This is a genomic window from Micromonospora sp. NPDC048871 (assembly GCF_043198155.1).
Taxonomy (GTDB): Bacteria; Actinomycetota; Actinomycetes; order Mycobacteriales; family Micromonosporaceae; genus Micromonospora.
Genome location: NZ_JBICUM010000007.1, coordinates 224,785 through 332,889, shown reverse-complemented (window position 1 = coordinate 332,889; position 108,105 = coordinate 224,785). Strand labels below are relative to the sequence as shown.

The window sequence follows — 108,105 nt, the reverse complement described above, 5'->3', positions numbered from 1 at the left end:
ACGCCGCACCCGCTACCCCGTCATCCGCAAGAACGCCATCCACAAGGGCAAATAACACCCCACCCCCACACCACCACGAACACACCCACACCACACCGCCAGACCACCCTGCCCACACAACGGTCAAAACACGAGGATCGGGCGGGCACTCCGTGAGGAGTGCCCGCCCGATCGGCGTTACGGGGTGACGGTCAGCCGCCAGGCCGGCCCGGTGCCGGTCGGGTGGGCGGCCTGCCCGGTCGACCATTGCCGCCGCCGTCGTCGTCATCGTCGTTGCCGCCACCGCCACCGGCGCTGACCGTGATCATCACGATGCCGCCCTTGATGGTGCGACCCTCCGGACTGGTGCCGGCGGCGCTGCCGGCGGGGCAGTCCGAGGCGACCCGGCTGCTCGACACGACCGGTGTGAAGCCGGCACCGGAGAGGCGGGACTTCGCCTGATCGATGCTGAGGCACCGGACCCCGGGGATGCTCCGCTGGTCACCCAGAGCGATCTTCTGGCCGGGTGGCTCGAAGTTGATCGCCTTCTTGCCGTTCATGGCGGCCTTCAGGGTCTGGAAGACCGGGGGGTTGATGCCGTCGGTGGGCTTGTGCTTCATCTTCACGTTGGTCTGCGGCCAGTCCGGGTCGGCCAGAATGCCGGCCACCGCGTACTGCTTGGTCATCGCGACCAGGGAGGCGCTCTTCTCGCCGTCGGTGGTGCCGGACTTGCCGGCGATCGGCTTGCCGACGATCCAGCGGCCCTCGCCGGCCGTACGGCTGCCGCCGCACTTGCTGGTCGAGGAGTTGTCACCGACCGGGCAGCGGGCCGCGTCGACGGCCGCCCGGGCCACCTCCGTGCTGACTCGCTTCTCGCAGCGCGGGTTGGCCACGTCCAGCTTGTTGCCGTCCAGGTCGCGGATCTCCTGCACCGGGATCGGCTCGCAGTACTTGCCGTCGGCGGCCAGGGTGGCGTACGCGTTGGCCAGTTCCAGCGGCGTGGTGTCCGTGACGCCCAGGGTGAACGCGCCCCACTGGTTGGCGGCCGTCTTGTCGTTGGCCCAGCGGTTCTCCTCGCTGACCCGGAACTGGATGCCCAGACGCTTGGCCGCGTCGACCACGTTCGCCGCACCTACCTGCTGTTGCAGGGGCACGAAGTAGGTGTTGGTCGAGGCCGAGAAGGCGCTCCACATGTCCTTGATGCCGCCCGGCTGCTTGTTCGAGTTGGTGGGGCAGTAGAAGTGCGTGCCCGGACAGGTGGCCGGGGCGCCCTGGCGGAGGATGTACTCGGACTTGAACTGCTGTGGCGCGTTGATGGAGTAGCTGAGGGGGATGCCCTTCTCCAGCGCGGCCACGATGGTGAAGATCTTGAACACCGAGCCGGCCTGGTAGCCGGTGATGCCGTCACCGCCGGTGAGCAGCGGGTTCACCGTGTTCGGATAGTTGCCGAGCTTGCCCTTGTTGCGTTGGACCGGATCGCTGTGCGGGCGGTTCTTCGGGTTGTTCGGGTTGTCGAGCTTGAAGTTCCGGTTCACCGACAGGGCGCGTACCCGGCCGGTGCCGGGCTCGACCACGGCGATCATCACCGCTTCCTTGGAGGTCACCGGCTTGGCGGCGCGGACCGCCTTGTCGGCGCCGTCCTGGGCCTGCTTGTCCAGGGTGGTGACGATGGTGTAGCCGCCGCTCTTGAGCCGCCGCTCCCGGTCGTACGTGGTGGAGCCGAAGGTCTCCTGCGACATCCACCAGCGGTAGAAGTAGTCGCAGAAGAAGCCCCAGGCGTTCTTGTTGGTGGCCACACAGCCGTTCGGTGCCCGCTTGCCCTTGACCACCAGCTTGACGGCCTTGGCCTCGTCGGCCTGCTGCTGGGTGATCGCGCCGGTCTTGACCATGTTGTCGATGACGTAGTCGCGCCGGGCGACCGCCTGCGGGTAGCCGCTCTTGGTGGTCGGGTCGAAGGAGGTGGGGGCCTTGACCAGACCGGCCAGCATGGCGGCCTCTTCGATCTTCAGGTCCTTGGGCTTCTTGTTGAAGTAGACCTGACTGGCGGCGAAGACGCCGTACGCGCCGTTGCCGAAGGCGGCGAGGTTGAGGTAGCGCTCCAGGATCTCGTCCTTCGACAGCTCCTTGTCGAGCTGGATCGCGTAGCGCATCTCGCGCAGCTTACGAGCGCTGGTGTCCTCGGTAGCGGCCAGTACGTCGGCGGGATGAGTGGCCGAATAGGCGATGCTCATCCGGACGAACTGCATGGTCAGGGTCGAGGCGCCCTGCCGGTCGTTGGTGGCGGAGCTGTTGTTGACGAAGGCCCGAGCCACCCCATTGAGATCGACTCCGTTGTGCTTGTAGAAGTCGTGATCCTCGGCGGCGATGATCGCGGCCCGCATGTGCGGGGAGATGTCGTCGAACTTCACTTCCCGCCGGTTCTCGTCGTACATGGTGGCCAGCGGGGTCTTGCCGTCGGAGGCGAGCAGATAACTGATCTGGGGAGGGCGGGCCAGGGTCAGTTCCCTGGGCAGGGCACCGAAGGTGTCCGCTCCGGCCTTCGCGGCCAGGCCTGACATCGCCACTGCGGGAAAGGCCGCGGCGGCGACCACCACGCCGGCCAACAGCCCGCAGATGAGCAGCGATGCGGCATTGGTCAGGACATTGTGGTCACGTTTCCGCATCCAGGTCACCTCGTCAGGGTACGCGAACAGGTAACGAGGGGCGCTGGGGCGTCTTTTCCCCATTTCCTGCGCGCGCCGGCCTCGTTGTGCTAAACGCGTGACACCGGGTGTCCGGTTGCGTGATCCAGTCGAGTTTCCTCCGTGCGGGGGCGACTCGCAGCGTTTTCGTGGACTCCGGTGGGGTAAGCGGGGGGCCCGAGCCCGAGAAGCCGGGAGTGTCCGGAATGATGGATTTGGCCGACAACGTTGCGTAATCGGGCAACTACAGAGCATGATGAGGGCGGCGACAGCGCCACATGAGTCGTCCGTGCCGCCTTGGGGTGAGGTGTGCCGGACGACCGGGGGAAATGCCGGCTGGCCCGCGACGGCGTCGGTAGTACTGCAAGGGGGGACGAGTACAGATGGGCATGATCACTGACTGGCCGTCGCTGGCGGCGTGTCAGAACGGGGACCCGGACGCGTTGTTCGTACAGGGCGCCGAACAGAACGTGGCGAAGCGGATCTGCCGTAGCTGCCCAGTCCGGTACGAGTGCCTGGCCGACGCGCTGGACAATCGCATCGAGTTCGGCGTCTGGGGCGGCATGACCGAACGCGAACGCCGGGCCCTGCTGCGCCGCCATCCGCAGGTAGCCAGCTGGCGCAAGATGTTCGAGGCGGCGATGAAGAAGAACGCCAAGGACAAGAGCGGCAAGGACAAGATCCTGGTCACCACCGGCGCGGTCGGCAACGACTGATCGCCGCACCGGCCCCGGGGTCCAGGGCGGCTGATCGCCGCACCGACGCCCGGAGTCAGGAGCGGCTGATCGCCGCTGCGATCGTGCGTAGCCCGTCGACGTCGTGCACGTCGGCGGGCTGCGCCGTCACCGACACGGTCGGCACCTGCGGAAACTCGTCCGTGAACCGCGCGGCCACCTGCTGTTCGCGTACCGACTGCTCGGCCAGGGCGGCATGCGCGAGCAGCACCTCGACGGTGCCCTCATGGCCCCCGACGGACCGCAGCCGGTCGGCGGCGGCCCGGCTGGTCTGCGCGTCCAATTCGGCAACCGCCGGGCGGTGCACCCGGTTGAGCACCAGACCGACCAGCGGCATCTTCTCCTCGCGGAGCCGGCCGGCGAAATAGGCGGCCTCCCGGACCGCGTCCGGCTCGGGCGCCGCGACCAGCAGAAAGGCCGTCTCCCGGGCCTGGAGGATGCGGTACGTCTGCTCCGCGCGCTGCCGGAAGCCCCCGAACATGGAGTCCAGGGCGGCGACGAAGCCGGACAGGTCGGTCAGCAGTTGGGTGCCGAGCACCTTCTGCACCACCCGGGAGAACATCCCGAACGACGCCGTGACCAGGCTGAACATGCTGCGTCCCCCGGTACGCGCCGGGGCCAGCAACAGCCGGAGCATCCGCCCGTCGAGGAACCGGGACAGCCGGGCGGGTGCGTCGAGGAAGTCCAGCGCCGAACGGGACGGCGGGGTGTCCACCACGATCAGATCCCACTCGCCCCGGGCGTGCAGCTGGCCCAGCTTCTCCATGGCCATGTACTCCTGGGTGCCGGAGAAGGTGGAACTCATCGCCTGGTAGAAGGGGTTCGCGAAGATCTCCGCTGCCTTCGCCGGATCGGTGTGCGCCAGCACGACGTCGTCGAAGGTGCGCTTCATGTCGAGCATCATGGCGTGCAACTCGCCGCCGCTGGTCTCGACGTCGATGCCCTTGACCTGCCGAGGGGTGTTGTCCAGCTCGGTCAGGCCGAGCGACTGGGCCAGCCGTCGGGCCGGGTCGATGGTGAGCACCACCGTCCGCCGGCCGTGCTGTTCAGCCGCTCGGAGGGCGAGCGCTGCGGCCGTGGTCGTCTTGCCCACTCCGCCCGCCCCACAGCAGACCACGATGCGTACGCCGGGGTCGGCCAGGATCTGGTCGACGTCCAGCGGCGGCGCGGCGTTGTCGGAAGGCACCAATCGAGCGTATCGGGCCAACCCCGGCCGCGCGTGGGGCCGGCGTCAGGTGTGAGTCAATCGCCTGGGACCAGCGCCGCGGCGAGCAGGTCCAGGCCGGCGCGGTCCACCCCGCCGGGCAGCAACGGCAACTCCAGGAGGGGTACCCCGACCTCCACCAGGTCGGCCCGCAGGGAATCCTCCAACTCCCGGCGAATCACCTGGTCACGAGCCTCCTCGTGTAGCCCGGCGACGATCCTGCCCTCGGTCGGCAGCCCGGCGGCACGCAGCCCACGCGTCAGCTCCGACTGGGTGACCAGTCCTCCGGTGGGCAGCGGCGGCCGAGCCCCGTTGATGATCACCTTGCCGACTCCGAAGCCCAGGGAGGCCAGCTCGCCGATCGCGTCGACCGTCTCCTGCACCGGCATCTCCTCCAGCAGAGTCACCAGGTGCACGGCCGTCATCGGTGAGCGCAGGAGTGCCGCGACCCCCTCGCTCTGGGTCTTGATCGGGCCCACCTTCGCCAGTCGGGCGGTTTCGGCGGTGACGTTCAGGAAGCGGCCGATCCGGCCGGTGGGGGGTGCGTCCAGCACCACCGCGTCGTACACCCGCCGCTTGTCGACCGTACGGGTGGTGGCCTCCTTGACCTTGCCGGTGAGCAGCACGTCCCGTAGCCCGGGGGCGATCGTGGTGGCGAAGTCGATCGCGCCCAGCTTGCGCAGGGCCCGCCCGGCCGCCCCGAGCTTGTAGAACATGTCGAGGTACTCCAGCAGCGCCTCTTCGGCGTCGACCGCCAGCGCGTACACCTCGCCACCGTCGGGTGCCTCGACCAGGTGCCGCTCGGCGTACGGCAGGGGGTCGGTGCCGAACAGTTGGGCGATGCCCTGGCGCCCCTCCACCTCGACCAGCAGGGTGCGACGCCCACCAGCGGCCAGGCCCAGGGCCAGGGCGGCTGCCACGCTGGTCTTGCCCGTGCCGCCCTTGCCGGTCACCACGTGCAGACGAGCGGGCCAATCGGTGCCGGCCCGCTCGGCCGGTCGCTGCTTCGCTCCCACCTGACGAGCCTATCCACCCGACGGCCTCAGGCCACCTCGCAGACCCACCAGCCCGTCTTGCGGATCACGGTGAAGCGCAGCGCCTGGTCGGCGATCTTCTCGTCGGCCGTGGTCACCGTCACGGTGGCGGTGACCGTGGCCCGGTCGCCGGTCTCGTTGTTCACCGTCGGGGTGTCCCAGCGGAACCGGGGGCTCTGGTGGGCCGACAGGTACTCCTCGACCTCGGCGACCTTGGCGCGGATCTTCTCCTGGTCCCGGGCGGCCGAACACACCAGGCGGGCCGCCTTCGCCGCGTCCCGCTCCTGGTAGACGGCGGTGAGGAACTCGTCCACCGCCACCGAGGGCTCCGGCGCCCCCTCGCCGGCCTCGGCCTGGCGCAGGGTGAGGAAGGCGGCCACCCCACCGCCGGCACAGAGCAGCAGCACCACCGCGAGGGCCAGAGCGGCCAGCAGGGCCCCGCGCTTACGGGGCGGTCGACCTGCCGGCGGGTACGGCGGCTGACCGGTCGGCGGGTACGGCGGCTGACCGGCCGGTGGTTGACCAGCGGGTGGGTACGGCGGCTGACCGGTCGGCGGGTACGGCGGCTGACCGGGTGGGGTCGGCGGCAGGTTCACGGGGCCGCTCGGGCCGCTGGTGGGTGGCTGGGTCATCGCGTCCCCCCGGTGTGGGTGCGTCGCCGCGTGGCGCTGGCGAGCCGTGGGATCGGGCGGCCGGGCCGCGCGCCCGTCCAGACCGGAAGGGTAGCGGTCTGAGCGGGTAGCGCGGGGGGCGTGGTGCCTCCGGTGCCGGGGCGCGATCAGCAATCTGCTGGACGAGTGTCGCAAATGCGACCGAACTCAGTCGGATACGCGCGTCCTGTTGATGGGACCAGCGGGTCGTCCTACGGTCGCTCCGGCACGTTCGGGCCGGGGTCGCAGGCAACCACTCCGGGCCGTCAGGCGGCGCCGTGACCAGGTACGACGCCCGGAGGAAGCGCATGCGCGACACGGAGAACACCCCCCGAACCCCCTTGCAGCCCCGGGCCCAGCGGGTCGGCTCCTCCGGCCGGCTGCCGGTCAACGAACGGTCGTACCGGCGTCCGGTCGACCCGCCCGGCCCGGAGCCGCTGGAGGCACGGGAGGAGGACCCCGGGTACGTCATCCACCTGCCGATCAAGGTGACCGACCTGACCACGGCGACCAGCCTGGCCGGTTGGGTGGCCACCTCGCTGAACTTCCTGCCCGAGTTGGACGCGGGGGAGACCGAGGTGTCCACCGCCGACGACCAGAACAACCGACACCGGGTCTTCTGCGATCTGCCCCTGCCGGACCGCACCCGGTGTCCTCAGCCGTACGACCACCATGGCCCCTGCGGGGAACTGCCGACCGCCCCCGAGTAGCGTCCCGCCTCCCGGCCGACCGGTGGACCGTAGGCTGTGGCCGGAAGTGTCCATGCCACCGAGGGAGCTCTCCACCGATGCAGAAGTGGGAATACGCCACCGTTCCGCTGCTGGTCCACGCGACCAAGCAGATCCTCGACAACTGGGGCGAGGACGGCTGGGAACTCGTCTCTGTCGTACCCGGACCCAACCCGGAGCAACTCGTCGCGTACCTGAAGCGGGCCAAGGCATGAGCAACGGGCCGCACGCCAAGTTGGCCGAGCTCGGGTTGGCCCTGCCGGAGGTGGTTCCGCCGGTGGCCAGCTACGTGCCGGCGGTGCAGTCGGGTCAGCACGTCTACGTATCCGGGCAACTGCCGATCGCCGCGGGCAAGCTGCTGGCCACCGGCAAGGTCGGCGCCGGCATCTCCGCCGAGCAGGCCAAGCAGTTGGCCCAGCAGTGTGGCCTCAACGCCCTGGGGGCGATCGACGCCCTGGTCGGCCTGGAGAACGTCGTCAAGGTCGTCAAGCTGACCGGGTTCGTCGCCAGCGCCCCGGGCTTCACCGGCCAGCCCGGCGTGATCAACGGTGCCTCGGACCTCTTCGGTGCCGTCTTCGGCGAGGCCGGCCGCCACGCCCGCAGCGCCGTAGGCGTAGCCGAACTCCCCCTGGACGCACCCGTAGAAGTAGAAGCCATAGTCGAAGTCGCCTAACCCCCTCCCTCACCCTCACCCCCACCCCCTCATCCCCGCGATCTTGCAGTTTTGGTCGGGACGAAGGGCGCTAATCAGGTCGAACCGGCGACCGAAAGTGCAAGATCGCGGGGGCAGGGGGTGGGGGTCGTACGATCGCAGCCATGGGAGGGCATGTGACGGGGGCGGTGACCGCCCTCGCCAGCGAACTTCCGGAGTGGGCGACGCTGCTGCGGGCACCCAATCCGGGCGTGATGACGCTGGAGGGCACCAACACCTGGCTGCTGCGGGCGCCCGGTGCGGCGTACGGGGTCCTCGTCGATCCGGGGCCGGCCGACGAGGGGCACCTGGCGGCGATCGCCGCCGAGGGGCCGATCGGTCTGGTCCTGATCACCCACGGGCATTCCGACCACACCGAGGGCTCCCCGCGGCTGCACGAACTGCTCGGTGGGGTGCCGGTGCGTGCGGTCGACCCGGCGCACAGCATCGACGCCCCGCCCCTGACCGGCGACGGGCCGGACGGCACCGAACTGGGCGGCGAGGGATGCGGGCTGTCCATCCGGCTGGTGCCCACCCCCGGGCACACCGCCGACTCGATCTGCCTGCTGGTCGAGCAGGAGGGTCGACAGGTGGTGCTGACCGGCGACACCATCCTGGGTCGGGGCACCACCGTGGTCGCCCACCCGGACGGTCACCTCGGCGACTACCTGGCCAGTCTGGAACTGCTCTCGGGGTACCGGGGGATCCCGGCCCTGCCGGGACACGGCCCGGCGCTGGCCGACTGCGGTGCCGCCGCCGACTTCTACCTGGCCCACCGACGTGCCCGGCTGGACCAGGTCCGGCTGGCCCTGGACGAGGGCGCACAGACCGCGGCGGAGGTGGTCGCGAAGGTCTACGCCGACGTGGACCGGTCGCTGTGGTGGGCGGCGGAGTGGTCCGTCCGCGCCCAACTGGAATATCTCGGCCGGGAATCCGGCACTGAGACCCCGGGGTTGGAAACACCGTGACCTGCCCGGTCTGTGGAACCGTCGCCGTACCCGGGGCCCGGTTCTGCCACAACTGTGGTGCCGCCCTGCCTGCTGCCGCGACCCTGCCGGCCGCCGAACGCCGGGTGGTGACCGTGCTCTTCGGCGACCTGTCCGACTTCACCTCCTGGTCGGAGGATCTGGACCCGGAGCGGGTGGGCGCGGTCACCGACCGGGTGCTGGCCTCCCTGGCCGGGGCGGTGAAGACCTTCGGCGGGCATGTCGACAAGCTGACCGGCGACGGGATCATGGCGGTCTTCGGTGCCCCGGTGGCCCATGAGGACGACGCCGAGCGGGCCGTGCGCGCCGCCCTGTCCATGCAGCGGGCGGTGCGCCGGGTGCTGGACGACGAGCGGGGTGGCGGCGCGCCGCTGGGGCTGCGGGTCGGGTTGAACACCGGAGACGTGATCGCCGGCATCCAGGCCGCCATCGAGTACACCGTCATCGGGGACACCGTGAACACGGCCGCCCGGCTGGCCGACGCCGCCGCCGTCGGCGCGGTCTACGCGGGGGCCCGCACCGCCGCGGCCACCCGACATGTGGCCAGTTGGCGGGCGCTGCGGCCGTTGCGGCTCAAGGGCAAGCGCGAGCCGGTCGAGGCGTACGAGCTGCTCGGCCTGCTGGACGCCCCGGGGACCCGGTCGGGCCTCGGCGACGAGGCACCCTATGTCGGCCGGGAGACCGAGATCGGCCGGGTGGCCGGGCGACTGGCCGAGGTGATCGACCGGGGTGAGCCCCGGGTGCTGCTGATGACCGCCGAGGCCGGCATCGGCAAGTCCCGGTTCGCCGCCGAGGTGGAGCGCCTAGCCGCCGGCTACGAGGTGGGCGCCGGGCGGTACGCCACCCACACCGGGGCCCGGGTGCTGTCCGTACGCTGTGCCGCCTTCGGTGAACGTCGCCGGCTGGCCCCCCTGGCCGACCTGGTACGCGCCGCTGCCGGCCTGCCCAACGACACCGCCACCGCGGTCACCCGGGCGGCCGTGGAGGAGCGGCTGCGTCGGCTGGGACAGCGCCTCAGCCGGTCCCGCCCCGAGCCCACCCCGGTCGCCGTCGACCAGTTGTTGGCCCTGCTCGGGTACGCCGAACTGCCTGCCGGCACCGACCAGGTCGACTGGAGCGGCGCCCCGCCGCCGGACGCGGACGCGGTGCCGAACGCGGTGGCGGACCTGCTCAGCGCGCTCGCCGCGGAGGCGCCGCTGATGGTCGTGGTGGACGATCTGCACGACGCCACCAGCGAGACCATCCAGGCGCTGGAGGTCACCCTGTCCCGGCTCAGCGGCCCGGTCCTGGTGCTGCTGCTGGGCCGACCCGAACTGGTACGCACCGCCGGCACCCTGACCCGGGTGGCCGACGCCGAGGTGCACGCTCTGCCGCCGCTGCGGGGCGCCGACGCGGCCCGGCTGCTCACCAGCTATCTGGGCGGTGGGCGGCTGCCCCAGGCCGACACCGACCGACTGCTCGCCACCGCCCAGGGCAACCCCTTCTACCTGGCCGAACTGGTGACCCTGCTGATGGAACGGGGGGCCTTGACCGCCGGGGCGGGCAACACCTGGCGGTTGGCACCCCGCTCGCTGGGCAGTCGACTGCTCTCCCGGGACCTGGCGGCCGTGCTGGCGGCGCGGATCGACGCCCTGCCGCCACAGGCCCGGGCCGTGCTGCGGGACGCGGCCGTGGTCGGTGACACCGTGCCCGACGGGGCCCTGGAGGTGTTGCGGGAACAACGCGCGGGCCGGGACGGTCGGCCGGCGGCGGTGGTCGCGGTGGAGTTGGAACGAGCGGTGGAGGAGCTGCTGCAACGCCGCATGCTGCACCGCACCCGGACCGGGTTCGCCTTCGCCACCCCCCTGATGCGGGAGGCGGCGTACTCCGGGGTCAGCAAGGCGGAACTGGCCGAACGGCACGCCGCCCTGGCCCGGTGGGCGGCACCCCGGGAGGGGGCGACCGGCGGCCCGGGTGGCTTCGCCGACGCGGCCCGGGACGACTTCGTGGCCGCCCATGTGGAACGGGCCACCGCCCTGGCCGACGCGGTGACCCTGCGCCCGGACGCCCCGGCCCGGGCGGTCCTGCCCCTTGGGGTGGCGGCGCTGGGCCGGGCCGCCCGCCGATCCTTGCAGGAGGGTGAGCCGGCCCTGGCGGTCGAGTACGCCGAGCGCGCGGCCGAACTGGCCCGTGGCGAGGTGCCGGGTGCGGACCGGGTGGTGCACGCCCGGGCCCTGTTCCAGGTCGGTAGGGCCGCCGACGCCCTGGCCTACGCCGAGAAGATCGCGGCCAACGCCGGGGACCAGGCGGCCACCCGGGTAGGCGCGCTGCTGCTGGCCGGGCAGGCCCAGCAGGTGATGGGTGACCTGCGTCGGGCGGAGACCTGGTGGCGGGAGGCGCTGCAGGTGGCCACGGAGGCCGACCTGCCCGCCCTGCGGGCCTCGGCGATGCGGCGACTGGGCATGGCGGACTTCATCTCCGGCCGGCTGGGTCAGGCCAGCAGCCGGTTGGCCGCCTCGTACCAGGTCAGTCTGGCCGCCCAGGACCGCCGGGGGCAGGCCTGGTCCCTGCAGAACCTGGCCTGGGTGACCACCACCCGGGGGGACTTCGCGGGTACGGACGCCGTCCTCGGTCGGGCGGCGCGACTCTTCGCCGAACTCAAGGACCCCTACGGCCGGGCGTGGCTGCGGGGCACCACGGCCTTCGCCCGGCTGCTGGCCGGTCGGCTGCGGGAGGCGCACCGGCTGGCCCGGGTCTTCCTGCCGTTCGGTGAGCGGGTCGGCGAGGCCTGGGCGGTGGGCACCCTGCGGGCGGTCGACGCGTACGCCAAGGCCGAACTCGGCGAGCTGGCCGACGCCGATCAGGAGGCCAGGCGGGCGTACCGGGAGTTCGCCGCCGTCTCGGACGACTGGGGGCAGGGCTTCGCACTGGTGGTACGCGGGGTGATCGCCCGAGGGCTGGGGGAACCGGAGCATGCCGCCGACCTGTTGACCGACGCCCTGTCCTACGCCCGCCGTACGGGTCATCCGCTGCTCACCGGGATGGCCGGCACCCTGCGGGGTTTCGTGGCGTTGGACTCCGGCGACGGCGCCGCCGCCGAACGGGACGCCCGTGCCGTGCTGACCAGCGTCGAGCCGCACAATCCGCAGGCCCCCGCGCAGGTGGCGCCCCGGGTGCTGTTGGCGACCGCCCGACTGGCGGCCGGGGACTCCGCCACCGCGGTCGGGTTGCTGGCGCCGGTGGCCACCGCGGCGGCCGGTACCCCCTCGTTGCTGTTCTCCCGACGCCAGTCGATGGCCCGGTACGCCTGCGCCCTGCTCGCCCATGGACAGCCCGAGCAGGCGTTGGACTGGGCCCGGCGGGCGGTGCAGATGCCGGCGGAGGACGTGCGCAGCCAGGTGATCGGGCTCAGCGTGCTCGCCGAGACGTTGGCCGCCTGCGGTCACCGGGCCGAGGCGAGGACCCGCGCCGAGGAGGCGGTCCACCTGGCGTACGCCACCGAGCAGCGCAGTGAGCGGGCCGCCGCCGAGGAGTTGCTCGGCCGCCTGCGCTGAAACTCCTCCCCGGACGTACGACGAACTCCGTCGATGCTGCGGCGAGTTGGTACGGCAGATGCAGTTCTGTCGGTTTCGGTGATGTTGTCCGTCGGAGTCGGCCGATAGCGTGCATGGTGCACGCGGCCGTCGATGTGGACGGTCACGCCGACAGGGGAGGGCATGAGATGAGGCTGCCGCGCTCGGTTGCCGGCTGGACGATCGCGGTGTTCGGTGTGTTGGCGCTGGTGATGGGGGCCGTCGGGCTGCTCTGGCCGGAGGCGCTGCTGGGGATGCTCGGTTTCGAGATACCCGAGACCCGGATGGCCGGCGACTACACCGGGGTCTTCGTGACGGCCTCCTCGATGGCCTCGTTCAACATGGGGGTCTACTACCTGCTGGCCACCGCCACCGAGTGGCGGGCCTTCTACCGCTTCACGGTGGTCTTCCGTCTGGTCACCTTCACGGTGTTCACCCTCGCGGTGCTGGCCGACGTGGCCCCGGGCCGGTTCTTCGGGGTGGCGGCCTGGGAGGGCGTGGGGGCGTTGGCCACCGCCGCCGGTCTGTGGTGGGACGCCCGGCGAGGCGGCGGAGCTGCGGATTCGGCTGGGCGCGGCGGTGCGGAAACGTCGAGGGTGGAACCGTCCGCCGATGCGGTTCATTGAGCCGCTGTAGCAGTTGGGTATTTTCGATACCGTGACCGACACGCAGCCCGGCTCCCTGCCGACGCCCATTGTGCCTGGTCTGACTGATTTGCAGGTGTTCGCCCGGGGCGGGTACGCGACAGTTTACCGAGCCACCCAGATCTCGGTGGGTCGCGAGGTGGCGGTCAAGGTGGAGAACCGCACCCTGGTCAGCGAGCGGGACCAGGCGCGGTTCCTGCGCGAGGCGCGGGCCGCCGGCCGGATGTCCTCACACCCGCACGTGGTGGACCTGTTCGACGTCGGTGTGACCATCGACCAGCACCCGTACCTGATCATGGAGTTGTGTGACGGGTCGTACGCCGAACGGATGCGCACCTCCCGGTTGGATGCCGTGGAGGCCCGCGACCTCGGTGTCAAGATCGCCGACGCGATCGCCCACTCGCACGGCGCCGGGGTGCTGCACCGCGACGTGAAGCCGGCCAACATCCTGTACTCGCACTTCAACACCGCCGTGCTGGCCGACTTCGGGCTGGCGGTGGTCGCCGAGATGCGGGACGCCTCGGTCGCCCTGGAGGTGCTCACCCCGGCGTACGCGCCGCCGGAGATGTTCAACCACAGCCCGCCGTCCCCGGCCGTGGACGTGTACGCGCTCTGCGCCACCCTCTACGCGGTCATGCACGGGCGTCCGCCCCGGTGGCAGTCCGAGCGCAACCCGAGCCTGGTGACCGTGCTGGAGATGTTCCACCAGCCGATTCCCAGCCTGCCCGGGGTGCCGGAGGACCTGATGGAGGTGCTCCGCGCGGGAATGGCCAACGATCCCGGGGAACGGCCGTCCGCCGCGGAGCTGCGCGACCTGCTGACCAACCTCTCCCTGGGGATGCCCGGCGGGTACACCCAGGGCGGTTCGTTCGGGTACGGGGGTGGCCGCTACGACCTCGCGTACCCCACGGCCCGGGAGGGCCAGCCGGTCGAGGGGGCCTCCGCCGGTTCGACTCAGCGGCGGCGTCGGCGTCGCTGGTTCTTCGGGGTGGCGGGGGTGGCCGCGTTGGCCGCCTCGGCCGGGGTCGGTGCCTGGGCTGCCGGTGGCATGCCGTCGACACAGGCCACCCTGCCCCCTCGCCCCTCGGCTACCGGTGTCCTCCGCCCGGGTTGCGCGACAATGCCGGAGACCCTGCCCAGCGGTGTCCGGTGCGCGGAGGAGTTGGAGTGCTTCGGGCCGGTGCAGGTGCGTGGTCAACGGGCCCAGGCCAGTCGGGTGCCGTGCGACACCCGGCACACCTGGGAGAGCTACGCCCTGGGGGAGTTGCCGGCGGCGCTGCTGGACGCCGGTCATGACGAGATCGTGGCTGATCCGGCTGTCCAGCGGGTCTGCAACGAGGAGACCTTCCGGCTGGTCACCGGGGGCCGTCAGCCCATCGGCTGGAACCTGGAGGTGCTGCCGCCGGCCGAAGGGGAGGCCGGCCGCATGTACCGCTGCCTGGCCGGACGTGGGCTCAACGGGCTGGCCTCACCCACCCTCACGGGTGGTTGAGGGGTAGACACTGCTCACTGGCCGTCGTCGCGGCGGTAGCGGGCTCGCATGGCCCGGACCGCGTCGCGGTCACCCAGGGTCTCCAGGGTGTCGGCGTCCACCCCGGGAGGCGCGGGGTCGGCCGGCCCGAGCGGCTGCGGGGGATCGGGGGCAGCGGTGGCCTCCTGTTGGCGGGCCGCGGTCACGGCCACCCCGGAGATGGTGGCCAGCAGGACGCAGAGCAGGGCCATCGCCACGCCGAGCAGATCCTGCCGGCCTCCGGCGATGAGTGACACCAGCAACCAGAGGGCCGCGACGGCGGCGGCCACCGCGACGGTGCGGGCGTCGGAGATGCGCTTCACCCGTCCAGAATGTCGGGGATCGCCGCGCTGTCAACCACGGGCTTCCCATCATTGGGAAAATCCTCGGCTGCCAACTGGTGAAGACAGCCTCATTGATGAACAGGTTGTTACATTCCTCAGGGTGGATGCCATGAATGATCCCCCTCTGTCCGGAGATGTGACGAGTCCTGAGTATCTAGAGTGGTCGATGGTCGAGCCTCGACTCGACGTCCCCCACCCACCGGAAGGCATCCATATGTCACCAGTCCGGACCCTGGCCGCGGCAGCTACAGCCGGCGTACTGCTTGCCGGGATGGCGGTGGCACCCGCCGCTGCCGCCCCGACCGCCATCGGTGGTGCGACCGTCTCGCACCGCACCAGCATCACGGAGAGCCTGCGCGTCGACCGGGTACCCACTCCCAAGATGAACTGGGCGGAGTGCGACGAGGGCGCCGAGTGCGCCACGGTCGACCTGCCACTGGACTACGACGACCCGAAGGGCCCCACCGTCGAGGTGGCGGTCGTGCGGGTCAAGGCACGAGACCAGCAGCGCAAGATCGGCAGCCTGTTCATCAACCCGGGTGGCCCCGGGGTTCCGGCCAGCGACACCGTCCTGGCTTCGCCGTACTTCCTCAGTGACGTGCTGCTGGAGCGGTTCGACATCATCGGGATGGACCCGCGCGGGGTGGGTGCCAGCAACCCGATCAGGTGCTTCAGGTCGGTAGCGGAACAGACCCGGGCGTACGAGGGGTTGAACGTGGCCTTCCCGTACACCAGGGCGGAGGAGAAGGCGTACGTTGCCTCCTCGGCCGCCGTCGGTAAGGCCTGTTCCACCACGGGCAGGCCGATCAGCGGCGCGATGTCCACCGCTCAGGTGGCCCGGGACATGGACGTGCTGCGCCGGGCCCTCGGTGACCAGAAGCTGACCTACCTGGGATACAGCTACGGCAGCATCCTCGGGCAGTACTACGCGAACATGTTCCCCGACCGGGTCCGGGCCGTGGCGATCGACGGGGTGCTGGACGCGACCGCCTGGGTCGGCGGCGGGAAGTACGGCGACCTGGACCAGGAGTCGCGGATGCGCAGCGCCCAGGGCGCGTACAAGGCGCTCAGCGAGATTATGAAGCGGTGCGAGAGTGTCGGCGCCGAGGTCTGCCCGCTGGCCCCCGGCGACCCGATGGCCAAGTTCGAGTTGGCGATGCAACGGCTCAAGGCCGGGCCGGTGGTGATCGAGGTCCCGTACCTGGGCCCGCGAACCTTCACCTACACCAGCTTCATCGGGTCCGTCCTCAGGTTGATGTACTACCCCTGGAACGACGGCGACATCGTGTGGTTGACCGCAGAGGTGCTTCGGTTGACCGACCCGACGGCATCCGAGGCGGACCGGGAGCAGGCGCGGGCCGCCCTGGCCCAGCGGCTGGCCAAGGCCAACATCGACGACATTCCGTACGACAACATGCTGGAGGCCTTCCTCGGCGTCGACTGCGCCGACGCCAACCACCCGAAGGCGCTCGCCTCCTGGCCGGCCCGGGCGGCTCGGGCCGACAAGCGGGACCCCTACTTCGGTCGGCTCTGGACCTGGGCCAGCGCGCCCTGCGCCCGAGGCAGTTGGACCGTCCGCGACGAGGACCGGTTCACCGGCCCCTTCAACCGACGGACCGCCAACCCGGTGCTGGTGGTCGGCAACTACTGGGACCCCTCCACCAACTACAACGGGGCGGTGTCCACCTCGAAGCTGCTGCCGAACAGCCGGCTGCTGTCCAGCGACAGTTGGGGACACACCGCGTACGGGACCTCGGCCTGCGTGACCGATGCCATGGACGCGTACCTGCTGCAGGTGACCCTGCCCAGGAAGGGCACGGTCTGCAAGGGTGACATCCAGCCCTTCCAGGAGGTGCCGGAGTTCGCCGCGACCACCCGGGCCCAGGTGTCCGGCAGCGACATGGCCGCGCGGAGCGCGCCGCTTCGCGGCGCCCCGAAGCAACTACCCCCGGTAGTGGCGCCGCTGCCGGTAGCGACACTGAGCGGCCACTGAGTTACGTTCGATTCACCGGGGTACGGCCGGCGTTCGGGTCGCCCGCCGTACCCCGGCCCTTCTTCCCGGTCTCAGTAGGACTTGTCCTGGCCGAGGAGGTGTTGGGCGACGAAGTTGAGGATCATCTCGCGGCTGACCGGAGCGATCCGGCTGGCGCGTACCGCCCCCAGCAGGGTGGCCACCCCGTACTCCGTGGTCATGCCGGCCCCGCCTAGGGCCTGGACGGCGGTGTCGACGGCCAGCGCCGCCGCCTCGCTGGAGGCGTACTTGGCCATGTTGCCGGCCACCCCCGCCTCCAGATCCCGGCCGGCGTCGTAGAGCGCCGCCGCCTTCTGGATCATCAGCCGGGCCAACTCCACCTGCACGGAGGCGTGGGCCAGGGGGTGGGAGACCCCCTGGTGGGTGCCGATGGTCCGGCCGCCCCAGACCGTCCGGGTGGCGGTGTACTCCGTGGCCCGTTCGATGGCGTACCGGCCGGTGCCGGCACCCATCGCGGCCACCGTGATCCGCTCCGGGTTAAGCCCGGAGAACAGCGCCGGCAGACCGGCGTCCAGGGACTCACCGACCAGGGCGTCGGCGGGCAGCCGGACCTCGTCCAGGTAGAGCAGGAACTGGTTCTCCGGGGACACGATCTCCATGTCGAGCTTGGAACGGGTCATTCCGGGGGCATCGGTGGGCACCAGGAACAACGCGGGCTTGAGCTTGCCGGTCGTGGCGTCCTCGGTGCGGGCCACCACCAGTACGTGCTGCGCCTCGTCGACCCCGGAGATGTAGCACTTGCGTCCGGACAGCAGCCAGTCGTCACCGTCGCGGCGGGCCACCGTGGCCAGGCGGTGGAAGTTCGACCCCGCCTCCGGCTCGGTGATCGCGAAGACGATCTTCTGGGAGCCGTCGGCCAACCCGGGCAGGTGGCGTTTGCGCTGCTCCTCGGTGCCGTGTCGGTGGATCACCGTGGCGGCGATCGCGGGGGAGACCACCAGCAGCAGCAACGGGCAGCCGGCTGCGGCCAACTCCTCGCAGACGATGGCCAGTTCGGTGATGCCGCCGCCACCCCCGCCGTACTCCTCGGGGATGTTGACCCCCAGGTAGCCGAGCCGACCCGCCTCGTGCCACAGCTCGGTGGTGTGCTCACCGGCCTTGGCCTTCTCCACGAAGTAGCGGTGACCGTACCGGCGGCCCAGCGCGCGTACCGCCTCGCGTAGCTGGTCCTGTTCCGGGCTGAGGTCGAAGTTCATCACGATGCCTCCTCGAGCGGGTTGACCACGGCCAGCACGGCACCCGTGTCGACCTGCCCGCCGGGGGACACCGGCAGCTCGGTGACCACGCCGTCGGTCGGGGCGAAAACGGGGTGTTCCAGCTTCATCGCTTCCAGGGTCAGCAGCAGGTCACCGGCGGCGACCTGCTGACCGACCTCGACGTGCACCCGGGTCACCGCGCCGGGCAGCGGGGCCAGCAGCGACCCGGCGGCCAGCGCCGCGCCGGGCAGCGGGAACCGCGGCGACTCGACCAGCCGCGCCGAGCCGTCCGGGCCGTCCACGAAAACCTCGGACCCGGTCCGGTGTACGCGGTACCCCCGCCGCACCCCGGCCACCTCCAGCACGACCCGCTCCGGGCTGGCCTCGATCAGGGTGACCGCCTCGCCCGTCTCCGCACGGGCCTCGCCGGACTCGTTCGGCGTGGCTGGGGTCGAGCCGGCGTGGTTGGGGGAAGCGGCGGTCGAGTCGGCAGAGGTCGACCAGTGGGCCAGTCGACCCGCACGGTCCAACCGGTAGCGGACCTCGATCTCGCCACCGTCGCCGCCGGTGAACCGGGTGACCTGCCCGACGGCGGGCACGTTGCGCCAGCCGGACGGCAGCCCGGCCAGCACCGGGGCGGCGGCGCGGCGGGCGGCGGCCGAGGCCAGCGCGGCGGCCAGGGCCACCAGGGGAAGCTCAGCGGGAGGCAGCAGCGGGGCCAGGACCTCCGGGTGCCGGTCCAGGAAACCCGTGTCGACCTGCGCGGCGGCGAACTCCGGGCTGCGCAGTACCCGGACCAGCAGGTCCCGGTTGGTGGTGACGCCGTGCAGTTCGGCCCGGGCCAGGGCACCGGCCAGGGCGCGGGCCGCCTCGACGCGGGTGGGTGCCCAGGCGATCAGCTTGGCGAGCATCGAGTCGTAGTGCACGCCGACCGCCGAACCGTCGATCACCCCGGAGTCCAGCCGCAGCCCCTGGTGCGGGGTGAACTCGGCGGCCACCCCGGGCACGGTGAACCGGTGCAGGGTGCCGGTGGCCGGGCGGTACCCCTGGGCGGGGTCCTCGGCGCAGAGGCGTACCTCGATGGCGTGGCCCCGCACCGGCGGGGTAGCCGACAGGGGCAGGGGCTCACCCTCGGCGACCAGCAGTTGCAGCCGGACCAGGTCCAGCCCGGTGACCGCCTCGGTGACCGGGTGTTCCACCTGGAGTCGGGTGTTCATCTCCAGGAAGAAGAACTCGCCCGCCTCGCTGAGCAGGAACTCCACCGTGCCCGCCCCGACGTAGTCGACCGCCTGGCCGGCGGCCACCGCCGCCTGATGCAGGCGGTCCCGCAACTCCGCGTCGAGCAGGGCCGGTGCCTCCTCGACGATCTTCTGGTGCCGGCGCTGGATCGAGCAGTCCCGCTCGCCGAGGGCCAGCACCGTACCGTGCCGGTCCCCGACGATCTGCACCTCGACGTGCCGACCCCGTTCGACGTACCGCTCGATGAAGACCGTGCCGTCGCCGAAGGCCGAGGCCGCCTCGCGGCGCGCACTCGCGACGGCCTCGGGAAGCCCGGCCGGGTCGCGGACGATCCGCATGCCGCGCCCGCCGCCCCCGGCGGCGGCCTTGACCAGCACCGGGAAGTCGGTCACCTGGTCCGCCTCGCTCCAGCTGGGCAGCATCGGTACCCCGGCCTCGGCCAGCAGGGTCTTGGCAGCCAGCTTGTCGCCCATCGCGGCGATCGCCTTGGCGGGCGGGCCCACCCAGGTCAGGCCGGCGTCGGCCACCGCCGTGGCGAAGTCGGCGTTCTCGGCCAGGAAGCCGTAGCCGGGGTGGACGGCGTCCGCCCCACAGCGCCGGGCCGCGTCGAGGATCAGGTCGATCCGCAGGTACGTCTCGGCGGGGGTGTGACCGGGCAGGCGTACGGCCTGGTCGGCCTCGGCGACGAAAGGCGCCTCGGCGTCCGCGTCGGAGTGCACCGCCACCGTCTCGATGCCCAGCGCCCGGCAGGTGGCGAAGATCCGGCGGGCGATCTCCCCCCGGTTGGCGACGAGCAGCCGACTGATCACGGGGCCAACCTTTCGTTCGCGACTGCGGGACTCCGCTTCGCTGCATTCCTCGCGCTCACGGGCATCTGCCTCACATTCGGAAGACGCCGAAGCCGTCGGCGCCCTTCACCGGTCCGTTGTGGATGGCCGACAGGCAGAGCCCTAGGACGGTACGGGTGTCCCGAGGATCGATCACCCCGTCGTCGTAGAGCCGACCGGAGAGGAACAGCGCCCCGGACTGCGACTCGATCTGCTGCTCGACCATCATCCGCATCGCCGCGTCGGAGTCGGCGTCGAACTCCCGGCCCCGGGCGGCGGCGGCCTGCCGGGCCACGATGGACAGCACCCCGGCCAACTGCGCCGGGCCCATCACGGCCGACTTCGCGTTCGGCCAGGTGAACAGGAACCTCGGCTCGTACGCCCGACCGCACATGCCGTAGTTGCCGGCCCCGTACGAGGCACCCAGGTTGACCGTCAGGTGCGGCACCTTCGAGTTCGACACCGCATTGATCATCAGGGCGCCGTGCTTGATGATGCCGCCCTGCTCGTAGGAGGTGCCGACCATGTACCCGGTGGTGTTCTGCAAGAAGATCAACGGGGTGTCGGTGGCGTTGGCCAGCTGGATGAACTGGGCGGCCTTCTGCGCCTCGGCGCTGAACAGCACCCCACGGGCGTTGGCGAGCACCCCGACCGGGTACCCGTGCAGCTCGCCCCAACCGGTGACCAGGGCGGTGCCGTAGGCCGGCTTGAACTCGTCGAACTCGCTGCCGTCGAGCACCCGGGCGAGCACCTCGCGGGGATCGAAGGGCACCCGGAGGTCGGCGCTGACGACGCCGAGCAACTCCTCCGGGTCGTACTTCGGGGGTTGCGGGTGTGGGTTGCGGGGGGCCGAACCCAGCTTGCGCCAGTTCAACCGGCGTACGCACTGCCGGGCCAGCCGGATGCCGTCCCGCTCGTCGGCGGCGAGGAAGTCGGCCAGGCCGCTCGTCGTGGCGTGCATGACCGCCCCACCGAGGGACTCGTCGTCGGCGTCCTCACCGGTGGCCATCTTCACCAGCGGCGGTCCGGCCAGGTAGACCTGGGACCGGTCCCGGATCATGATCGTGTAGTCCGACATCCCGGGCACGTAGGCCCCGCCCGCGGTGGCGTTGCCGAAAACCACGCTGACCGTGGGGATCTTCTCGGCCGAGAGCCGGGTCAGGTCACGGAACACCCGGCCACCCGGAATGAAGATCTCCGCCTGGGTGGGCAGATCCGCCCCGGCCGACTCGACCAGGTTCACCATGGGCAGCCGGTTGGCCAGGGCGATCTCACCGGCCCGCCGGGTCTTCGCCAGCGACCAGGGGTTCACCGCCCCGCCGCGTACGGTCGGGTCGTTGGCGAGCACCAGGCACTCGACGCCCTCGATCACCCCGATGCCGGTCACCACGCTGGCCCCGACCGGGAAATCCGTGCCGTATCCGGCGACCGGTGACAGCTCCAGGAACGGGCTGTCCTGATCCAGCAGCAGCTCGATGCGCTCCCGGGGGAGCAGCTTGCCGCGCCCGTGGTGCCGGGTCACGTACTTCTCGCCGCCACCGGCCCGCGCCTGCCGCACGGTGTCGTCCAGTTCGGCGATGCGTTCCAGCAACGCCTCCCGGTTGGCGCGGAACGCCGCCGAGGTGGGATCGACGGCGGTGTCCAGTGTGCTCACGGTGCTCCCTCCGATGCCGGTCCGGCGGTCAGCTCCGTCGGCAGGTCGACCAGCCGGGCACGCAGCAGTTCGCCGAGCGCCTTGGCCTGCGGGTCGAACCGGGTGGAGGCGGCCACCCCGGCACCCAGCAGCCCCTCGATGACGAAGTTGACCGCCCGCAGGTTGGGCAGTTCGTACCGCTGCACCGTCAGCCCGGCGGTCTCCGGCAGCAACTCGGCCAACCGCTCGACGCTGAGCCAGCCGCGCAGCCAGGCCCAGGTCGCGTCCGTACGCGCCCACACCCCGAGGTTCGCGTCGCCACCCTTGTCGCCCGACCGCGCCCCCACCACCTCGCCCAGCGCCCCCCGCCGGGTCGAGTGAAAGGAAGGGCCCCTTATTAACGCCTGGTGTTGTACAGGGGGCCCTTCCAAACAGGTCACCGGGGGCGGCGGGATCGGCACGCGGCTGCCGTCGGGCAGTACGGCGACATGCGCGACGTCGCCCTGCGGCACGGCGTCCGTGGTGAAGACCCCGTACGGGGTGGCGTCCCCGGGCAGCGTGGTCAAGGTGCAACCCGGGTAGGAGGCGAGCGCCAGCTCCACCGCCGCCGCCGAGAAGGCCCGCCCGGCCCGCGACTTGTCCCCGTCCCGCAGGTGTACGTGCAGCAGGGCGCTCGCCGTCTCGGTCTCCACCGCATCCGGATGATCCGTACGGGCCAGGGTGAACTCCAGCCCCTCCGGGCCTACCGACTCGGTCAACTGCGCCTGCACCAGGGCGGCCTTGGCCGGGATGTCCAGCCCGCAGAGTACGAAGGTCATCGAGTTGCGGAAGCCGCCCAGATTGTTGATGCCGACCTTGAGGGTCTCCGGTGGGGGCGTACCCCGGACCCCGCAGACCCGGACCCGGTCCGGCCCTTGCTGATCCAGGGTCACCGTGTCCAACCGGGTCACCACGTCCGGCCCCAGGTAATCCGGCCCGCCCACCTCGTACAACAGTTGGGCGGTGACCGTCTCGACGGTGACCGCCCCGCCGGTGCCCGGATGCTTGGTCAGCACGGCCGAGCCGTCCGGATGCAGCTCGGCGATCGGGAAGCCCGGCCGGTGCCCACCGTCGGGCAGTTCGGTGAAGAAGCTGAAGTTGCCGCCGGTCACCTGGGCCCCGCACTCGATCAGGTGCCCGGCGACGGTCGCCCCGGCCAGCGCGTCCAGGTCGTCGCGTCCCCAGCCGAAGTGGGCGATGGCCGGGCCGACGGCCAGCGAGGCGTCGGTGACCCGGCCGGTCACCACGATGTCGGCCCCACCCTCAAGGCAGGCGGCGATGCCGAAGGCCCCCAGGTAGGCGTTGGCGGTCAGGGCGTCCGGCCTGGCTAGGGCGTCGCCCTCGACGTACCCGACCCGCACCTCGAGCCCGAGCCGTTCGGCGAGGGACCGGACGGCGGCGGCCAGCCCCGCCGGGTTCAGCCCACCGGCGTTGGTGACTATTCGTACGCCCCGGTCCAACGCGGTGCCGAGGGTGCCCTCCAGTTGCCGCAGAAAGGTCTTCGCGTACCCGAGGTCGGGATCGCGCATCCGGTCCCGACCCAGGATGAGCATGGTCAACTCGGCCAGGTAGTCCCCGGTCAACACGTCCAACTCGCCGCCGTCGAGCATCTCCCGCCAGGCCGAGAAACGGTCGCCGTAGAAGCCGGAGGCGTTACCGACCCGCAGCACCGTACCCGTGCCGAAGGTCCGACTCATGCGAGCCGCCCGGTGCCAGCCGGTGCGGTGAGGGGTACGGGCAGGTCGAGCATGATGCCTCCGGGCGGGATCGTCAGTGCCGCGCGCTCCCCGGCGGGTCGGCTGCGGGGGTGAGCAGGGCGGCGAGCTGGTGTTTCCAGGCGTGCAGCAGGGCGGTCCGCCGGGCCGAGTCGTCGCTGAGCAGGTTGGCCACGCCCAGCCCACGCAGCAGGTCGAGGGTCGCCTGCACCGCCTCGCGTACGCCCGGCCGCCGTTCGTCCACCCCGAGCAGCTCGACGGTCAGCCGGTACATCTCCCGGCCCACCCTGGCCTCCAGCGGCAGCAGCGCGGCACGTAGTTCGGCGTCGGTGCGGGCGGCCACCCAGAGTTCCAGGGCGGCGACGAACAGCGGCCCGGTGAAGGCGGCGGCCAGCAGGTCGACGACTCGATCCAGCCGATCCGGGCCGGCCGGCAGGGCCTCGGCCTCGACGCGCAACTCCGCCGCCCGCCGCTCGCTGAGGTGCCCGACGGCGGCGGTGACCAGGGTCGCCTTGGTCGGGTAGTGGTGCAGCTGGGCACCCCGGGAAACCCCCGCCCGATGGGCCACGACCGTGGTGGTGGTGCCGGACCAGCCGTGCTCCACCAGGCAGTCGAGGGTCGCCTCCAGCAGTCGGGCCTGAGTGGCGCGACTGCGTTCCTGCTGAGGGACCCGGGTCGATGCGGTGGACACGCGCACAGCCTGCCCCGCCAGAAACAAACAGTCAAGCCTGACTTTTTATGGCTCCTGCGGGGCTGCGGGGTGCAGCGGTTCGGCCGCCTGAGGTAACCCGAGGTAGCTGGGACGGCTGAGACACGCCACCCGCCCGGCCCAGGTGGTGGGCCGAGCGGGTGGGGTGAGCAGACGGGGTCAGACGCGGGCGCGGCGGGCCAGGCGCTCCGGGTCGAGGATGATGATGCTCTTGCCGTCCAGGCGGAGCCAGCCGCGCGAGGCGAAGTCGGCCAGGGCCTTGTTGACGGTCTCTCGGGAGGCGCCGACGAGCTGGGCGATCTCCTCCTGAGTCAGGTCGTGGGTCACCCGCAGCACGCCGCCGTCGCGGGTGCCGAAGCGGCCGGCCATCTGGAGCAGGTTCTTGGCGACCCGGCCGGGCACGTCGGTGAAGATCAGGTCGGCCAGGGCGTCGTTGGTCCGGCGCAGTCGACGGGCGAGTACCCGCAGCAACTGCTCGGCGATCTCCGGCCGGTTGTTCAGCCAGGGGCGCAGGGCCTGCTTGCGCAGTCGGGCCAGCCGGCTGTCCGTGACCGCGGTGGCGGTGGCCGTACGCGGACCCGGGTCGAACAGGGACAACTCGCCCACCATGTCCGAGGGGCCCATGACCGCGATCAGGTTCTGCCGGCCGTCCGCCGCGCGGCGGCCAACTTTGATCTTGCCGGACAGCAGGATGTAGAGACTGTCGCCGGGCTCGCCCTCGTTGAAGACGACCTCGCCCTTGCGGACCTCGATGGTCTCCATCTCCTTGGCGAGCGCCTCGGCAGCCTCCGGGTCAACGCCCTGGAAGATCCCGCTGCGGGCCAGTACCTCGTCCATCGCGCACACCTCCGGTTGCGCGTGCCGTCTGCTCGGCCGGGACTGCCGTCCGCTGATCCCCTCGCGCGCCGACCAGTCTAGGCGCACGTGAGCAGGAATCAGAGGTCCACCCCTGGAATCTTGATCGTTGGGCGTACCCGCCCGCTGCCGGAGCCCGCCACCATCGCCCGGCCCACCCGAGCGGGTGATGCCGCAGGTCGTAGGGTCACGGCGTGTTGAGCGACCCTGTGCTGACCAGCCGCCGCGAGGACGGACGGGACATCCCGCTACTCGTGTGGCGGGCTAGGCGACCCCTGCGGGCGGTCAGCAGCGCCCCCCTGGGCGGGGGCATCGGGGTACGGCGGTGGGTGCTGAACGCGACCGTGCCGATGTCGTACGACCGGGAGGACCCGGCCGCCCACCTGGTCGACATGGCCCGCCGGCTCGGCCTGGACGGGCCCGGGGTGGGGCTGCTGACCGGTGTCGACGTCGGGGAGGTGCTGACCCGTACGGACACCGGGGTGCGGGTGTGGGCCACCGTGGGCCTGGGCACCCCGATTCCCGCCGCGGCGCCTGCGGCACCGGCGGTGGCTCAGCGGGTCGGCACGGTCAACATCGTGGCCTGGGTACCCGCCCGGCTGGGTGACGCCGCCCTGGTCAACGCGGTGGCCACGGCCACCGAGGCCAAGGCGCAGGCGATCGCCGACCTGGGACTGCCCGGCACCGGCACCCCCACCGACGCGGTAACCGTGCTGTGTCCACCCACCGGACCGGTCAGCGCGTACGGTGGCCCCCGCTCGGACTGGGGAGCCCCGCTGGCCCGGGCGGTGCACGCCGCCGTACTGGCGGTCGGGACCGGCACAGTGGTGCCGTGGTCGGATCGGCTTCGGGTCTGAAACTCCCCGACCGATCGGCCGTCGTCATGCGGCTTAACCGCGCGGTAGTGTCGCCCGCGATGTATGCTCCCGCCTCCCCTGCGTCCCGACCGCGTCGTCCCGCCGTGGCCGTGCTCGGTGCGCTGCTAGCCGCCCTCCTGCTCGCCGGATGTGCCCAACCCGGCGAAAGGCCGCTCTGGCAGCCCGGCGCGGGCGGCGGTGACACCGGGGCCCCGGTCGAGTCGCCGACGCCGAAGGTCAAGAAGATCTCGCTGTCGGCCACCGGCGACATCGTGATGGCGATGGCCCCCAACCGGATGCCGCCCAACGACGGCAAGGGCTTCTTCGACTCGGTGAAGAAGGCCCTCTCCGCCGATCTGGTGATGGGCAACCTGGAAGAGCCGTTGACGGTGGACACGGGGGCCGGCAAGTGCGGGGAGAACTCGACCCGCTGCTTCCAGTTCCGGGCCCCGCCGGAGTACGCCGCACACCTGGCCGACGCCGGGTTCGACCTGCTCAACCAGGCGAACAACCACGGCTACGACTTCGGGGAGAAGGGGTACGAGAACACCCAGAAGGCCCTGGAGGAGCACGGCCTGGAGCACACCGGCGCCCCCGACCAGATCACCGTGGTGGAGGTCAAGGGCGTCAAGGTGGCCGTGGCGGGGTTCTCCTCGTACCGCTGGTCGAACAGCCTGACCGACATCCCGGCCGCCAAGAAGGTGATCGCCAAGGCCGCCACCATGGCCGACATCGTGGTGGTGCAGGTGCACATGGGCGCCGAGGGCGCGGAGATGACCCGGGTACGGCCGGGCACGGAGATGTTCCTCGGCGAGAACCGGGGTGACCCGATCAAGTTCTCCCGAGCCATGATCGATTCCGGGGCTGACCTGGTGGTCGGGCACGGTCCGCACGTGCTGCGGGGCATGGAGTTCTACAAGGGCCGGCTGATCGCGTACAGCCTGGGCAACTTCGCCGGTGGGGGCAACTCGCTCAGCAACAACGGGCGGCTCGGCTGGGGCGGGGTGCTGAAGGTGTCGCTGGAGGAGGACGGCACCTGGGCGGGTGGCTCCTTCGTGTCGACGTACATGGACGGGGTGCGCAAGCCGGTGGTGGACCCCGACGACCGAGGGCTGGGACTGCTGAAGGAACTCACCAAGCTCGACTTCCCGGAGACCGGCGCCCGGTTCACCGACTCCGGCAAGATCAGCCCGCCCGAGGAGGACTGAGCCGCTCGGCGTACGCGTGTCCGTGGCACTGTCGTCGGGGCGACGTAGGCTGGCCGTCGTGACCAGAAGTGCCACCGAGACCGACCTCGGACGTACCCGGCGGGCCCGGCGGATCGGCCGGGTGCTGACCGAGACCCACCCCGACGCGCACTGTGAGCTCAACCACGGCAACCCGCTGGAGTTGGCCGTCGCCACCATCCTGTCGGCCCAGTGCACGGACAAGAAGGTCAACGAGGTCACCCCGAAGCTTTTTGCCCGCTACCCGAGCGCGGCCGACTACGCCGGGGCGGACCGGGCCGAGATGGAAGAGCTGATCCGGCCCACCGGGTTCTACCGCAACAAGACCAACTCCCTGATCCAGCTCGGTCAGGCCCTGGTGCAGCGCCACGAGGGTCAGGTGCCCGGCCGGTTGGTCGACCTGGTGACCCTGCCCGGGATCGGCCGCAAGACCGCCAACGTCATCCTCGGCAACGCCTTCGGGGTGCCCGGCATCACGGTCGACACCCACTTCCAGCGGCTGGTGCAGCGCTGGGGGCTCACCTCGGAGACCGACCCGGTCAAGATCGAGCACGCGATCGGGGCGATGTTCCCGAAGCGCGACTGGACCATGCTGTCGCACCGGATCATCTTCCACGGCCGGCGGGTCTGCCACGCCCGCAAGCCGGCCTGCGGGGCCTGCACCCTGGCGAAGCTCTGCCCGTCGTACGGCACCGGGCCGACCGAGCCGGCCGCTGCGGCGAAGCTGCTCAAGGGGCCCCGGGCCCGTGACCTGGCGGTCGCCGCCGGGATCGATCCGCAACTGGTGCCGGTGCAGGCCGTCCAGGCGGAGGCCCCGTGATCCGCCGACTCGCCCTGCTAGCCCTGCCGCTGCTGTTGGTCGCCACCACGGCCTGCACGGCCGACACCGAGGCACCCGCGCCCAGTCGACCGGATCAGGCCGCCGGCCGACCCTCCCCGTTCGCCGACTGCGCCGCCCTGACCAGCCCGCCGAACGGTGCGACCGGTGACCCGGCGGTCGGCGAGACCGGCGGCAGTCGGCTACCCGAACTCTCCCTGACCTGCTTCACCGGGGGCGCCCCGGTGGCCCTGCGGGAGGTACGCGGCCCAGCCGTGATCAACATCTGGGCCTCCTGGTGCCCGCCCTGCCGCAAGGAACTGCCGGCCTTCCAACGGCTCAGCGAACGCGCCGAAGGGCAGCTCCAGGTGATCGGGGTGAACACCCAGGACAGCCGCACCGCCGCCCAGGGCATCGGCGAGGACTTCGGCGTACGGTTCCCGATGCTCGTCGACCAGGGGCAGGCGATGCAGCGGGCGCTGCGCCGAAACGCCTTCCCGGTGACGGTGTTCCTGGCCGCCGACGGGCAGATCCGGCACATCGACACCTCGGGTGCCCTGGACGACGCCAGCCTCACCACGCTCGTCCAGCAGCACCTCGACATCACGGTCGGAGCGTGATCGGAGGTGACGGGATGACTCATCGAGTGGAGACGGCCGACACCCGGCACTCCCCGGCCTGGCTGCAACCCCTGCTGGTCCGCCTGGGCACCGCCCGCACCGAGGACTTCACCCAGCTGCGCACCCCGGAGCAGGGGGGCCGGGAGAGCGCCGTACTGGTGCTGCTCGGCGAAGCCGAGACCGGCCCGGACGTGCTGGTCCTGCAACGGTCCGCGACCCTGCGTAACCACGCCGGTCAGCCGGCCTTTCCCGGCGGGGCCGCCGACCCGGAGGACGCCGACGCGGCGGCGACCGCCCTGCGGGAGGCCAACGAGGAGGTCGGGCTCGACACCAGCAGTGTGACCCTGCTGACCGAGCTGCCCCGGCTGTGGATTCCGGTCAGCGACTTCGTGGTCACCCCGGTGCTGGCCTGGTGGCACGCGCCGCACCCGGTGCACGCCCGGGAGCCGGCGGAGGTGGCCCATGTGGCGCGGCTGCCCATCGCCGAGCTGGTGGACCCGGACAACCGGATGCGGGTACGCCATTCGAGCGGCTGGATCGGCCCGGCCTTCTCGGTACGCGGAATGCTGGTCTGGGGATTCACCGCCGGGGTGCTCTCCGCTCTGCTGGACATGGGTGGGTGGAGTCGACCCTGGCCACAGGACCGGATCGTCGAACTGCCGCCGATGGGGCAGACCCCGGCGCCGTCGGCCGGAACGGATCAGGCCGACGAGAGTGCGATGCGCTGATCAAGCGGTCACCTTCCGCTAGTGATCAGCCTTCCGCGAGCTGTCGGCCCGTACGCTTGACCCGTGTCGGCCGTGGATCTCGTCCTGCTCATGCTCATGCTCGTGTTCGCGATCAGCGGATACCGACAGGGGTTCGTCATCGGGGTGCTGTCGTTCTCCGGGTTCTTCCTGGGTGCCCTGATCGGGCTCCAGATCGGGCCGATGTTCGCCCAGCAGTTCGTCGACGGCGGCACCCGGGTCCTGGTCTCACTCGTCGCCATCTTCGGGTTGGCCGTGGTCGGTCAGGCCCTGGCCGGCTGGTTGGGGTCACATCTGCGCCGCACGATCAACAGTGATGTGGGTCGGCGGATCGACGACATCGGCGGCGCCTTCGTCTCGCTCTTCGCCGTGCTCCTGGTCGCCTGGCTGGTCGCGGTGCCGCTGGGCTCCTCCTCCCTGCCCTGGCTGGCCGCCTCGGTACGCAGCAGCGCCCTGCTCAACGTGGTCGACCGGGTGTTGCCCGACCAGGCGCAGCAGTTGTCGACCGCCTTGCGCGACACGGTCGACACCAACGGGTTCCCGGACGTCTTCGACGGGCTGCGGCGTACCCAGGCCCGGCAGGTCGAGCCCCCGGACCCGGCGCTGGCCGGCTCGGAGGTGGTGGCCAGCGGCCAGCGTTCCGTGGTCAAGGTGCTGGGGTCCGCCCCCAGTTGCTCCCGCCGGATAGAGGGCTCCGGTTTCGTGTACGCCAAGGACCGGGTGATGACCAACGCGCATGTGGTGGCCGGTACCCGTTCGGTGGCGGTGGAGCTGCGGGGCGACCGGTACGAGGGGGAGGTCGTCGTCTACGACCCGAACCGGGACCTGGCCGTGCTGTACGTGCCCGGGCTGCCCGGCCCCTCCCTGCGGTTCGCCGCCGGCAACGCCTCCACCGGGGCGGACGCCATCGTGCTCGGCTTCCCGCTGGACGGCCCCTACAACGCCCAGTCGGCGCGGGTCCGGGACGTCGACCGGATCACCGGGCCGGACATCTACTCCTCCGGCAGTGTGACCCGCGAGATCTACACCATCCGGGCGCTGGTGCGCAGCGGCAACTCCGGCGGCCCTCTGGTCTCCTCGAACGGCCTGGTCCTGGGGGTGATCTTCGCTGCGGCGGCGGACGATCCGAACACCGGCTTCGCGGTGACCGCGGCCGAGGCCCGCCCGGTGGCCCTGGAAGGAGCGCAGCGCACCCGGGGGGTGAACACCGGGGAGTGCACCTGACGGTCAGGAATGTGGTGGCGAGGCTGATCGGGGCCACACCCCCAGGGCGGTGGCGGTGCCGATGATCACCGCCAAGCCGAGCAGCCATCCGGCCAGCACGTCACTGCTCCAGTGCACCCCCAGCGCGATCCGGCTGAACCCGGTGACCAGGGCGAGCAGCAGGGCAGCCAGCCAGATCGCGGCCTGCGTCAGGGGCCCGGCCCGGGTCACCGGCTGACCGGTTCGGGTCGAGGTGGGGGGTCTGGGCAGGAAGACCACCACGAGGACCCCGGCGGCGAGCATCGCGTTCAGGGCGTGCCCGGAGGGGAAGGCCAGCCCGGGGGCCTCCGCCACGGGGTCCGGCAGCACCGGTCGGTCCCGGCCCACCAGCAGCTTCAGCAACGGCCCGAGCAGACCCCCGACCACCATGGTGGTGAGGACCCAGACCGCGAGGCGTCTGGCGCCCCGGCTGACCAGCCACAGCACCAGGAACAACGCCGCCGCCCGCAGGGGCCAGGGGGCGAAGAGGTCCGTGCACACCCGCATCACCCGTACCCACAGCGGGTGGGCGACGGCGTACCCGTGCAGGGTCTCGGTCACGGTCACATCGAGCCGCCGCAACGGGGACCAGCCACCCAGCACCAGCCCGGCCAGCAGGGTGAAGGGCAGCAGGGGCAGCAGGGTGAGGGCGGGGACAGGGCTGCGCGGGGTGGGGGTGACCGCGGGCAGGCTGTGCTCCCGCCATGACACCCGCCGATCGCTGCCCACGGCGATGTTGTACCCCCGAGCGGGCAGGCGTACCGGGGATTCGGGCAGATTGGGTCAGCGGTGTGACTGCCGGTACCGGCGCGCCATGAGCAGGGCCCCGGTGAGCAGGGCCAGGAGGATGGCCGAGCCCACCCAGAGCCGTTCCGAGCCGGTCTCGGCCTGCACCCCGGCCGCCCGGGCCCGCCAGCGGGTCTCCTGCTGCGGGCCGGTGAAGCCGAGTTGGTCGGCCTCCGGGGTGGCCGTCGGGACGGAGCCCGGCGCCGGGCCGAACCCGGTGACTCCCGGGGTCTCGTTGTCGTCCAAGGGGTTGTGTTCCACCAGGGGCACCTCCGCGGTCAGCGCCGCGACCGGGTCCACCAGGCCGTAGCCGAACCGGTCGTCGCGGCCGGTGGGGCCGATGTCCTTGGCGGTGACCAGCAGCCGGTTCACCACGTCACCGGCGGACATCTGCGGATAGCGGGCCCGCACCAGGGCAGCGGTGGCGGCGACCAGGGGTGCCGCGAAGCTGGTGCCCTGCACCCGCCAGTAGCCGCCGGGCGGGCGGGCGCCGACGAGACCACTGGCGGGGGCGGTCAGCACGGTGGCCCGGCCGGTGATCGCGCCACTCCACAGGTGGTCGCTGGACCGCTCCAGACCGGAGACCGCGATCACCCCGGGCTCGCGCGCCGGATACCACACCTTCGAGTCCGGTGAGGTGGCCAGATTCCCGGTACACGCGACCACCACGACGTCCCGGGCGAAGGCATAGTCGATCGCGGCGGCCAAGGCCGGGCTGTCTCCGCTGCCCCCCAGGGACAGGTTGATCACCTGGGCGCCGTTGTCGACCGCCCACCGCACCCCCTGGGCGACGATCAGCGCGTCGTCGTAGCGGTTCTCCTCGTCCAAGACCCGCACGGGCAGGATCCGGGCGTCCGGAGCCAGCCCCACCACACCCTGACGGTCGTCGTTGCGCCCGGCGATCAGGCCGGCAACGGTGGTGCCGTGCCCCACCGGATCCGGCTCGGTCGACCCGTCCGGCGAGACCAGGTCGATGCCGGGCAGCACCCGCCCGACCAGATCGGGATGGGAACCGTCCACCCCGGAATCGATCACGGCCACGGTCACCCCTCGGCCGGTAGAGGTCCGCCAGGCGACCTGAGCGCCGAGCCTGTCCAACTGCCACTGCTCGTCGCGGATCTGGTCGGGACGGTCGGTCACGTCGCCGGGCGCGAACGCCACCGGCGCGGCCAGGACCGGGTTGACCGGCACGGCAGCGGCCGGCACCGCCGCGACGACCACCGACACGGTGGCGGCCGTCATCGTGAGCAGTGCCCGGCTGGTCAGGCGTCGGGGCACCCTGGCACCCCTGAGCCGCACCCTGGTCACATTCTCAGCCGTTCGGTCGCAGCAGACATGACGATCGGAGATTACCGCTTCCGTCCCACTTGCAAAGACGTTCGCGAGACTCGACGTCACTGCGGTGGCAGGTACGCCAACTGCACCAGGCGTACCCCCTCCCGTCGGGTGAACAGTCGGCCGCGTCCGGGCGGTAGCGGACCGGGTCGTACCGGGCCCACCAGGGCCCCCTCGTCCGGGCTGCCGGACATCACCAGGCCCGAGGTGGACAGTTCACGTAGCCGCTGGACGACCGGCTCGTACTGGGCCCGGCCGGCCCCGCCGCTACGGCGTACCAGCACCAGGTGCAGCCCCACGTCCCGGGCGTGCGGCAGATGCTCCTCAAGTGACCGCAGCGGGTTCGCCGGGCCGCTGGCCACCAGGTCGTAGTCGTCGACCAGCACGAACAGTTCCGGGCCGGACCACCAGGACCGCTCGCGCAACTGGGCCGCGTTGACCTCCGGGCCGGGGATGCGGCCCTGCATGTAGCCCGCGGCAGACTCCATCAGGTCGGTGGTGTGCGCGGCCGTGGTGCCGTACCCGATCAGGTGTGGTTCCTCGACCGCGCCGAGCAGGCTGCGCCGGTAGTCGACCAGGATCACCCGGGCCTGCTCCGGAGTGAACCGGGTGACGATCGTGGTGGCCAGGGCACGCAGGAAGGAGGACTTGCCGGACTCCGCGTCGCCGTAGACCACGAAGTGCGGTTCGGTGGCGAAGTCGAGTACGACCGGGCGCAGGTCCGCCTCGGCGATCCCGATCGGAATCCGCAGCCCGGTGGTGGTCTGGACATCCAGGTCCGGGTAGGGCAGCACCGCGGGCAGCAGCCGCACCCGGGGCGCGGTCGGCCCGGTCCAGGCTCCGCTGATCTGTTTGACCAGGGTGGCCGGATCCGCCTCGGTGGACTGGGGCAGGGCGGTGAGGAAGTGCAGACCGGCGGCGGTGATGCCCCGCCCCGGCGTCTGCTCGGGCACGTCCGCCGCGGCCCGCCGGGCGACCAGGGAGTCGGAGGGGTCACCCAGGCGCAACTCCAACCGGGAGCCGAACAGGTCCCGGATCGCGGGGCGGAAATCCAACCAACGCACCGCGGTCGCCACGACGTGCAGACCGTACGACAGACCCCGGGTGGCCAGGTCGGTGATCAGGGGTTCCAGGTCGTCGTACTCGCCGCGCAGGGTCGCCCAGCCGTCGACGACGAGGAAGACCTCCCCGAAGGGATCGTCCTGCGGGGTCCCGGTGGTCAGGTGGGCGGCGCGTCGCCGCCGCCAGGCGCTGATCGACTCGATGCCGGACTCCGCGAAGGCCCGCTCCCGGTCGGCCAGCAGGGTGGCCATCTCGCCCACCGTCCGGCGTACCCCGGTCGGGTCGGCCCGGCCGACCACCCCACCGACATGCGGCAGGTCGCGTACCGCCGCCAACCCGCCACCGCCGAAGTCCAGGCAGTAGACCTGCACCTCGGCCGGGGTGTGGGTGAGCGCCAGGGCGCAGATCAGGGTACGCAGGGCGGTGGACTTGCCGCTCTGGGTGCCGCCGACCACGGCCACATGGCCGGCCGCCCCGTCCAGGGACAGCCAGAACAGGTCCCGGCGCTGCTCGTACGGCTTGTCCACCACGGCCACCGGCACCTGGAGGGCACCGTGCAACTCCGGATTGCCGAAGGTCAGGCCCCGCACGGGGTCGACCGTCAGCGGCCCGACCAGCTCGTCCAGGGTGGGGGCGCCCTCCAGCGGGGGCAGCCACACCTGGTGGGCCGGCGGCCCCTGCCCGGCCAACCGGCCGATCAGCAGGTCGAGCAGGGTCTGCCCGGTCTCCTCCTCCGGCTCGGCGGTGATGGCCGGGGTGGGGGCCGGGGCGGCGGGGGTGAAATGGGTGGAGAAGGCGAGCAGCCGGGGCCGGTCCGGGCCGGCCGCCGAAGCCGAGACCCCCCGCCTACGCACCGGCCCGGAGACGTACGCGGCCTTGAAGCGCAGCAGCGGCTCGGTGCCGAACCGCAGGTACCCGTGCCCGGGGGAGCGGGGCAGTTCGTGGGCGTCCGGCACCCCCAGCACGGTGCGCGACTCCAGCGAGGAAAACGTACGCAGACCGATCCGGTACGACAGGTGGGTGTCCAGCCCGCGCAGTCGCCCCTCCTCCAGGCGCTGGCTGGCCAGCAGCAGGTGCACCCCCAGGGACCGCCCCAACCGGCCGATCTGGACGAAGAGGTCGATGAAGTCGGGCTTGGCGGAGAGCAGCTCGGAGAACTCGTCACAGATCAACAGCAGGGAGGGCAGGGGGGCCAGCGGACTGCCGGCCGCCCGGGCCCGCTCGTAGTCACGCAGGCTGGCGAAGTTGCCGGCCCGGCGCAGCAGCTCCTGTCGGCGGACCAGTTCCCCGTTGATCGCGTCGACCATGCGGTCGACCAGCGGCAGGGCGTCCGCCAGGTTGGTGATCACCGCTGCGGTGTGCGGCAGCCGGTCGAAGGAGGCGAAGGTGGCCCCGCCCTTGAAGTCCACGAGCACGAAGTTGAGCTGCTCGGAGGAGTGGGTGGCGGCCAGCCCGAGCACCAGGGTACGCAGCAGTTCGGACTTGCCGGAGCCGGTGGCGCCGATGAGCAGCCCGTGCGGGCCCATGCCGTCCTGCGCCGACTCCTTCAGGTCCAGCTCGATCGCGCCGCCGTCGACGCCGACCCCGATCGGCACCCGCAGCCGCCCGCGCGCCGACCGGGCAGCCCAGCCCTGCTCGACGGTGAAGCCGGTCGGGTCACCCAGGCCCAGCAACTCCGGCAGACCCGGTTCGACACCGGGCACCGCCTCCGTACCGCCGGTGGCGGTGGCCAGCCGCAGCGGTGCCAGCCGACGGGCCACCGCCTCGGCCTCGGCGACGCTCAGGGCGTCCGGGGTGCCGACCTCGGCGGCCTCCTCGATCGAGTGGGAGTGCAGGCGCCCTTCGTGCAGCTCCAGCAGCAGGGTGAACCGATCGAGCAGTCGGGGTGGTGGGGTGTCCAGATCGATCAGGGTGACCCCGTCGATGCCGCCGTCGCCGGCCAGTTCGGTGGCCCCGGTCAGGTCGCCGCCGTCCAGCACGACCACCAGGTGGGGCCCGTCCGTGGTGGGCCCGGCCGGACTGAACCGGGGGCGGTTGACCAGCACCTCGTCGAGCAGCCGCTCCAACTCCACGGCTGAGCTGGTGACCAGGCGTACCGGGCCCAGGGCGTCGCTGCGGGTCGGGTGCCGGGCGTGCGGCAGCCACTTGGTCCACTCCCAGTGGCTGCGGCGCTCCGGCCCGGCGCAGACGGCGATGAGCAGCTCGTCCGGGGCGTGGAACACCGCCAGTTGGGTGAGCATCGCCCGGACCAGGGCCTGGGCGGACGGCGAACCGGTGGGGGTGGACGGCAGGCCCCGGACGAACACCCGGGCGAAGCTGCGCAGGGACAGCGCCACCGGCAGGTCCGGCACCACGGAGTACGCGTCGAGGAACCGGCGCAGCGCGCCGGCGGTCATCGGCTCCAGCTCCTCCAACGGGCGGGTCACCGGCGGGACCAGGGGGGTGGCCAGGGTCTGCGGCCCGACCGCGACCCGCACCACGGCGAAGTCCGCGTCGGTGGGCCGGCGCTCCCACACCCGATGGCTGTCCACGGTCGACCAGAGCAGGGCCGGGTCCGGGTGCCGGTAACAGAGCCCGGCCCGCTGACTCGTCGCGGCCTGCCGCACCTGTCGCCGCAGGGTGGCCAGGTGTCGCAGGTACTCCCGCCGGGCCGCCATCATCTCGGACTTCCTGGGGCTGCCCGAGGCGCTGCCCCAGGAGGTGACCAGCATGGCCAGGGAGGAGAGCCCGAACATGGCCCCCACCACGTACGAGTAGGCCCCACCGCCCCGGCCGAACATCATCGCCATGGCCACCGTGCCGCCCAGCATCGGCAGCGCCATCAGCATCTGGTGCCACCGCCCACCGGTGACCGCGGGGATCTCCGGTGGCGCCTCGACCGGCAGCTCACCCACCGGGATCTGCGGTGCCGGACGCCGGGGTGGCCGCCGGATGACGACAGTGGACACTCGACCTCCTGACCGCGCTCGGTAACCCGAAGCTGGCTCATCGTAGGTAAAGTCCTCCCGATCGCGCAGCCGTCACCCCGCTGAAAATGGAGGTCGGTCGATGACAGTCGGGCTGACCCGGATCACCGTCAGCACCGCACAGCGCCGGGTCGACGTGGCCCTGCCGGAACACGTCCCCCTGGCCGACCTGCTGCCGGAGGTGCTGCGACACGCCGGGGACGGGCTGGCCGACGACGGGGAACGCCACGGCGGATGGCTGCTGCGGCGGGCCGACGGCAGCGCGCTGACCGCCGGGCAGGCCCTGCTGGCCCAGGGCGTCCGCGACGGTGAGCTGCTGCACCTGGTGCCGGCCAGCACCCAGTGGCCGGAACTGGAGTACGACGACGTCGTGGAAGCGATCGCCGAGGGTGCCCGCCGTCGCGGTGGTGCCTGGTCGCCCGAGGCCACCCGGGCCGCAGCCCTGGGCGGGTCGGCTGTCCCGCTAGCCGTCGGGCTGCTCGCCCTCCTGGCCGGCGGCCCACGACAGCCGGCCGGTTGGCTGGCGGCGACCCTGCTGGCGACCCTGCTGCTGTTGGCGGGCATGGTGCTGTCCCGGGCTCAGGGAGACGGCCCCGCCGGGGCCACCCTGGGTGGGTACGCCCTGCCCTTCGCGGCGGCGGCCGGTGCCCTGGCCGTCGGCTCGGGCGACCCGGTCGGCCCGTTTCGCCCGCTGCCCTGGATCGGTGCCCCGGAACTGCTGGCCGCCTCGGTGACCCTGCTGCTGGCCTCGGTGCTGGGTCTGGTCGGGGTGGCCACCCGGTTACGGATCTTCGTGGCCGGGGTGGTGCTCGGTGCGGTCGGGACACCGGTCGCCCTGGCTGGCCTGTGGCTGACCCCGGCCGGAGCCGCGGCCGTGCTGCTCTGCGTGCTGGCCTTCGGGATCGGGGCCATCCCGCTGCTGGCCATCCGGCTGGGCAAGGTTCCGTTGCCGCCGATCACCCTGCCCACCGGCGCCCCGAACGACCCGGACCGGGTCCGGGACCTGCCCGACCGCAGCCGGGTGTACGCGGCGGTGGCGCGCACCGAGGAGATGCTCACCGGTCTGCTGATCGGGCACGCTCTGCTGGCGGCGACCGCCGCGCTGGTGCTCAGCGGCTCCGGCACGGCCGGTCGGCTGCTCGTCGCGGTGAGCGCGGCCGTGCTGCTGCTGCGGGCCCGACTGTTCGTGGCGGTACGCCACCGGGTGCCGCCCGTGCTCGCCGGGCTGGCCGGGTACCTGCTGCTCGGCCTGGATCTGGCCGGCACGGCGGGGCGGAACGGTCAACTGGTCCTGGCCGCCGCCGGGCTGCTGATCGCCCTGCTGGTCGTGGCCGGTGGCACCACGTACGCCCGCCGCCCGGTCTCCCCGTACCTGGGTCGGCTGGCCGACCTCAGCGACACCCTGCTGGTGGTCTCCGTGGTGCCGATCACCTGCGCCGTGCTCGGCCTCTACGAACAAGCCCGGGGACTGCTCGGCTAGAGCGGTCCCCGGGCTGTGCGAAAGCCGTGGGTCAGTGCGCGGACTCGCCGCTCTCGGCGGCCTTCTGGGCCCGCCGGTACGAGGCCCGGATCTCGGCCTCGGCCTCGGTACGCCCCACCCAGGTCGCACCCTCGACCGACTTGCCCGGCTCCAGGTCCTTGTACACCTCGAAGAAGTGCTGGATCTCCAGGCGGTCGAACTCGCCGAGGTGGTGGATGTCGCGCAGGTGCTCCTGCCGCGGGTCCTCGTAGGGCACGCAGAGGACCTTGTCGTCGCCGCCCTTCTCGTCCGTCATCCGGAACATGCCGATGGTGCGGCAGCGGATGAGGCAGCCCGGGAAGGTGGGCTCGGGCACCAGCACCAAGGCGTCCAGCGGGTCGCCGTCCTCGCCCAGGGTGCCCTCGATGAAGCCGTAGTCGGCCGGGTACTGGGTGGAGGTGAAGAGGGTGCGGTCCAGCCTGATCCGGCCGGTCACGTGGTCCACCTCGTACTTGTTGCGGTGACCTTTCGGGATCTCAACCGTGACGTCGAAATCCATCTGCACGCTCCTCGTTCGCCCACGCTGGCTTGACGGAACCGGCGGCAGCACCCCCGGACAGGCGAATACCTGCCCATCGACTCCGACCGCCGCATAGTCTTCGGACCGAAGTAGTGTCACCCAGGCCGGGTTACGGGTGTGGAGGAGGGGGTCGTGGGGAGGGAAGATTCACACTATCGACCCGAGGGCGCGGGTGAGGGTGATTCCGCCCAGCCGACTCCGAAACCAGCTACCGGCCGGGTGCCGGTGCCCGAGGCGCAGATTCTCCGACCCCAGGCGGCCCCTGACGCCCCGGCCGAGCGGGAGCGGGCGGAACAGACCCAGCCCCTGACGGTCGGCGCGGGCACCTCTACGCCGGCCGGTCCACCCCCGTCGAATCCCACCGGCGGCGGTGGGTCGCCCGATCCCGTCGGCGTACCCCCCGAGCAGCCCCGACCGGCGCGGCGCCGGCTGCCCATCCTGCTGGCCGCCGTGCTGGTCCTGGTGCTGGCCCTGGTGGGGCTGGTCGTGGTGCGTCCCGGTCCGATCGAGGGGTGGTTGGCCGATGAGCCGACCGCCGCCGAGACCCTGCCGGTGGAGCCGTCGCCGAACGCCGTGCTGGCGGCCACCGACATCGGCGCGCCGCTGCCGGACGCCGGCCGGCTGCGGACCGTGCTGGCCCCGCTGATCGCCGACCCCGCCCTGGGCGGCCGGGTCCACGTGTCGGTGACGGACGCCCTGACCGGGCAGCAGTTGTTCGAGCGCGGTGGCGGTACGGGGACCGTGCCGGCCTCGGTGACGAAGCTGCTGACCGCGGTGACCGTACTCACCGCCCGCGGCCCCGGGTACCGGATCCCGACGAAGGTCGTCGCGGGCGCCGAACCGGGAGAGGTGGTGCTCGTCGGCGGCGGCGACCCCACCCTGGCGGCCGGTGCCAAGGGCTTCTATCCCGGCGCGGCCAGCCTGAAGGACCTCGCCGAGCAGGTGCGGACCGCGCTGGGCGGCACCGCGCCGACCCGGGTGCTGGTCGACTCCTCGCTCTATTCCGGCCCACGGCTGGAGCCGGGTTGGGACGAGGACATCCCCACCGGCGGATACGGCGCCCAGATGACGGCGTTGATGCTCGACGGGGCGCGTAAGGATCCGAAGGCCGGCGAGGGCTGGGCCGAGCGGGTAACCCAGCCGGAACTCGTCGCCGGGCGGACCTTCGCCCGGCTGCTGGGGGTGCCGGAGAGCGCGGTGCGCAGCGGCACCGCCCCGGCCGCGCCGCCGGAGACGACCGGGGCCACCGAGGCGACCGGGGCCACCGGCCCGGGCGCCGAGCTGGGGGTGGTGCATTCCCCGCCCCTGATCCGGCTGGTCGACATCATGATCAGCGACAGTGACAACATCCTCGGCGAGGCCCTGGCCCGCCAGGTGGCCCTGGCCCGGGGGCTTCCGGCGTCCTTCGCCGGTGCCGCCTCGGCGATGACCGAGGTGGTGTCCGACCTGGGCCTGCCGACCGAGGGGCTGGCCCTGGCCGACGGCAGCGGCCTGTCCCGGCGGAACCTGATCAGCCCCACCCTGCTGACCGAGCTGTTGGCGCTGGCGGCCAGCCCGGACCGCCCCGAGCTGGGCGGCATCTTCGGTGGACTCCCGGTCGGCGGCTGGTCCGGCACCCTGCGCGACCGGTACGGCTCGGTGCCCGGTACGGCCGCCGGGGCCGGGACGGTCCGGGCCAAGACCGGCACCCTGACCGGGGTGCACGCCATCGCCGGGGTGGTGACCACGGCCGAGGGCAGGCCACTCACCTTCGCCGTACTCACCGATCGGGTTCCGGCCGACGGGATGGAACCGGCCCGGGGGGCCCTGGACCGGATCGCGGCCGCCCTGGCCACCTGCGGCTGCCGCTGACCGCCGTCGAGGGCGTGGACTGCTGTCCCGGCGCGGGTACGGTGGGTGGCATGGCGCAGTTCGTGGACTGGGATCTGGCCGTCGCGACCGCGGGGGCCCTGGGCAAGACCGGCCCCCGGGTGTCGTACGACGAGGCCACCGAGGTGGTCGCCGACCTGCGCCGGTTGACCGACGAAGCGGCCGGGCACGTGGCCGACTACACCGGGCTCACCTCGCAGGTGGCCCACCCGCCGGTGCGGGTGGTCGACCGGCGGGACTGGGCCGCCACCAACATCGCCGGCCTGCGTGAGGTGATCACCCCGCTGGTCGGTCGGCTGGCCCCGGAGAAGCAGCCCGGCGCGCTGACCGAGGCGGTCGGCTCCCGGGTCACCGGGGTGCAGGCGGGCACCGTGCTGGCGTACCTGTCCGGCCGGGTGCTCGGCCAGTACGAGGTCTTCTCGGCCGACCCGGGCCAGTTGCTGCTGGTAGCGCCGAACATCGTCGAGGTGGAGCGCAAGCTGCAGGCCGACCCTCGCGACTTCCGGCTCTGGGTCTGCCTGCACGAGGTGACCCACCGGACGCAGTTCACCGCGGTGCCGTGGATGCGGGGCTACTTCCTCGGCGAGGTGCAGGCCTTCGTGGACGCCTCGCAGGGCGGTGAGCACCTGCTCGACCGGCTGCGCCGGGGGGTGGGCACCCTGGCCGACGTGGTGCGCAACCCGCAGAGCCGCTCCAGTGTGCTGGACATCGTGCAGACCCCCGGGCAGCGGGCGGTGCTGGACCGGTTGACGGCGCTGATGACCCTGTTGGAGGGGCACGCCGAGTTCGTGATGGACGGGGTCGGCCCGCAGGTCATCCCGAGTGTCGAGCGGATCCGAGCCGGGTTCAACCGGCGCCGGGAGGCCGGCAACCCGATGGAGAAGGCCGTCCGCCGGTTGATCGGCATGGACGTCAAGATGCGGCAGTACGCCGAGGGTCGCACCTTCGTGCACGCGGTGGTCGAGCGGGTAGGCATGGCCGGTTTCAACCGGATCTTCGAGTCCCCACTGACCCTGCCCCGGCTGACCGAACTGAGCGACCCGGCGGCCTGGGTGGCGCGGGTACACGGCCCGGTCGGGCCGGTGCCGCCGGCAGTCTGAGCGATGCCGATGGCCGCGATCTTTCCGCCGGTCGCCGCGATCCGGGTCGCGGTGCGTCGCGCGTTGGCCGACCTGCCGGCGGAGGGACCGGTGCTGGTCGCCTGTTCCGGGGGCGCCGACTCGCTGGCTCTGGCCGCCGCCGCCGCGTTCGTGGCACCCCGGGTGGGGCACGTCGCCGGGCTGGTGACGGTGGATCACGGTCTGCAGACCGGGTCGGCCGAGCGGGCCCAGACGGTGGCCCGCTGGGCCGAACAGGCCGGCCTGTCGCCGGTGGAGGTGATCCGGGTGGAGGTCGCCGGCCGGGGCGGAGGGCCCGAGGCGGCCGCCCGTGAGGCCCGCTACCAGGCCCTCGTCGAGGTGGCCAGGCGTCATCGGGCCGCCGCCCTGCTCACCGGGCACACCCGTGACGACCAGGCCGAGACGGTGCTGCTGGCGCTGGCCAGGGGGGCGGGTCCCCGCGGGTTGGCGGGCATGCCGCCGCGCCGGGAGTTGGCCGGGGTGCCCCTGGTCCGGCCCCTGCTGGAGATCAGCCGTGGGCAGACCCGGTCGGCCTGCACGGCACTGCGCCTGACCCCGTGGGAGGACCCGCACAACGTCGACCCCGCGTACGCCCGATCCCGGGTGCGGGCCGACCTGGTGCCGGCGCTGGTCCAGGCCCTGGGTCCCGGTGTGATCGACAACCTGGCCCGCACCGCGCGGCTGGTGGCGGCGGACAACGCCGTACTGGACGAGTTGGCCGGTGCGGCGCTGCTCTCCGCCCGGCATCCCGACGGCGGGCTGGCCGTCAAGACCCTGGTCGACCTGGCCGGGGCGGTACGCGGCCGGGTGCTGCGTACCTGGGCCCACGAGTTGGGGGCCTCGCCGGCCGCGCTGTCGCACCGGCACATCGCCGCCCTGGACGCCCTGGTCACCGGCTGGCGGGGCCAGGGGGCGGCCTACCTGCCCGGAGGACTGCGGGTGGTCCGCCGGGCCGACCGGCTGTTGCCGGTGCTCGGCTGAGCTCAACCGGCGGGGACCCGGTCGCGGAAGGTGATTCGGTAGGCGTTCGGGGTGGCACCCACCCGACGGGTGAAGTGGTGGCGCAGGGCGGCGGCGTTACCGAAGCCGGCCCGGTCGGCCACCTCGTCCACGGTCAGCCCGGTCTCCTCCAACAGCCGACGGGCCAGCAGGATCCGCTGGTTGGTCAGCCAGTCGTGTGGGGTGGTGCCGGTCTCGGCCCGGAACCGGCGGGCGAAGGTACGCGGCGCCATGCCGGCCCGGGCGGCCAGCTCGTCGACGGTCACCTGCCGGTCCAGCCGCCCGATCAGCCACTGCAACACCGGCTCCAGGGTGGAGGCCTGCGGCACCTTGGCGATCGGGGTCTCGACGTACTGGGACTGCCCGCCGTCGCGGTGCGGGGGTACGACCATCCGCCGGGCCAGCCGGGTGGCGGCGGCCGAGCCGTGCTCCTGGCGTACCAGATGCAGGCTGGCGTCGATGCCGGCGGCGGTGCCCGCGCTGGTGAGCAGCCGACCGTCCTGGACGTAGAGGGAGTTGCAGCGGACCCGGGCCTGCGGGTGTCGGCGTTGCAGCTCCTCGACGTGCCGCCAGTGGGTCGTGCACTCCCGGCCGTCCAGCAGACCCGCCTCACCCAGCAGGTACGCCCCCGTGCAGACGCTGAACAGGTACGCCCCCCGATCGGCGGCCCGGCGTAGCGCCTCGTGCACCTGCCGGGGCGCGGCGGTGTCGCAGTGGTGGGCGGGGACCGCCACCAGGTCCGCCCGCTCGATCGGGCCCAGGTCGGCGTTGGGCATCAGGTGGAAGCCGGCGGAGGTGCGCACGGTGGCGGCCTGCGGGCTGCACACCTCGAAGCGGTAGCCGGGCAGGTCGTCCGCGGTGCGGTCGGTGCCGAACACCTCCGCGAGTACCCCCAGCTCGAACGGGGCCACCCCATCCAGCACGAGTACGGCCACCGAACGCAGCATGTGACGAGGGTAACCGCGCTACTGGCGGAAAATCGAGGGGGAGTGGCATTCCTGCCACTGTCGGGCCGGTAAGCGGACGCGCAGACTCAGAGGTGCCCGGTGCGCACCCGGCGGCGAAAACACCACCAATCGCAGGAAAGTGAGCGCCGCCATGGAGTTCCTCTTCGTCCTGTTCCTCCTGCTCGTTCTCGCCGTGGCCTCGGCCGCCGGCCTGACCGCCGACAGCCGCGACTGCGCCGACTGGAAGCCCACCGATGGTGGTCGTCGATGGAGATCACGCACCAGCTGAGGCGATTGGCAGCTTCTGCCGGAAATCCGGGCGCGGGCCGTTCCACAAAGGGGCGGCCCCGCCGACGATCCACCCACGGCGTACGGCAGGCTAGGGTCATGGCTGACGGCTCCTGGTACGACGCCGACATCGACCACGTGATCATTTCCGAGGCGCAGATCCGCGAGAAGACCGCGGAACTGGCCAAGCAGGTCTCCGCGGACTACGCCCACGTCACCGACGGGCTGCTGCTCGTCTGCGTGCTCAAGGGTGCGGTCATGTTCATGGCCGACTTCGCCCGGGCGCTGGGCCGGGAGGGCCCGCCCGCGGAGTTGGACTTCATGGCCATCTCCTCGTACGGGCAGGGCACCACCTCCTCCGGGGTGGTGCGCATCCTGAAGGACCTGGACCGGGACATCGCCGGGCGGCACGTCGTCGTGGTCGAGGACATCGTCGACTCCGGGCTGACCCTCTCCTGGCTGCTGCGCTACCTGGAGTCCCGGTCGGCGGCCAGTGTCGAGGTGGTGGCGCTGTTCCGTAAGCCGGAGGCGGTCAAGGTGACCGTGCCGGTCAAGTACGTGGGCTTCGACATCCCGACCGCCTTCGTCGTCGGATACGGTCTCGACTTCGGGGAGCGCTACCGCGAGCTGCCCTACGTCGGTGTCCTCAAGCCGGAGGTGTACGCCCGCAGCTGACCGGCTGGCGGGCGATTCCGCTCGCCCTTCTCGGGTGACGTACAGCCGCCTTTCAGGTGCTCGGGCTACCGTTGAGCACGGTGGTGGGGAGCCCCGCTCCCGACCACGCCGGTCGACTCCCGGGTTCGCCGTGCGCGTAAGTGCTGGGCTCGCCAGCTCACATCCGTCTCGCACGGTGTACCGTCGAATGACCGTGGCGCGGCAATTCGCGCCTCGGGGTCGAGGCCGGCCCGCACGGCGGCTACGGCAGCCGCCCCGGCGGCGACACCCAACAGTCGGTCAGGACGTCGATCAGGAGGATGCGGGCGTCTCGGCGCTCGACAAAAGCATGGAACGTACGCGTTTCTTCCGCCGACCGGTGTTCTGGGTCATCCTGGTCATCCTCGGCGCCGTCGTGCTCAGTCAGTTGTTCACCTCTGGTCCCAGCTACCACCGGGTGGACACGTCAGTCGCGCTCGACCAGCTCAACAAGGGCGGCATCGAGAAGGTCGTGTTCCAGGACAAGGAACAGACGATCCAGCTCGAGCTGGCCGAGGAGGCCGAGTTCGGCAAGACCACCACCAAGCTGATCGAGGCCCAGTTCCCGTACGAGGTCGGCAACGAGGTCTGGAACCAGGTCCTCGACGCCAAGGCGAACAATCGGGTCACCGGGCCGGCCGACACCGAGGTGTCGTCCGACAGCATCTGGGTCAGCCTGCTGGTAAACCTGCTGCCCATCGTGCTGCTCGTGCTGCTGCTGCTGTTCTTCATGTCGCAGATGCAGGGCGGCGGCTCCCGAGTGCTCAACTTCGGCAAGTCCAAGGCGAAGATGATCACCAAGGACACGCCGAAGACCACCTTCGCCGACGTGGCCGGTGCCGAGGAAGCCGTCGAGGAACTGCACGAGATCAAGGACTTCCTGCAGAACCCGGGCAAGTACCAGGCCCTCGGCGCCAAGATCCCGAAGGGCGTACTGCTGTTCGGCCCGCCCGGTACCGGTAAGACCCTGCTCGCCCGAGCGGTCGCCGGCGAGGCCGGGGTGCCCTTCTACTCGATCTCCGGCTCCGACTTCGTGGAGATGTTCGTCGGTGTCGGCGCCAGCCGGGTCCGTGACCTCTTCGAGCAGGCCAAGGCGAACGCCCCGGCGATCGTCTTCGTCGACGAGATCGACGCCGTCGGTCGGCACCGTGGTGCCGGCATGGGCGGTGGCCACGACGAACGTGAGCAGACCCTCAACCAGCTGCTCGTGGAGATGGACGGCTTCGACGTCAAGGGCGGGGTCATCCTGATCGCCGCGACCAACCGGCCGGACATCCTAGACCCGGCGCTGCTGCGTCCGGGGCGGTTCGACCGGCAGATCCCGGTGGACGCCCCCGACATGGAGGGCCGCAAGGCCATCCTGCGGGTGCACGCCAAGGGCAAGCCCTTCACCCCGGATGTCGACCTCGACTCGGTGGCGAAGCGGACCCCGGGCTTCAGCGGTGCCGATCTGGCCAACGTGATCAACGAAGCCGCCCTGCTGACCGCCCGGAAGGACCAGCGGGCGATCAGCAACGAGTCGCTGGAGGAGTCCATCGACCGGGTCATCGCCGGCCCGCAGCGGCGTACCCGGGTGATGAGCGACCAGGAAAAGAAGATCACCGCGTACCACGAGGGTGGGCACGCCCTGGTCGCCTGGGCCCTGCCGCACGCCGCGCCGGTGCACAAGGTGACGATCCTGTCGCGTGGTCGCTCCCTGGGCCACACCCTGGTGCTGCCCACGGAGGACAAGTACACCCAGACCCGGGCCGAGATGATCGACACCCTGGCGTACGCCCTGGGTGGCCGGGCCGCCGAGGAACTCGTCTTCCACGAGCCCACCACCGGGGCCGGCAACGACATCGAGAAGGCCACCGCACTGGCCCGGGCGATGATCACCCAGTACGGCATGAGCTCCAAGCTCGGTGCGATCAAGTACGGCACCAGCGGTGACGAGCCGTTCCTGGGCCGCAACATGGGCCACGAGCGGGACTACTCCGACGCCGTCGCCGCCGAGATCGACGGCGAGATGCGGGCCCTGATCGAACTGGCCCACGACGAGGCCTGGGAGATCCTGGTCGAGTACCGGGACGTCCTGGACAACATCGTGCTAGAGCTGATGGAGAAGGAGACCCTCTCCACGGCCGACATGGCCCGGATCTGCGCCCGGGTGGTCAAGCGGCCCCCGATGGCCCCCTACAACGGCTTCGGCAAGCGTCAGCCCTCCACCGAACCGCCGGTACTCACCCCGGCGGAGAAGGAGGCGCTCAAGATCCAGGCCGAGGCGGACGGGGCGCAGGCCACCGTCGGCAGCCCGAACTCGAACAACTCGGACGGCCCACACTGAGCACCAACGACCCGGCGGCCAGTCCCTCGCAGCGAGGGCTGGCCGCCTCCTCTACCGAACCCGACGACCTCGACTACATCGCCGCTCGGCTGATCAACGGTCGGCTGACCGGACGCCCGGTCGAGGAGATCGTCGACCTGGCCCGCATCGAGAAGGCGGTCCGCGAGATCCTGATCGCGGTCGGCGAGAATCCCGACCGGGACGGCCTCCAGCAGACCCCGGCCCGGGTGGCCCGCGCGTACGCCGAGCTTTTCGCCGGTCTGCGGGTGGACCCGGCCACGGTGCTCACCACCACCTTCGAGGCCAACCACGAGGAACTCGTGCTGGTCCGGGACATCGACGTGATGAGCCTCTGCGAGCACCACCTGCTGCCCTTCCGGGGCAGCGCGCACATCGGCTACATCCCCGGCCCGGACGGGCGGATCACCGGCCTGTCCAAGCTGGCCCGCCTGGTCGAGGTGTACGCCCGTCGCCCGCAGGTGCAGGAACGGCTCACCTCGCAGATCGCCGACCTGCTGATGGATCGGCTCGCCCCGCGAGGGGTGGTGGTCGTGCTGGAATGCGAACACATGTGCATGGCCATGCGCGGCATCCAGAAGTCCGGCGCCATGACCATCACCTCGGCGGTACGTGGCACCCTCCAGCGGGACGCCAAGTCCCGCGCCGAGGCGATGGCACTGATCCACCCCCGCTGACTCCCCTGGACGGCTGCCCGCCCGCCGGTCAGCCGCCCAGGCGGAACCGGGTTTGGCAAGTGGCGTCGGTCAGGTGGCCAGCATGGCCAGGAGGATTCCGGCGGTGGCCACCACCGCCGGAATCAGGCAGGTCAGCGCGCCGAAGCGCGGAGTCCGTTCCACCCGCTGCCCGGGATGGGACGGAAACAGCCGCCCCACCGCCAGCCAACCCGCGCCGAAGGCGACGGCCGGGCCAGGCAGCCCCACCACCAGGGCCAGGATGGTCACCGGGCCGGTGCCGGCAGCCAGATAGATCGCGATCAGCAGCAGCGGAACCAGCAGCCCCAGGGGCCCGTACACCAGCAGGTTGCGCGGGCGGGGCGGCCAGTGCGCCACCCGCGACAGCCCCCGCGCGGCGAGGATGTCGTCGACCCCGTACGCCCGCCGCCGGGCCTCCCGCAACGCGGCCAGCACCGCCCCCGGCCCGCCCGACATCGACCGGGTGGCCTCGGACAGTTCCGGTGGGGTCGGTTTCAGCGAGATCAGCGGTACGCCCTGCTCACAGAGCTGGGCCTCCTGCGCGGCCAGGTGGGTACGCACCGCGACCAACTCGTCCCGCGCCGCCTGGACGGTACGCGCCTGCTCACTAGCGGCGATCGCCGCGTCGCGGCGTACCCCGTCCAGTTGACGGGCGGCGGTCAGGTAGTCCGACCACGCGGCCGACAGGGCGTCCCCCGGCTCGGGCGGGGTGGTCGTCCGCTGCCGACCGGGGCGTACGGCGGTGGTCTCCGCCTCGCTGATCGTCATGGTTGTTCCCCGTCCTCCGGCAGGTCGTACGGCACCAGCACGACTCCCCGCTCATCGGGGCCGTCCCAGAGCACCACCCGATCCCGGCGGGGCCGCCACTCCACCGGCCGGCCGAAGACCGGCGTGAGCTGGGCACCCGGTACCCCCGCCACCGCCACCGCGGTCAACTTGTCGACCGTCTCCTCGGCCTCGATGAGGGCCGCGAACGAGGGCACCGTACGCCACCAGCCCAGCAGATGCTGCCCGGTCGGTGGGCCCTCCCGCAGCAACATCCGTAGCCGGGCCGGCGGCAACTGCTCGGCAGGTGCCACATCCAGCCCGAACACCACCAGGTAGGCCGCCGCCCCGGCATCCAGCACGGTCACCAACCCGGCCAGGTCGACCCTCTCGACCGGATGTCTGGCGGCCAACTCGGCGGCCAGGGCGTCGGCCGTCGGCTGAGCCTCGGGGTCCGGTACGGCGATCACGAACCGGGCCGTCCCCGGTGGATGGTGGGCTGCGGTACTCCGGGCCGCCATGGCCAGCAGGCGACTGCCCTCGGGTCGGGGACCCAGCACCGCCAGGTTGCGTCCGGCAGCCGGGCCCAGCGGCACCGCTGCGGTGGTACGCGCGACATCCACCGCCCGACCCAACAGCGCCGCCGGTGCCAACGCCCGACCGGCCAGGGCGGACCGGTAACGGGGATCATTGCCCAGCAGCGGACGGGCGTACCCCGCGAAGACCACCGGGGCGGCGGCACCCTCCGGACGGGCCGCCCAGAGCCGGTGCCGTAGCCCCGCCACGACCTCCGGCTCATCCTGCGGATCAGGGAACCGGACCATCCGCTCGTGCCCCCGGATCGCCCCCCGAGGCCCACCCAGGCCACCGGCGGTGTTGACCACCGCGCTGCCGGCCGGCAACCCGGCCGCAGAGTCATTCGTAGGCTCCAACACCGCCCCGCCGCCAGGCAGGGCCACCCGGACCGGGAACTGGCCGAGCAGGGAATCCCGCTGCCCGGGCTCATTGCGTACCCCCAGGCCCAGATCAGCCTCACCGGCGAGAACCAGGTGTACGCCGTGCAGCCGGCCGGTCCTGGCCAACACGTCCAGCCGGGCCAGGGTGTCGGTGGTCAGTCGATCCCGCTCGGTGAGGAGCAGCGGCAGATTGTCCACCACGCACACGATCCGGGGCAGCCGATGATGCTGCCGCAACTCGGCGAAGCGTTGCCCACCCGCCCGGGCCGCAACCCCGGCGCGTCGCTGCACCTCGGCGATGAGCTGCTCGAACAGGTCGAGCAGGTACTCCCGGTCGGCGGCCATCGCCGCCGCCCGCACCTGCGGGATCCAGGACCGGTCGCGGTCGGTCTGCAGGAACTCCGCGAAGGACTCACCCTCGCCGAGGTCGGCCAGGTACAACGACAACTCGTTCGGGCCGTACCGAGCGGCCAGGCCGAGTAGCGCGGTGGTCAGGAAGGTCGACCGGCAGGCCCGCGACCGACCACTGACCAGCCAGTGTGGCGTCAACTCGGTAAAACCCAGCGGCACGGCTCGGCCACCGGCGTCCCCGACGCTGGTGCTCAGCCCCTCAGTCGAGTCCGCCTGCCACAGGTCCTCCTCCGCCGAGGGCAACAGGCTGGCCAGGGACAGTCGGGTGCCGGCCTCGATCTGCGCGGCGAGTCGCCGACACACCGCCTCCACCAGTTCGGTCGGTGGGTCCGCCTCGACGAACACCGGGGAGTTCAACCCGCCCTCGGAGCCCGCCGCCGCGAAGGTGGCCCCAGGCACATCGCCCAGCAGCGCATAAGCGGTCCGCATCGCCAGGGGAGTCGCCCCCGGCAGCGGAGCACGGTCCTCAGTCGGCCAGCCCGCCACCACCAGGTGCAACCCTGCGGTCGGCCCCTGCTCGGCCAGGAACTCGATCCGGGAAAGATCCTCGCCGTGGATCCCCTCGGGCAGCCCGGCGAGCACCACCAGCAGCAGTCGCTCATGCCGGCGTGGCCCGGCCGAGCCGGGCGTCACCCACCGCTCCGCCTCGTCGAGCAGGGTGCGTAGCCCGGCCAGGTCCGTGGCAGGCGGCGACAGCAACCCGGCATCGCCCAGGGCCCGGAAGGCGGCCAACACCTCGCCGGTCGCATCCATCGCCCGCACCAGCAGGGTCCCCGCCGGGGTAGCCGCCACCAACCGCAGCACCAACGCTCGCAGCAGCCCGGCCACCCGAGGATCCTGCGCGTCGGCGTCCACAGTCAGGTGACCGGCACCCAGCAGCGGAACCAGAGCGGGGAAGCGTGCATCGTCCAGCGGCGCGGCGGTGCCCACCCGGACGAAGGGCGGCGGAGCATCCCCGGCGCGGGTCGTCGACTCGATGCTGTCCAGCGCCTCGCCGGCCCACCCCGGCGCCAGTACGGCCGCAGCGGTACGCAACCGTTCGGCCAGCGCGTACTGACGACGTTGGTCGGCTGGGGCCGGACGGGTGTCGTCGAGACTGGCAGCGGCAGCCGCCACCGTCGCGGCGGCCCGGCGGTGCAACGCGGCGGCGCGGAGCGCCCGTGACTTCGGTCCGCCCACCGGCTCCACCTCCTCCGCCCGAGGTCGGCACCCCCTCGTCGAGCAGGACGACGGTATCCCAGCCGCAGCCGGACCTCGGGGACGCGTGGCGGTGCTGCGTCGGTGTTGTCGTGAATCTCACCGGTCGGCAGTGATCCGTCACGATCTGCTGAATCTGGGGCATTGGGTCCGCAGCCTCCAGCCGATAGCCTCAGGGGGTGGAATCAGTGCCGCCCCCCGCCGGTTCCCAGGTCTCCCGCGTACCGGCGCAACGGACCCCGCCAGAGGAACTGGCGCCGCCCTCCGTCGCGCCAGCGCCACAGCAGCCACGCCGACGGGTCCGGACGGTGCTGACGGTGGTCGCCGGGGTGCTCGCGGCGCTGTGTCTGGGCGGCGGCGTAGTCGGCTACCTCGTCTACGACCGCGCCACCGCCCCTGACCGCAGCGCACCCGACGTGGTGGTGGACAACTACCTGCGCGCGTTCCTGGTCGACCGAAACGACGTGCGCGCCAACCTCTTCGTCTGCGAGGGCAAATCGGATCTGAATGATCTAAATCAGCTAAGAACCGATCTGGTAGTACGCGAAGATCGATTCGGAACTGACTTAACCGTCACTTGGGGGCCGCTTCAGGAGACTCGGGCCGGCGAACAAGCGGTCGTGCGCGTAGATCTCACCTTCTCTGCTCAGGTTGATGGCATCCGGCAGACAGATCGCCAGTCATGGAGCTTCGATCTACAGTTGAGCGACGACTGGCGGGTCTGCTCCGCAGAACAGCGGGGTTGATCCGCAGAACGCCCTCCGCTATTCAAGCCACAACAGATGCACGGGGACCTCCAGCGTGGTCGGTGACTGGCCGCGCCAGGCCCAGCGGTACCACTCCATCTCAGGTGCGACCCGTACGCAGATGTCGCCCTCGGCGCCGGAGTAGGTCTCCGTCACCGCGCGAAGGTCGCGCTGCTCAATGGAGCCCACCATGTGCACCACCCGGCGTCCGATGGCCGAATCCGCCTCGAAGACCGGTGTCGGCGGCCGGTGCGCCGGCGCGTCCAGCGAGACCAGCCGGAAGCCGCCACCTTCTGTGATCGCGGGGGTGGCCGGTGGGCCGACGGTCTCTACCCAGACCCGTTCGATGGGTACCAGCGGGGCGAAGACCTCCACCTGGTCTGACTCGGCCCGGTACCACTCGTGTTCGGGGATGACCGGCACGTAGGTGCGGCTGTTCTGCACCACCTTCTCGTCAGCCCGCAGGTCACCTCGCCAGCCGAAGCCGGGCAACCCCACCAGCACCCGTCTCCCGCGCAGGTCCACTCGGCCGGCGGCCGGGACGATCTCGATGGGCCGGGGGGGTTGCGGTGCCCAGTCCGGCTGGTCGGCGAACGGGTCCGGTAATGGCTCGGTCATGACGGGAACGAGGCTACTCCGCGCCCTTGAGTGGGGCGCCCTTCGACCGCATGAACGGCACCGGGTCGATCGCGCTGTGGCTGCTTCGGTCGCCGTCGGTGTGTACCTCGAAGTGCAGGTGCGGGCCGGAGGAGTTGCCGCTGCTGCCCACCTCACCGATCACCTGACCTGCCTCCACGGTCTCCCCTACGGCGACCCTGGGCCGACTGACCATGTGGCAGTAGCGGGTGACGATGCCCTGTGCGTGCAGGACGTCGACGAACCAGCCGCAGCCGCCCTTGTCCGGCCAACCGTCCACGTCACAGCTGAGCCTGCCCCTGCGGTCCGGGTCGCAGCGCGAGACCAGGACCCGGCCGGTGGCCGCTACCCGAATGAGGGTGCCCTTCGGGGCGGCGATGTCCACCCCGTTGTGGCCGGGCCGGCTGGCGGTGCGGAATCCGGAACCGACACCGCCCGGAATCGGGGCGGTCCAGCCGGAGGCGGCGATGTCGCCCGCCGAGGCCGCGTCGCACACCTCCTGCCCGGCGATCAACGCCGTCCGGGCCGCACCGCCGGCCAGCGCGTCCACGATCCGGGCGGCGATCTCCTCGTGCTTGGCGTAGGCGTCCGGGAAGGCACTGATCTGCACGCGTTGGGCGGCCACGGTGAGCGGCAGCTTCTGCCAGTCGGGCACGTCCACGAGCTTCTCGTAGAACTTGCGGGAGGCGTACTCGGGATTCATCCGCTGCCGCACGGAGCCCCAGGAGGCACGTTGCTGAAACAGCCCGACCGAGTCGTGGTCGGCGCCGATGCCCTCGTGGGGGATGTCCTGAGACTCGGCGACGGTGCGGTTGGCCAGGTTCAGCAGGCGGGACTCCTGCATCGCGGTGGCCACCGCGATCACCCAGCCGCGCGCCGGCACCTTCATCTCCTGACCGACCTTGATGATGACGGCCGCGTTACGGAGCTGGCGTTCCCCGTACTGCGGGATCCGGGGCATCTTGCCGGTCACGTCGACCGTGAAGTCTCCGGTGCATTCCAGGCTCGCCGGGGTGATCTGCTCGGCCGCCTCGCCGCCCAACTCGGTCAGGAAGAAGGCGCCGGCGCCGCCGGTACAACACAGGAACGCCAGGGTCGCGGTCAGTGCGGCAGCCAGGGCGCCCACCCGCACCGGTCGGCGACGGGGCGTACTCGGGTCGGTCATGATCGCTCCCAGTCCACGGCATCCACCAGCCACCGCCCCTGCGGTGCCACCAGTTCGAGACGCAGCCGTCCGGTGTCGAGGGCGATCATCGCCTCCACGAAGGTCTCGCTGCGCGGCCGGATGGTCACCTCGTTCGTCAGCTGACCCGACGGCACCCTGGCCGGATCGGCTCCGGCCAGCTTGTCCATCAGGTCGGCGGTGGACAGCGGCCGCAGTCCCTCGTGCCACTCCTCGACGGTCAGACCGGGTTTGCCGAGCCAGGCCACCACGAAGCGCTCCGCTACCTGTTCCGGTTCGGCCTCGCCCGGGGCAGTCTTCGGAGTCGGTGTGCTGGTGGTCGAGATCGCACCGTCGTCACCCGTGGTCGGATGCACCGTGGTGATCGGCTCGGCCGGACGGTTGCTCAAACCGGTCGTCGGATCTCCCGGGCCGGCTACCAGCCTGGCCGCCCCGACCACGCCGAGCACCAGTATGGCGATGCCCAGGGCGACCCCCAGCCGGGAGCGCAGCAGCCGGGTTACCAGGAATTCGATGGCCCGCCGCACTGCGGTCACCGGGCCTCGGAGCGGATCCGGGGCGCCGTCTTCTCCGGTGCCTTCTCGGACGACCCCGGACGGTAGATGGCGAAGGAGGGGTTCTCCTCGGGTACGTCCGGCTCGGTCCAGGAGGCCGGCTGCCGACGTCGGGGCCGGGGTGCGACCGGTCGGGTCTCCGGCCGCTGCTGCTCCTCGGTGGTTCCCCGCCCGGCGCCGGTCTTGTGACCCTCCGGACGTTCTTGGGTGGGTGGCGCGCCGGTCGGTACCGGGTCCGGGCGGGCCTCCGGCCGCACCCTGGGTTGTTCCGTCCCTAGGGCGCGGCGCCGTCCCACCGTGGGCTCGGCGGTGCCGCCGGGCTCGGCGACGTCGAGCCGGGCCGCGGTACGCATGTCTCGGAAGAACCGCCGATGCCAGGAACCGGCCGAGCTGACCGCCTCGCTGCTGTCCTTGCCGCCGAGTTGGGTTATGCGTCGATACGGGCGCAACAGCAACCAGCCCACCACGCCGCACAGCCAGACCAGCACCACCTGCAGCCAGCCGGGCAGGGTGGGGGTGCTCATGATGAGGTCCACCGCGAAGAGGTAGATCGCCGCACCGGTTCCGAAGATCGCGATGTTGAAGAGCGCGGCCACCACCGCGTTGCCCAGCCGCCGCAGACCGGCGCTGGCCGGTCGGAGCAGGCCGATCGTGCCCAGGATCGGCGCGGCGATCACCGCCCACCGGAAGACCAGGAAGCCCAGCAGCACTAGCAGGGAGGCGGTCAGATCGAACATCGCGAAGAGCAGAGCGGCCAGCACCGCGATGAAGCCCGCACCCACCCGGTCCATGTCCCGGACACCCTGCAGGTACTCGTAGGCCTCCGGGTCCTCCCGCTCGATCTGGGCGGCCACCGTCATCCACTGCTGCTTCTTCGCGTTGATCGTGGCTTCGCGGGTACGAGGATTGGCCCGGATCTTCTCCGCCTCCTCCCACGACAGCGACTTGGCGTCGTAGAGTGCGGCACCGTACTTGCGGGCGGTCTCGCTGTCGGCCGAGCCGAGCACCCCCCGCAGCCAGTTCCGGTAGAGCATGCCCTCGGTGGCGGTGTCGCTGGCCCGCACCGCCGGCGGGCGCTTGTCCGTACAGGCATCCGGGTTGGGCATCGCACACCGGTCGGGCGGCACGTCCTTGGTCGCCGGGCCGACGGCGTCGTGTACGACCCCGAGGGTGGAGATGAGCGCACCGTCGGCCAGGTTGGCGGACTTGACCGGCCAGGCGGCCAAGGCGGTGATCGCCACCATCACCACCAACGCCCAGCCCGCCGTGGTCATCGCGCTGCTCATGTCCGACTGGCGTGAGCGCCAGAGCAGGTAGAGACCGACCACGCAGAGGGTGACTATGCCGAAGACGCTGAACACCTTCTGGTAGATCGCCTTGGTGGCCTGGTCCACCAGAGGGTCGGCCCAGCCCCACATCGTCCCGGGGTCCCAGGCACGCTCCCGCAGCGCGTTCGAGGCGCCGATGATCGCCGTGGCGATCATGAACTCCCCGTTGGCGATGGTGTTGGTGAACTTGTAGTCCGGGTGCAGCAGCGTGGTCGCGCAGCCGGTATCGATCTTGTAGGTGGTGTAGCTGTACCCGGCGTAGCCGTAGTCGCTGTAGTAGCCCTTGGGGCCGGGGAGCTTGGCCGCCTCCGGCCGGGCGGCGAACCAGCCGGCGATGCCGGAGTCCGGGGCGGTAGGGGTCGGGGGATTCAGGCAGGTCGCCTCGCTCTCCGCGACCTGCTGGAGCTTGCTGACGCAGGCGCGGAAGTCGGCCTGCCATTCCTCCGTGGTGCAGAGGTCGGTGGGGGCCTGGTACGCGACCGGGGCGGCGTACGCGGGTGTGGCGGTGAGCCCTGGCCAGCTGATCGTGGCCACGGCGAGTACGCCGAGTGCCAGGAGGAGCGCCGCGATCCGAGTCCGGGCCCTCGCCATGTCACGCCTCCAGGTCGGGCAGCACGGTCGGCAGCACCCCGGCGGCGGCAGCGATGGCGGCAGGGGTGGTGTCTAGGTGCGCCAAGAGTCCATCCACATAGGACACGTCGACCCGGACCTTCTGCACCCGGCCGTCGACGTCGCGCATGACGAATTCGCGGAAGCCGAGCCGGTGGGCGGAGGTCGCGTCGGCGGTGGAGAGCGAGGCCAGGGTCGCCTCGTACCCGTCGTCGACCGGGACCCGCAGCAGGCGTAACGCTTCCGAGGCGATCTCGGTGTCCTCGGCGATCCGGCCGACGAAGACGGTGGAGACCAGGTTCTGTACGTCGAGGCCGAGGATGTCTCGGGGGTTCTGCGAGGCGACCAGGGCGGCGAGGTTCCACTTACGCGAGTCCCGGGCGAGCCGGACCAGGAAGGAGCGTCCGGAGCGCCACCCCTCCATGAAGTGTGCCTCGTCCAGGCCCACCAGCTTCCGGGACGACATCGAGCCGCCGTAGCAGCGGCGTACCGCCAGCCGGTGCGCGGTGTGCAGCATCGGCAGGGCCAACGCCTCCTCGGCCGACCAGTACTCCCGTTCGATCTTGAGGTCGGGCAGCCGCAGGCCGGCCATGGTGATCACGGTGAGGGCCGCGTCCGCGCCCAGCAGTCCCTCCGGTGGCCGGCCGAAGAAGAGCATGGCCAGCGGCATCTCGGCGGTGTCCAGCAGCAGGTTGGCCAGTTCCCGGCCGGTGTCGTCGTCGAGTTGGCCCAGGCAGGTGACCACGTCGTCGAGGGTGGAGGTCTCCTCGGCCGGCACCTGGCGGACGGCGTGCCGGAGCAGGGTGGCGGTGGAGGCCTCGCGGGCCACCTGGGGCGGCACCAGCATCATGCAGATGTCCTGCACCAGCATCCGGCGTTCGGCCCGAGCGTTGGAGACCGCGATCTCGAACTCCCGATCCCCGGTGGGCCCGGCGCTGAACTCACTGCGCAGCGGCGTCGGAATCAGGGAGTACGGAGCCAGGGTGCCGTGCTCGGACCCGGTCAGGTTCAGCACCCGGGAGTACGGCCGCAGTTCCGGCATGGCGCAGAGGCGGGCCAGCGGGCCGGAGGGGTCGAGCAGGGTCACCTGCACACCCCGTCGGGCCGCCAGGTAGCCCAGCGCGCCGAGCAGGGTCGACTTGCCACCACCGGGCTCGGCCACGAAGACCGCCAAACCGGAGCGTTCCCGTACCTCCATGGGGAAGTGCAGGTCTAGGAAGACGGGTCGGCGGCAGGTGCCGGCGGTGCGTCCGATCAGGTCCCCGCGGCGGTCACCCACGGTCGAGGCGGCCTGCGGCAGCGCCGCCGCCAGCAGGGGCACCGGCATCCGTCGGACGTAGCCGGTGTTGGCGATCGGCTCGCCGGGGATGAACTCCCGGGCCAGCCAGTCCTGGTTCTTCGGATGTTGCAGCGAGATGCGCAGTTCCCGGGAGTAGAGCTGGATCAGGCGGCGCGCCCGCTCCAGGCATTCCTCCCGGGTCCGCCCACCCACCGCGATCCGGTGCCAGCCGTGGGCCCGGGCGGAGTCCACCGGCAGGCCGGTGGTCATCTCGTCACCGATCACCAGGGCCCGCTTGGCCAGTCGTTCCAACTCCGGCGGGGCGTCGATGCCGTGCTCGGCGTAGTCGAGCTGTTGGGACCGGATCATCCGCAGCCGGTGCTCCAGGTTCCGGAAGGAGTCCCCGGAGCCGAGGATGTCGACCCGGGTGGAGAGCTCCATCGGCCACGGCAGCCGCTCGTGGAAGTGCAGCCAGGGTTCGTGCCGCTCGGGGATCTCCAGGGGCTCCATCCGGCCCACCGCGAGCACGGCCACATGCCGTTCCTCGCCGGTCATCCGGTTGACCAGCTTCACCGTCGAGCCGTACGGGGTGCGGTAGCGCTCCACCTGTTCGGTGAGGGCCAGCAGGTCACCCCGCTCCCAACGCCCGTCGGTGATCGGCGAGAGGGCACCCGGGGGCGACATGCACAGCGCCACCGAGCGGTAGAGCAGCCATTCCAGTTCCTGGGCGGTGACCCGCCGGCCGCGCATGCCGAAGGCGCCGAGCACCTCGTCGAACTGTTCCACCGTGCGGCCCAGCTTGCGACGCTCGCCTTCGGCGACCCCTCGCCCGAAGGTGCGCAGCACCCGCTCGGTGAGTGAGTCGCCGAGGGAGCGGCGGGCGAAGGTGACCCCCAGGTAGGTCTGCCCCTCGGCGTGGTTGACCGACAGCAGGTGCCGTTGGGCCGCCACCAGGTGATCCGCCCAGCCGGTCGTGCCGGGCACATCGGGCAGGGGGGAGGCGGTGTTGGCGTCGATGGTGCGGGCCCACTCGTCGGCCGGGAAGGGGCGGGTGGTGCGCCGCAGGTGCAGCCGGAACCCGGCCAGGCCGGCGTACTGCTCGGAGATCGCCGAGAGCAGGGCCTCGCGTTCCGCGTCCGGGCGGAAGGCCCAGCGCACCTCGGGGAGCCAGTACCAGGCGGTGACCGTGTTCGGGGTGAAGGTCAGGTGACCGGCGATCTCGGTGATCGCCAACTCCACGGCCGGATCACGATCGCCAAACTTGATCTTGGGTGCGCGGACCCGGGCTGGCTTGATCGGTCGGTCCCGGCGGTCACCCGAGCGCTGGCGGGGCGGGGTGGCGGGGCGGGTGGCCGGCGCGGCGGCCCGGCGGTCCGGGGTGGCCTCGATCGCAGGACCCTCGGCAGGGCGCGGCTGGTCGTCGGCCGGGGGCCGGGCGTTCGGCAACCTGTCGCTCGGCGGCGGGAGGACCGGCACGGGCGGGGGCGGCGGTATCGCGGGTGCGGCCGCCGGTTCCACCGGGAGGCGGGGGCTGTCCAGGGGGCGCTCCGGTGCGGTGGGTAGCGCGGACGGTGCCGGGCGACGGGTGACCGGCGCCGGTGCCGGGGTCGGGGCCGGAGGGGTCGCCTGCTGCGGCAGGGCCCGGGTCGGCTGGCCGTTGCCCCGGGAGGCGGAACCCGGCCGGGGGTAGGTGCCACCGAACAGGTCCAGGAAGGGTGAGTCGATGTCGGCCCCGTCCCGGGTGGTCGGTACGGCCGAGGCAGGCTCACCCGGAACAGCCAGGCGCTGCGGCGGGCGGGGGGCCTGGAAGACCCCTACCCCGCCGTGTCCCGGCGCGGTGACCAGGGCCGGGTCCAGCGAGGCGTCCTCGGACTCCTCGGATTGCGGGTAGTCGAACGATCGCGCACGGTTACCGTGCGGCGCGGTCGAACGCCCGGCCGGGGATCCCGGCGTGGAGGAGCGGCTCATGCGATCGCCCGACCCGTGTCCGCAGCCCTGGCCCGATGGCCACGGGGCGGCTGCGGCTCCGCCTCGCTCGCCGCCGGGTTCACCGGCAACCCTCCTGAAGGCCGGTACGGCGTGCAGCCGGTCATGCCAGTTCCTCCCGGATCCTGATCCCGCTGCCGACCAGGCGCGGGTCGCGCTGCTCGGCGGCCGGCTCCCGGGTGCGTCGCCAGTCGGTCAGCGCGGTGCGGATCACCATGCGCGCCGGCCGGTCCGGATCGACGTACCGGAAGACGAACGAGGTGGTCACGATGGCCAGGGCGATCTCCCACGCGGGGAAGAGTTCGACCTGCAACGTGAACAGCCAGTGGATGAACATGTAGAGGGGAACGAGCAGCAGGAACAGTCCGTACTGGGCGTACGGCAGGTGGACCGGAAGGGTGTAGCCGGGTGGCCCGAGATAGACCAGGCGGGCCCGGTAGATGTCGTCGTCGGTGCGCAGCCGCATCTCGTGCCCGCGCCTATTCGAAGATCAGGTTGATCAGGAAGTCGCCGATGAAGAAGAGGGTGGCGGCTCCGGCGATGAAGGCCAGTCCGACGATCGCGATGGCGGAGCTGGTCAGCACCTTCGAGATCTCACCCCGGCTGGCACGGCCGATGAAGATGACCCCCAGCACGGCCAGCAGGATCGGGGCGATCTTGCTGGCGAAGAAGGTGACGACGCCCTCGGTGTTGATCCCCTTCGGCTCCTCGGCCGCGAGTGGAATCGACGATGCCAGGGCGGAGAGCAGGTGGGCGGCGTTGCTGGACGCTGATTCCATCAGCTCGATGGCGATCACTGGAACCTCCCCAAGTCGCGGCCGGCGGCGCCGCGGTGGTGCAGTAGGCAAGCCTTGCGGGATGGGTGCTCACTCTGCGCAGCGCCCGAGACCCTGCGTGCATAGCTCGCCACGGTAGGTGGCGATTTTTGGGCGGATTAACCCCGCTTTGGCCCTCCCTCCAAGCGTCGCCATCTCGATGCTGGGCAATTCCACAGCGTACGGGCCGCCCCCCTTTGCGACAACCCGCGAAGAGTCTGCCCGATACCGCCCAGACGACCGATCGTACACATGTTTCAATTGCCATGTCAGTGCCCTGGCCCCGGGCTGATCGGGGCGGTCCCGGCGACCGGTACCGTCTAGTCGTGACCGATCTGGTACGGGCCCCGGCCCCGGTGGTGATGGGCGTCCTGAACGTCACGCCCGATTCGTTCTCCGACGGCGGACGCTACGCCGACGTCGGAGCCGCTGTCGCACACGGCGTCCGGCTACGCGACGAGGGTGCCGGGTTGGTTGATGTCGGTGGAGAGTCGACCCGGCCGGGTGCCGAACGGGTCGATGCCGAGACCGAGGCGGCCCGTGTGGTGCCGGTGATCCGGGAGTTGGCCGAGGTCGGCGTGCCGGTGAGCATCGACACCACCCGGGCCCGGGTGGCCGAAGCCGCCCTGGCGGCCGGCGCGGTGGTGGTCAACGACGTCTCCGGTGGGCTCGCCGACCCCGATATGGCCCGGGTGGTCGCCGACGCCGGCTGCCCCTGGGTGCTGATGCACTGGCGGGGCCACTCGCAGCGGATGACCGAACTGGCCCGGTACGACGACGTGGTCGCCGAGGTACGCACCGAACTCGGCCAGCGGGTGGAGGCGGCGCTGACCGCCGGGGTGGCCGCCGATCGCATCGTGATCGACCCGGGGCTCGGGTTCGCCAAGACGGCCGTCCACAACTGGCAGCTCAGCGCCCGGCTGTCGGAGTTGCTGGACCTCGGCTATCCCCTGCTGTTCGGCGCCAGCCGCAAGTCGTACCTCGGTCTGCTGCTGGCCGGACCGGACGGGGAGCCACGACCCACCGGCGGCCGGGAGGCGGCCACGGTCGCCACCAGCCTGCTGGCGGTCGCCGCCGGTGCCTGGGGGGTACGGGTGCACGATGTCCGCGCCACTGTGGATGCCCTGGCCGTCTGGCGGGCCACCGGTAGCCCCCGACTGGCCGCCGAGGGCCCGCGGTCCGACACCCCTGCGGCGGACCTGGCCGCGATCGGCGAGCCCCAGGAGGTACGGCCGTGACCGACCGGATCGAGTTGACCGGGCTGCGCGCGCACGGGCGGCACGGGGTGTACGACTTCGAACGCGTCGCCGGGCAGGAGTTCGTCGTCGACGCGATCCTGGAACTGGATCTCGCGGCGGCGGCCCGCTCCGACGAGGTCAGCGACACCGTGCACTACGGCGAGTTGGCCGAGCGGCTGGTCGCGGTGATCACCGGGGAGCCGGTCAACCTGATCGAGACCCTGGCCGACCGGCTGATCACGGTATGCCTGGCCGACCCGCGGGTGCACGCCGCGACGATCACCGTGCACAAACCCGAGGCGCCGATCCCGCACACCTTCGTCGACGTGGCCGTCACGATGCGTCGGGCCCGATGAGCCGCGCGGTGCTCTCCCTGGGCAGCAACCTGGGGGACCGGATCGCCAACCTGCGTACCGCCGTGCGGCTGTTCGGCGATCACCTGCTGATGGCCTCCGGGGTGTACGAGACCCCACCCTGGGGAGACACCGACCAGCCGGCGTACCTGAACGCGGTTCTGCTGGTGGCGGACCCGGAGGCCGGCCCGCACGACTGGTTGACCCGGGCGCAGGCCGCGGAACGGGCGGCCGACCGGGTCCGCGACCCGCAACGGCGGTTCGGCCCCCGCACCCTCGACGTCGACGTGATCACGGTCTGGGGCGACGACGACGAGCCGGTGATCAGCGACGATCCGGAGCTGACCCTGCCGCATCCCCGGGCTCACCTGCGCGCCTTCGTGCTGCGGCCGTGGATCGACCTCCAGCCCTACGGCGAGCTGCCCGGACACGGCTGGTTGACCGATCTGCTGACCAACGGACCGGCGGCGACCGAGGTCGCGGAACTGCGTCCCCGACCGGATCTGGCGTTAGAGTCGAGGACATGAGCCAGCGGCAGCGAGCGAAGGATCAACGCGGTGCCGTGGCGCCTTTCGGCACCGCCCGCAGGCGGCCGACATGACGCAGAACCCACCGCCTGACGGGTCGCGGATGCGACCCACCCGCCTGTCCACCCTGGTGGTGAGCGCCCTGGTCGCCGCGGCGGTCGCCTGGCTGCTGATCAGCAGCATCTACTACGACCGGCTGCCGCCGTTGCCGTGGTTGCCGGTGGTCACCCTGGCCGGGCTGGCCGTCCTGGAGGCGTACGCCGCGATCAACACCCGGGGTCGGATCGAACGACGACCGGGCCGGGACCCGGTCAACCCGCTGATGGTCGCCCGGTTCGTCGTACTGGCCAAGGCCTCCGCCCTGGCGGGTGCGATCTTCGCCGGTTTCTACGCGGGACTGACCGGCTGGTTGCTGGTCGAGCCGACCCGGGCCGCGGCCGACGACCGACCGGCGGCCATCGCCGGGCTGCTGGCCTCGGTCGCCCTGGTGGCGGCGGCGCTCTGGCTGGAACGGTCCTGCCGGGTGCCGGACCGGCCGGACGACGAGCGTGAGCCCGACGACTGGGAGCCGCATCCGGGTCGCCGCTGAAGCCGGCCGCCGCACGGGGGTTACGTCCGGATGCGGGCGCGGGTACGGTGCCTGCGACCGCAGGGCAAGCGGTCACCACCTATATGCCCTCTCGTCGAAGCAGTCCGGGCGGCCGCTGGAAGGCAGGCATGATGGCGTACGACGAACCAGGCCGCAGTGGGCAGTCGGAGTCGACCCTGGTCGGGCCCAATCCCGGCGCGGAAACCGTCGCCGACGACCTCCAGAACGGTGAGCCGGGCCGGGACCGGTTCGGGGTCTACGTGTTCTGGGAGACCCTCCTGCTGCTCGGTTTCGGTGCCCTGGTCTATCTGCTCTGGCAGGAGAATCCGGCCGCCCTGCGCGGCAACGGGTTGCGTGCCCTCATCGTCGATGTGGTCGCCCTGGGCCTGCTGGCGTTGGCGGCCGGGCTGAGTCTGCGTACCGCTGCGGTGAACCTGGCCATCGGCCCGGTGGCGGTCGCCGCCGGGTTGCACTTCGCCGAGCAGAGCGACCGGGGCCTGCTGGTCGCCGTCGGCACCCCCGCTGCGGTGGCTGCGGTCGGTGGCCTGCTGCTGGGGCTGACGGTCGTGGTGCTGCACGTTCCCGGCTGGGCCGCCAGCCTGGGCGCGGCGGCCGGTGTCGTCGTCTACATCGAGCAGCGTGCCGCGCCGGTGCTGGTGCAGGGGGACTACGACCCGCGCGCCATCGCCGGGCAACTCTTCGTGGGCTTCGCCGCGGTCACCGTGATCGGGGGGCTGTTCGGCGCGATCGGACCGGTCCGCCGGCTGGTCGGCCGGTTCCGTCCGGTCGCCGACCCGGCCCGACGGCGTGGGGTGGCCGCCGCGGTCGTCACCGCCGGTGGGTACGTCTGCTCCACCGTGCTGGCGATGCTCGCCGGTGCCCTCCTGGCGTCGGTCGACGGGACGGTCACCCCGGCGGACGGGTTGGACTGGACCGTGCTGGCCGTCGGCGCGGTGCTGCTGGCCGGCACCAGTGCCTTCGGTCTGCGCGGCGGGGTGTTCGGCACCCTGCTGACGGTCGGCGCGGTCGGCCTGTTCCTCGCGTATGCGCAGGCCCGGGGCTGGACGGTCAGCCGGTGGCTGATCGGGGGAGCCGTGCTGGCGGTCGGGCTGGGGGTGACCCGGCTGGTCGAGAGGCTAGGTCGGCCCGCCTCGGAACCGGCCCGACCGGTGTCGCCGCCGGCCGCCGGGGAACCGACCGGGGGTGCCGGCGGCTGGGCGATGTCCCAACCGGAGCCGGTCGGCGACTGGCCACCGGTCCTGCCCGCCCAGTCAACCGACAACCCCACCGATCCGTGGGGGCCACGCCGGTGGGAGACCAACTCGCCGATCTGGCAGGCCGACGACCGGTAGTGGGCGGTTCAAGGGTGTCGTCGACGCGCCGAATGTGATCTCGGCGGTTAGGCTCGGCCCATGACCGACACATCATCGAGGTCCGGCGGCCGGTCGTTCGAAGAGTTGGACGTCCTCAGCACGGAGGAGCTGCGCGAGCAGGCCTTCGCGGTGGCTCGGGAACGCCGGGACGTGAAGTTCTTCTGGTCGGTGCTGCGGCACCTGCCGAACGCCGACGAGGCCGCCGCCCTCGACGGGGCCCCGAACTCTGTGGGGCCGACGGTCGACGAGGCGGTGGCCCTGTGGCGGGAGATGACCGGCCACGGCTACGAGGAGTCCGCTCCGCTGCTGCGTGCCGCCTTCATCGACTACCTGATGAAGCACTGACCTGCCGGACCTCTCGGCCTGCCGGCGACAGGCGGCGGTCGGCCGGTCTCGGCATACCGCCATAAACCGCGCCCTGGCGTTTGCTGCCGTCGATCCGCTGGGAACTAGCGGGCCATGGCTCTCACCAATCGATACAAGTCCGCACCCGGGGCCGGCACTCTCGCCGCCCTCCTGCTCGTCCTGGTCTTCGGCAGCCCCTGGTACGCCGACTGGGCCGCAGACAACACCGATCCCGACAGCGCCGGCGGGTGGTTCCTCAGACTGCTCGCCTGGCCCGCTTGGCGGTTCGACTCGTCCGACTCCATTCAGGAGATCATCGCGGCGGACCTCAAGGCGATCCTCCTGGTCGTCCTGACCTTCGTCTTCCTCTACCTGCTGCCGGGGTCCCAGTTGGCCCGGGCCCGGGGCACCCTCAGCCAGTTCTTCGCCGGCTGGGCGGCGTACGTCTTCGCCGCCGCCCTGGCGGCCCTGCTCACCGCGTTGATCCGGAGCAACCCCTCGCTGCTCGGTGCCTTGCAGGCCGCCGGCGACGGGGCGGAGTACGGGCTGTTCACCGGCTGGATCATCGGCATCGCCACGCTCGGTGGCTGGCGGGGACGTCGTTGACGCCGTGGCCGGCCCGGTGATCCTTGATCCCTGGCCGGCGCGGTGCCAGCAGGTCAGCCGCTCGAGTCAGCCGGTCGGATCCGACAGCGCCAGGACCTGTTCCCGGCGCAGGAGTCCGACCGGCCGACCCTGTTCGGTGACCACCACGGCGGGCGCACCGGTCGAGGTGAGCAACGCGGCCAGGGCGTCGTACGCCGAGCCGCCCAGGGCCACCGTCGGCAGCGCGGCCACATCCTCGCCGGGCAGCGGCGCGAGCACCTCCCGGGTGACCGGGGTGACCACCAGCCGGCGGACTCCCCGATCGGCGCCGACGAACTCGCGGACGAACCCGGTGGCGGGGGCGCCGAGCAGGGTTCCCGGGGTGTCGTACTGCTCCAGTCGGCCCCCCTGGGAGAGCACCGCGATCCGGTCGCCGAGTCGGACGGCCTCGTCCAGGTCGTGGGTCACCAGGATGATGGTCTTGCGTACGGTGGCCTGCAGCCGCAGGAACTCCTCCTGAAGCCGGGTGCGCACGATCGGGTCGACAGCGGAGAACGGCTCGTCCATCAGCAGGACCACCGGGTCGGCGGCCAACGCCCGGGCCACCCCCACCCGTTGGCGCTGACCGCCGGAGAGTTCGTGCGGATAGCGCCGCCCGAACTGCCCCGGGTCCAGTCCTACCAGCTCCAGCAACTCCTCGACCCGGCTTCGGGCGCGGTCGGAGGCCCAGCCGAGCAGCCGGGGCACGGTGGCCACGTTCGCCGCCACCGTCTGGTGGGGAAACAGCCCGACGTTCTGGATGACGTACCCGATCCGTCTACGCAACCGCACCGGATCGGCCCGGGTGACGTCGGAGTCGCCCAGCAGGATCCGTCCGCTGGTCGGCTCGATCAGCCGGTTGATCATCCGGAGCACGGTCGACTTGCCGCACCCCGAGGGGCCGATCAGCACCACCAGTTCACCGGCCTCGACGTGCAGGCTGAGGTCGCGGACCGCCTCGGTGCCGTCCGGATATCGTTTGCCGATGCCCTCCAGGGTGATCGACGCCGCGCGCTGGCCGTCGTCGGCGGCCGGGGTACCGTCCACGTATGTCCTTCCGCCTGAGCTACCGGGCCGACCCGGGCAATCCGTGGTTCTCCTGGCAGTACGTGCGGGACAACTCTGACACGGTGCTTGCCGCCCTGCGGGACCACACCACCCTCACCCTGCGAGCGGTGCTGATCGCCACCCTGATCGCCGTCCCGCTGGCCGTGGTGGCGTACTGGTTCCGGTCGCTCACCGGGCCGATTGTCGCACTCACCGGGGTGCTCTACACCCTCCCGTCCTTGGCCCTGTTCGCCTTCGTCGCGCCCTATCTGGGCATCGGGGTGGCTACCGTGCTCAGCGTGGTGGTGCTGTACGCGCTGCTGGTGATCGTCCGGAACACCCTGGCCGGGCTCGATCAGGTGCCGGCGGAGGTGCGGGAGGCCGCCGAGGGCATGGGGTACGGCCGTTGGGGCCGACTGCTGCGGGTCGAACTGCCGCTGGCCCTGCCCGGCATCCTGACCGGCCTGCGGTTGGCCACGGTCTCCACGGTCGCGCTGATCACCGTGGGGGTGGTGATCGGGCGGGGTGGGCTGGGGCAGATCATCTTCGCCGGGTTCAACAACAACTTCTACAAGGCGCAGATCATGACCGGGACCCTGCTGTGCGTACTGCTGGCACTGGTGCTCGACCTGATCCTCGTCGGTGTCGGCCGGCTGCTCACCCCCTGGACGCGGGGGCGGCTCGGATGAGGGCCTGCGGCGGCGGGGGTGACCGGAGGTGGGAATGAACCCCGTACAGCAGGCGGTGGTCTGGCTCAACGACCCGCTGAACTGGACGAACCCGGGCGGCATCCTGGACCGGCTCGGCGAGCACGTCACCATCTCGGCCGCCGCGGTCCTGCTGGGCTGCCTGGTGGCCTGGCCGTTCGGGCTGTGGCTGGGGCACGCCGGACGGGGTGGCGGGCTGGTCGTGCTCATCTCCAATGTCACCCTGGCGGTGCCCACGCTGGCCCTGCTGACCATTCTCCCGTTGACCTTCCTGGGCTTCGGTAAACCGGCCGTGATCGTCGCCCTGGCGGTGTTCGCGGTGCCGCCCCTGCTGGCCAACGCGTACACCGGGGTCCGGCAGGTCGATCCGCAGACCCGGGAGGCGGCCCGGGGGATGGGGATGACCGGCGGGCAGGTGCTGCGCCAGGTGGAGTTGCCGCTGGCGGTCCCCTACCTGGCAGCCGGCTTCCGGACCGCCGCGGTCCAGGTGGTGGCCACGGCGGCCCTGGCGACCTTCGTCAACGGTGGAGGACTGGGCGAGATCATCCGACTGGGGTTCGGGCTGAGCATCGCGGTGGGCGGCGGCCAGATTCTCGCCGGTGGCCTGCTGGTCGCCGGGCTGGCGGTCAGCGTGGAGCTGCTGTTCGGGCTGGTCGAGCGGCTGGTCACCCCAGCTCCGCTGCGCCGCGCCCGACGGCGTGCGGCCGGTCGCGCTGCGAACGCGGTGACCGGGTCCTGACCTCCTGCGCCCTGAGCGGCGCTACACCGGCCCCCCTTCGACCAGGGCGGTTGGTGACGGTCCGGTGACGAAGGCGGTCAGAAGTTGTCGGTAGCGCGCGGCAGGATGTTGGGTGGATCTGCGGGCGGCCGAAGGGCGGATCGCCCGTCGGACACGCGGCCGGCCCGAGGGGGCCGCGCCGGGACACGGAAGGCGGGTTCATGCGCGCAGGGAGAAGATTGTCCATCGCCGTCGTCGGCGCCCTGGCTGCGGCCGGTGTGTTGGCGGGCTGCGGCGAGGCCGGCTCGTCCGGCACCGAGGCCCCACCCGAGGCGGCCTCGGGCGAGGGGTGCGCCCCGGTAGCCGGCGAGCAGCTGATCGCGCTGACGGACGACAAGGCCCTCCAGAACGCCGACAACATCATCCCGGCGATCAACACCAAGGCGGCCACCCCCCAACTCGTCGCCGCCCTGGACAAGGTCTCCACGGTGCTCGACACCCCGAAGCTGGTGCAGCTCAACAAGGCGGTCGATGTCGACCGCAAGAGCGCCCAGGCGGCCGCGCAGGAGTTCAGCACCGCCAACGGGCTGGCCGAGGGTGTCGAGAAGGGACCGGGCGGCAAGGTCACGGTGGGGGCGGGCAACTTCACCGAGAGCGAGATCATCGCCGAGCTCTACAAGATCCAGTTGACCGCGGCCGGTTACCAGGTGACCGTCCAGCAGATCGGCAACCGGGAACTGTACGAGCCGGCGCTGGAGAAGGGTGAGATCCAGGTCGTCCCGGAGTACGCGGCGACCATGGCCGAGTTCCTCAAGGGCAAGACCGGTGGTGGCAGCGAGCCGGTCTCCTCGCCGGATGTCGAGAAGACCGTCACCGCCCTGCGTACCCTCGGCGAGCAGGTGGGGATCAGCTTCGGCCAGCCGGCACCGGCGCAGAACCAGAACGCCTTCGCGGTGACCAGGGAGTTCGCCGACAAGTACGGCGTGCGGACCCTGTCGGAGTTGGCCGACAAGTGCTCCGGTACGGCCACCGTGCTGGGCGGGCCGCCGGAGTGCCAGGAGCGCCCCTTCTGCAAGCCCGGCCTGGAGCAGACCTACGGTCTCTCGGTCGGCTCGTTCTCCTCTCTGGACCAGGGCGGACCGTTGACCAAGACCGGTCTGCGCAACGGCACCATCAGTGTCGGTCTGGTTTTCTCCACCGACGCGGCCTACGCCACCAGCTGAGCCGAGCCGCCGCCCCGGCTGAACCGGCCGGGGCGGCGGGGGCCTCGCTGCTCCGGGCCGGTCAGCGATCAAGGTCGAACTTCGGCATCAACTGTCGCCGTTGCCCCCGGTTTCCTGGTAACCCAACTCTCGGTAGGCTGCGGACCCATGCCCGCAACGGTGCCCACCGATCCGCGCAGCAAGCAACTGTTGACCGCCCTCTTCTGGGGTGGGGTGGCGCTGGCCCCGGTAGCGGCGCTGATCCTGCTGGTCGCCGACGGCAACGGTCCACTGCGGTTCGCCGCGCTGCTGGCCATCATGGCCGTGGTGCTGATCGGGCTGTCCATCACCCTGCGCGCCGACAGTGGTGGCGAACAGCACGCCGAGGAACTGCGCGCGGAAATCGAGCAGGTGCAGCGGGAACTGCGCAGCGAGATCGTGGCCGCCGCCCAGCGGAGCAATCAGGCGTTGAACGAGGTCGAGCGGGTCCAGCAGGCGCTGGCCGGGTTGCGCCATACGACGGCCGCAGCACCGGCTCCCTCGACCGGAAGCGCCCCACTCGCCGATGGGGAACCGGTCGGCGCAGGCCGGGCCCGGGTGGCGATGGAACCAGAGGCACCACCCCCCGCCGTGGAGCACCCCGCCCCGCCCGCTCCGGAGGACCGGCCGACATCGGCGCCCTACGGGGCACGGCCGGCACCGGCCCCCTACGCCGACCGGGCCGCGTCGGCTCCCTACGGGGAACGGCCCGCGCCCGGTGGCCCAGGGAAGCGGCCGGGCAGCCCCGGCGGGGTGTACGGCTCGGCCCAACCGGCAGGCCAGGGCGTGGTCCGGCACACCGAGACCGTGCATGTCACCACTCGACACACCATCGTGGATGGTGGGGCGATGGGTGACCCGGCAGGCTTCGGCGGCTACGTCCCGCCCTGGCCCGGCGACGACCGGTCGGCACCGAGCGATCCGGTCACCCACCGCGAGGACCGACCGGCGTACCGCGAGCAGCGTCCGGCATACCGCGAGGACCGCCCCGGGTACGGCGAGGACCGTCCGGCATACCGCGAGGGTGGTCCCGGGTTCCGCGAGGAGCGCCCCACGTACGGCGAGGACCGCCCGGCGTACCGGGACGGCGGGCCGGGGCTCCGCGAGGAACGCCATGGCTACCGGGACGAAGGCGACTGGGCGGCCTCCCGCGAGGAGCGCGGTCGGGGCGAGAGCGGACCGCAGTGGGGGTCCGCCGCCGAGGTGGCACCGGACTGGCCGCCCCGCGCGGACGACACCGGGGAGTACTGGGCCCAGTTGCGGGCCGGGGACCGTTGGGCGGCCGTCCGCGACGACGAGCGGGGACGTGAGTACCGGGCCGGTGAACGTCACGCAGAGGTGAACGCCGACCACACCGGCACGGAGTACCGGGTGGCGGACCGCTGGGCCAGCGTCCGCCACGGCGAGCCGCGTCGAGCGGCCGACGGCGACGAGGGATGGCGGGACGGACCGGCCGAGGATCGCCGACCGGCCCTGCCGCCCGGCGGGGTGCCGGTCCCGGAGGAGTGGCGCGCACCGCGACAACGCGGGCACCACCCCGAGGCTGGTCGGGGCCCTCAGGCCGAACCGGTGCGGGGGTACCAGCCCGAGCCGCCCCGGGGACATCAGCCGGAGCCGTACGGCCGTCGGCACCGGGCCGAGGACACCGGCTACGGTCCGCCGGTCCAGGACCCGGGAAACCGCTGGCACTGACCAGGCGCGAAAAGTCGGTCCGCCGCCCCGGAGAGCCCTGGCGGATCACTTGTCGATGTCGCCGACCACGAAGAACATCGAGCCGAGGATGGCGATCAGGTCCGGCACCAGACAGCCGGGCAGCAGGGTGGCCAGGGCCTGCACATTGGCGTACGAGGCGGTGCGCAGCTTCAACCGCCAGGGGGTCTTCTCCCCCCGGGACACCAGGTAGTAGCCGTTGATGCCGAGCGGATTCTCCGTCCAGGCGTAGGTGTGCCCCTCGGGGGCCTTCAGCACCTTCGGCAGCCGGGTGTTGATCGGCCCGGTCAGCCGGTCGACCCGGTCCAGGCACTGTTCGGCCAGGTCCAGTGAGGCGTACACCTGGTCCAGCAGCACCTCGAACCGGGCGTGGCAGTCACCGGTGGTGCGGGTGACCACCGGCACCTCCAGTTGGTCGTAGGCCAGGTAGGGCTCGTCGCGGCGCAGGTCCAGGTCCAGCCCGGAGGCGCGGGCGACCGGGCCGGAGGCGCCGAAGGCGGCGGCCTCGGCCGCGGAGAGCACCCCGATGCCGACCGTACGGGCCAGGAAGATCTCGTTGCGTCGGATCAGGTTGTCCAGGTCGGGCATCCGGCGGCGTACCTCACCGATGGCGGCCCGGGCCCGGCCGGTCCACCCGGAGGGCACCTCCTCCTTCAGCCCACCGACCCGGTTGAACATGTAGTGGATCCGCCCGCCGGAGACCTCCTCCATCACCGCCTGGATGGTCTCCCGTTCCCGGAAGGCGTAGAACATCGGGGTGATCGCGCCGATCTCCAGGGGGTACGAGCCGAGGAACATCAGGTGGTTGAGCACCCGGTTCAACTCGGCCAGGGCCATCCGCAGCCAGGTCGCCCGCTCCGGCACCTCCATGCCCATCAGCCGTTCCACGGCCAGCACCACGCCCAGCTCGTTGGCGAACGCCGAGAGCCAGTCGTGCCGGTTGGCCAGCACGATGATCTGCCGATAGTCGCGTACCTCGAACAGCTTCTCCGCGCCCCGGTGCATGTACCCGACGATCGGCTCGGCGGAGATCACCCGTTCGCCGTCCAGGACCAGCTTCAGCCGCAGCACCCCGTGGGTGGAAGGGTGCTGGGGTCCGATGTTGAGCACCATGTCCGTGCCGAGCTGCTCCCCGCCGGTGCCCGCCACCAGCCCAGCTCCGGTGCCGACGGTCAGCTCACGCAGGTCGCCCGTGGTCATGCCCGCCATCGTGCCATGACCGGCCGGTCAGGACGGCGCAGCGGTGTCGATCGGCCCGAACACCCCGGGCAGCAGCCGGTCGGTGGGCAGGCCGACCGGCTGCCACAGCCACCAGTGCCCGCCGAGTCCGGCCGGGTCGGTCAGCTCGGCCGCCGCCGAGGCCGCCGCCAGCGCCCGCACGTACCCGGCCGGGTCGTGGGCGGCCAGGCTCAGCGGCGGTCGCCCCCCGTCGGCCCCGAGCGCCCGCAGCCCGTCCCGCTGCGACCCCAGGGCGTACGCACACCGGGCGACCCGCTCACCGGCGGAGGCGACCGAGTCCATGGCCACGTGCGCGGTGACGTCACACGACCCGTCCGGCACCGGTGGCACCTGCCGCCCGGCCCGGTACCCGGTCAAGGTTCCGTCCACCGGTCTGGTCGCCCGCAGATGGCCGTAGTCCACCGCCAACGCCAGGCCTCGTTCGACGTGGCCGACCGCGTCCGCCCAGGCTTCGTCCCTGGTCCTGCCGATCTCCACTCGTGCGCGGTCCGTGGGGGTGCGGTCCGTTTGGGTTTCCGGGCAGCCCGACCGGCTCCGGGCGGTCAGGCTTGATCCCTGCGCCGGTCGGGCTGCCCGGAAACCCGACCCGGTCGAGCTGTCAGGGTCTGGTGCGGTCGCGGGTGGGGAGGAAGGGTCCGTCACAGGGTTCGCCGACTGCCGATCGGTCGGGGCTGGCTGGGTGGTCGCGGCGAGAGGGCTGGGCCACCAGGTGGAGAGCCAGTCGAGGTCTGCTCGGCTGAGTGGGGTGCCGATCGTCTCCTCGCCGGAGGTGGGGTCGACGAGCAGGTAGTGCCAGCCGGTTCCGGTGTGCACGGCGAGGTCCAGCGGGACGTTGTCGAGCCACTCGGTAGCCAGGAGCAGACCCGTGATACCAGCGGGAATCCGGTCGGTCCAGCGGATCTGTTCGGGCAGGTCATCGGGTCGCGGAGCCAACTCGACAGCAGTGAACCGCACCCGCTCAACCAACGGCACCGACCCACCCCCGCTGAGATCCGACGCGCAGCTGTCGCCGCCGTACCCCGTCGTGATCTTCGAAGGGTTGAGGGGTGAGGGTCGGACGGTGGTCGTGGTGGTCAGGGTTTCCGGGGAGCCCACCCGCTCCGGGCGGTCAGGCTTGATTCCTGCGCGGGTGGGCTCCCCGGAAACCCCCACGGACAGCGCCCGAACCAACTCCCCCCGCCCCGCCCCCACGTCGACCACATCGAAGACAGCAGGATGACCGAGCACCCCGTCGAGATGACGGATCAACCGGAGCAACGCCCCAGCGAAGACCGGAGAGGCGTGCACGCTGGTACGGAAGTGCGCCGCCGGCCCCGCGCCGGAGACGAAGAAGCCGTCCGGCCCGTACAGTGCCCGCTGCATCGCCTGATGCCAACGCATTGCCATTCGGTCCTCGCTCTCGGCGCTTCCACCGCGCCGATCCAACGGCGGTGAACGATTTCACACATCCTTGTTTCGGATCCGTGTCAGCGACACATACTTGCTTCGACCGGTACCCATCTCGAGGACTGGATCGTGACATGAGCGCACCCTTGCGCACGTATCCGGCCGCCCGTCGGCGGTCCGCGACCGTGCCGTCTGCCAATCATGCCGCTCTCACCGTCGGCGTGATCGGCGCCGGACGGGTCGGAGCCACCCTGGGTGCCGCGCTTACCGCCGCAGGTCACCGGGTGGTAGCCACGACCGGCAGTTCCGGGGCCTCTCAGGCCCGGGTGGCGCTGCTGCTGCCGACGGTCTCCCGCCGCCGGGCCTGCGAGGTAGCTCGGGCGGCCACCGACCTGCTGCTGATCGCCGTACCGGATGACGCCCTGGCCGGGGTGGTGGCCGACCTGGCCGCGCAGGGGGCCCTGCGGCCCGGTCAGGTGGTCGCGCACACCTCCGGGGCCCATGGTCTGGGGGTGCTGGCCCCGGCCGCCGCGGTGGGTGCCCGTCCGTTGGCCCTGCACCCGGCGATGACCTTCACGGGTACCCCGGACGACCTCAGTCGGCTGCCCGGCATCTCGTATGGGGTGACCGCGCCGGCCGACCTGCGCCCGTTGGCCGCTCGGCTGGTGGCCGATCTCGGCGGGGTGCCGGAGTGGATCGGGGAGTCCGACCGGCCGCTCTACCACGCGGCTCTGGCGCACGGCGCCAACCACCTGGTGACCCTGGTGAACGAGGCGGCCGACCGGCTGCGCGACGCCGGGGTGACCCAGCCGGAGAAGGTGCTGGCCCCGCTGCTGCGGGCCGCTCTGGAGAACGCCCTGCGGTTGGGTGACGATGCGTTGACCGGTCCGGTGGCCCGGGGCGACGCCGGTACGGTGGCCCGGCACCTGACGCAGTTGGCGGCCATCGCGCCCGAGTCGGTGGAGGCCTACCTGGCGTTGGCCCGGCGTACCGCCGACCGGGCGGTGGCCGCCGGCCGACTGCGGCCGGCGGAGGCGCAGCCGCTGCTCGGGGTGCTGGACCGGGAGCAGAGCCGGGTGGCGGCGTGAGCGGATTGGTGAACGACATGGATCGCGTGACGAGGCTCGTGCACACCCGTGCCGAGTTGGCCGAGGCCCGGTCCGCCCTGACCGGAAGGGTGGGGGTGGTGATGACCATGGGTGCCCTGCACGAGGGCCACGAGGCCCTGCTGCGGGCCGCCCGGGAGCGGGCCGATCACGTGATCGTCACGGTCTTCGTGAACCCCCTCCAGTTCGGTCCGAACGAGGACTTCGACCGCTACCCCCGGACCCTGGAGGCTGACCTCGAGGTGTGCCGGCGGGCCGGTGCCGACCTGGTCTTCGCCCCGGCGGTGTCGGACATGTATCCCGAGGGGGCACCCCAGGTACGGCTGGACCCGGGTCCTCTGGGCGAGGACCTGGAGGGGCTGAGTCGGCCCGGCTTCTTCCACGGGGTGCTCACCGTGGTGCTGAAGCTGCTCCAACTCACCCGGCCCGACCTGACCTTCTTCGGCGAGAAGGACTACCAGCAGCTGACCCTGGTCCGGCGGATGTGTCGGGACCTGGAGGTGCCGGTCGAGGTGGTCGGCGTACCCACCGTCCGGGAGCCCGACGGGTTGGCCCTGTCCAGCCGCAACCGCTACCTCTCCGACACCGAGCGGCAGGTGGCGCTCAGCCTGTCCCGGGCCCTGCGGGCCGGGGCGGAGGCCGCCGAGGCGGGCCGCGACGCCGGGGCGGTGCTGACGGCCGCGCACGCCGCCTTCGGTGCCGGTGAACCCGGGGCCCGGCTCGACTACCTGGTCCTCACCGACCCCGAGCTGGAACCGGGGCCGGTCCAGGGGCCGGCCCGGCTGCTCGTCGCCGCCTGGGTGGGTCAGACCCGACTGATCGACAACGCGCCCGTCCTGCTGCACCCGGCGTCCTGACCAGACCTGCGCGAAAGGCGTCCCGATGTACCGCACCATGCTCAAATCCAAGATCCACCGGGCCACGGTGACCCAGGCGGATCTGCACTACGTCGGGTCGGTGACCGTCGACGAGGATCTGCTCGACGCCGCCGACCTGCTCCCCGGGGAGCAGGTGGCGATCGTGGACATCACCAACGGCGCCCGGCTGGAGACCTACGTGATCCCGGGGCGGCGGGGCAGTGGGGTGATCGGCATCAACGGCGCCGCGGCCCACCTGGTGCACCCGGGGGACCTGGTCATCCTGATCTCGTACGGTCAGATGGACGACGCGGAGGCCCGCACCTACCGCCCCCGGGTGGTGCATGTCGACGCCGACAACAAGATCGTGGACCTGGACGCCGACCCCTCGACCGCCGCCCCCGGCACCGCCGGCACCCCCATCCCCAACCCCCAGTCGGTGAAAGGAAGGGCCCCTTCTTAACGCCTCACGAGGTAGAAGGGCCCCCTGTTAACACCCGCCCCACCCTGCGCCCGGAATCCGCTCTGTCACCGGAAGGTCATTTCTGGTTACGCTGTGACCGCCGTCAGGAGACGGCCGCTGGCTGGGGGAGGCGGCGTCATGCAGCGTGCGACGAGAACCCTGACCGCGGCCCTGGCCGTCGCGGTGCTGCTGGTGGGCTGCGGTGCGCCGCACGGGCTGGACGGGGACCTGACCGACGACTGGGCGGCTTTGGCCGCGCCCGGTGCCTTCACCCCGGTCGCCGAGGTCTGCCACGAGGCGGACTTCGCCGACGCGGTGTCATTGGCGGCGTACGCCCCGGTGGACTGTGCCACCCCGCACCGGGTGGAGACCGTGCACGTCGGCACCTTCCCCGCCGAGCGCAAGGAACCGCCCCCGGTGGCCTCACCCGAACTGCGTACCGCCTTCGCGGACTGCGACAAACGGGCCAACGGTTACGTGGGGGACAACTGGCGGGCCGGTCGACTGCGGCTGGCGGTGGCGGTCCCCACCGGGGCGGGCTGGGCCGCGGGGTCGCGGTGGTACCGCTGCGACCTGATGGAGGTGACCACGGCCGAGGCGGGTGCCAAGGTGGTGACCCGCAGCGGCTCCCTGCGCAACGCGCTGCGGCCCCCCTCCCCGCTGTGGCTGGGGTGTCAGCAGGCCCGCACGGACCGCTCCCGGGTGGTGCGCTCCCTGGTACCGGTGGACTGCGCCGAGCGCCACGACGCCGAGTTCGCCGGAGTGTGGCAGGCACCTGATCGCCCGTACCCGAAGAACAGCGCGCAGTGGGCCCCCTTCTACGCGGGCTGCCGTACGGTGCTCGCCCGCTACGCCGGGGTGCCGGACGACGGTGACCTGATCTACCGCAGTGACCTGGTGGTCCGTCCGCCCGGCGCCGGGCGGTGGCAGGTGGGGGACCGGGGAGTGCGTTGCTACCTCTGGCTCGGCGACCGGAAGGTGACCGGTTCACTCAAGGGGGCCGGCCCGGCCGGACTCCCGGTTAGGACGAAGTAGCGGGAACCACTCGTCCCGCCCCCGCCGCCCGAGCCGAGTGACCTTCGGGTTGACTGGGGGGATGCAGTTACCGACCGTCGGCTTGCCGGCGCTGCCCCGCCTGCTGTCCGCTCCGGCGCCGGGTTGGGTGGAGACCACCGACGTGATCGTGGTCGGCTCCGGGGTGGCCGGGCTGACCGCCGCCCTGCACCTGCGGGAGGCCGGCCTGCACGTCACCGTGGTCACCAAGGTCAACATCGACGAGGGTTCGACCCGCTGGGCCCAGGGGGGCATCGCGGCCGTCCTCGACCCGGCGGACACCCCGGCGATGCACGCCGCCGACACCGAGATCGCCGGGGTGGGGCTGTGTGATCCGGCTGCGGTCCGGGTGCTGGTCGAGGAGGGGCCGACCCGGCTGCGGGAACTCATGCGGATCGGGGCCGCCTTCGACCGCAACCTGGACGGTTCGTTGGCGCTGACCCGGGAGGGCGGGCACCGGGCCGACCGGATCGTGCACGCCGGTGGCGACGCGACCGGCGCGGAGGTCCAACGGGCCCTGCACGAGGCGGTCCGCCGGGACCCGTGGATCCGCCTGGTCGAACACGCCCTGGTGCTGGACCTGCTCCGGGCCCCCGGTGCCGGCCCGGACGGGCTGGGCAGGGCGTGCGGCATCACCCTGCACGTGCTCGGAGAGGGCAGTGAGGACGGTGTGGGTGCCATCCTTGGCCGGGCCGTGGTGCTGGCCACCGGCGGTCTGGGGCAGGTCTTCGCGGCGACCACCAATCCCCCGGTCTCCACCGGCGACGGGGTGGCCCTGGCCATGCGGGCCGGTGCGGCCGTGACCGATGTGGAGTTCGTGCAGTTCCACCCGACCGCCCTGATCGTGCCGGAGCAGGCCCGTACCCCGGACGCCGGTCACGCCCAGCAGCCCCTGGTCTCCGAGGCGCTGCGCGGCGAGGGCGCGCATCTGGTGGACGCCGACGGCAAGCGGTTCATGCTCGGCCAGCACGAACTGGCGGAGCTGGCCCCTCGGGACGTGGTGGCCAAGGGCATCCACCGGGTGTTGCTGGCCACCGGTGACGACCACGTCTACCTGGACGCCCGCCACCTCGGCGGCGAGTTCCTGGCCCGCCGGTTCCCCACCATCGTCGCCTCCTGCCGGGCCATCGGGGTGGACCCGGCCGAGGACCTGATCCCGGTGGCACCGGCCGCCCACTACGCCTCCGGCGGGGTCCGCACCGACCTGCACGGCCGTACCTCCATCCCCGGCCTGTACGCCTGCGGCGAGGTCGCCTGCACCGGCGTGCACGGGGCCAACCGGCTGGCCAGCAACTCCCTGCTGGAGGGTTTGGTCTTCTCCCGGCGGATCGCCGACCACATCGCGGCCGGTCTGCCCGAGCAGGCCCGCCCGGCGGACACCGGGGCCTGGCGTGGGGGAGCGGGCTGGGTGGTGCCGGCCGCCACCACTCCCGCCCTGCAACGGGCGATGACCCGGGGGGCGGGAGTGCTCCGCTCGTCGGCGACCCTGGCCGCCACCGCGGCCGAACTGGTCGAGCTGAGTGCCGGTCGGGGTACCCCCCGGACCGCCGACTGGGAGGCGACCAACCTGCTGACGGTGGCGAGCGCCCTGATGGCTGCCGCGTACGCCCGGCAGGAGACCCGGGGCTGCCACTGGCGGGAGGACCACCCGGAGGCGGACGAGCGGTGGCACGGCCACCTGGTCGGCGCGATCGGTACGGATAACCAGTTGACCATGCGGTGGGAGGAGACCCGATGAGTGACGGCGCTGCCGCGGCGGCTGGCCTGAGTGTCCGGACGAAAGGGTTGCTGCGGGCGGCCGGACTGGAGCCGGAGCAGGTACGCCGGATCATCGAGACCGCGCTGGTCGAGGATCTGGGTCCGGATCTGCTCGACGTGACCAGCGTGGCGACCATCCCGGCGACCCAGATGGACACCGGCGACGTGGTGGCACGGGCCGACGGGGTGGTGGCCGGGCTGGCCGTGGCCGCCGCCGTGTTCGAACTCGCCGACGAACTGACCGGCTCCGGTCGTACCGTCGCGGTGTCCGTGGTGGCCCGCGACGGTGATCGGGTGGCCCGCGGCGATGTGCTGGCCACGGTGACCGGCCCGACCCGGGTGCTGCTCACCGGCGAACGCACCGCTCTCAACCTGCTGAGCCGGATGTCCGGGGTGGCCACCCACACCCGGGCCTGGGCGGATGCCCTGGCCGGCAGCAAGGCGATGGTCCTGGACACCCGCAAGACCACCCCGGGCCTGCGGGCCCTGGAGAAGTACGCGGTCCGCGCCGGCGGTGGCACCAACAAGCGGATGGGCCTGTACGACGTCGCCATGATCAAGGACAACCACAAGTACGCCGCGGGCGGGATCACCGCGGCCTACCGGCGGGTCCGTGCGGCCTTCCCTGAGGTGCCGGTGCAGGTGGAGGTGGACACCCTCGCCGAGGCGGTGGAGGCGGTCGAGGCCGGCGCCACCTTCCTGCTGCTGGACAACATGCCCCCCGCTCTGCTCACCGAGGTGGTGGCGGCCGTCGGGGACCGGGCCGAGCTGGAGGCCACCGGCGGGCTGACCCTCGCCGACGCCGCCGAGGTCGGGGCGACCGGGGTGGACTACCTCTCCGTCGGTGCCCTGACCCACTCCTCGCCGATCCTGGACATCGCTCTGGACCTGCGTACGGAGTGAGCCCGGCAGGAGCGGCCGTCTAGGCTGCGGGGCGTGCTGCTCTGCATCGACATCGGGAACACCAACACCGTGCTGGCGACCTTCGACGGCGACCAACTGGTGCACTCCTGGCGGATCAAGACCGACGCCCGCTCGACCGCCGACGAGCTGGGGCTGATGTTCCGGGGACTGCTGGCCGGGGACGCCGTCGAGATCACCGGGGTGGCGGCCTGCTCGACCGTGCCGGCCGCCCTGCGCTCGCTGCGGACCATGCTGACCCGCTACTACGGGGCACTGCCTAGCGTGATCGTGGAGCCGGGGGTACGCACCGGCGTGCAACTGGCCATCGACAATCCGAAGGAGGTCGGCGCCGACCGGGTGGTGAACACCCTGGCCGCGTACAGCCTCTACGGGGGGCCCTCGATCGTGGTCGACTTCGGTACCACCACCAACTTCGACGTGATCAGCGGTCGGGGCGAGTTCCTCGGCGGGGCCTTCGCCCCCGGCATCGAGATCTCCTTCGACGCCCTGGCGGCCCGCGCCGCCCAGCTCCGCAAGGTCGAGGCGACCAAGCCGCGTTCGGTGATCGGCAAGAACACCGTGGAGTGTCTCCAGGCCGGGCTCTACTTCGGGTTCGCCGGTCAGGTGGATCGGATCGTCGAGCGGATGGCCGAGGAGATGGGCGAGTTGAAGGCGGTGATCGCTACGGGTGGGTTGGCGCCGCTGGTGCTCAATGAGTGCCGGACGATCACGCATCATGAGCCGATGATCACTCTGATGGGGTTGCGCATGGTTTATGAGCGGAACGTCTGATTGCTCTTTGGGGTTTCCGGGCAGCCCGACCGGCTCCGGGCGGTCAGGCTTGATCCCTGCGCCGGTCGGGCTGCCCGGAAACCCGTCGGTGCGCCGGCTCAGCCGTTCCTTGCGGGCTTGAGGGGGTGTCCGGGCTGCACCGTCTTGGTGGGGTGGGTCATTAGGGGGTGGGCTATCCGGTGATGGGGGGTGGGGGGCTTGAGTACGCTCTGGGCTTGACCCCGCCCGAATTCTCCTTCTGAGGAAGCGTGCCGTGACCCAGCAGAGCCCCGTGCCAGTCGACCCCGCCGACGACCTTCCCGAGCAGATGAAGGTCCGCCGGGAGAAGCGGGAGCGGATGCTCGCCGACGGCGTCGAGCCGTACCCGGTCAGCTTCTCGCGCACCAGCAGCCTCGCCGAGGTGCGGGAGCGCTACGCCGACCTGCCCACGGACACCGCCACCGGCGACCAGGTCTCGGTCACCGGCCGGGTGATCTTCGTACGGAACACCGGCAAGCTCTGCTTCGCCACCCTGCGGGACGGGGACGGCACCGAGTTGCAGGCCATGCTCTCCCTGGACCGGGTCGGCGCCGAGCGGCTGGAGGACTGGAAGCGCCTGATCGACCTCGGGGACCTGGTCGGCATCACCGGCGAGGTGATCACCAGTCGGCGGGGGGAGTTGTCCGTGCTCGCCGAGCAGTGGGCGGTCACCGCCAAGGCGCTGCGCCCGCTGCCGGTGGCGCACAAGCCCCTCAGCGAGGAGGCCCGGGTACGGCAGCGGTACGTCGACCTGATCGTCCGGCCGCAGGCCCGCCAGATGGTGCGTACCCGGGCGACTGCGGTGCGCAGTCTGCGCGATTCGCTGCACGGTAAGGGATTCATCGAGGTCGAGACCCCGATGCTCCAGTTGCTGCACGGTGGCGCGACCGCCCGGCCTTTCGTGACCCACAGCAATGCCCTCGACACCGACCTGTATCTACGAATCGCGCCGGAACTGTTTCTCAAGCGCGCCGTGGTGGGTGGTGTCGAGCGGGTGTTCGAGATCAACCGTAACTTCCGTAATGAGGGCATCGACTCTTCGCACTCACCGGAGTTCGCGATGCTGGAGGCGTACGAGGCGTACGGCGACTACAACACGATGGCCGAGTTGACCCGCAATCTCGTCCAGCAGGCGGCGATCGCGGCGACCGGATCGACCGTGGTGACGCACGCCGACGGTCGGGAGTACGACCTGGGCGGTGAGTGGCGTTCGGTGAGCCTCTTCGGTGTGCTTTCCGAGGCCCTCGGCGAAGAGGTCACCGTCCGCACCGAGCGCGCCCGTCTGGTCGAGTACGCCGACAAGGTGGGGGTCAGCGTCGACCCCAAGTGGGGGCCGGGCAAGTTGGCCGAGGAGTTGTTCGAGGAGTTGGTCGTACCGGGGCTTCAGGCGCCTACTTTCGTACGCGACTATCCGGAGGAGACCAGCCCGCTGACCCGGGGCCATCGCAGTGAGCCGGGTTTGGCGGAGAAGTGGGACCTGTACGTGTTCGGCTTCGAGTTGGCCACCGCGTACTCGGAGTTGGTCGACCCGGTGGTGCAGCGGGAACGGCTGATCGCCCAGGCGCAACTGGCCGCGCGCGGCGACGACGAGGCGATGCGACTCGACGAGGACTTTCTCCGGGCGATGGAGTACGGAATGCCGCCGGCCGGTGGCATGGGAATGGGAATCGATCGACTCCTGATGGCGCTGACCGGGCTGGGAATTCGGGAAACCATCCTGTTCCCGTTGGTTCGCCCCGAGTAGTCGCTGGGAAGCTTCTCGGGTCGTTACCGGATCCTATTGACGGGGCAAGCATCTGGCAGGTTATTGTTGCCCTGCAGATGGCAGTACCAGCCCTGCTCGAAAGGAATGTGGGACGTGGCCAAGCAGATCATTCACAAGCTGGTCGATGACCTGGACGGCGGGGACGCGGACGAGACCGTCAAGTTCGCGCTCGACGGCGTGCAGTATGAGATCGACCTCTCGAGTTCCAACGCCGAGAAATTGCGTGACGCATTCGCGCAGTACATCGCCAACGGCACCAAGGTGGGTCGTGGCGGTGTGGTCGTGGGTGGGCGTGCCGCCCGCGGTCGGGGTGGTGCGACAGCCGACCGTGAGCAGAACAAGGCCATCCGGGCCTGGGCGCGTAAAGCCGGCAAGGACATCTCCGACCGGGGTCGGATCCCCCAGGAAATCGTCGACGAGTACCACGCCAAGGCGGGGCACTGAGACGAACCTGCGAAGGTCATCGGTCGACGCCGGCCCGGAGGAATCTCTGGGCCGGCGTCGCCGTCTCTCGGCCCGGTCGCCCGGCGCGGGCCGGCCCCTCGGCGGGTTCGGGACTAAACCCGAGGGGTCGGACGTTGTCCACAACCGGTGGATGTCTTGTCCACAGCCTGTGGATGGCGTCACCCCTGGATGGTGTCGGACGGGCTGCCGTTCGGTCTCCGGAGCCCCTCCGTGCGCGCTCCGGACGGCTTGTGGCCGCCGGTCGAATTTCGCTCTGCGCGTACAGACCCCCCGCCCGGAACACCCGTTGAGCGCGGAGGGTTGTGCAAAACGACGCGTACCGGGCCCACCGCGCAGACACACGAGGTCAGCCGAACCCGTTCGCGGCGATAGAGTAATGAGGCGCGGACGTCCGTCCCGGGCGCTCGCGCACCGGCCCCGCCGAGAGTCTTGACCACCAAGATCGAGTGCGCACGGCACGTGAGGAGCACGAGGGCATGTTCGAGCGGTTCACCGACCGAGCGCGACGGGTTGTCGTCCTGGCCCAAGAAGAGGCCCGGATGCTCAACCACAACTACATCGGTACGGAACACATCCTGTTGGGCCTGATCCACGAGGGTGAGGGCGTCGCGGCCAAGGCCCTGGAGAGCCTCGGGATCTCCCTGGAGGGCGTCCGCCAGCAGGTGGAGGAGATCATCGGCCAGGGCCAGCAGGCGCCGAGCGGGCACATCCCGTTCACGCCGCGGGCCAAGAAGGTGCTGGAGCTGTCCCTGCGCGAGGCGCTGCAGCTCGGCCACAACTACATCGGCACGGAGCACATCCTGCTCGGCCTGATCCGTGAGGGCGAGGGCGTCGCCGCCCAGGTGCTGGTCAAGCTCGGCGCCGACCTCAACCGGGTCCGCCAGCAGGTGATCCAGCTGCTCTCCGGCTACCAGGGCAAGGAGCCGGCTGCGGCGGGCACCGCCCCGGGTGAGGCCGCGCCGTCGACCAGCCTGGTGCTGGACCAGTTCGGCCGGAACCTGACCCAGGCGGCCCGGGAGGGCAAGCTCGACCCGGTGATCGGGCGCGAGAAGGAAATCGAGCGGGTCATGCAGGTGCTCTCCCGCCGTACCAAGAACAACCCGGTCCTGATCGGTGAGCCCGGCGTCGGTAAGACCGCCGTGGTCGAGGGGCTGTCCCAGAAGATCATCAAGGGCGAGGTGCCCGAGACCCTCAAGGACAAGCAGCTCTACACCCTCGACCTGGGTGCCCTGGTGGCCGGCTCCCGCTACCGCGGTGACTTCGAGGAGCGCCTGAAGAAGGTGCTCAAGGAGATCCGCACCCGCGGTGACATCATCCTGTTCATCGACGAGATCCACACCCTGGTGGGTGCGGGTGCCGCCGAGGGCGCGATCGACGCGGCGAGCATCCTGAAGCCGATGCTGGCCCGGGGTGAGCTGCAGACCATCGGCGCGACCACCCTCGACGAGTACCGCAAGCACCTGGAGAAGGACGCGGCCCTGGAGCGCCGGTTCCAGCCGATCCAGGTGGGTGAGCCCTCGCTGGCGCACACCATCGAGATCCTCAAGGGCCTGCGCGACCGCTACGAGGCGCACCACCGCGTCTCGATCACCGACGCTGCGCTCGTGGCTGCCGCAACTCTGGCCGATAGATACATCTCCGACCGGTTCCTGCCGGACAAGGCGATCGACCTCATCGACGAGGCCGGCGCCCGGATGCGGATCCGCCGGATGACCGCGCCGCCGGACCTGCGTGACTTCGACGAGCGCATCGCCCAGGTGCGCCGCGACAAGGAGTCCGCGATCGACGCGCAGGACTTCGAGCGCGCCGCCCAGCTGCGCGACAAGGAGAAGCAGCTGCTGGGCCAGAAGGCGCAGCGGGAGAAGGAGTGGAAGGCCGGTGACCTGGACGTCGTCAGCGAGGTCGACGACGAGCAGATCGCCGAGGTGCTGGGCAACTGGACGGGCATCCCGGTCTACAAGCTGACCGAGGAGGAGACCTCGCGCCTGCTGCGCATGGAGGACGAGCTGCACAAGCGCGTCATCGGCCAGGAGGACGCGGTCAAGGCGGTCTCGAAGGCCATCCGGCGTACCCGGGCCGGCCTGAAGGACCCCAAGCGCCCCTCGGGCTCGTTCATCTTCGCCGGTCCGTCCGGTGTGGGTAAGACCGAGCTGTCCAAGGCCCTGGCCGAGTTCCTGTTCGGCAGCGAGGACGCCCTCATCCAGCTGGACATGTCGGAGTTCCACGACCGGTACACGGTCTCCCGGCTCGTCGGTGCCCCTCCCGGGTACGTCGGCTACGACGAGGGTGGGCAGCTGACCGAGAAGGTGCGGCGTCGGCCGTTCTCGGTGGTGCTGTTCGACGAGATCGAGAAGGCCCACCCGGACGTGTTCAACACCCTGCTCCAGATCCTGGAGGACGGTCGGCTCACCGATGGTCAGGGCCGGATCGTGGACTTCAAGAACACGGTCATCATCCTGACCACCAACCTGGGCACCCGGGACGTGGCCAAGGCGGTCTCGCTGGGCTTCCAGGCCTCGGAGGACTCCGAGTCGAACTACGACCGGATGAAGCAGAAGGTCAACGACGAGCTCAAGCAGCACTTCCGGCCCGAGTTCCTGAACCGGATCGACGACACCATCGTCTTCCACCAGCTGCGTCAGACGGAGATCCTGTCGATCGTCGACATCATGATCGCCCGGATCGAGACCCAGCTGCGGAACAAGGACATGGGCCTTGAGCTGACTGACAACGCCAAGAAGTACCTGGCTGCCAAGGGCTTCGACCCGGTGCTGGGCGCCCGGCCGCTGCGCCGCACGATCCAGCGCGACATCGAGGACAACCTCTCCGAGCGGATCCTGTTCAACGAGCTGATCCCGGGTCAGATCGTCGTGGTGGACTGCGAGGGGGACCCGAACGACATCGACAAGTCCAAGCTCGTCTTCAAGGGCTCCGATCGCCCGGTCGACGTGCCGGACGCCGTCCCGGCTGATCTCGGTGGCACCGCTACCACCGGTGCGGACGAGTCGGCGGCCTGAGTTCTACCAGCTCACATCAGCGGCGGCCCGGTGGCAGATGCCACCGGGCCGCCGCTTTGCGTACCCCGGGTCGGGCCGCTGCCGCCGGGATTATCAGGTGGTTTGTGCATCTATGGGCGATGTGATGGAGGCTGGCAGCCCGGATCGACCGCCGGGTGGCTGCCGTCACGCTGTGTGAGGGCATGACCGAGCGCCAGGAGCGGTTGTACGAGGGGTAACCGGAGCGGCACTCCACGAACATGCTGCTGCTCGCCAGCGCTCGCCTTGCCGAAGAAGGCCGAGGTGGGCTGCTACTTCCCCCCGACGCGGTTCGCACCCTCCCCTTGCCGGGTGTCGTGTCGATCCCCCGAGATGGAAGGCGCTGACCCATGACGACTCTGATGCAGAAGGCCGCCCTGACCGTCGCCGGTGCCGTCTTCGCCGGTGGCATGGTCGCCGGTCCGACCGCAGCCCTAGCCGCCCCCCAGACCTCCAGCCCACTGGTCGCCGACCACGATCAGGCCAAGGGCGAGCGGCAGCTCAAGGTGCGCTATCAGGCCCAGTCGAACTACTACTACTGCGGCCCGGCCGCGGTGCGCAACGCCCTGACGACGCTGGACAAGGACGTTTCCCAGGACGACCTGGCCCGGGAGATGGGCACTACCGAGCGGGGCACCGACTCCGCGTACGACATCACCAAGGCGCTCAACAAGCGGGTCGGCAAGGAGGTCTACCGCACGGTGGAGGTCCCGGGTCGTTCCGCCGACCGGGCTGAGACCGACCGGCTGCGGGCCGACATCGTCCGCGCGGTCGACGAGGGCCGCGGCGTGGTGGCCAACGTGGCCGGCACCGCGGTCGACCTCAGCGGTCAGACCCACTCCTTCGAGGGCGGCCACTACATCTCGGTGACCGGCTACCGGGACGGCGGCGCCCAGGCGAAGATCGCTGACTCCGCCGACCCCGTGCAGGCCGAGTACTGGATCGACACCGAGGCGCTGGCCGACTGGGTGGCCACCCGCGGCTACTCCGCCTGATCCACCAGCAAGCAGCACCGGGCCGGCCTCCATTGGGAGGCCGGCCCTGTCGCGTCAGAGGGGTTCAGCTCGGCACGGGGGCTGGTGGGCCGTCGCCGATCAGGCGGAAGGAGGCCTCGCCGACCGGCTCGACCAGACCGTCGGTGATCAGGCCGGCGAGGGCCCGGGCCCGTTGCACCTCGTCCGCCCAGACCTGGTCCAGTCGCTGGTGCGGCACCGGACCGGTCGCCTCCCGGAGCACCCCGAGCAGCAGCCCGCGTACCTGGCGGTCGGTGCCCGCGTACCGCTGGGGGCGTCGGGTCGGCCCGGCCGGAGCGACCTGCCCCGAGGCCCGCCAGGCACAGGTGGCCTCCACCGGGCAGGCCGTGCAGCGCGGCGACCGGGCGGTGCAGATCAGCGCCCCCAGTTCCATGATCGCGGCGCTGGCCAGTGCCGCGGCGGCCGGATCGGCCGGCAGCAGTTCCTCGGTCGCGACCAGGTCGGCGGGCCGGGTGGCGGGGCCGGCGTCCGGCTCACCGGCGATGGCCCGGCACACCACCCGGCGTACGTTGGTGTCGACCACCGGGTGCCGCTGGCCGAACGCGAAGGCCGCCACCGCCCTGGCCGTGTACGTACCGACGCCGGGTAGGGCCAGCAACTGGTCCAGGCGGTCCGGCACCTGCCCGCCGTGCCGTTCCACGATCGCCACCGCGCAGTCGCGCAGCCGTACGGCGCGGCGCGGATAGCCGAGCCGTCCCCACATGCGGATGGCCTCGGCCGGGCTGTCCTGGGCCAGGGCGGCCGGGGTGGGCCAGCGCTCCAGCCAGGCCTGCCAGGCGGGCAGCACCCGGACCACCGGGGTCTGCTGGAGCATCACCTCGCTGACCAGGATCGCCCAGGGGGTGACCTCGGGTTCCCGCCAGGGCAGGTCCCGGGCGTTGCGCTCGTACCACCGGCTCACCTGGCCGGCGAATGTCGATTCCGTCATCGCGCCGCTGATGATGTCACGCGCCCAGGTTCCGCCGTTCGGACGCCTCCGGGCGGGCCGTGGCCAGTGGCGATCGACGATCGGGGAGAATGCCCGGATGAACGAGCTCGCGATCACCGTCATCGGCCGGGACCGGCCGGGCATCGTGGCCGACGTCGCCGAGGTGCTCGCTCGGCTCGGGGCCAACCTGACCGACAGCACGATGACCCGGCTACGCGGACACTTCGCGATGACCCTCATCTGCGTCGGTCCGACCTCCGCGGCGGTCGAGGACGCCCTGGGCCCACTGACCGCCGACGGCCAGCTGCTGGCGACCGTACGCGAGGTGCGGCCGGACGGGGAGGCCGCCTCGGCCGGTGAGCGGTACGTGCTGTCGGTGCACGGTGCGGACCGGATGGGCATCGTGGCCGCGATGACCCGGGCGGTCACCGAGGCCGGCGGTAACGTCACCGACCTGAGTACCCGGCTGGCGGGAACCCTCTACGTGGTCGTCGCCGAGGTCGACCTGCCGGCCGGCGCCTCCGACGCCCTGACCGGCCGGTTGGCGCAGGTGGCCGCCGACCTGGGTGTGGAGGTAACTCTCCGTCCCGCCGACCCGGATCTGCTGTGACCGGGCAGACGGGCGGGCCGGAGTCGGACCCGCAGACGGATACCTCGACCGGCCTCGGCGACTGGACCCCGGAACTGGTCGGTGCGGGCCAGGTGCTGCCGGTGGTCTCCGCGCCGCACCCGGCGCTGAGCCGGGCCGGTGACCAGGTCGACCCGACCGCCGAGGAGACCGTACGGCTGGCGGCCGACCTGATCGCCACCATGCGGGTGTCACCCGGCTGTGTCGGCCTGGCCGCCCCGCAGGTGGGGGTGGGTGCGCAGGTGTTCGCGGTGGATGTCACCGGACACCCCAAGGCGGTCACCGTGCACGGCACCTTCGTGCTCTGCAACGCGCGGGTGGTCGAGGCGACCCGGTGGAAGGCGGGCCGGGAGGGGTGCATGTCCGTCCCGGACCTCACCGGGGACGTCAAGCGCGCCAGCCGGCTCGTGGTCGAAGGGGCGCTGCCCGGCAGCGGCAAGCAGATACGCCTGGTGACGGACGGTTTCGAGGCGCGTGCCCTGCAACACGAGATCGACCACTGCTCCGGTCTGCTCTTCCTGGACCGGGTGGCCGGGGCCCACGCGATCTACCAGCGCAAGGTTTACCTCTGAGCCGCCCCTGACAGCACTCAGAGTGACGGGACTGTCGACATTGGAGGGTGGGTTCCGGTGGCTCCGGTACGCCTCGGCGCGTCGTCACCGTCCGTCGCGCATGGCGCCGCTACGGTGGGGGCATCATGCGTCTGACGGTCGGCCCCCTGCCTCCCGCCGTGTACTGGCGGCGTCGCGCCGTCGTGCTCGGCGCGGTCCTGCTCTTCCTGATTGTCCTGCTCTACTCGTGCAACGGTCCGCGTGGCGGCAAAGATGCCACCGGGCAGGGGCAGCCCGATCCGGGCGTCTCCGGCACCCCGGAGCCCACCGGTTCGGTGTTGACCCCGCAGACCGGGTCACCCCCGCCCTCGGGTGACGCCGGTGCCGGCCCGGCCAGCCCTTCCGGCACTCCCTCGCCCGACACGAGCCTGACCAACGATCCGCCGGCCGTCGCCCCGGTGGCCGACGAGGGCACCTGCACGGACACGGAGCTGGCGGTGACCGCCCAGGCCGTGCCGAACCGGGTGGTCCGGGGTGCTGCGGTGGACCTGCACCTGAAGGTCCGTAACCGGGCCGACCGGACCTGCAACCGGGATGTCGGGGCGACCGCCCAGGAGATCTACATCAAGTCCGGTGCCGACGTGGTGTGGTCGTCGGACACCTGCGGCACCGCCGCCGGGTCGGACGTGCAGTCCTTCACCCCGGGCTTCGAGCGCGCCTACCAGGTCGGTTGGAACGGCAAGGACAGCAGCCGGTGCGCCAACGGGCTGGCCAGCGGCGACACCCCGCCGGCCGGCACCTACCAGGTGTTCGCCCGGGTGGGCACCAAGCTGAGTCAGCCGGCCAAGCTCGTGCTCACCGACTGACCTGACCCTCAGACGTACCGCTCCAGGATGGACGCCTCGGCCAGCCGGGACAGTCCCTCGCGTACGCCTCGGGCCCGGGCGTCGCCGACCCCCTCGACGGCCTGCAGGTCCTCCACGGTGGCCCCGAGCAGCCGCTGAAGGCTGCCGAAGTGCACCACCAGCCGGTCCACCACGGTCACCGGCAGTCGGGGCACCTTGGCCAGCAGGCGGAATCCGCGCGGGCTGACGGCCGCGTCCAGCGCGTCGGAGGCAGCCGGGTAGCCGATGGCCTTGGCCACCGAGACCAGGTCGATCAGCTCGGTGGCACTGAGCAGGTCCAGCTCGACCAGGGCCTCGTCCAGGGTGCGGGACTTGCGGCCGGTGGGCAGGTAGTCCCGGATGACCAGGGTGCGGTCCGCGTCCACCCCGGCCATCAACTCGTCCAGTTGCAGGGCCAGCAGTCGACCGTCCGTGCCCAGTTCCACCACGTACCCGGCGATCTCGTCGGCGATGCGGCGGACCATCTCCAGCCGCTGCACCACCGCCACGGCGTCACGTACGGTGACCAGATCCTCGATCTCCAGGGCGGAGAGGGTGCCGGAGACCTCGTCCAGCCGGAGCTTGTACCGCTCCAGGGTGGCCAGGGCCTGGTTGGCCCGGGACAGGATCGCCGCCGAGTCGTCCAACACGTGCCGTTGCCCGTTGACGTAGAGGCTGATGATCCGCATCGACTGGCTGACCGAGATCACCGGGTAGCCGGTCTGCCGGGCGACCCGTTCCGCCGTGCGGTGTCGGGTGCCCGACTCCTCGGTGGGAATGGCCGGGTCCGGCATCAGGTGCACCGCCGCGCGGACGATCCGGGTGCCGTCACTGGACAGCACGACCGCGCCGTCCATCTTGCACAGTTCGCGGACCCGGGTAGCAGAGAACTCCACGTCGAGGGGGAAGCCGCCGGTGCACAGGCCCTCGACCACCTTGTCGTAGCCGAGCACGATCAGCGCGCCCGTCCGGCCGCGCAGGATGCGTTCCAAGCCGTCGCGCAGCGCGGTGCCGGGCGCCATCAGGGCCAGGTTGGCGCGCAGCGGATCGCCGGCGCTGCCGCCCCCGGTCACGCTGATGCTGATCGGACGGGCGGGCGAGCCCACGGCGCCGGTGCGGGCGTGGGGAGTCGCGCCGGCAGGCTTGGTGGTTTCGCGGTCGACTGGCACGGGCACAGTCTACGGACTGCCCTGCGGTGGGTGCTCCTGTGGTTACTGTGATGTGTCATGATCCGCCTGTCCGGTCCCTGCCGGGCGGATCGCCCGGGAACGTGGCATTCATTCCGCCGAGGCCCGAGCCGCAGCCTGAAGGGCTGAACGGACGTTGTCGACCTCGATCACCCGCATCTGTTCCGGCCCGGCGCCGGTGCTGCTCGGCCCGCATCCGGGGGGCACCAGGGCCAGCCGGAAGCCGAGCCGGGCCGCCTCGGTCAGCCGGCGGGGCACCGCACCGACCCGGCGTACCTCCCCGGTCAGGCCGACCTCGCCGATCGCCACCAGGTGGGGTGCGATCGCCAGGTTCAGGCCCCCGGAGGCGACCGCCAACGCGACCGCCAGGTCCGCGGCCGGTTCCACCACCCGGATGCCTCCGACGGTGGCCGCGAAGACCTCCCGGTCGTGCAGGGTCAGCCGCTCGGTGCGGCGCTGGAGCACCGCCAGCACCATCGCCAGACGGGCCGAGTCCAGTCCGGAGACCGTACGCCGGGGGGAGCCGGCAACGGTGGCCCCGATCAGCGCCTGCACCTCGGTGACCAGGGCCCGCCGTCCCTCCATCGCCACGGTCACGCAGGTGCCCGGCACCGGCTCGGCGTAGCGGGTGAGGAACAGCCCGGAGGGGTCGGCGAGGCTGCTGATGCCACCCTCGTGCATCTCGAAGCACCCGACCTCGTCGGCGGCACCGAAGCGGTTCTTCACCCCGCGCACCATCCGCAGCGAGGAGTGCTTGTCGCCCTCGAAGTGCAGCACCACGTCGACCAGATGCTCCAGCACCCGAGGGCCGGCCACCTGGCCGTCCTTGGTGACGTGGCCGACCAGCACGGTGGCGATGCCGCGCTCCTTGGCGACCGAGACCAGCGCGGCGGTGACCGCCCGGACCTGGGTCACCCCGCCGGGCACCCCCTCGGTGCCGGTGGTGGAGATGGTCTGCACGGAGTCGAGCACCAGCAGGCCGGGCTTGACCGCGTCGAGGTGACCCAGCACCGCGGCCAGGTCACTCTCGGCGGCCAGGTAGAGCTGCTCGTGCAGGGTGCCCATCCGCTCGGCGCGCAGCCGCACCTGACTGACGGACTCCTCGCCGCTGACCACCAGCGAGGGGCTGCCCGCACCGGCCGCCCACTGCTGGGCCACGTCGAGCAGCAGGGTGGACTTGCCGACCCCGGGCTCACCGGCGAGCAGCACCACCGCCCCCGGCACCAGCCCGCCACCGAGCACCCGGTCCAGCTCGCTGACCCCGGTGGGTCGGGCCCGGGCCGGTGCCGCGCTGATGGTGGCGATCGGTCGGGCCGGCTCGGCGGGCATCCGGGAGCTGACCACCCGCCCGGAGACCGTGGGACCGGTGACGGTGCACTCGACCACCGAACCCCATTCGCCGCATTCCGGGCAGCGCCCCACCCACTTCGGTGGCTGGTGGCCACAGGCGTCGCACTCGTACGCGGGTCGGGGCTCACGGGCGGAGGCCTTGCCGCGCCCACCGGTGCCGCCTCGGGCCGGAGTCGATCGGGAGATGCTCACCCCAGCGACGCTAACCCCCGGGTATGACGACGGCGCCGCCGGCATGGGGTCACCACGCCGACGGCGCCGCACGATCGGGCGGATTGGCTACCGCCCCGGGGCTTTCTAGTGGCCGCCTTCACCCTCGTACTCGGTGTGCCGCTCGATGATCGGCGAGGGCGGCGGCGGCGGGGTGAGCGGCACGGCCACCGGTGCCGGGCTGGTGATCTGGTCGCCACCACCGAAGTCGAAGTTGAGGGTGATGTTCTGACCGGCGAGCGCGGCCACGTTCAGCCCGATCAGCTGGAGCACCCGGTCACCCTCGGTGTTCAGCTGCACGTAGCTCAGCGGCGGGATCTCGATGCGGGCCGGCTGGTTGGTCGGCGACGAGGTCGGCTCCGGCGACGGCGAGTCGTCCGGGGAGGCGGAGTCGTCCGGGGACGGGGAGCTCGACGGGGAGGGGGAGCCGGTCGGCGAGGGGCTGCCGGTCGGGGTCGGGCTGGTCGCCGCGCGGACCGTGGTGAGCACCACCTCGCGGGCGTCCGGCGAGGTCACCGTCACGGTGATCGGCTCGTGGGTGTCGTTGTAGAAGACCGCGTTCAGCACCGCGTTGTCGCCGGGGCGGTAGCCCTCGACACCGGGGTAGTCGACCAGTACGCCCAGCACGCCGTACTTGCCCTCGGTGCTCTTGAGGTTGATGCCCTGCACCGACGGCACCTTGTTGGCCGTCTCGGAGATCTGGCCGGCGCCGCACCCGGACAGCAGCAGCGCCGCTGCCGCCGCGATCCCGGGCAGCAGTACGGCAGCTCGCCGGGAACCCCTGATCGAGCGCGTCACGTCGGTCCTCCTCGTCACGATCACACCCGGCTACGCCGCCGGACCCGCTGGCCATGCCCGCGCAGACCGCGCTCCAGGGTAGTTGGAGCTGATCGTGGCACGCACGCCGACCCGGGGCAGCCACCTGCCCGGGTGAGGTTTCAGACCAGCCGACCGCTGGTGACCAGCAGTACGACGTCGAGCAGGGCCACCAGCATCATCGCCCGGAAAGCGGCCACCGGACGGGTGCCGGCGCGTTGGGCGGCGCGGCCGGCGTACCCGGCGGAAATGGTGATCATCACGGCGGCGACGATCGCCGCCAGGCCCACTCCCGAGGGGGGCCCGGGGGGCCCGAACACCAGGGTGCCGGTGGCCGCCGTCAGCAGGCCGACGGCGGCCCACCGGCTGCCCGCCGGACCCAGCCGGTGCGGCAGCCCGCGTACCCCGGTGCGGGCGTCGTCCGCGAAGTCCGGCAGCACGTTGGCGAAGTGTGCCCCCGCCCCCAGCAGGGCGGCGGCGGCGACCAACCAGACCGGCGGGGCCGGTGCCTCGGGTCGGGCCAGCACCACGAAGGCGGGCAGGCTACCGAAGGAGATCGCGTACGGCAGCACCGAGATGGCGGTGAACTTCAGCGGCCAGTCGTAGAGCAGGGCCGAGACCAGCCCGACGGTCGCCCATCCGGCGGCCACCGGTGTGGTGGTCAGGGCCAGGGCCACCGTGGTGACGGCGGCCACCGCCGCGGCCACCCCCACCAGGCGGCGGCTGACCAGCCCGGTCGCCACGGGTTTGTCGGTCCGCCCGACCAGGGCGTCCCGGTCGGCGTCGACCAGGTCGTTGGTCCAGCCGACCGCGAACTGACTGGCCGCCACGGTCAGCGCCACCGTGGCGATGCCCCCGGGTGGATGACCGGTGCCGGCGGCGAGCAGGGCGGCCACTGTGGTGACTGCCGCCGTAGGTTCCGGATGGCTCGCCCTGACCAGCCCTAACACCGTCGACGACATAACGGAAGTCTGGTCGTTACCCGCGAGTCGTGCCACGCTCGGTGACATGCGTGATGCCGGCTTGAGCCTGCCCCGCAACGATCCACGTCAGTACGACGAGCTGGCCGACGAGTGGTGGCGGCCGGACGGCGTCTTCGCCATGCTGCACTGGCTGGCCGAGGCCCGGGCGATGCTGGTGCCACCGGCCACCCGTCCCGGAGCCATCCTGGTCGACCTGGGTTGCGGCGCCGGCCTGATGGCTCCGCATCTGGTCGGCAAGGGCTACCGGCACATCGGGGTGGACCTGACCCGTTCGGCCCTGAGCCAGGCGGCCGACCACGGCGTGACCGTGGTCAACGGTGACGCCATGGCGGTGCCCCTGGCCGACGGCTGCGCCGATGTGGTCACCGCCGGTGAGCTGCTGGAACATGTCCCGGACTGGCGGGTGACGGTAGCCCAGGCCTGCCGGCTGCTGCGCCCCGGCGGCCTGCTGGTGGTGGACACCCTCAACGACACCCCCCTGAGCCGGCTGGTCGCCGTCCGGATCGCCGAGCGGCTGCCCACCGTGCCGCGTGGCATCCACGACCCACGGTTGTTCGTGGACGATCGTGAACTGGTGGCCGAGTGTGCCCGGCACGGAGTGGACCTGCGGGTCCACGGTGTCCGGCCGGGGGTGCCCGGCCTGCTGCGCTGGCTGGTCCGCCGGGCGCGCGGCCGGGCCACCGCACCCGGGCAGGCCCCGCGCATCGTGCCGACCGGCTCGACGGCCGTGCTCTACCAGGGACGCGGGGTACGCGACGGGTAGCGGAACTCCACGGGGGTATGACGATGGTCGAGGAGGGTGCCATGAAGGTGCGTCAGCGGATGGATCGTCGACCCGGTGTGGAGCGCCGGCATGGGTGACGGGGTGGCCGAGGCCCGGAGGTTGGCACCCCGGTTGGCGGCCAGGGCCGCCGGACACGACCGGGAGGGCTCCTTCCCGGCCGAGGACTTCGCCGATCTGCGTTCGGCCGGACTGTTCGGGCTGATGGTGCCCGAGGCTCTGGGGGGCTCCGGTGCCACCTTCGCCCAGTACGCGGCCGTCGCCACCGAGCTGGCCCGGGGCAACGGGGCCACCGCCCTGGTGTTCAACATGCACGCCTCCGTCACCGGGGCCCTGGGGGCGGTGACCGAGGAACTGGCCGAGGCTCTCGGCGTACCGCAGGAGGCACTTGCCGCCCGGAACCGGCTGCTGCGGGCGGCGGCCGAGGGGGCCTGGTACGCCGTGGCGATGAGCGAACGCGGGGCCGGGGCCCGGCTGTCGCAGCTCAGCACGGTGTACGAGGCGGTCGAGGGCGGCTGGCGGATCAAGGGCAGCAAGACCTTCTGCTCCGGCGCCGGGCACGCCGACGGCTACCTGGTGGCCGCCCGCAGCGCCACCGACCCCTCACTGGTCTCCCAGTTCCTGGTCCCGGCGGGCGAGGGCATCACCGTCGAGCCGACCTGGGACTCCCTGGGCATGCGGGCCACCGCCTCACACGACCTGCACCTGGACGTGACCGTCCCGACCGACCGGCTGCTCGGCGGGGTGGAGGGGCTGGCCCTGGTGGTGGCCCAGCTCATGCCGCACTGGCTGGTGGCCAGCTACGCCGCCGTCTATGCAGGGGTGGCCCGGGCCGCGGTGGAGGCGGCGGCCGAACACCTGAACGCCCGGGACCTGGCCGGCCTGCCGGCGGTACGCGCCCGCCTGGGCCGGGCGGACGCCGCCGTGGCGGCAGCCCAGTTGACGGTGGCCGAGGCGGCCCGGCGGGTCGACGAGGCGCCCGGTGACGCCGAGACCAACCGGTGGGTGTGGCGGGCCAAGCTGCTGGCCGGTACGACCGCCGCCGAGGTGGCCGCCGCCATGCTGGAGGCGGCCGGTACCTCCGCCACCCGACGTGGCCATCCTCTGGAGCGGCTCTACCGGGATGCCCGGTGCGGATCGCTGCATCCGGCCACCTCGGACGTCTGCGCGGACTGGCTGGGGGTCGCCGCTCTCGGCGGTGACCCGGACCGTGCGGGATCGGCCCCTCGTTGGTGAGGGTGGAAGTCGTCCGGAGCAGGGGGAGGGAGCAGCCGTGTCGGTACCGGTGATCGCGGGCCTGGGCACGGCTTCGCCGCCCTCGGCCCACCAGGACGAGTTGTGGGAGCGGTTCTTCTCCCGGCACTACTCCGGCACCACCCGTGCCCTGGCCCAGCGGATCTTCGCGAACTCCGGGGTGGAGCGGCGCCAAGCCGCCGTCAACCCCCTGATCGAGGATGTCTCCGACTGGCCGACCGAGCGGCGGATGCGCCGCTACCAGGTGGAGGCGTTGCCGCTGGGCAAGGAGGCGGTGGGTAGGGCGCTGACCTCGGCGGGGCTGGCCGCCGGTGACATCGGGCTGTTCGTCGTCTGTTCCTGCACCGGGTACGCCACCCCGGGGTTGGACATCCTGCTGGCCCGGGATCTGGGCATGGCCCCGTCGACCCAGCGGATGTTCGTCGGCCATATGGGCTGCTACGCGGCGCTGCCCGGGCTGGGAGCGGCGAGTGACTTCGTGACCGCCCGGGGGCGGCCGGCGCTGCTGCTCTGCACCGAACTGACCAGCCTGCACCTGCAACCGTCGTCGGCCCGGGTGGACACCCAGCAGATCGTCTCGCACGCCCTCTTCTCGGACGCGGCCGTCGCCGCGGTGCTGGTGCCCGGGGGCCGGGGGTACGCCGTGCGCGCGGTCACCTCGGTCACCGACTCCTCCACCGCCGACCACATGACCTGGGACGTGACCGACACCGGGTTCCGGATGGGGCTGTCCCCCAAGGTGCCGCAGGTGCTGTCGACCCATGTCCGGGGCTTGGTGGATGAGCTGTTGGCCGGGCACGGCTCCACCCTGTCCGAGGTGGACGGCTGGGCGGTGCATCCGGGTGGGCCCCGGATCCTGACCGTGGTGGAGCGGGAGCTGGCCCTGGCCCCGACCGCCTTGGCCGCTTCCCGGCAGACCCTGGCGGAGAACGGCAACTGCTCGTCCCCCACGGTGCTGCTGATTCTCGACCGGCTGTTGCGGTCCGCCCCGTCGCCGCGTCGGGTGGTGATGCTGGCCTTCGGACCCGGATTGACCCTTTACGCGGCGCTGTTGGAGCAGCACGCCTGAGGCGCTCCGAGGGCTACCCTTCAGGGGTGGACGTCGATTCCCTCTATCGCCTGCGGGGGGCCCTGCTCACCGGGGTGGGGGTCATCGCGCTGGTTGCCGGCGGCTGGTGGTGGCGGGGGGAAGCCCCGGCGGGGTCCGAGGCCTCGACGGCTCCCCCGCTGGCCGCTGACTGGCAGGAGTCGGCCGCCTCCGCGCGCTACGACATGGCACCGGCCGGCAGCAGGGTGATGGTGGACCCGCGTACCGGGCGGGTGGTGGGGTACGCCACCGAGAGCTCGGGGGATCGTGGGATGGCCCGGGAGGGGGGCCGTGGGGCGGTGGTGTGGACCGATCGCGCGTCGCTCAGCGCGGGCAGCGCCCTGGTCCGGGAGGCCCGGCTGACCCGCGGCGAGCGAAATCTGCTGATCTTCAGCTGCACCGGTCCGGGTGAACTGCTGGTCACCGTCATCGGCGCCCGGGCGGCCGACCCCCTGACGGTGGGCTGCGACGGCACGGTGATCACCACGGAGATGACCGGCACCGGCGCCCCGGTGACGGTCTCCTTCTCCACCGCCGGTGCGGCCTCGCTGATGCTGTTGGCCCGCCTGATCGACCCCTCCTGAGGGGTACGGCTCAGCCCGCCAGGGTGGCCAGTTCATGCTGGTAGTCGGTGACCGAGCCGACCTCGCTGACCACCAGGGCGATCCGGCCGGTGCGGTCGGCCAGCAGGGCGGTCACCGTGTCAGGGCGGGCCGGCAGGTGCAGGAAGGCCCGCAATCCGCCGGCCGGGTCACCGAGAGCGCGTACCTGGGTGCCGGCCGGTGCCGCTGGTGGGCTCTGCGCGCCGACCGTGACCACGGTGACCCCGACCGGGGCCGCCGCGACCGCCTCGATGACCCGGTGCGGGCAGGCACACCCGTCCACCAGCAGCACCAGCGCCGGCAACAGCCCGCGCAGCGGCACCGGCGACTGCCCGGCGTCGACGAGATCCAAGGCGGGCAGGGCCCGGCCGATGAACTGCGCGGGCGCGGGGTCCGGCCCGGCCGCGGCCGGCTCGGGAGTGCCCCGCCCGGCCCGCGGCCAGGTGACGGTCACCAGCCCGGCGACCGCGGCGATCACCGCCACCAGCAGCAGCACCACCGGTAGGGCGGAGGGTGGCCACCGGCGGGGGCGGTTGGCCATCCGCAGCTCGCGGCGGAGCTGTTCGGCCTCCTCGGCCAAGGCGGAGGCATCATCCGGTACGACCACCCGGCCCCACTCCGGCGGGAGGTCGGGCAGCCCGGGACCATCGGCGTCAGGCTTGCCCATGACGACCCCCTGGTGCTCACGGGTGCGCGGACAGTGGCCTCTCCAGCGTCCCGCACTGGGCCCGGTCTCGCTACCGCTGCCCACACTCGGGTACGGCGAGATATCATGGGGTGGATGCGTAGCCCTTGATCTCCTGGCACTCGATCTCCGAGACCTCGGTCAGGGATCTCGTGGCTCGGGATCTTGATCACCGAGTTACTTGATCTTTGACGTGGGCCTAATCGTGGCATGGGGGTATTGGTCCACCGAAAATTGATCATTACTTGGTCGATCATTGACGGCTGCGCTGGTGATCACGGCGTTTTCGTCGTCCATGTCGGGGGGTCATCTCCAGATTACAGAGCGTGTTTGAATCATCGACTCGGTCATCTGTCAAGCCGAAGAAATACCTCTCACACGGCCCCTGAGCTGCGCCAACGGTCAGGACAGCGGTGAGACATCGGTGCCTGAGCGTGTTACCCTAGACACAGCGAAAGGGGTTTCGAACCTATGGTTTTCAGTGTCGGCGAGACCGTTGTTTACCCCCACCACGGGGCCGCACTCATCGAGGCAATCGAGACTCGGGTCATCAAGGGCGAGCCCAAGCAGTACCTCGTCCTGAGGGTCGCGCAGGGTGACCTGACGGTCCGGGTGCCTGCCGAGAACGCCGAGATCGTGGGTGTGCGCGAGGTGGTCGGCGAAGAGGGTCTTGGCAAGGTCTTCGACGTTCTCCGGGCTCCGCACACCGAGGAGCCGACCAACTGGTCGCGACGTTACAAGGCGAATCTGGAGAAGCTGGCCTCCGGCAACCCGCTGAAGGTGGCCGAGGTCGTCCGCGACCTGTGGCGCCGGGAGCGGGAGCGGGGCCTTTCCGCAGGTGAGAAGCGCATGCTCGCCAAGGCCCGCGACATTCTCGTCGGCGAGGTGGCGTTGGCCGAGAAGAGCACCAAGGACGAGGCGGAGACGCTGCTCGACAAGGTGCTGACCGAGGCCTAGTCCGCACAGCATCGTCGTACCCACTTCGTAGCGAAGAAACCATCGAGGACCGCGACGTGACCGCGCAGCTGAATCCGCGCGGTGACGTCGCGGTCCTCGTGCCTGCGGCCGGTGCCGGGGTACGCCTCGGCCCGGGCCGACCCAAGGCACTGCGGCTGCTGGCCGGGGAGCCGCTGCTGGTGCACGCGGTCCGCCGACTGGCAGCCGCTTCCTCGGTGCACACCATCGTGGTGGCCGCCCCGATCGCGGAGGTCGCGGCCGTGGGTGACCTGCTGGCCCCGATCGCCCCGGTGACGGTGGTGCCCGGCGGGGCCGAACGGCAGGAGTCCGTGGCCGCCGCCCTGGCCGCCGTACCGGCCGGACCGGACATCATCCTGGTGCACGACGCGGCCCGGGCGCTGATCCCGCCCGCCCTGGTGGAGTCGGTGGCCGCTGCGGTGCGCTCGGGGCACGAGGCGGTGATCCCGGTCCTGCCGGTGGTCGACACGATCAAGGAGGTCGACCCGGGGGAACTGGTACTCGGCACGGTCGACCGTCGGGCCCTGCGGGCGGTGCAGACCCCCCAGGGCTTCCGCCGCTCCGTGCTGACCGCCGCCCACGCCGCCGCCGGTGACGCGTTGACGGATGACGCCGGGCTGGTGGAGAAGCAGGGGGTGCCGGTGTTCTGCGTTCCCGGGTCGGACCTCGCTCTGAAGATCACTCGACCCTTCGACCTGGCCCTGGCCGAGCACCTGCTGGCTACCGGGCTCTGACGCGTACCCTCGAATCATGATCGTTCCTAGGGTGGCCATCGGCACGGACGTGCACGCCTTCGCCGCCGGCCGACCCTGTTGGGTGGCCGGCCTGCACTGGCCGGACCAGGACGGTCTGGCCGGGCACTCCGACGCCGATGTGGTCGCGCACGCCGCCTGCAACGCCCTGCTCTCCGCCGCCGGGCTGGGCGATCTCGGCGCCAACTTCGGGGTGGACCAGCCGGAGTGGGCCGGGGCCAGCGGAGTACGTCTGCTGGTCGAGTCCGCCCGCCGGGTCCGCGCCGCCGGCTTCACCATCGGCAACGTGTCCGTGCAGGTCGTGGGGGTACGACCCAAGATCGGCCCCCGTCGGCAGGAGGCCGAGCGGGTGCTGTCGGAGGCGGTGGGCGCCCCGGTCACCCTCTCCGCGGCCACCACCGACGGGCTGGGCTTCACCGGCCGTGGCGAGGGACTCGCCGGCATCGCGGTGGCCTTGGTGTACGCCCAACCGACCGCCTAGGCTCGCGCGATGTCCGCCGACGTTCCCGCCGACCCGCCCACCGCCGACGGCTACCTGCAACGCGCCACCCTCCTCGCCGAGCTGGGCCGCTACGACGAGGCCGTCGACGAACTCGGTTTCGCGCTGGCCCTGGATCCCGCACACCCGCCGACCCTGGCCATGCTCGCCCGGGTGCACCTGGCCGCCGAACGGCCCCTTGAGGCGCTGGCCGCCGCCGAGTCCGCCGTCGCCGCAGCCCCCGGACAGATCCCCCCGCTGGTGCTGCGTGGTCTGGCCCTCGGTGATCTGGAACGGTACGGCGAGGCCGCGCGTACCGCCGACGAGATCCTGGCCCTGGGCCCGCAGGACGCGTACGCCCAACGCAGCGGGGCGGCGATCCTGGCCGGCTCCCGCAACGGCCAGCCGGCGTTGAACGCCGCCTGGCACGCCGTGGAGTTGGCACCGCAGGAGCCGCAGGGGCATCTGGTGCTCGGTCTGGTGGCGGCGAACATGCGGATGTTCGATCTGGCCGAGCGGGCCTACCGGGAGGCGTTGCGGCTGGACCCGAGGCTGGCCGAGGTGGGCGAGGAGGTCGGGGTACTGCGGTTGGAGCAGCGCCGGTGGACCACCACCCTGGAGCGGCTGGCCGAGGCGGCCGTGCCGATCCTGCCGCCGACCGAACCCCGCCCGGCCGAGGGTCCCCGCCCGGAGCAGACTCCGGGTGATCCGGGCAACCCCGACGACCAGGCGCTCCCGCCCACCGGCCCGGGCGGGCAGCCGGGCTGGTCGACGGAGGAGCCGACCAGGTCGGGTGGCCCGGTGGCGGCCGGACGGGCCGACACGGGTCCGTTCGCCGCGCGTCGCCCGGTACCGGCGGCGCTGCGGCAGTTGGTGCTCTGGGGGACCGGCTGGTCGATCGTCGCCGCCCTGGTGATCGCCTGCTCGGCCGGCACCGGTTCCGGGTTCTCCCGGCTCATGGCTCTGCTGGCCGCCATCGGTGGGGCGATCGTGATCCGGCGGCACACCTCCCGGTTGCCCGGTCTGACCCGGACCGTGTTGCCCGTCCTGCGGCGAACCGACCGTCCGTTGGCCCTGGCCGTGTACGCGGCCCCGGCTGGCCCCGCGTTGATCCTGCTCTACGCCCTGATCGGTACGCCCTGGCCGCTGGTGTTGGCCATCGGCATCGCCACGGTCGCCCAGTTGGCGATCGTCACCCGCCCGGTCGCCTGAAGCCCCGCTACCGGGGCGGGCAGCGGGGCTTCAGAGGGTTGACAAGGGGCCCTCCGGTCAGCGGCGGGACCAGGTCCAGGCGTACGCGTCGTCCTCGCAGTCCGCTGCCGCGTCGCACAGGTCCAGCGGGCGGAAGGTGTCGACCATGACGGCCAACTCGTCGAAGAAGTCGACCCCGATCGAGCGTTCCGCCGCCCCGGGCTGGGGGCCGTGGGTGAAGCCGGAGGGGTGCAGGGAGATCGAACCCTGTTCGATGCCGGAACCGCGCCGCGCCTCGTAGTTGCCGCCGGTGTAGAAGAGCATCTCGTCGGAGTCGACATTGTGGTGGTGGTACGGCACCGGGATGGCGTCCGGGTGGTAGTCGACCTTGCGGGGCACGAACGAGCAGATCACGAAGTTCGGGCCCTGGAAGGTCTGGTGCACCGGTGGCGGCTGGTGGATCCGGCCGGTGATCGGCTCGAAGTCGTGGATGGAGAAGGCCCACGGGTACAGGTGACCGTCCCAGCCGACCACGTCGAAGGGGTGGTTGGCGTAGACGTGACGGGTCCAGCCACGACGGTGGCGGACCAGCACCTCCACGTCGGTCTCCTCGACCAGCAGCGGCGCGTCCGGCCCCCGGACGTCCCGCTCGCAGTACGGGGAGTGCTCCAGGAACTGGCCGCGTACGGACAGGTAGCGCTTGGGTGGGCCGATGTGCCCGGAGGCCTCGACGGCCAGTAGCCGGGTGGGGGTGTCGCCGGTGGGCACCAGTCGGTGCACCGTCGAGGTGGGGATGACCACATAGTCCCCGGCCACCGCGTCCAGTACGCCGAAGGTCGACTCGACCCGCAGGTTGCCCGACTCGACGTACAGGCAGTGGTCGCCGGTGGCGTCACGGAACAGCGGGGAGGGCTGGTCGGCCAGCACGTAGGCGATTCGTACGTCGTCGTTGGCGAGCAGGTAACGCCGGCCCAGGATCGGGTCGGCCCCGGCGCCGTCGAGTTTGTGGGTGCGCAGGTGCCGGGGCTTGAGCGGCAGGTTGGGCACCCGGGTCACGGCGGGCGGGGTGAACTCCTCCGCGGCGACGATCGCGGTGGGGGCGTACCGGTGGTAGAGCAGGGAGGAGTCGGAGGAAAAGCCCTCCTGGCCCATCAGCTCCTCGGTGTAGAGGCTGCCGTCGGGCTGCCGGAACTGGGTGTGGCGTTTGCGTGGCAGTTCGCCGACGCTGCGGTAGTACGGCATGTCGCCTCCCGGTCACCAGCTTGGTGCGTCCGATTATCGGACGCTGTTGTCCGCTCCTTGTAGCGTCCCGTACATTCTTGTCTCGTGTCAACGCAGCTGCCCGCACTCGTCGCCGGTCTGGTCGACGATGCCGCCGTCTTCCCGCCGGGCAGCGCCGCGCTGCCCGACGCCGTGACCGCCCACCGAGGCCATCGCTCCGCCTGGTACGCCGACCTCGTCGGCCCGCTGCTGCTGCCCGCGTCGAAGGTGGTGGCGGGCGAGCTGGACGGTCTGATCGACCCGGCCGAGGGCTTCGTGATCGGGCTGATCGGCGACACCGGCCTCGACCGGCTGCCCTTTGCGCTGTCGTTCCTGCCTCCGCTCGGGGTGACCGTCCGACAACTGGAGGCGCCGGTCGCCAAGCGCGGCGAGGACCCGCAGCCCGGTCTGGGCGAGCTGATCACGCTTACCGAGCGGTTGGACGGCGTGGCCGCTTTCGCGGAGATCCCGTTGACCTTCGGGCTGATGTCCGCCCTGGACACCCTGGCCGAAGCGAGATCCCGTGGCCTGCCGGTGGCGGCCAAGTTCCGTACCGGAGGGCTGGCCGCCGAGCTGTTCCCGAGCCCGGCCGAGCTGGCCGCGGTCATCTGCGCCTGTCGGGACCGGGAGGTGCCGTTCAAGCTGACCGCCGGGCTGCACCACGCGGTGCGCCACCTCGACCAGGAAACCGGCATCACCCACCACGGCTTCGCCAACGTGCTCGCCGCGACCCTGGCCGCCACCGAGGGCGCCGGGGTGGAGGCGGTGACCGAACTGCTCACCGTCCGCGACGAGCGACCCCTGGTGCAGCAGCTCGACGGCCGGCACGACCTGGGGCGTCCGCTGTGGGTGGGCTTCGGCTCGTGCAGCATCGTGGAACCACTTACCGATCTGATCCGGCTGGGGCTGGTGAACGGGGGATATCAGGCATGACCGCGCAACAGAGCTGGGTGCCCGGGGCGCAGGAGTCCGGCTTCGGGATCCACCACCTGCCGTACGGGGTGTTCCGGGTCGGCGAGGGGCAGCCGCGCATCGGCGTACGCATCGCCGACCTGGTGCTGGACCTGACCGCCGCAGAGGAGGCCGGCCTGGTGCTGGCCGGTGGGGCGCTGGGCCAGCCCACCCTGAACACCTTCCTGGCGCTGGGCCGCCCACAGTGGACCGCGGTCCGCCAGCGGATCACCGAACTGCTCACCGACCCGGCCCACCGCCAGGCCGTGGAGCCGCTGCTGGTGCCGCTGGACCAGGTGCGGATGGAGCTGCCCATCGAGGTCGCCGACTATGTGGACTTCTACTCCTCCGAGCAGCACGCCTCCAACGTCGGGCAGATCTTCCGGCCCGGCCAGCCGGCCCTGCTGCCCAACTGGAAGCACCTGCCGATCGGCTACCACGGCCGCGCCGGCACCGTCGTGGTCTCCGGCACCCCGGTGGTACGCCCGCAGGGTCAGCGGCCGAGCAAGGAGGGGCCGGTCTTCGGCCCGTCCGCCCGGCTGGACATCGAGGCCGAGGTCGGGTTCGTGGTCGGGGTACCCAGTCCGCTCGGCTCCCGGGTGGCTGCGGCCGACTTCGCCGAGCACGTCTTCGGGGTGGTGCTGGTCAACGACTGGTCGGCCCGGGACATCCAGGCGTGGGAGTACCAGCCCCTGGGCCCCTTCCTGGGCAAGTCCTTCGCCACCTCCATCGCCGCCTGGGTGACCCCCCTGGAGGCGCTGGGGCACGCCCAGGTCGCCGCCCCGCCGCAGGATCCCGCGGTCCTGGACTACCTGCGCGACGAGCCGCATCTAGGACTGGACCTGCGGATGACCGTGCACTGGAACGGCGAGCAGGTCAGCCGGCCGCCGTTCGCCCAGATGTACTGGACTCCGGCCCAGCAGTTGGCCCACCTGACCGTCAACGGCGCCTCCCTGCGTACCGGTGACCTCTACGCCTCCGGCACCGTCTCCGGTGATCGGCGGGACCAGGTCGGCTCGTTCCTGGAGCTGACCTGGGGCGGGGCCGAGCCGGTGACCGTCGGGGGAGAGGAGCGCACCTTCCTGCTGGACGGGGACACCGTGACCATCACCGCCACCGCCCCCGGCCCGGAGGGCACCACCATCACCCTGGCCGAGGTCACCGGCACGATCGCGGCAGCCGGCTGACTTCATCCCGACAGCCAGCCCTTTGTCGCACCGGCTGTGCGATCAAGGTCGGGGGCCCGTCTCGTTGATCGCCTCGGAATTCGTCGCCACGCGGCACCCGGCCGACCGGAACCCGGTCGGCCGGGTAGCGGGCGGCATGTCGAAGCCGAGGGAGATGACGACGATGCACGATCTCGTGGGTGCGGTGTGGCGGACCAGCAGCCGCTCCAATGACCAGGGCCTCTGTGTGGAGGTGGCCGACAACCTGGCCCGCCACGGCGTGGTGGGGGTACGCGACTCCAAGGACCAGGGCGGGCCGTTGCTGGTGGTCAGCACCCGGGTCTGGCGCGCCTTCGTCGGTGCGGTCCGCGACGGCGACCTGGCCCGCTGAGGACCCCAGGGTCTCCGGGGCGGCAGCCCTGCCCCGGGGCCCGCACCGCGTGATCTTCTCGCGCCGACCACCCCGCAGCGGGGCCTGACCGCAGCTCCGGGGTCGTTCCGACCGGTGGGTAGGGTGCCGGGCGGGGAGGTACGGCATGGGGTGGACGAGCAGTCGGCGGCGGATCGTGGCCGCGGTGGCGGCGACCGGGGTGGCCGGGACGCTGGCGCTCGTGGGATACCGGGTCCTGGCCCCGGCCGAGGTCAGCACCCCGGCCCGGGTCGACTATCCCGCCCTGAGCCGTCCGGAACCGCGGGTGGTGGGTCGGCTGCCGGTCGCCCCGTTGATCGTCGACGGTCGACTGCGGGTGTACGCGGCCGAGCGTCAGGTCTATGCCGATCAGCCGGCCGACGGGCGGCACCGCAGCACCCCCTACTGGTCGTACCGGCGTTGGCCGGCGACCCTGGACGCGGTGGTGGCCAGCGGCACTACCGTGGTCAGCCGATGGTCCGACGGTGACCTGGTTGCCCTGGACGCGCGTACCGGGCGGGTCGCCTGGCGCGCGCAGGGGCCGGAACCGGAGGGCAAGCGCAGCACCCGACGCACCGGGAGCGAGGTCGTCTGGCAGCCGCCGGGTCTCTCCGTGATCAGGACGGCCGAGGGCCGGGAGGCGGTGGTCAGCTCCGGGGCGGGCGAGGTGCGAGCCGTGGACCTGGCCGACGGGGGCCAACTGTGGCGGGCCGAGGTGGGGCGTGGTTGCCGGGAACCGGTCGGCGGCAGCACCAGCGGCCAACTGCTCAGCCTGGACCGCTGCGCCGGACCGACCGTGGTCGAGTTCCGGGATGCGGGGACCGGGGTGGTGGCCGCCCGGTGGCGTCCCCCGGAGGCCGGCGAGGAGCTGACCGCGAACCTGATCGGCTGCCTTCCGACCGGCTGCGCCGGGTTGCGTACCGCCGGTCCGGGTGACGGGGCGGCCCGGGGCTGGCTACTCGGCTCCGGGGAGCCGGTGGCCGCTGCGGCGCTGGACGGCACGGAGGTAGAACTGCTCGACCGGATGGCCGTGACCCTGGCGGAGGGTGTGGTGGTGGGCCGGGCGGTCCGCGACGGCACCGAACTCTGGCGGACCCCGGTTGGGCCGGGGCGGTTGATCGCGGTCCAGCCCGGCCGGGTGCATCTGGTGACCGAGGAGAATGAGCTGGTCACCCTGGATCCGGCCACCGGCCGTCAGCTGTCCCGGTTCGTGCTGAATGTGGGCGCCGACGGCACCGGATGGGTGCCGGGCCGGGCGTACGCGGTCGACGGATACCTGGCGGTGGAGCGGCTGCGGTCCCCGGTCGACCCGGAGGCCGACGATCACGGCTACTACTTCACCTCTGAGCCGTTGATCCTGGCGGCGACCTAGCCCGAATCAGCGGTAAATCGGACAAAAGCCGCGTAAGCTGTCTTCATGGGCTTCCGGGCCGGTCCGCAGGGGGATGGCGGACCGGCCCGGCTCAGCTCCACGCCCCGGTGAGTTGGGGCCGAATTTCTGTCAGGCCAGCGCCGACTCGGCGGCGGCCAGGAAGGCGTCGTTCTCGGCCGGGGTGCCGATGGTGACCCGGACCCCGTCGCCCGGGAAGGGCCGGACGATCACGCCCCGGGCCTCGCACGCCTTGCCGAACTCCAGCGCCCGCTCGCCCAGCGGCAGCCAGACGAAGTTCGCCTGGCTGGCCGGCACCTCCGGGATCAGCTTGCGCAGCGCCTCGGTGACCCGCTCCCGCTCGGCCACCACCAGGGCGCACCGCCGCTGCATCTCGTCGGCCTGAGCCAGGGCGGCCAGCGCTCCGGCCTGGGCCGCCATGCTGCTGGAGAAGGGGGTGACGACCTTGCGTACCGCCGCCGCCACCTGCGGCTGGGCGACCAGGAAACCGATCCGCAGACCGGCCAGCCCCCAGGCCTTGGACAGGGTGCGCAGCACGGCCACGTTGGGCCGGTCGGCGTAGTCCAGCCCGTCGGGCACCTCCGGGTCGGTGACGAACTCCCGGTACGCCTCGTCGATGACCACCAGCACGTCGTCCGGCACGGCGTCCAGGAAGCGATCCAGCTCCGCCCGACCCAGGGCGGTGCCGGTCGGGTTGTTGGGGTTGCAGACCAGGATCATGCGGGTCTGGTCGGTCACCGCCGCGGCCATCGCCGCCAGGTCGTGCCCGTGCCCGGCGTCGTTGGGCACCTTCACGCTGGTCGCGCCGCTGGTCGCCGCGATGATGGGGTACGCCTCGAAGGACCGCCAGGCGTAGATCAGCTCGTCACCGGGCAGGCAGGTGGCCCGTACCAGGTGCTCGGCCAGCGCCACCGAACCGCAGCCGGTGGCGATCCGGTCGGGGTCCACCCCGTACCGGTCGGCCAGGGTCTGACGCAGCGCCACCACTCCCATGTCCGGGTAGCGGTGCACCCCGGCGGCGGCCTCGGCGACCGCCTCCACCACTCCGGGCAGCGGGCCGTACGGCACCTCGTTGCTGGCCAGCTTGATCGCCTCCGGCAGACCAAGCTCCCGAGCCAGGTCGGCCGGGCTGCGGCCGGGCACGTA

97 protein-coding genes (1 of these 97 only partly in view) are annotated in these 108,105 nt (G+C 71.8%); 61 read left to right on the top strand and 36 right to left on the bottom strand.

The window, feature by feature from the left end:
* Window positions 1-191: 191 nt before the first annotated feature.
* On the bottom strand, window positions 192-2,642 hold the full coding sequence (locus tag ACGFIK_RS18760) for a transglycosylase domain-containing protein (protein WP_327023725.1): 2,451 nt from the start codon (window positions 2,640-2,642) through the stop codon (window positions 192-194).
* 401 nt (window positions 2,643-3,043) lie between these two features.
* On the opposite strand from ACGFIK_RS18760, the gene ACGFIK_RS18755 reads away from it, so the two are divergent.
* Complete coding sequence (locus tag ACGFIK_RS18755) at window positions 3,044-3,376, top strand: WhiB family transcriptional regulator (RefSeq protein WP_013736324.1); 333 nt, start codon at window positions 3,044-3,046, stop codon at window positions 3,374-3,376.
* Between the two features lie 55 nt (window positions 3,377-3,431).
* Here the strand turns inward: ACGFIK_RS18755 and ACGFIK_RS18750 are convergent, their stop codons facing one another.
* The 3 genes from ACGFIK_RS18750 to ACGFIK_RS18740 are packed head-to-tail and all read right to left on the bottom strand — an operon-like array spanning window position 3,432 to window position 6,264.
* Window positions 3,432-4,583 carry an ArsA-related P-loop ATPase gene (locus ACGFIK_RS18750; protein ID WP_327023726.1) on the bottom strand — a complete coding sequence of 384 codons (1,152 nt, stop codon included), beginning with the start codon at window positions 4,581-4,583 and terminating at the stop codon, window positions 3,432-3,434.
* A gap of 53 nt (window positions 4,584-4,636) precedes the next feature.
* Window positions 4,637-5,614 carry an ArsA-related P-loop ATPase gene (locus tag ACGFIK_RS18745; protein WP_327023727.1) on the bottom strand — a complete coding sequence of 326 codons (978 nt, stop codon included), beginning with the start codon at window positions 5,612-5,614 and terminating at the stop codon, window positions 4,637-4,639.
* Between the two features lie 26 nt (window positions 5,615-5,640).
* Window positions 5,641-6,264 carry a hypothetical protein gene (locus tag ACGFIK_RS18740; protein ID WP_327023728.1) on the bottom strand — a complete coding sequence of 208 codons (624 nt, stop codon included), beginning with the start codon at window positions 6,262-6,264 and terminating at the stop codon, window positions 5,641-5,643.
* A gap of 326 nt (window positions 6,265-6,590) precedes the next feature.
* Here ACGFIK_RS18740 and ACGFIK_RS18735 point away from each other — a divergent pair, with 326 nt between their 5' ends.
* The 7 genes from ACGFIK_RS18735 to ACGFIK_RS18705 all read left to right on the top strand — a co-directional run bounded on the left by ACGFIK_RS18735 (window position 6,591) and on the right by ACGFIK_RS18705 (window position 14,374).
* Window positions 6,591-6,992 carry a hypothetical protein gene (locus ACGFIK_RS18735; protein ID WP_327023729.1) on the top strand — a complete coding sequence of 134 codons (402 nt, stop codon included), beginning with the start codon at window positions 6,591-6,593 and terminating at the stop codon, window positions 6,990-6,992.
* A gap of 77 nt (window positions 6,993-7,069) precedes the next feature.
* Window positions 7,070-7,225, top strand: a complete 156-nt coding sequence (locus ACGFIK_RS18730; RefSeq protein WP_012184767.1) for a DUF4177 domain-containing protein — start codon at window positions 7,070-7,072, stop codon at window positions 7,223-7,225.
* Window positions 7,222-7,683 (top strand): RidA family protein, encoded by a 462-nt coding sequence (locus ACGFIK_RS18725; protein WP_327023730.1) that lies wholly within the window; start codon window positions 7,222-7,224, stop codon window positions 7,681-7,683. The genes ACGFIK_RS18730 and ACGFIK_RS18725 overlap by 4 nt, the downstream gene beginning before the upstream one ends.
* A gap of 143 nt (window positions 7,684-7,826) precedes the next feature.
* Complete coding sequence (locus ACGFIK_RS18720) at window positions 7,827-8,669, top strand: MBL fold metallo-hydrolase (RefSeq protein ID WP_327023731.1); 843 nt, start codon at window positions 7,827-7,829, stop codon at window positions 8,667-8,669.
* Window positions 8,666-12,220: an adenylate/guanylate cyclase domain-containing protein gene (locus ACGFIK_RS18715; RefSeq protein ID WP_327023732.1), complete on the top strand. Its 3,555-nt coding sequence runs from the start codon at window positions 8,666-8,668 to the stop codon at window positions 12,218-12,220. The genes ACGFIK_RS18720 and ACGFIK_RS18715 overlap by 4 nt, the downstream gene beginning before the upstream one ends.
* A gap of 167 nt (window positions 12,221-12,387) precedes the next feature.
* On the top strand, window positions 12,388-12,864 hold the full coding sequence (locus tag ACGFIK_RS18710) for a hypothetical protein (RefSeq protein ID WP_327023733.1): 477 nt from the start codon (window positions 12,388-12,390) through the stop codon (window positions 12,862-12,864).
* A gap of 31 nt (window positions 12,865-12,895) precedes the next feature.
* Window positions 12,896-14,374: a serine/threonine-protein kinase gene (locus tag ACGFIK_RS18705; protein ID WP_327023734.1), complete on the top strand. Its 1,479-nt coding sequence runs from the start codon at window positions 12,896-12,898 to the stop codon at window positions 14,372-14,374.
* 14 nt (window positions 14,375-14,388) lie between these two features.
* On the opposite strand, the gene ACGFIK_RS18700 is transcribed toward ACGFIK_RS18705, so the two are convergent.
* The gene (locus ACGFIK_RS18700; protein WP_327023735.1) at window positions 14,389-14,715 is read right to left on the bottom strand and encodes a hypothetical protein; all 327 of its coding nucleotides are present in this window, start codon (window positions 14,713-14,715) and stop codon (window positions 14,389-14,391) included.
* A 235-nt stretch (window positions 14,716-14,950) separates the two neighbouring features.
* On the opposite strand from ACGFIK_RS18700, the gene ACGFIK_RS18695 reads away from it, so the two are divergent.
* Window positions 14,951-16,729, top strand: coding sequence for an alpha/beta hydrolase (locus tag ACGFIK_RS18695; RefSeq protein WP_327023736.1), 1,779 nt, complete (start codon window positions 14,951-14,953; stop codon window positions 16,727-16,729).
* A gap of 71 nt (window positions 16,730-16,800) precedes the next feature.
* Here ACGFIK_RS18695 and ACGFIK_RS18690 read toward each other — a convergent pair whose 3' ends face one another.
* The 6 genes from ACGFIK_RS18690 to ACGFIK_RS18665 all read right to left on the bottom strand — a co-directional run bounded on the left by ACGFIK_RS18690 (window position 16,801) and on the right by ACGFIK_RS18665 (window position 24,963).
* Window positions 16,801-17,964 (bottom strand): acyl-CoA dehydrogenase, encoded by a 1,164-nt coding sequence (locus ACGFIK_RS18690; RefSeq protein ID WP_327027375.1) that lies wholly within the window; start codon window positions 17,962-17,964, stop codon window positions 16,801-16,803.
* Complete coding sequence (locus ACGFIK_RS18685; RefSeq protein WP_327023737.1) at window positions 17,964-20,012, bottom strand: biotin carboxylase N-terminal domain-containing protein; 2,049 nt, start codon at window positions 20,010-20,012, stop codon at window positions 17,964-17,966. Before ACGFIK_RS18685 ends, ACGFIK_RS18690 begins: the two co-directional genes overlap by 1 nt.
* 70 nt (window positions 20,013-20,082) lie before the next feature.
* The gene (locus tag ACGFIK_RS18680) at window positions 20,083-21,684 is read right to left on the bottom strand and encodes a carboxyl transferase domain-containing protein (RefSeq protein WP_327023738.1); all 1,602 of its coding nucleotides are present in this window, start codon (window positions 21,682-21,684) and stop codon (window positions 20,083-20,085) included.
* Window positions 21,681-23,399, bottom strand: a complete 1,719-nt coding sequence (locus ACGFIK_RS18675; protein ID WP_393340355.1) for an acyclic terpene utilization AtuA family protein — start codon at window positions 23,397-23,399, stop codon at window positions 21,681-21,683. The genes ACGFIK_RS18680 and ACGFIK_RS18675 overlap by 4 nt, the downstream gene beginning before the upstream one ends.
* Before the next feature lie 73 nt (window positions 23,400-23,472).
* Window positions 23,473-24,108 carry a TetR/AcrR family transcriptional regulator gene (locus ACGFIK_RS18670; protein ID WP_327023740.1) on the bottom strand — a complete coding sequence of 212 codons (636 nt, stop codon included), beginning with the start codon at window positions 24,106-24,108 and terminating at the stop codon, window positions 23,473-23,475.
* A gap of 177 nt (window positions 24,109-24,285) precedes the next feature.
* Entirely contained in the window at window positions 24,286-24,963 is a 678-nt protein-coding gene (locus ACGFIK_RS18665; RefSeq protein ID WP_013736306.1) for a Crp/Fnr family transcriptional regulator, read from the bottom strand.
* Window positions 24,964-25,175: 212 nt separating this feature from the next.
* On the opposite strand from ACGFIK_RS18665, the gene ACGFIK_RS18660 reads away from it, so the two are divergent.
* The 6 genes from ACGFIK_RS18660 (at window position 25,176) to ACGFIK_RS18635 (ending at window position 30,471) form a co-directional block, all read left to right on the top strand.
* Entirely contained in the window at window positions 25,176-25,838 is a 663-nt protein-coding gene (locus tag ACGFIK_RS18660) for an adenosylcobinamide amidohydrolase (protein WP_327023741.1), read from the top strand.
* A gap of 59 nt (window positions 25,839-25,897) precedes the next feature.
* The gene (locus tag ACGFIK_RS18655; RefSeq protein WP_327023742.1) at window positions 25,898-27,046 is read left to right on the top strand and encodes a CapA family protein; all 1,149 of its coding nucleotides are present in this window, start codon (window positions 25,898-25,900) and stop codon (window positions 27,044-27,046) included.
* A gap of 28 nt (window positions 27,047-27,074) precedes the next feature.
* Complete coding sequence (gene nth, locus ACGFIK_RS18650; protein ID WP_327027376.1) at window positions 27,075-27,884, top strand: endonuclease III; 810 nt, start codon at window positions 27,075-27,077, stop codon at window positions 27,882-27,884.
* Window positions 27,881-28,501, top strand: coding sequence for a TlpA family protein disulfide reductase (locus tag ACGFIK_RS18645; protein WP_393340351.1), 621 nt, complete (start codon window positions 27,881-27,883; stop codon window positions 28,499-28,501). The genes nth and ACGFIK_RS18645 overlap by 4 nt, the downstream gene beginning before the upstream one ends.
* Before the next feature lie 14 nt (window positions 28,502-28,515).
* A complete protein-coding gene (locus tag ACGFIK_RS18640) occupies window positions 28,516-29,229 on the top strand; it encodes a CoA pyrophosphatase (RefSeq protein ID WP_327023743.1) in 714 nt (237 codons plus the stop codon).
* Window positions 29,230-29,292: 63 nt separating this feature from the next.
* The gene (locus tag ACGFIK_RS18635) at window positions 29,293-30,471 is read left to right on the top strand and encodes a MarP family serine protease (RefSeq protein WP_327023744.1); all 1,179 of its coding nucleotides are present in this window, start codon (window positions 29,293-29,295) and stop codon (window positions 30,469-30,471) included.
* Window positions 30,472-30,474: 3 nt separating this feature from the next.
* Here the strand turns inward: ACGFIK_RS18635 and ACGFIK_RS18630 are convergent, their stop codons facing one another.
* The 3 genes from ACGFIK_RS18630 to eccCa all read right to left on the bottom strand — a co-directional run bounded on the left by ACGFIK_RS18630 (window position 30,475) and on the right by eccCa (window position 36,620).
* On the bottom strand, window positions 30,475-31,245 hold the full coding sequence (locus tag ACGFIK_RS18630; protein WP_393340371.1) for a phosphatase PAP2 family protein: 771 nt from the start codon (window positions 31,243-31,245) through the stop codon (window positions 30,475-30,477).
* Window positions 31,246-31,272: 27 nt separating this feature from the next.
* Window positions 31,273-32,583: a type VII secretion-associated serine protease mycosin gene (mycP, locus tag ACGFIK_RS18625; RefSeq protein WP_393340348.1), complete on the bottom strand. Its 1,311-nt coding sequence runs from the start codon at window positions 32,581-32,583 to the stop codon at window positions 31,273-31,275.
* Between the two features lie 86 nt (window positions 32,584-32,669).
* A complete protein-coding gene (gene eccCa / locus ACGFIK_RS18620) occupies window positions 32,670-36,620 on the bottom strand; it encodes a type VII secretion protein EccCa (protein WP_327023745.1) in 3,951 nt (1,316 codons plus the stop codon).
* Between the two features lie 100 nt (window positions 36,621-36,720).
* Between eccCa and eccD the strand changes: the two genes are divergently transcribed.
* Window positions 36,721-38,118, top strand: a complete 1,398-nt coding sequence (gene eccD, locus ACGFIK_RS18615; RefSeq protein WP_327023746.1) for a type VII secretion integral membrane protein EccD — start codon at window positions 36,721-36,723, stop codon at window positions 38,116-38,118.
* A 31-nt stretch (window positions 38,119-38,149) separates the two neighbouring features.
* On the opposite strand, the gene ACGFIK_RS18610 is transcribed toward eccD, so the two are convergent.
* On the bottom strand, window positions 38,150-38,656 hold the full coding sequence (locus tag ACGFIK_RS18610) for an inorganic diphosphatase (RefSeq protein WP_327023747.1): 507 nt from the start codon (window positions 38,654-38,656) through the stop codon (window positions 38,150-38,152).
* Between the two features lie 450 nt (window positions 38,657-39,106).
* Here ACGFIK_RS18610 and dacB point away from each other — a divergent pair, with 450 nt between their 5' ends.
* The 3 genes from dacB to tilS are packed head-to-tail and all read left to right on the top strand — an operon-like array spanning window position 39,107 to window position 42,645.
* The gene (dacB, locus tag ACGFIK_RS18605; RefSeq protein WP_327027380.1) at window positions 39,107-40,528 is read left to right on the top strand and encodes a D-alanyl-D-alanine carboxypeptidase/D-alanyl-D-alanine-endopeptidase; all 1,422 of its coding nucleotides are present in this window, start codon (window positions 39,107-39,109) and stop codon (window positions 40,526-40,528) included.
* A gap of 50 nt (window positions 40,529-40,578) precedes the next feature.
* Entirely contained in the window at window positions 40,579-41,646 is a 1,068-nt protein-coding gene (locus tag ACGFIK_RS18600; protein WP_327023748.1) for a zinc-dependent metalloprotease, read from the top strand.
* A gap of 9 nt (window positions 41,647-41,655) precedes the next feature.
* Complete coding sequence (gene tilS / locus ACGFIK_RS18595; protein WP_327023749.1) at window positions 41,656-42,645, top strand: tRNA lysidine(34) synthetase TilS; 990 nt, start codon at window positions 41,656-41,658, stop codon at window positions 42,643-42,645.
* 2 nt (window positions 42,646-42,647) lie between these two features.
* Here the strand turns inward: tilS and ACGFIK_RS18590 are convergent, their stop codons facing one another.
* A complete protein-coding gene (locus ACGFIK_RS18590; RefSeq protein ID WP_327023750.1) occupies window positions 42,648-43,610 on the bottom strand; it encodes a helix-turn-helix domain-containing protein in 963 nt (320 codons plus the stop codon).
* Window positions 43,611-43,761: 151 nt separating this feature from the next.
* Here ACGFIK_RS18590 and ACGFIK_RS18585 point away from each other — a divergent pair, with 151 nt between their 5' ends.
* The 4 genes from ACGFIK_RS18585 (at window position 43,762) to folE (ending at window position 47,612) form a co-directional block, all read left to right on the top strand.
* The gene (locus tag ACGFIK_RS18585) at window positions 43,762-43,899 is read left to right on the top strand and encodes a hypothetical protein (protein WP_327023751.1); all 138 of its coding nucleotides are present in this window, start codon (window positions 43,762-43,764) and stop codon (window positions 43,897-43,899) included.
* 98 nt (window positions 43,900-43,997) lie between these two features.
* Window positions 43,998-44,573 (top strand): hypoxanthine phosphoribosyltransferase, encoded by a 576-nt coding sequence (hpt, locus tag ACGFIK_RS18580; protein WP_327023752.1) that lies wholly within the window; start codon window positions 43,998-44,000, stop codon window positions 44,571-44,573.
* 328 nt (window positions 44,574-44,901) lie between these two features.
* Window positions 44,902-46,917: an ATP-dependent zinc metalloprotease FtsH gene (ftsH, locus tag ACGFIK_RS18575; protein ID WP_327023753.1), complete on the top strand. Its 2,016-nt coding sequence runs from the start codon at window positions 44,902-44,904 to the stop codon at window positions 46,915-46,917.
* A gap of 38 nt (window positions 46,918-46,955) precedes the next feature.
* Complete coding sequence (gene folE / locus ACGFIK_RS18570) at window positions 46,956-47,612, top strand: GTP cyclohydrolase I FolE (protein ID WP_327027381.1); 657 nt, start codon at window positions 46,956-46,958, stop codon at window positions 47,610-47,612.
* Window positions 47,613-47,681: 69 nt separating this feature from the next.
* Here the strand turns inward: folE and ACGFIK_RS18565 are convergent, their stop codons facing one another.
* Window positions 47,682-48,398, bottom strand: coding sequence for a hypothetical protein (locus ACGFIK_RS18565; RefSeq protein ID WP_327023754.1), 717 nt, complete (start codon window positions 48,396-48,398; stop codon window positions 47,682-47,684).
* Complete coding sequence (locus tag ACGFIK_RS18560; RefSeq protein ID WP_327023755.1) at window positions 48,395-50,950, bottom strand: FtsK/SpoIIIE domain-containing protein; 2,556 nt, start codon at window positions 50,948-50,950, stop codon at window positions 48,395-48,397. The genes ACGFIK_RS18565 and ACGFIK_RS18560 overlap by 4 nt, the downstream gene beginning before the upstream one ends.
* A gap of 197 nt (window positions 50,951-51,147) precedes the next feature.
* On the opposite strand from ACGFIK_RS18560, the gene ACGFIK_RS18555 reads away from it, so the two are divergent.
* Window positions 51,148-51,705 (top strand): hypothetical protein, encoded by a 558-nt coding sequence (locus tag ACGFIK_RS18555; protein WP_327027382.1) that lies wholly within the window; start codon window positions 51,148-51,150, stop codon window positions 51,703-51,705.
* A gap of 18 nt (window positions 51,706-51,723) precedes the next feature.
* Here ACGFIK_RS18555 and ACGFIK_RS18550 read toward each other — a convergent pair whose 3' ends face one another.
* From ACGFIK_RS18550 to ACGFIK_RS18520, 7 genes are all read right to left on the bottom strand, one after another.
* Window positions 51,724-52,323 carry a hypothetical protein gene (locus tag ACGFIK_RS18550; protein ID WP_327023756.1) on the bottom strand — a complete coding sequence of 200 codons (600 nt, stop codon included), beginning with the start codon at window positions 52,321-52,323 and terminating at the stop codon, window positions 51,724-51,726.
* Window positions 52,324-52,336: 13 nt separating this feature from the next.
* Window positions 52,337-53,506, bottom strand: a complete 1,170-nt coding sequence (locus ACGFIK_RS18545) for a M23 family metallopeptidase (protein WP_327023757.1) — start codon at window positions 53,504-53,506, stop codon at window positions 52,337-52,339.
* Window positions 53,503-54,060 carry a hypothetical protein gene (locus tag ACGFIK_RS18540; protein WP_327023758.1) on the bottom strand — a complete coding sequence of 186 codons (558 nt, stop codon included), beginning with the start codon at window positions 54,058-54,060 and terminating at the stop codon, window positions 53,503-53,505. The genes ACGFIK_RS18545 and ACGFIK_RS18540 overlap by 4 nt, the downstream gene beginning before the upstream one ends.
* The gene (locus tag ACGFIK_RS18535) at window positions 54,057-55,997 is read right to left on the bottom strand and encodes an MFS transporter (protein WP_327023759.1); all 1,941 of its coding nucleotides are present in this window, start codon (window positions 55,995-55,997) and stop codon (window positions 54,057-54,059) included. Before ACGFIK_RS18535 ends, ACGFIK_RS18540 begins: the two co-directional genes overlap by 4 nt.
* Before the next feature lies 1 nt (window position 55,998).
* Window positions 55,999-59,262 (bottom strand): ATP-binding protein, encoded by a 3,264-nt coding sequence (locus tag ACGFIK_RS18530; protein WP_327023760.1) that lies wholly within the window; start codon window positions 59,260-59,262, stop codon window positions 55,999-56,001.
* A 121-nt stretch (window positions 59,263-59,383) separates the two neighbouring features.
* On the bottom strand, window positions 59,384-59,746 hold the full coding sequence (locus ACGFIK_RS18525) for a hypothetical protein (protein WP_327023761.1): 363 nt from the start codon (window positions 59,744-59,746) through the stop codon (window positions 59,384-59,386).
* Window positions 59,747-59,759: 13 nt separating this feature from the next.
* A complete protein-coding gene (locus ACGFIK_RS18520; protein ID WP_327023762.1) occupies window positions 59,760-60,077 on the bottom strand; it encodes a hypothetical protein in 318 nt (105 codons plus the stop codon).
* A gap of 344 nt (window positions 60,078-60,421) precedes the next feature.
* Between ACGFIK_RS18520 and folP the strand changes: the two genes are divergently transcribed.
* From folP to ACGFIK_RS18485, 7 genes are all read left to right on the top strand, one after another.
* On the top strand, window positions 60,422-61,333 hold the full coding sequence (folP, locus tag ACGFIK_RS18515; protein ID WP_327023763.1) for a dihydropteroate synthase: 912 nt from the start codon (window positions 60,422-60,424) through the stop codon (window positions 61,331-61,333).
* The gene (gene folB, locus ACGFIK_RS18510) at window positions 61,330-61,689 is read left to right on the top strand and encodes a dihydroneopterin aldolase (protein ID WP_327023764.1); all 360 of its coding nucleotides are present in this window, start codon (window positions 61,330-61,332) and stop codon (window positions 61,687-61,689) included. Before folP ends, folB begins: the two co-directional genes overlap by 4 nt.
* Complete coding sequence (gene folK / locus ACGFIK_RS18505; RefSeq protein WP_327023765.1) at window positions 61,686-62,213, top strand: 2-amino-4-hydroxy-6-hydroxymethyldihydropteridine diphosphokinase; 528 nt, start codon at window positions 61,686-61,688, stop codon at window positions 62,211-62,213. Before folB ends, folK begins: the two co-directional genes overlap by 4 nt.
* Window positions 62,214-62,316: 103 nt before the next feature.
* The gene (locus ACGFIK_RS18500; RefSeq protein ID WP_393340340.1) at window positions 62,317-62,802 is read left to right on the top strand and encodes a DUF3180 domain-containing protein; all 486 of its coding nucleotides are present in this window, start codon (window positions 62,317-62,319) and stop codon (window positions 62,800-62,802) included.
* Between the two features lie 131 nt (window positions 62,803-62,933).
* Window positions 62,934-64,154, top strand: a complete 1,221-nt coding sequence (locus ACGFIK_RS18495) for an ABC transporter permease (protein ID WP_327027383.1) — start codon at window positions 62,934-62,936, stop codon at window positions 64,152-64,154.
* 60 nt (window positions 64,155-64,214) lie between these two features.
* A complete protein-coding gene (locus ACGFIK_RS18490; RefSeq protein WP_327023767.1) occupies window positions 64,215-64,520 on the top strand; it encodes a hypothetical protein in 306 nt (101 codons plus the stop codon).
* Between the two features lie 114 nt (window positions 64,521-64,634).
* Window positions 64,635-65,126: a hypothetical protein gene (locus ACGFIK_RS18485; protein ID WP_327023768.1), complete on the top strand. Its 492-nt coding sequence runs from the start codon at window positions 64,635-64,637 to the stop codon at window positions 65,124-65,126.
* Between the two features lie 66 nt (window positions 65,127-65,192).
* Here the strand turns inward: ACGFIK_RS18485 and ACGFIK_RS18480 are convergent, their stop codons facing one another.
* Entirely contained in the window at window positions 65,193-66,191 is a 999-nt protein-coding gene (locus ACGFIK_RS18480) for an ABC transporter ATP-binding protein (protein ID WP_327023769.1), read from the bottom strand.
* A 2-nt stretch (window positions 66,192-66,193) separates the two neighbouring features.
* On the opposite strand from ACGFIK_RS18480, the gene ACGFIK_RS18475 reads away from it, so the two are divergent.
* The 4 genes from ACGFIK_RS18475 to ACGFIK_RS18460 all read left to right on the top strand — a co-directional run bounded on the left by ACGFIK_RS18475 (window position 66,194) and on the right by ACGFIK_RS18460 (window position 70,549).
* A complete protein-coding gene (locus ACGFIK_RS18475) occupies window positions 66,194-66,880 on the top strand; it encodes an ABC transporter permease (RefSeq protein WP_327023770.1) in 687 nt (228 codons plus the stop codon).
* A 34-nt stretch (window positions 66,881-66,914) separates the two neighbouring features.
* Complete coding sequence (locus ACGFIK_RS18470) at window positions 66,915-67,637, top strand: ABC transporter permease (protein WP_327023771.1); 723 nt, start codon at window positions 66,915-66,917, stop codon at window positions 67,635-67,637.
* 218 nt (window positions 67,638-67,855) lie between these two features.
* Entirely contained in the window at window positions 67,856-68,839 is a 984-nt protein-coding gene (locus ACGFIK_RS18465) for a glycine betaine ABC transporter substrate-binding protein (protein ID WP_327023772.1), read from the top strand.
* 147 nt (window positions 68,840-68,986) lie between these two features.
* Window positions 68,987-70,549: a hypothetical protein gene (locus tag ACGFIK_RS18460; RefSeq protein WP_327023773.1), complete on the top strand. Its 1,563-nt coding sequence runs from the start codon at window positions 68,987-68,989 to the stop codon at window positions 70,547-70,549.
* 45 nt (window positions 70,550-70,594) lie between these two features.
* Here ACGFIK_RS18460 and ACGFIK_RS18455 read toward each other — a convergent pair whose 3' ends face one another.
* Together ACGFIK_RS18455 and ACGFIK_RS18450 are read right to left on the bottom strand one after the other, a co-directional pair.
* Window positions 70,595-71,776 (bottom strand): NADH-quinone oxidoreductase subunit D, encoded by a 1,182-nt coding sequence (locus ACGFIK_RS18455; RefSeq protein WP_327023774.1) that lies wholly within the window; start codon window positions 71,774-71,776, stop codon window positions 70,595-70,597.
* Between the two features lie 18 nt (window positions 71,777-71,794).
* Window positions 71,795-73,168 (bottom strand): SAM-dependent methyltransferase, encoded by a 1,374-nt coding sequence (locus ACGFIK_RS18450; RefSeq protein WP_327023775.1) that lies wholly within the window; start codon window positions 73,166-73,168, stop codon window positions 71,795-71,797.
* A gap of 158 nt (window positions 73,169-73,326) precedes the next feature.
* Here ACGFIK_RS18450 and ACGFIK_RS18445 point away from each other — a divergent pair, with 158 nt between their 5' ends.
* The 11 genes from ACGFIK_RS18445 (at window position 73,327) to ACGFIK_RS18395 (ending at window position 86,402) form a co-directional block, all read left to right on the top strand.
* Window positions 73,327-74,280, top strand: a complete 954-nt coding sequence (locus tag ACGFIK_RS18445) for a DUF2520 domain-containing protein (RefSeq protein ID WP_327023776.1) — start codon at window positions 73,327-73,329, stop codon at window positions 74,278-74,280.
* Window positions 74,281-74,306: 26 nt separating this feature from the next.
* Window positions 74,307-75,155 (top strand): pantoate--beta-alanine ligase, encoded by an 849-nt coding sequence (gene panC / locus ACGFIK_RS18440; RefSeq protein ID WP_327023777.1) that lies wholly within the window; start codon window positions 74,307-74,309, stop codon window positions 75,153-75,155.
* Window positions 75,156-75,180: 25 nt separating this feature from the next.
* A complete protein-coding gene (gene panD / locus ACGFIK_RS18435) occupies window positions 75,181-75,618 on the top strand; it encodes an aspartate 1-decarboxylase (protein WP_327023778.1) in 438 nt (145 codons plus the stop codon).
* A 138-nt stretch (window positions 75,619-75,756) separates the two neighbouring features.
* On the top strand, window positions 75,757-76,653 hold the full coding sequence (locus ACGFIK_RS18430; protein WP_327023779.1) for a septum formation family protein: 897 nt from the start codon (window positions 75,757-75,759) through the stop codon (window positions 76,651-76,653).
* Window positions 76,654-76,714: 61 nt separating this feature from the next.
* A complete protein-coding gene (locus tag ACGFIK_RS18425) occupies window positions 76,715-78,409 on the top strand; it encodes an L-aspartate oxidase (protein WP_327023780.1) in 1,695 nt (564 codons plus the stop codon).
* On the top strand, window positions 78,406-79,332 hold the full coding sequence (nadC, locus tag ACGFIK_RS18420; RefSeq protein WP_393340333.1) for a carboxylating nicotinate-nucleotide diphosphorylase: 927 nt from the start codon (window positions 78,406-78,408) through the stop codon (window positions 79,330-79,332). Before ACGFIK_RS18425 ends, nadC begins: the two co-directional genes overlap by 4 nt.
* 33 nt (window positions 79,333-79,365) lie before the next feature.
* A complete protein-coding gene (locus tag ACGFIK_RS18415; protein WP_327023781.1) occupies window positions 79,366-80,124 on the top strand; it encodes a type III pantothenate kinase in 759 nt (252 codons plus the stop codon).
* Between the two features lie 253 nt (window positions 80,125-80,377).
* Entirely contained in the window at window positions 80,378-81,886 is a 1,509-nt protein-coding gene (gene lysS, locus ACGFIK_RS18410; protein ID WP_327023782.1) for a lysine--tRNA ligase, read from the top strand.
* Window positions 81,887-82,000: 114 nt separating this feature from the next.
* The gene (locus tag ACGFIK_RS18405) at window positions 82,001-82,351 is read left to right on the top strand and encodes an Lsr2 family protein (RefSeq protein ID WP_327023783.1); all 351 of its coding nucleotides are present in this window, start codon (window positions 82,001-82,003) and stop codon (window positions 82,349-82,351) included.
* A 497-nt stretch (window positions 82,352-82,848) separates the two neighbouring features.
* Window positions 82,849-85,389, top strand: a complete 2,541-nt coding sequence (locus tag ACGFIK_RS18400; protein ID WP_327027387.1) for an ATP-dependent Clp protease ATP-binding subunit — start codon at window positions 82,849-82,851, stop codon at window positions 85,387-85,389.
* 368 nt (window positions 85,390-85,757) lie between these two features.
* Window positions 85,758-86,402 (top strand): C39 family peptidase, encoded by a 645-nt coding sequence (locus tag ACGFIK_RS18395; protein ID WP_327023784.1) that lies wholly within the window; start codon window positions 85,758-85,760, stop codon window positions 86,400-86,402.
* 64 nt (window positions 86,403-86,466) lie between these two features.
* Here the strand turns inward: ACGFIK_RS18395 and ACGFIK_RS18390 are convergent, their stop codons facing one another.
* Entirely contained in the window at window positions 86,467-87,369 is a 903-nt protein-coding gene (locus ACGFIK_RS18390) for an A/G-specific adenine glycosylase (RefSeq protein WP_327023785.1), read from the bottom strand.
* Between the two features lie 97 nt (window positions 87,370-87,466).
* Between ACGFIK_RS18390 and ACGFIK_RS18385 the strand changes: the two genes are divergently transcribed.
* The 3 genes from ACGFIK_RS18385 to ACGFIK_RS18375 all read left to right on the top strand — a co-directional run bounded on the left by ACGFIK_RS18385 (window position 87,467) and on the right by ACGFIK_RS18375 (window position 89,414).
* Complete coding sequence (locus tag ACGFIK_RS18385) at window positions 87,467-87,979, top strand: ACT domain-containing protein (protein WP_327023786.1); 513 nt, start codon at window positions 87,467-87,469, stop codon at window positions 87,977-87,979.
* Complete coding sequence (locus ACGFIK_RS18380) at window positions 87,976-88,569, top strand: peptide deformylase (protein ID WP_327023787.1); 594 nt, start codon at window positions 87,976-87,978, stop codon at window positions 88,567-88,569. The genes ACGFIK_RS18385 and ACGFIK_RS18380 overlap by 4 nt, the downstream gene beginning before the upstream one ends.
* A gap of 125 nt (window positions 88,570-88,694) precedes the next feature.
* Window positions 88,695-89,414, top strand: a complete 720-nt coding sequence (locus ACGFIK_RS18375) for a hypothetical protein (protein WP_327023788.1) — start codon at window positions 88,695-88,697, stop codon at window positions 89,412-89,414.
* Between the two features lie 8 nt (window positions 89,415-89,422).
* On the opposite strand, the gene disA is transcribed toward ACGFIK_RS18375, so the two are convergent.
* The 4 genes from disA to ACGFIK_RS18355 form a co-directional block, all read right to left on the bottom strand.
* Window positions 89,423-90,601, bottom strand: coding sequence for a DNA integrity scanning diadenylate cyclase DisA (gene disA / locus ACGFIK_RS18370; RefSeq protein WP_327023789.1), 1,179 nt, complete (start codon window positions 90,599-90,601; stop codon window positions 89,423-89,425).
* A 108-nt stretch (window positions 90,602-90,709) separates the two neighbouring features.
* Complete coding sequence (gene radA, locus ACGFIK_RS18365; protein WP_327023790.1) at window positions 90,710-92,161, bottom strand: DNA repair protein RadA; 1,452 nt, start codon at window positions 92,159-92,161, stop codon at window positions 90,710-90,712.
* Between the two features lie 105 nt (window positions 92,162-92,266).
* Window positions 92,267-92,977: a hypothetical protein gene (locus ACGFIK_RS18360; protein ID WP_327023791.1), complete on the bottom strand. Its 711-nt coding sequence runs from the start codon at window positions 92,975-92,977 to the stop codon at window positions 92,267-92,269.
* 140 nt (window positions 92,978-93,117) lie between these two features.
* Window positions 93,118-93,957: a UbiA family prenyltransferase gene (locus ACGFIK_RS18355; RefSeq protein WP_393340328.1), complete on the bottom strand. Its 840-nt coding sequence runs from the start codon at window positions 93,955-93,957 to the stop codon at window positions 93,118-93,120.
* Window positions 93,958-94,003: 46 nt separating this feature from the next.
* Between ACGFIK_RS18355 and ACGFIK_RS18350 the strand changes: the two genes are divergently transcribed.
* The 4 genes from ACGFIK_RS18350 (at window position 94,004) to ACGFIK_RS18335 (ending at window position 97,684) form a co-directional block, all read left to right on the top strand.
* Window positions 94,004-94,741, top strand: coding sequence for a methyltransferase domain-containing protein (locus tag ACGFIK_RS18350; RefSeq protein WP_327023793.1), 738 nt, complete (start codon window positions 94,004-94,006; stop codon window positions 94,739-94,741).
* A 90-nt stretch (window positions 94,742-94,831) separates the two neighbouring features.
* A complete protein-coding gene (locus tag ACGFIK_RS18345; RefSeq protein WP_327023794.1) occupies window positions 94,832-95,995 on the top strand; it encodes an acyl-CoA dehydrogenase family protein in 1,164 nt (387 codons plus the stop codon).
* 37 nt (window positions 95,996-96,032) lie between these two features.
* The gene (locus tag ACGFIK_RS18340) at window positions 96,033-97,082 is read left to right on the top strand and encodes a type III polyketide synthase (protein ID WP_327023795.1); all 1,050 of its coding nucleotides are present in this window, start codon (window positions 96,033-96,035) and stop codon (window positions 97,080-97,082) included.
* A gap of 26 nt (window positions 97,083-97,108) precedes the next feature.
* The gene (locus tag ACGFIK_RS18335; RefSeq protein WP_327023797.1) at window positions 97,109-97,684 is read left to right on the top strand and encodes a hypothetical protein; all 576 of its coding nucleotides are present in this window, start codon (window positions 97,109-97,111) and stop codon (window positions 97,682-97,684) included.
* A 10-nt stretch (window positions 97,685-97,694) separates the two neighbouring features.
* On the opposite strand, the gene ACGFIK_RS18330 is transcribed toward ACGFIK_RS18335, so the two are convergent.
* Window positions 97,695-98,369: a hypothetical protein gene (locus ACGFIK_RS18330; RefSeq protein WP_327023798.1), complete on the bottom strand. Its 675-nt coding sequence runs from the start codon at window positions 98,367-98,369 to the stop codon at window positions 97,695-97,697.
* Between the two features lie 489 nt (window positions 98,370-98,858).
* Between ACGFIK_RS18330 and ACGFIK_RS18325 the strand changes: the two genes are divergently transcribed.
* The 4 genes from ACGFIK_RS18325 to ACGFIK_RS18310 are packed head-to-tail and all read left to right on the top strand — an operon-like array spanning window position 98,859 to window position 101,804.
* Window positions 98,859-99,344: a CarD family transcriptional regulator gene (locus ACGFIK_RS18325; RefSeq protein WP_007073334.1), complete on the top strand. Its 486-nt coding sequence runs from the start codon at window positions 98,859-98,861 to the stop codon at window positions 99,342-99,344.
* Window positions 99,345-99,400: 56 nt separating this feature from the next.
* Window positions 99,401-100,096 (top strand): 2-C-methyl-D-erythritol 4-phosphate cytidylyltransferase, encoded by a 696-nt coding sequence (gene ispD, locus ACGFIK_RS18320; RefSeq protein ID WP_327023799.1) that lies wholly within the window; start codon window positions 99,401-99,403, stop codon window positions 100,094-100,096.
* Between the two features lie 13 nt (window positions 100,097-100,109).
* On the top strand, window positions 100,110-100,595 hold the full coding sequence (gene ispF / locus ACGFIK_RS18315) for a 2-C-methyl-D-erythritol 2,4-cyclodiphosphate synthase (protein ID WP_327027388.1): 486 nt from the start codon (window positions 100,110-100,112) through the stop codon (window positions 100,593-100,595).
* 9 nt (window positions 100,596-100,604) lie between these two features.
* Window positions 100,605-101,804, top strand: coding sequence for a tetratricopeptide repeat protein (locus ACGFIK_RS18310; RefSeq protein WP_327023800.1), 1,200 nt, complete (start codon window positions 100,605-100,607; stop codon window positions 101,802-101,804).
* 57 nt (window positions 101,805-101,861) lie between these two features.
* Here the strand turns inward: ACGFIK_RS18310 and ACGFIK_RS18305 are convergent, their stop codons facing one another.
* Window positions 101,862-103,025, bottom strand: coding sequence for a homogentisate 1,2-dioxygenase domain-containing protein (locus ACGFIK_RS18305; protein ID WP_327023801.1), 1,164 nt, complete (start codon window positions 103,023-103,025; stop codon window positions 101,862-101,864).
* Between the two features lie 84 nt (window positions 103,026-103,109).
* On the opposite strand from ACGFIK_RS18305, the gene ACGFIK_RS18300 reads away from it, so the two are divergent.
* The 4 genes from ACGFIK_RS18300 (at window position 103,110) to ACGFIK_RS18285 (ending at window position 106,941) form a co-directional block, all read left to right on the top strand.
* On the top strand, window positions 103,110-103,976 hold the full coding sequence (locus ACGFIK_RS18300; protein WP_357530502.1) for a hypothetical protein: 867 nt from the start codon (window positions 103,110-103,112) through the stop codon (window positions 103,974-103,976).
* Complete coding sequence (gene fahA / locus ACGFIK_RS18295) at window positions 103,973-105,181, top strand: fumarylacetoacetase (RefSeq protein WP_327023803.1); 1,209 nt, start codon at window positions 103,973-103,975, stop codon at window positions 105,179-105,181. The genes ACGFIK_RS18300 and fahA overlap by 4 nt, the downstream gene beginning before the upstream one ends.
* 163 nt (window positions 105,182-105,344) lie before the next feature.
* On the top strand, window positions 105,345-105,551 hold the full coding sequence (locus ACGFIK_RS18290; RefSeq protein ID WP_393340322.1) for a DUF397 domain-containing protein: 207 nt from the start codon (window positions 105,345-105,347) through the stop codon (window positions 105,549-105,551).
* A gap of 145 nt (window positions 105,552-105,696) precedes the next feature.
* On the top strand, window positions 105,697-106,941 hold the full coding sequence (locus tag ACGFIK_RS18285) for a PQQ-binding-like beta-propeller repeat protein (protein WP_393340320.1): 1,245 nt from the start codon (window positions 105,697-105,699) through the stop codon (window positions 106,939-106,941).
* A gap of 129 nt (window positions 106,942-107,070) precedes the next feature.
* Here ACGFIK_RS18285 and hisC read toward each other — a convergent pair whose 3' ends face one another.
* Window positions 107,071-108,105 carry the 3' portion of a histidinol-phosphate transaminase gene (hisC, locus tag ACGFIK_RS18280; protein WP_327023806.1) on the bottom strand. It continues 66 nt past the right edge of the window, so only the last 1,035 of its 1,101 coding nucleotides appear in the window; the start codon falls outside the window, past its right edge; its stop codon occupies window positions 107,071-107,073.

Coding starts and splice junctions, on each gene's coding strand:
- ACGFIK_RS18760 (WP_327023725.1), bottom strand. CDS start 2,642: ATGCGGAAACGTGACCACAATGTCCTGACCAATGCCGCATCGCTGCTC.
- eccD (WP_327023746.1), top strand. CDS start 36,721: ATGACAGTCGGGCTGACCCGGATCACCGTCAGCACCGCACAGCGCCGG.
- panD (WP_327023778.1), top strand. CDS start 75,181: ATGTACCGCACCATGCTCAAATCCAAGATCCACCGGGCCACGGTGACC.
- ACGFIK_RS18375 (WP_327023788.1), top strand. CDS start 88,695: ATGCGTCTGACGGTCGGCCCCCTGCCTCCCGCCGTGTACTGGCGGCGT.
- ACGFIK_RS18430 (WP_327023779.1), top strand. CDS start 75,757: ATGCAGCGTGCGACGAGAACCCTGACCGCGGCCCTGGCCGTCGCGGTG.
- ACGFIK_RS18310 (WP_327023800.1), top strand. CDS start 100,605: ATGTCCGCCGACGTTCCCGCCGACCCGCCCACCGCCGACGGCTACCTG.
- ACGFIK_RS18545 (WP_327023757.1), bottom strand. CDS start 53,506: ATGACCGACCCGAGTACGCCCCGTCGCCGACCGGTGCGGGTGGGCGCC.
- nadC (WP_393340333.1), top strand. CDS start 78,406: ATGAGTGACGGCGCTGCCGCGGCGGCTGGCCTGAGTGTCCGGACGAAA.
- ACGFIK_RS18530 (WP_327023760.1), bottom strand. CDS start 59,262: ATGAGCCGCTCCTCCACGCCGGGATCCCCGGCCGGGCGTTCGACCGCG.
- ACGFIK_RS18665 (WP_013736306.1), bottom strand. CDS start 24,963: ATGGACGAGGTACTGGCCCGCAGCGGGATCTTCCAGGGCGTTGACCCG.
- ACGFIK_RS18285 (WP_393340320.1), top strand. CDS start 105,697: ATGGGGTGGACGAGCAGTCGGCGGCGGATCGTGGCCGCGGTGGCGGCG.
- ACGFIK_RS18325 (WP_007073334.1), top strand. CDS start 98,859: ATGGTTTTCAGTGTCGGCGAGACCGTTGTTTACCCCCACCACGGGGCC.
- ACGFIK_RS18725 (WP_327023730.1), top strand. CDS start 7,222: ATGAGCAACGGGCCGCACGCCAAGTTGGCCGAGCTCGGGTTGGCCCTG.
- ACGFIK_RS18585 (WP_327023751.1), top strand. CDS start 43,762: ATGGAGTTCCTCTTCGTCCTGTTCCTCCTGCTCGTTCTCGCCGTGGCC.
- ACGFIK_RS18305 (WP_327023801.1), bottom strand. CDS start 103,025: ATGCCGTACTACCGCAGCGTCGGCGAACTGCCACGCAAACGCCACACC.
- ACGFIK_RS18450 (WP_327023775.1), bottom strand. CDS start 73,168: ATGCAGCGGGCACTGTACGGGCCGGACGGCTTCTTCGTCTCCGGCGCG.
- tilS (WP_327023749.1), top strand. CDS start 41,656: ATGGCCGCGATCTTTCCGCCGGTCGCCGCGATCCGGGTCGCGGTGCGT.
- ftsH (WP_327023753.1), top strand. CDS start 44,902: ATGGAACGTACGCGTTTCTTCCGCCGACCGGTGTTCTGGGTCATCCTG.
- ACGFIK_RS18550 (WP_327023756.1), bottom strand. CDS start 52,323: ATGACCGAGCCATTACCGGACCCGTTCGCCGACCAGCCGGACTGGGCA.
- ACGFIK_RS18740 (WP_327023728.1), bottom strand. CDS start 6,264: ATGACCCAGCCACCCACCAGCGGCCCGAGCGGCCCCGTGAACCTGCCG.
- ACGFIK_RS18475 (WP_327023770.1), top strand. CDS start 66,194: ATGTCCTTCCGCCTGAGCTACCGGGCCGACCCGGGCAATCCGTGGTTC.
- ACGFIK_RS18400 (WP_327027387.1), top strand. CDS start 82,849: ATGTTCGAGCGGTTCACCGACCGAGCGCGACGGGTTGTCGTCCTGGCC.
- ACGFIK_RS18735 (WP_327023729.1), top strand. CDS start 6,591: ATGCGCGACACGGAGAACACCCCCCGAACCCCCTTGCAGCCCCGGGCC.
- ACGFIK_RS18610 (WP_327023747.1), bottom strand. CDS start 38,656: ATGGATTTCGACGTCACGGTTGAGATCCCGAAAGGTCACCGCAACAAG.
- ACGFIK_RS18690 (WP_327027375.1), bottom strand. CDS start 17,964: ATGAACTTCGACCTCAGCCCGGAACAGGACCAGCTACGCGAGGCGGTA.
- ACGFIK_RS18445 (WP_327023776.1), top strand. CDS start 73,327: ATGAGCGCACCCTTGCGCACGTATCCGGCCGCCCGTCGGCGGTCCGCG.
- ACGFIK_RS18590 (WP_327023750.1), bottom strand. CDS start 43,610: ATGCTGCGTTCGGTGGCCGTACTCGTGCTGGATGGGGTGGCCCCGTTC.
- ACGFIK_RS18355 (WP_393340328.1), bottom strand. CDS start 93,957: ATGTCGTCGACGGTGTTAGGGCTGGTCAGGGCGAGCCATCCGGAACCT.
- folK (WP_327023765.1), top strand. CDS start 61,686: ATGAGCCGCGCGGTGCTCTCCCTGGGCAGCAACCTGGGGGACCGGATC.
- ACGFIK_RS18525 (WP_327023761.1), bottom strand. CDS start 59,746: ATGCGGCTGCGCACCGACGACGACATCTACCGGGCCCGCCTGGTCTAT.
- ACGFIK_RS18755 (WP_013736324.1), top strand. CDS start 3,044: ATGGGCATGATCACTGACTGGCCGTCGCTGGCGGCGTGTCAGAACGGG.
- ACGFIK_RS18455 (WP_327023774.1), bottom strand. CDS start 71,776: ATGGCGGGCATGACCACGGGCGACCTGCGTGAGCTGACCGTCGGCACC.
- ACGFIK_RS18290 (WP_393340322.1), top strand. CDS start 105,345: ATGCACGATCTCGTGGGTGCGGTGTGGCGGACCAGCAGCCGCTCCAAT.
- ACGFIK_RS18655 (WP_327023742.1), top strand. CDS start 25,898: ATGTATGCTCCCGCCTCCCCTGCGTCCCGACCGCGTCGTCCCGCCGTG.
- ACGFIK_RS18385 (WP_327023786.1), top strand. CDS start 87,467: ATGAACGAGCTCGCGATCACCGTCATCGGCCGGGACCGGCCGGGCATC.
- ACGFIK_RS18390 (WP_327023785.1), bottom strand. CDS start 87,369: ATGACGGAATCGACATTCGCCGGCCAGGTGAGCCGGTGGTACGAGCGC.
- ACGFIK_RS18500 (WP_393340340.1), top strand. CDS start 62,317: ATGCGACCCACCCGCCTGTCCACCCTGGTGGTGAGCGCCCTGGTCGCC.
- ACGFIK_RS18695 (WP_327023736.1), top strand. CDS start 14,951: ATGTCACCAGTCCGGACCCTGGCCGCGGCAGCTACAGCCGGCGTACTG.
- ACGFIK_RS18425 (WP_327023780.1), top strand. CDS start 76,715: ATGCAGTTACCGACCGTCGGCTTGCCGGCGCTGCCCCGCCTGCTGTCC.
- ACGFIK_RS18490 (WP_327023767.1), top strand. CDS start 64,215: ATGACCGACACATCATCGAGGTCCGGCGGCCGGTCGTTCGAAGAGTTG.
- ACGFIK_RS18710 (WP_327023733.1), top strand. CDS start 12,388: ATGAGGCTGCCGCGCTCGGTTGCCGGCTGGACGATCGCGGTGTTCGGT.
- hpt (WP_327023752.1), top strand. CDS start 43,998: ATGGCTGACGGCTCCTGGTACGACGCCGACATCGACCACGTGATCATT.
- ACGFIK_RS18720 (WP_327023731.1), top strand. CDS start 7,827: ATGGGAGGGCATGTGACGGGGGCGGTGACCGCCCTCGCCAGCGAACTT.
- ACGFIK_RS18470 (WP_327023771.1), top strand. CDS start 66,915: ATGAACCCCGTACAGCAGGCGGTGGTCTGGCTCAACGACCCGCTGAAC.
- ACGFIK_RS18730 (WP_012184767.1), top strand. CDS start 7,070: ATGCAGAAGTGGGAATACGCCACCGTTCCGCTGCTGGTCCACGCGACC.
- ACGFIK_RS18535 (WP_327023759.1), bottom strand. CDS start 55,997: ATGGCGAGGGCCCGGACTCGGATCGCGGCGCTCCTCCTGGCACTCGGC.
- ACGFIK_RS18600 (WP_327023748.1), top strand. CDS start 40,579: ATGGCGCAGTTCGTGGACTGGGATCTGGCCGTCGCGACCGCGGGGGCC.
- ACGFIK_RS18350 (WP_327023793.1), top strand. CDS start 94,004: ATGCGTGATGCCGGCTTGAGCCTGCCCCGCAACGATCCACGTCAGTAC.
- ACGFIK_RS18395 (WP_327023784.1), top strand. CDS start 85,758: ATGACGACTCTGATGCAGAAGGCCGCCCTGACCGTCGCCGGTGCCGTC.
- ACGFIK_RS18345 (WP_327023794.1), top strand. CDS start 94,832: ATGGGTGACGGGGTGGCCGAGGCCCGGAGGTTGGCACCCCGGTTGGCG.
- ACGFIK_RS18495 (WP_327027383.1), top strand. CDS start 62,934: ATGGCGTACGACGAACCAGGCCGCAGTGGGCAGTCGGAGTCGACCCTG.
- ACGFIK_RS18640 (WP_327023743.1), top strand. CDS start 28,516: ATGACTCATCGAGTGGAGACGGCCGACACCCGGCACTCCCCGGCCTGG.
- ACGFIK_RS18565 (WP_327023754.1), bottom strand. CDS start 48,398: ATGACGATCAGCGAGGCGGAGACCACCGCCGTACGCCCCGGTCGGCAG.
- ACGFIK_RS18460 (WP_327023773.1), top strand. CDS start 68,987: ATGCCCGCAACGGTGCCCACCGATCCGCGCAGCAAGCAACTGTTGACC.
- ACGFIK_RS18675 (WP_393340355.1), bottom strand. CDS start 23,399: ATGAGTCGGACCTTCGGCACGGGTACGGTGCTGCGGGTCGGTAACGCC.
- fahA (WP_327023803.1), top strand. CDS start 103,973: ATGACCGCGCAACAGAGCTGGGTGCCCGGGGCGCAGGAGTCCGGCTTC.
- ACGFIK_RS18330 (WP_327023798.1), bottom strand. CDS start 98,369: ATGGGCAAGCCTGACGCCGATGGTCCCGGGCTGCCCGACCTCCCGCCG.
- ACGFIK_RS18485 (WP_327023768.1), top strand. CDS start 64,635: ATGGCTCTCACCAATCGATACAAGTCCGCACCCGGGGCCGGCACTCTC.